Source organism: Sphingobium sp. FG125, from assembly GCF_057809795.1.
Window position 1 is genome coordinate 1 of the sequence record NZ_JBMDKQ010000007.1, and the last position, 110,759, is coordinate 110,759.

General features: G+C 64.2%; 111 protein-coding genes, 2 tRNA genes, 1 pseudogene and 1 riboswitch (1 of these 115 running past the window's edge). Of the genes and pseudogenes, 77 read left to right on the forward strand and 37 right to left on the reverse strand.

The window, feature by feature from the left end; genetic code table 11:
* Positions 1 to 384: 384 nt before the first annotated feature.
* Complete coding sequence (locus ACODSR_RS08235) at positions 385 to 696, forward strand: barstar family protein (RefSeq protein WP_489075450.1); 312 nt, start codon at positions 385 to 387, stop codon at positions 694 to 696.
* A 215-nt stretch (positions 697 to 911) separates the two neighbouring features.
* Here ACODSR_RS08235 and ACODSR_RS08240 read toward each other — a convergent pair whose 3' ends face one another.
* Positions 912 to 1,532: a c-type cytochrome gene (locus ACODSR_RS08240; RefSeq protein WP_489075452.1), complete on the reverse strand. Its 621-nt coding sequence runs from the start codon at positions 1,530 to 1,532 to the stop codon at positions 912 to 914.
* A 185-nt stretch (positions 1,533 to 1,717) separates the two neighbouring features.
* Between ACODSR_RS08240 and ACODSR_RS08245 the strand changes: the two genes are divergently transcribed.
* The 7 genes from ACODSR_RS08245 to ACODSR_RS08275 all read left to right on the forward strand — a co-directional run bounded on the left by ACODSR_RS08245 (position 1,718) and on the right by ACODSR_RS08275 (position 6,699).
* The gene (locus ACODSR_RS08245) at positions 1,718 to 2,608 is read left to right on the forward strand and encodes a prephenate dehydratase (RefSeq protein ID WP_489075454.1); all 891 of its coding nucleotides are present in this window, start codon (positions 1,718 to 1,720) and stop codon (positions 2,606 to 2,608) included.
* A gap of 200 nt (positions 2,609 to 2,808) precedes the next feature.
* Positions 2,809 to 3,540 carry a sterol desaturase family protein gene (locus ACODSR_RS08250; RefSeq protein ID WP_489075456.1) on the forward strand — a complete coding sequence of 244 codons (732 nt, stop codon included), beginning with the start codon at positions 2,809 to 2,811 and terminating at the stop codon, positions 3,538 to 3,540.
* An 80-nt stretch (positions 3,541 to 3,620) separates the two neighbouring features.
* A complete protein-coding gene (locus ACODSR_RS08255; RefSeq protein ID WP_489075812.1) occupies positions 3,621 to 3,974 on the forward strand; it encodes a DUF2141 domain-containing protein in 354 nt (117 codons plus the stop codon).
* A 72-nt stretch (positions 3,975 to 4,046) separates the two neighbouring features.
* The gene (locus tag ACODSR_RS08260) at positions 4,047 to 4,889 is read left to right on the forward strand and encodes a MipA/OmpV family protein (protein ID WP_489075458.1); all 843 of its coding nucleotides are present in this window, start codon (positions 4,047 to 4,049) and stop codon (positions 4,887 to 4,889) included.
* A 96-nt stretch (positions 4,890 to 4,985) separates the two neighbouring features.
* Positions 4,986 to 5,897, forward strand: a complete 912-nt coding sequence (locus ACODSR_RS08265) for a tetratricopeptide repeat protein (RefSeq protein WP_489075460.1) — start codon at positions 4,986 to 4,988, stop codon at positions 5,895 to 5,897.
* 11 nt (positions 5,898 to 5,908) lie between these two features.
* Positions 5,909 to 6,523: an LON peptidase substrate-binding domain-containing protein gene (locus ACODSR_RS08270; protein WP_119746310.1), complete on the forward strand. Its 615-nt coding sequence runs from the start codon at positions 5,909 to 5,911 to the stop codon at positions 6,521 to 6,523.
* Positions 6,520 to 6,699 carry a Trm112 family protein gene (locus ACODSR_RS08275; protein WP_489075462.1) on the forward strand — a complete coding sequence of 60 codons (180 nt, stop codon included), beginning with the start codon at positions 6,520 to 6,522 and terminating at the stop codon, positions 6,697 to 6,699. Before ACODSR_RS08270 ends, ACODSR_RS08275 begins: the two co-directional genes overlap by 4 nt.
* Positions 6,700 to 6,787: 88 nt before the next feature.
* On the opposite strand, the gene ACODSR_RS08280 is transcribed toward ACODSR_RS08275, so the two are convergent.
* From ACODSR_RS08280 to ACODSR_RS08290, 3 genes are all read right to left on the reverse strand, one after another.
* Entirely contained in the window at positions 6,788 to 7,210 is a 423-nt protein-coding gene (locus ACODSR_RS08280; RefSeq protein ID WP_489075464.1) for a RidA family protein, read from the reverse strand.
* Positions 7,211 to 7,289: 79 nt separating this feature from the next.
* Positions 7,290 to 9,905: a TonB-dependent receptor plug domain-containing protein gene (locus tag ACODSR_RS08285; protein ID WP_489075466.1), complete on the reverse strand. Its 2,616-nt coding sequence runs from the start codon at positions 9,903 to 9,905 to the stop codon at positions 7,290 to 7,292.
* Between the two features lie 314 nt (positions 9,906 to 10,219).
* Positions 10,220 to 10,801, reverse strand: a complete 582-nt coding sequence (locus tag ACODSR_RS08290) for a TlpA family protein disulfide reductase (protein WP_489075814.1) — start codon at positions 10,799 to 10,801, stop codon at positions 10,220 to 10,222.
* A gap of 43 nt (positions 10,802 to 10,844) precedes the next feature.
* Between ACODSR_RS08290 and argH the strand changes: the two genes are divergently transcribed.
* The 4 genes from argH to ACODSR_RS08310 are packed head-to-tail and all read left to right on the forward strand — an operon-like array spanning position 10,845 to position 14,523.
* Positions 10,845 to 12,215 (forward strand): argininosuccinate lyase, encoded by a 1,371-nt coding sequence (gene argH, locus ACODSR_RS08295; protein WP_489075468.1) that lies wholly within the window; start codon positions 10,845 to 10,847, stop codon positions 12,213 to 12,215.
* Complete coding sequence (locus tag ACODSR_RS08300) at positions 12,212 to 12,469, forward strand: hypothetical protein (protein ID WP_489075470.1); 258 nt, start codon at positions 12,212 to 12,214, stop codon at positions 12,467 to 12,469. The genes argH and ACODSR_RS08300 overlap by 4 nt, the downstream gene beginning before the upstream one ends.
* 18 nt (positions 12,470 to 12,487) lie before the next feature.
* Positions 12,488 to 13,753, forward strand: coding sequence for a diaminopimelate decarboxylase (gene lysA / locus ACODSR_RS08305; protein ID WP_489075472.1), 1,266 nt, complete (start codon positions 12,488 to 12,490; stop codon positions 13,751 to 13,753).
* Complete coding sequence (locus ACODSR_RS08310) at positions 13,753 to 14,523, forward strand: precorrin-2 dehydrogenase/sirohydrochlorin ferrochelatase family protein (protein WP_489075474.1); 771 nt, start codon at positions 13,753 to 13,755, stop codon at positions 14,521 to 14,523. Before lysA ends, ACODSR_RS08310 begins: the two co-directional genes overlap by 1 nt.
* 106 nt (positions 14,524 to 14,629) lie before the next feature.
* On the opposite strand, the gene ACODSR_RS08315 is transcribed toward ACODSR_RS08310, so the two are convergent.
* Positions 14,630 to 15,253: a response regulator transcription factor gene (locus tag ACODSR_RS08315; RefSeq protein WP_489075476.1), complete on the reverse strand. Its 624-nt coding sequence runs from the start codon at positions 15,251 to 15,253 to the stop codon at positions 14,630 to 14,632.
* 150 nt (positions 15,254 to 15,403) lie between these two features.
* Between ACODSR_RS08315 and ACODSR_RS08320 the strand changes: the two genes are divergently transcribed.
* The 4 genes from ACODSR_RS08320 to ACODSR_RS08335 all read left to right on the forward strand — a co-directional run bounded on the left by ACODSR_RS08320 (position 15,404) and on the right by ACODSR_RS08335 (position 17,915).
* Positions 15,404 to 15,544, forward strand: coding sequence for a hypothetical protein (locus tag ACODSR_RS08320; protein WP_489075478.1), 141 nt, complete (start codon positions 15,404 to 15,406; stop codon positions 15,542 to 15,544).
* Positions 15,541 to 16,365 carry a HEAT repeat domain-containing protein gene (locus ACODSR_RS08325; RefSeq protein WP_489075479.1) on the forward strand — a complete coding sequence of 275 codons (825 nt, stop codon included), beginning with the start codon at positions 15,541 to 15,543 and terminating at the stop codon, positions 16,363 to 16,365. The genes ACODSR_RS08320 and ACODSR_RS08325 overlap by 4 nt, the downstream gene beginning before the upstream one ends.
* The gene (locus ACODSR_RS08330) at positions 16,353 to 17,252 is read left to right on the forward strand and encodes a transposase (RefSeq protein ID WP_489075481.1); all 900 of its coding nucleotides are present in this window, start codon (positions 16,353 to 16,355) and stop codon (positions 17,250 to 17,252) included. The genes ACODSR_RS08325 and ACODSR_RS08330 overlap by 13 nt, the downstream gene beginning before the upstream one ends.
* A 114-nt stretch (positions 17,253 to 17,366) precedes the next feature.
* Complete coding sequence (locus ACODSR_RS08335; RefSeq protein WP_489075483.1) at positions 17,367 to 17,915, forward strand: winged helix-turn-helix domain-containing protein; 549 nt, start codon at positions 17,367 to 17,369, stop codon at positions 17,913 to 17,915.
* Here ACODSR_RS08335 and ACODSR_RS08340 read toward each other — a convergent pair.
* On the reverse strand, positions 17,870 to 18,541 hold the full coding sequence (locus ACODSR_RS08340) for a TetR/AcrR family transcriptional regulator (RefSeq protein ID WP_489075485.1): 672 nt from the start codon (positions 18,539 to 18,541) through the stop codon (positions 17,870 to 17,872). The genes ACODSR_RS08335 and ACODSR_RS08340 overlap by 46 nt on opposite strands.
* 89 nt (positions 18,542 to 18,630) lie before the next feature.
* Here ACODSR_RS08340 and ACODSR_RS08345 point away from each other — a divergent pair, with 89 nt between their 5' ends.
* From ACODSR_RS08345 to cobA, 11 genes are all read left to right on the forward strand, one after another.
* Positions 18,631 to 20,145 (forward strand): efflux transporter outer membrane subunit, encoded by a 1,515-nt coding sequence (locus ACODSR_RS08345; RefSeq protein ID WP_489075487.1) that lies wholly within the window; start codon positions 18,631 to 18,633, stop codon positions 20,143 to 20,145.
* Entirely contained in the window at positions 20,138 to 21,295 is a 1,158-nt protein-coding gene (locus ACODSR_RS08350; RefSeq protein ID WP_489075489.1) for an EmrA/EmrK family multidrug efflux transporter periplasmic adaptor subunit, read from the forward strand. Before ACODSR_RS08345 ends, ACODSR_RS08350 begins: the two co-directional genes overlap by 8 nt.
* A gap of 11 nt (positions 21,296 to 21,306) precedes the next feature.
* On the forward strand, positions 21,307 to 22,836 hold the full coding sequence (locus ACODSR_RS08355) for a DHA2 family efflux MFS transporter permease subunit (RefSeq protein ID WP_489075491.1): 1,530 nt from the start codon (positions 21,307 to 21,309) through the stop codon (positions 22,834 to 22,836).
* Positions 22,837 to 22,901: 65 nt separating this feature from the next.
* Positions 22,902 to 23,483, forward strand: a complete 582-nt coding sequence (locus tag ACODSR_RS08360; protein WP_489075493.1) for an ANTAR domain-containing response regulator — start codon at positions 22,902 to 22,904, stop codon at positions 23,481 to 23,483.
* Positions 23,480 to 24,694: a CmpA/NrtA family ABC transporter substrate-binding protein gene (locus ACODSR_RS08365; protein ID WP_489075495.1), complete on the forward strand. Its 1,215-nt coding sequence runs from the start codon at positions 23,480 to 23,482 to the stop codon at positions 24,692 to 24,694. The genes ACODSR_RS08360 and ACODSR_RS08365 overlap by 4 nt, the downstream gene beginning before the upstream one ends.
* Positions 24,695 to 24,909: 215 nt before the next feature.
* Positions 24,910 to 26,154, forward strand: coding sequence for a nitrate/nitrite transporter (locus ACODSR_RS08370; protein ID WP_489075497.1), 1,245 nt, complete (start codon positions 24,910 to 24,912; stop codon positions 26,152 to 26,154).
* Positions 26,155 to 26,242: 88 nt separating this feature from the next.
* Positions 26,243 to 27,463: an alginate export family protein gene (locus ACODSR_RS08375; protein WP_489075499.1), complete on the forward strand. Its 1,221-nt coding sequence runs from the start codon at positions 26,243 to 26,245 to the stop codon at positions 27,461 to 27,463.
* A gap of 204 nt (positions 27,464 to 27,667) precedes the next feature.
* Positions 27,668 to 30,190 carry a nitrite reductase large subunit NirB gene (gene nirB, locus ACODSR_RS08380; RefSeq protein WP_489075501.1) on the forward strand — a complete coding sequence of 841 codons (2,523 nt, stop codon included), beginning with the start codon at positions 27,668 to 27,670 and terminating at the stop codon, positions 30,188 to 30,190.
* A 5-nt stretch (positions 30,191 to 30,195) separates the two neighbouring features.
* Positions 30,196 to 30,531, forward strand: a complete 336-nt coding sequence (gene nirD / locus ACODSR_RS08385) for a nitrite reductase small subunit NirD (protein WP_489075503.1) — start codon at positions 30,196 to 30,198, stop codon at positions 30,529 to 30,531.
* Positions 30,532 to 30,652: 121 nt separating this feature from the next.
* Positions 30,653 to 33,262, forward strand: coding sequence for a molybdopterin-dependent oxidoreductase (locus tag ACODSR_RS08390; RefSeq protein WP_489075505.1), 2,610 nt, complete (start codon positions 30,653 to 30,655; stop codon positions 33,260 to 33,262).
* Positions 33,249 to 34,031 (forward strand): uroporphyrinogen-III C-methyltransferase, encoded by a 783-nt coding sequence (gene cobA / locus ACODSR_RS08395; protein ID WP_489075507.1) that lies wholly within the window; start codon positions 33,249 to 33,251, stop codon positions 34,029 to 34,031. The genes ACODSR_RS08390 and cobA overlap by 14 nt, the downstream gene beginning before the upstream one ends.
* Before the next feature lie 50 nt (positions 34,032 to 34,081).
* Here cobA and mobA read toward each other — a convergent pair whose 3' ends face one another.
* On the reverse strand, positions 34,082 to 34,603 hold the full coding sequence (gene mobA, locus ACODSR_RS08400) for a molybdenum cofactor guanylyltransferase (protein WP_489075509.1): 522 nt from the start codon (positions 34,601 to 34,603) through the stop codon (positions 34,082 to 34,084).
* 45 nt (positions 34,604 to 34,648) lie between these two features.
* On the opposite strand from mobA, the gene ACODSR_RS08405 reads away from it, so the two are divergent.
* From ACODSR_RS08405 to ACODSR_RS08435, 7 genes are all read left to right on the forward strand, one after another.
* Positions 34,649 to 35,551, forward strand: coding sequence for a LysR family transcriptional regulator (locus ACODSR_RS08405; RefSeq protein WP_489075511.1), 903 nt, complete (start codon positions 34,649 to 34,651; stop codon positions 35,549 to 35,551).
* A gap of 99 nt (positions 35,552 to 35,650) precedes the next feature.
* Positions 35,651 to 36,103 (forward strand): NAD(P)H-dependent oxidoreductase subunit E, encoded by a 453-nt coding sequence (locus tag ACODSR_RS08410; RefSeq protein ID WP_489075513.1) that lies wholly within the window; start codon positions 35,651 to 35,653, stop codon positions 36,101 to 36,103.
* Entirely contained in the window at positions 36,100 to 37,758 is a 1,659-nt protein-coding gene (locus tag ACODSR_RS08415) for a formate dehydrogenase beta subunit (protein ID WP_489075515.1), read from the forward strand. The genes ACODSR_RS08410 and ACODSR_RS08415 overlap by 4 nt, the downstream gene beginning before the upstream one ends.
* Positions 37,755 to 40,601: a formate dehydrogenase subunit alpha gene (fdhF, locus tag ACODSR_RS08420; RefSeq protein ID WP_489075517.1), complete on the forward strand. Its 2,847-nt coding sequence runs from the start codon at positions 37,755 to 37,757 to the stop codon at positions 40,599 to 40,601. The genes ACODSR_RS08415 and fdhF overlap by 4 nt, the downstream gene beginning before the upstream one ends.
* A gap of 10 nt (positions 40,602 to 40,611) precedes the next feature.
* Positions 40,612 to 40,845 (forward strand): formate dehydrogenase subunit delta, encoded by a 234-nt coding sequence (locus ACODSR_RS08425; protein WP_489075519.1) that lies wholly within the window; start codon positions 40,612 to 40,614, stop codon positions 40,843 to 40,845.
* A complete protein-coding gene (gene fdhD, locus ACODSR_RS08430) occupies positions 40,842 to 41,636 on the forward strand; it encodes a formate dehydrogenase accessory sulfurtransferase FdhD (protein ID WP_489075521.1) in 795 nt (264 codons plus the stop codon). Before ACODSR_RS08425 ends, fdhD begins: the two co-directional genes overlap by 4 nt.
* A gap of 69 nt (positions 41,637 to 41,705) precedes the next feature.
* Positions 41,706 to 41,926, forward strand: a riboswitch (cobalamin riboswitch).
* A gap of 171 nt (positions 41,927 to 42,097) precedes the next feature.
* Positions 42,098 to 43,948: a TonB-dependent receptor plug domain-containing protein gene (locus ACODSR_RS08435; RefSeq protein WP_489075816.1), complete on the forward strand. Its 1,851-nt coding sequence runs from the start codon at positions 42,098 to 42,100 to the stop codon at positions 43,946 to 43,948.
* Positions 43,949 to 43,985: 37 nt separating this feature from the next.
* Here the strand turns inward: ACODSR_RS08435 and ACODSR_RS08440 are convergent, their stop codons facing one another.
* Positions 43,986 to 44,801 carry an ABC transporter substrate-binding protein gene (locus ACODSR_RS08440; protein WP_489075523.1) on the reverse strand — a complete coding sequence of 272 codons (816 nt, stop codon included), beginning with the start codon at positions 44,799 to 44,801 and terminating at the stop codon, positions 43,986 to 43,988.
* Positions 44,802 to 44,992: 191 nt separating this feature from the next.
* On the opposite strand from ACODSR_RS08440, the gene ACODSR_RS08445 reads away from it, so the two are divergent.
* Positions 44,993 to 45,988, forward strand: a complete 996-nt coding sequence (locus ACODSR_RS08445) for a FecCD family ABC transporter permease (protein ID WP_489075525.1) — start codon at positions 44,993 to 44,995, stop codon at positions 45,986 to 45,988.
* Positions 45,982 to 46,815, forward strand: coding sequence for an ABC transporter ATP-binding protein (locus tag ACODSR_RS08450; RefSeq protein ID WP_489075527.1), 834 nt, complete (start codon positions 45,982 to 45,984; stop codon positions 46,813 to 46,815). Before ACODSR_RS08445 ends, ACODSR_RS08450 begins: the two co-directional genes overlap by 7 nt.
* Before the next feature lie 67 nt (positions 46,816 to 46,882).
* On the opposite strand, the gene ACODSR_RS08455 is transcribed toward ACODSR_RS08450, so the two are convergent.
* Entirely contained in the window at positions 46,883 to 48,088 is a 1,206-nt protein-coding gene (locus ACODSR_RS08455; protein WP_489075529.1) for a penicillin-binding protein activator, read from the reverse strand.
* A gap of 11 nt (positions 48,089 to 48,099) precedes the next feature.
* Here ACODSR_RS08455 and rsmI point away from each other — a divergent pair, with 11 nt between their 5' ends.
* The 4 genes from rsmI to ACODSR_RS08475 all read left to right on the forward strand — a co-directional run bounded on the left by rsmI (position 48,100) and on the right by ACODSR_RS08475 (position 51,118).
* Positions 48,100 to 48,942 (forward strand): 16S rRNA (cytidine(1402)-2'-O)-methyltransferase, encoded by an 843-nt coding sequence (gene rsmI / locus ACODSR_RS08460; RefSeq protein WP_489075531.1) that lies wholly within the window; start codon positions 48,100 to 48,102, stop codon positions 48,940 to 48,942.
* A complete protein-coding gene (locus ACODSR_RS08465) occupies positions 48,939 to 49,292 on the forward strand; it encodes a YraN family protein (protein ID WP_489075533.1) in 354 nt (117 codons plus the stop codon). The genes rsmI and ACODSR_RS08465 overlap by 4 nt, the downstream gene beginning before the upstream one ends.
* Positions 49,293 to 49,426: 134 nt before the next feature.
* Positions 49,427 to 50,401, forward strand: a complete 975-nt coding sequence (gshB, locus tag ACODSR_RS08470) for a glutathione synthase (RefSeq protein WP_489075818.1) — start codon at positions 49,427 to 49,429, stop codon at positions 50,399 to 50,401.
* A gap of 117 nt (positions 50,402 to 50,518) precedes the next feature.
* Positions 50,519 to 51,118: a DedA family protein gene (locus ACODSR_RS08475; protein ID WP_489075535.1), complete on the forward strand. Its 600-nt coding sequence runs from the start codon at positions 50,519 to 50,521 to the stop codon at positions 51,116 to 51,118.
* Between the two features lie 96 nt (positions 51,119 to 51,214).
* Here the strand turns inward: ACODSR_RS08475 and ACODSR_RS08480 are convergent, their stop codons facing one another.
* Complete coding sequence (locus tag ACODSR_RS08480; RefSeq protein WP_489075537.1) at positions 51,215 to 52,108, reverse strand: tyrosine recombinase XerC; 894 nt, start codon at positions 52,106 to 52,108, stop codon at positions 51,215 to 51,217.
* Between the two features lie 249 nt (positions 52,109 to 52,357).
* On the opposite strand from ACODSR_RS08480, the gene ACODSR_RS08485 reads away from it, so the two are divergent.
* From ACODSR_RS08485 to ACODSR_RS08505, 5 genes are read left to right on the forward strand one after another with little or no spacing between them, the layout of a single operon-like run.
* Entirely contained in the window at positions 52,358 to 53,233 is an 876-nt protein-coding gene (locus ACODSR_RS08485) for an MBL fold metallo-hydrolase (protein WP_489075539.1), read from the forward strand.
* The gene (locus tag ACODSR_RS08490) at positions 53,218 to 53,937 is read left to right on the forward strand and encodes a DUF4230 domain-containing protein (protein ID WP_489075541.1); all 720 of its coding nucleotides are present in this window, start codon (positions 53,218 to 53,220) and stop codon (positions 53,935 to 53,937) included. The genes ACODSR_RS08485 and ACODSR_RS08490 overlap by 16 nt, the downstream gene beginning before the upstream one ends.
* Before the next feature lie 33 nt (positions 53,938 to 53,970).
* Entirely contained in the window at positions 53,971 to 54,957 is a 987-nt protein-coding gene (nadA, locus tag ACODSR_RS08495) for a quinolinate synthase NadA (protein WP_489075543.1), read from the forward strand.
* Positions 54,957 to 55,805, forward strand: a complete 849-nt coding sequence (gene nadC / locus ACODSR_RS08500) for a carboxylating nicotinate-nucleotide diphosphorylase (RefSeq protein WP_489075545.1) — start codon at positions 54,957 to 54,959, stop codon at positions 55,803 to 55,805. The genes nadA and nadC overlap by 1 nt, the downstream gene beginning before the upstream one ends.
* Complete coding sequence (locus tag ACODSR_RS08505; protein WP_489075547.1) at positions 55,798 to 56,640, forward strand: ribonuclease T2 family protein; 843 nt, start codon at positions 55,798 to 55,800, stop codon at positions 56,638 to 56,640. The genes nadC and ACODSR_RS08505 overlap by 8 nt, the downstream gene beginning before the upstream one ends.
* Here ACODSR_RS08505 and ACODSR_RS08510 read toward each other — a convergent pair.
* The 4 genes from ACODSR_RS08510 to ACODSR_RS08525 all read right to left on the reverse strand — a co-directional run bounded on the left by ACODSR_RS08510 (position 56,637) and on the right by ACODSR_RS08525 (position 60,916).
* Positions 56,637 to 57,059, reverse strand: a complete 423-nt coding sequence (locus ACODSR_RS08510) for a DUF4112 domain-containing protein (protein ID WP_489008490.1) — start codon at positions 57,057 to 57,059, stop codon at positions 56,637 to 56,639. The two genes, ACODSR_RS08505 and ACODSR_RS08510, sit on opposite strands and share 4 nt — an antisense overlap.
* Positions 57,060 to 57,084: 25 nt before the next feature.
* Positions 57,085 to 58,581 carry an ABC transporter substrate-binding protein gene (locus tag ACODSR_RS08515; protein ID WP_489075549.1) on the reverse strand — a complete coding sequence of 499 codons (1,497 nt, stop codon included), beginning with the start codon at positions 58,579 to 58,581 and terminating at the stop codon, positions 57,085 to 57,087.
* A 63-nt stretch (positions 58,582 to 58,644) separates the two neighbouring features.
* Complete coding sequence (locus tag ACODSR_RS08520; RefSeq protein ID WP_489075551.1) at positions 58,645 to 60,243, reverse strand: ATP-binding protein; 1,599 nt, start codon at positions 60,241 to 60,243, stop codon at positions 58,645 to 58,647.
* Entirely contained in the window at positions 60,212 to 60,916 is a 705-nt protein-coding gene (locus ACODSR_RS08525) for a response regulator transcription factor (RefSeq protein WP_294133525.1), read from the reverse strand. The genes ACODSR_RS08520 and ACODSR_RS08525 overlap by 32 nt, the downstream gene beginning before the upstream one ends.
* A gap of 293 nt (positions 60,917 to 61,209) precedes the next feature.
* Between ACODSR_RS08525 and ACODSR_RS08530 the strand changes: the two genes are divergently transcribed.
* The 3 genes from ACODSR_RS08530 (at position 61,210) to ACODSR_RS08540 (ending at position 64,227) form a co-directional block, all read left to right on the forward strand.
* Positions 61,210 to 62,814, forward strand: coding sequence for a phosphoenolpyruvate carboxykinase (locus tag ACODSR_RS08530; protein WP_489075553.1), 1,605 nt, complete (start codon positions 61,210 to 61,212; stop codon positions 62,812 to 62,814).
* A gap of 114 nt (positions 62,815 to 62,928) precedes the next feature.
* Entirely contained in the window at positions 62,929 to 63,246 is a 318-nt protein-coding gene (locus tag ACODSR_RS08535) for a hypothetical protein (protein ID WP_119746441.1), read from the forward strand.
* Between the two features lie 144 nt (positions 63,247 to 63,390).
* On the forward strand, positions 63,391 to 64,227 hold the full coding sequence (locus tag ACODSR_RS08540) for a ferredoxin--NADP reductase (RefSeq protein ID WP_489075555.1): 837 nt from the start codon (positions 63,391 to 63,393) through the stop codon (positions 64,225 to 64,227).
* Positions 64,228 to 64,413: 186 nt separating this feature from the next.
* On the opposite strand, the pseudogene ACODSR_RS08545 reads toward ACODSR_RS08540, so the two are convergent.
* Positions 64,414 to 66,239 (reverse strand): annotated as a pseudogene (locus ACODSR_RS08545) (DUF885 domain-containing protein).
* Positions 66,240 to 66,345: 106 nt separating this feature from the next.
* Positions 66,346 to 66,786 (reverse strand): hypothetical protein, encoded by a 441-nt coding sequence (locus ACODSR_RS08550; protein WP_489075557.1) that lies wholly within the window; start codon positions 66,784 to 66,786, stop codon positions 66,346 to 66,348.
* Positions 66,787 to 66,897: 111 nt separating this feature from the next.
* Between ACODSR_RS08550 and ACODSR_RS08555 the strand changes: the two genes are divergently transcribed.
* Positions 66,898 to 67,149, forward strand: coding sequence for a type II toxin-antitoxin system prevent-host-death family antitoxin (locus ACODSR_RS08555; protein WP_489075559.1), 252 nt, complete (start codon positions 66,898 to 66,900; stop codon positions 67,147 to 67,149).
* Entirely contained in the window at positions 67,149 to 67,568 is a 420-nt protein-coding gene (locus ACODSR_RS08560; protein WP_489075561.1) for a type II toxin-antitoxin system VapC family toxin, read from the forward strand. Before ACODSR_RS08555 ends, ACODSR_RS08560 begins: the two co-directional genes overlap by 1 nt.
* A gap of 19 nt (positions 67,569 to 67,587) precedes the next feature.
* On the opposite strand, the gene ACODSR_RS08565 is transcribed toward ACODSR_RS08560, so the two are convergent.
* The 3 genes from ACODSR_RS08565 to ACODSR_RS08575 form a co-directional block, all read right to left on the reverse strand.
* Positions 67,588 to 68,664 (reverse strand): type I restriction enzyme HsdR N-terminal domain-containing protein, encoded by a 1,077-nt coding sequence (locus ACODSR_RS08565; protein ID WP_489075563.1) that lies wholly within the window; start codon positions 68,662 to 68,664, stop codon positions 67,588 to 67,590.
* Positions 68,665 to 68,794: 130 nt separating this feature from the next.
* Positions 68,795 to 69,238 (reverse strand): NfeD family protein, encoded by a 444-nt coding sequence (locus tag ACODSR_RS08570; protein WP_489075565.1) that lies wholly within the window; start codon positions 69,236 to 69,238, stop codon positions 68,795 to 68,797.
* A gap of 382 nt (positions 69,239 to 69,620) precedes the next feature.
* Positions 69,621 to 70,592 (reverse strand): SPFH domain-containing protein, encoded by a 972-nt coding sequence (locus ACODSR_RS08575; protein ID WP_037488536.1) that lies wholly within the window; start codon positions 70,590 to 70,592, stop codon positions 69,621 to 69,623.
* Positions 70,593 to 70,669: 77 nt separating this feature from the next.
* On the opposite strand from ACODSR_RS08575, the gene ACODSR_RS08580 reads away from it, so the two are divergent.
* The gene (locus ACODSR_RS08580) at positions 70,670 to 71,485 is read left to right on the forward strand and encodes an HpcH/HpaI aldolase/citrate lyase family protein (protein WP_489075567.1); all 816 of its coding nucleotides are present in this window, start codon (positions 70,670 to 70,672) and stop codon (positions 71,483 to 71,485) included.
* A gap of 174 nt (positions 71,486 to 71,659) precedes the next feature.
* On the opposite strand, the gene ACODSR_RS08585 is transcribed toward ACODSR_RS08580, so the two are convergent.
* Together ACODSR_RS08585 and ACODSR_RS08590 are read right to left on the reverse strand one after the other, a co-directional pair.
* On the reverse strand, positions 71,660 to 72,490 hold the full coding sequence (locus tag ACODSR_RS08585; protein ID WP_489075569.1) for a 23S rRNA (adenine(2030)-N(6))-methyltransferase RlmJ: 831 nt from the start codon (positions 72,488 to 72,490) through the stop codon (positions 71,660 to 71,662).
* A 261-nt stretch (positions 72,491 to 72,751) separates the two neighbouring features.
* Positions 72,752 to 72,842: transfer RNA gene (locus ACODSR_RS08590), tRNA-Ser, on the reverse strand.
* A 93-nt stretch (positions 72,843 to 72,935) separates the two neighbouring features.
* On the opposite strand from ACODSR_RS08590, the gene ACODSR_RS08595 reads away from it, so the two are divergent.
* From ACODSR_RS08595 to ACODSR_RS08620, 6 genes are all read left to right on the forward strand, one after another.
* A complete protein-coding gene (locus ACODSR_RS08595) occupies positions 72,936 to 73,826 on the forward strand; it encodes a peptidylprolyl isomerase (protein ID WP_489075570.1) in 891 nt (296 codons plus the stop codon).
* Between the two features lie 179 nt (positions 73,827 to 74,005).
* Positions 74,006 to 75,121, forward strand: coding sequence for an alanine dehydrogenase (gene ald / locus ACODSR_RS08600; protein WP_489075572.1), 1,116 nt, complete (start codon positions 74,006 to 74,008; stop codon positions 75,119 to 75,121).
* Positions 75,122 to 75,351: 230 nt separating this feature from the next.
* A complete protein-coding gene (locus ACODSR_RS08605; protein ID WP_489075820.1) occupies positions 75,352 to 76,182 on the forward strand; it encodes a sulfite exporter TauE/SafE family protein in 831 nt (276 codons plus the stop codon).
* Between the two features lie 71 nt (positions 76,183 to 76,253).
* Positions 76,254 to 76,979: a response regulator transcription factor gene (locus ACODSR_RS08610; RefSeq protein WP_489075822.1), complete on the forward strand. Its 726-nt coding sequence runs from the start codon at positions 76,254 to 76,256 to the stop codon at positions 76,977 to 76,979.
* Positions 76,972 to 78,324 carry a sensor histidine kinase gene (locus ACODSR_RS08615; protein ID WP_489075574.1) on the forward strand — a complete coding sequence of 451 codons (1,353 nt, stop codon included), beginning with the start codon at positions 76,972 to 76,974 and terminating at the stop codon, positions 78,322 to 78,324. The genes ACODSR_RS08610 and ACODSR_RS08615 overlap by 8 nt, the downstream gene beginning before the upstream one ends.
* Positions 78,317 to 78,883 (forward strand): hypothetical protein, encoded by a 567-nt coding sequence (locus tag ACODSR_RS08620; RefSeq protein ID WP_489075576.1) that lies wholly within the window; start codon positions 78,317 to 78,319, stop codon positions 78,881 to 78,883. Before ACODSR_RS08615 ends, ACODSR_RS08620 begins: the two co-directional genes overlap by 8 nt.
* Before the next feature lie 11 nt (positions 78,884 to 78,894).
* Here the strand turns inward: ACODSR_RS08620 and ACODSR_RS08625 are convergent, their stop codons facing one another.
* Positions 78,895 to 80,085: a phospholipase D-like domain-containing protein gene (locus ACODSR_RS08625; protein WP_489075578.1), complete on the reverse strand. Its 1,191-nt coding sequence runs from the start codon at positions 80,083 to 80,085 to the stop codon at positions 78,895 to 78,897.
* A 119-nt stretch (positions 80,086 to 80,204) separates the two neighbouring features.
* On the opposite strand from ACODSR_RS08625, the gene rpoZ reads away from it, so the two are divergent.
* The gene (rpoZ, locus tag ACODSR_RS08630) at positions 80,205 to 80,549 is read left to right on the forward strand and encodes a DNA-directed RNA polymerase subunit omega (RefSeq protein ID WP_026002539.1); all 345 of its coding nucleotides are present in this window, start codon (positions 80,205 to 80,207) and stop codon (positions 80,547 to 80,549) included.
* 395 nt (positions 80,550 to 80,944) lie between these two features.
* Here the strand turns inward: rpoZ and ung are convergent, their stop codons facing one another.
* Complete coding sequence (gene ung / locus ACODSR_RS08635) at positions 80,945 to 81,631, reverse strand: uracil-DNA glycosylase (protein ID WP_489075580.1); 687 nt, start codon at positions 81,629 to 81,631, stop codon at positions 80,945 to 80,947.
* Between the two features lie 95 nt (positions 81,632 to 81,726).
* Between ung and ACODSR_RS08640 the strand changes: the two genes are divergently transcribed.
* Genes ACODSR_RS08640 through ACODSR_RS08650 form a run of 3 tightly spaced genes read left to right on the forward strand, consistent with a single transcriptional unit; the run spans position 81,727 to position 84,256 of the window.
* Entirely contained in the window at positions 81,727 to 82,716 is a 990-nt protein-coding gene (locus ACODSR_RS08640; RefSeq protein WP_489075824.1) for a serine hydrolase, read from the forward strand.
* Positions 82,717 to 82,744: 28 nt separating this feature from the next.
* Complete coding sequence (locus ACODSR_RS08645) at positions 82,745 to 83,140, forward strand: Mpo1-like protein (RefSeq protein ID WP_489075582.1); 396 nt, start codon at positions 82,745 to 82,747, stop codon at positions 83,138 to 83,140.
* A gap of 45 nt (positions 83,141 to 83,185) precedes the next feature.
* On the forward strand, positions 83,186 to 84,256 hold the full coding sequence (locus tag ACODSR_RS08650) for a GNAT family N-acetyltransferase (RefSeq protein ID WP_489075584.1): 1,071 nt from the start codon (positions 83,186 to 83,188) through the stop codon (positions 84,254 to 84,256).
* Here the strand turns inward: ACODSR_RS08650 and ACODSR_RS08655 are convergent.
* Together ACODSR_RS08655 and ACODSR_RS08660 are read right to left on the reverse strand one after the other, a co-directional pair.
* Entirely contained in the window at positions 84,234 to 85,124 is an 891-nt protein-coding gene (locus tag ACODSR_RS08655) for a cupin-like domain-containing protein (RefSeq protein WP_489075586.1), read from the reverse strand. The two genes, ACODSR_RS08650 and ACODSR_RS08655, sit on opposite strands and share 23 nt — an antisense overlap.
* A complete protein-coding gene (locus tag ACODSR_RS08660) occupies positions 85,121 to 86,263 on the reverse strand; it encodes a GNAT family N-acetyltransferase (protein ID WP_489075588.1) in 1,143 nt (380 codons plus the stop codon). Before ACODSR_RS08660 ends, ACODSR_RS08655 begins: the two co-directional genes overlap by 4 nt.
* A gap of 182 nt (positions 86,264 to 86,445) precedes the next feature.
* On the opposite strand from ACODSR_RS08660, the gene ACODSR_RS08665 reads away from it, so the two are divergent.
* From ACODSR_RS08665 to ACODSR_RS08680, 4 genes are all read left to right on the forward strand, one after another.
* On the forward strand, positions 86,446 to 87,447 hold the full coding sequence (locus ACODSR_RS08665; RefSeq protein WP_489075590.1) for an NAD-dependent epimerase/dehydratase family protein: 1,002 nt from the start codon (positions 86,446 to 86,448) through the stop codon (positions 87,445 to 87,447).
* Positions 87,448 to 87,752: 305 nt separating this feature from the next.
* Positions 87,753 to 88,757: a KpsF/GutQ family sugar-phosphate isomerase gene (locus ACODSR_RS08670; RefSeq protein ID WP_489075826.1), complete on the forward strand. Its 1,005-nt coding sequence runs from the start codon at positions 87,753 to 87,755 to the stop codon at positions 88,755 to 88,757.
* Positions 88,754 to 89,560: a 3-deoxy-manno-octulosonate cytidylyltransferase gene (gene kdsB / locus ACODSR_RS08675; protein WP_489075828.1), complete on the forward strand. Its 807-nt coding sequence runs from the start codon at positions 88,754 to 88,756 to the stop codon at positions 89,558 to 89,560. The genes ACODSR_RS08670 and kdsB overlap by 4 nt, the downstream gene beginning before the upstream one ends.
* Before the next feature lie 4 nt (positions 89,561 to 89,564).
* The gene (locus ACODSR_RS08680) at positions 89,565 to 90,155 is read left to right on the forward strand and encodes a histidine phosphatase family protein (protein WP_489075830.1); all 591 of its coding nucleotides are present in this window, start codon (positions 89,565 to 89,567) and stop codon (positions 90,153 to 90,155) included.
* 35 nt (positions 90,156 to 90,190) lie between these two features.
* On the opposite strand, the gene ACODSR_RS08685 is transcribed toward ACODSR_RS08680, so the two are convergent.
* The 4 genes from ACODSR_RS08685 to ACODSR_RS08700 form a co-directional block, all read right to left on the reverse strand.
* Positions 90,191 to 90,361: a hypothetical protein gene (locus ACODSR_RS08685; protein ID WP_489075592.1), complete on the reverse strand. Its 171-nt coding sequence runs from the start codon at positions 90,359 to 90,361 to the stop codon at positions 90,191 to 90,193.
* A gap of 122 nt (positions 90,362 to 90,483) precedes the next feature.
* Complete coding sequence (locus ACODSR_RS08690) at positions 90,484 to 91,035, reverse strand: LptA/OstA family protein (protein ID WP_489075594.1); 552 nt, start codon at positions 91,033 to 91,035, stop codon at positions 90,484 to 90,486.
* A complete protein-coding gene (locus ACODSR_RS08695) occupies positions 91,035 to 91,682 on the reverse strand; it encodes an LPS export ABC transporter periplasmic protein LptC (RefSeq protein ID WP_489075596.1) in 648 nt (215 codons plus the stop codon). Before ACODSR_RS08695 ends, ACODSR_RS08690 begins: the two co-directional genes overlap by 1 nt.
* 21 nt (positions 91,683 to 91,703) lie before the next feature.
* On the reverse strand, positions 91,704 to 92,321 hold the full coding sequence (locus tag ACODSR_RS08700; protein ID WP_489075598.1) for a ribonuclease D: 618 nt from the start codon (positions 92,319 to 92,321) through the stop codon (positions 91,704 to 91,706).
* Positions 92,322 to 92,560: 239 nt separating this feature from the next.
* Here ACODSR_RS08700 and ACODSR_RS08705 point away from each other — a divergent pair, with 239 nt between their 5' ends.
* The 3 genes from ACODSR_RS08705 (at position 92,561) to ACODSR_RS08715 (ending at position 94,387) form a co-directional block, all read left to right on the forward strand.
* Complete coding sequence (locus ACODSR_RS08705) at positions 92,561 to 93,412, forward strand: cold-shock protein (protein WP_489075600.1); 852 nt, start codon at positions 92,561 to 92,563, stop codon at positions 93,410 to 93,412.
* A 400-nt stretch (positions 93,413 to 93,812) separates the two neighbouring features.
* Complete coding sequence (locus ACODSR_RS08710) at positions 93,813 to 94,094, forward strand: type II toxin-antitoxin system ParD family antitoxin (protein WP_489075602.1); 282 nt, start codon at positions 93,813 to 93,815, stop codon at positions 94,092 to 94,094.
* Positions 94,091 to 94,387 carry a type II toxin-antitoxin system RelE/ParE family toxin gene (locus ACODSR_RS08715; RefSeq protein ID WP_489075604.1) on the forward strand — a complete coding sequence of 99 codons (297 nt, stop codon included), beginning with the start codon at positions 94,091 to 94,093 and terminating at the stop codon, positions 94,385 to 94,387. Before ACODSR_RS08710 ends, ACODSR_RS08715 begins: the two co-directional genes overlap by 4 nt.
* A gap of 105 nt (positions 94,388 to 94,492) precedes the next feature.
* Here ACODSR_RS08715 and ACODSR_RS08720 read toward each other — a convergent pair whose 3' ends face one another.
* Both ACODSR_RS08720 and ACODSR_RS08725 read right to left on the reverse strand, forming a co-directional pair.
* Entirely contained in the window at positions 94,493 to 95,665 is a 1,173-nt protein-coding gene (locus tag ACODSR_RS08720; protein ID WP_489075606.1) for a DUF4268 domain-containing protein, read from the reverse strand.
* Positions 95,666 to 95,673: 8 nt separating this feature from the next.
* Positions 95,674 to 97,083, reverse strand: a complete 1,410-nt coding sequence (locus ACODSR_RS08725; RefSeq protein ID WP_489075608.1) for a helix-turn-helix domain-containing protein — start codon at positions 97,081 to 97,083, stop codon at positions 95,674 to 95,676.
* Between the two features lie 140 nt (positions 97,084 to 97,223).
* On the opposite strand from ACODSR_RS08725, the gene ACODSR_RS08730 reads away from it, so the two are divergent.
* Positions 97,224 to 97,418 carry a hypothetical protein gene (locus ACODSR_RS08730; RefSeq protein ID WP_119746139.1) on the forward strand — a complete coding sequence of 65 codons (195 nt, stop codon included), beginning with the start codon at positions 97,224 to 97,226 and terminating at the stop codon, positions 97,416 to 97,418.
* A gap of 124 nt (positions 97,419 to 97,542) precedes the next feature.
* On the opposite strand, the gene ACODSR_RS08735 is transcribed toward ACODSR_RS08730, so the two are convergent.
* The 4 genes from ACODSR_RS08735 to ACODSR_RS08750 form a co-directional block, all read right to left on the reverse strand.
* The gene (locus tag ACODSR_RS08735; protein ID WP_489075610.1) at positions 97,543 to 98,541 is read right to left on the reverse strand and encodes an inorganic phosphate transporter; all 999 of its coding nucleotides are present in this window, start codon (positions 98,539 to 98,541) and stop codon (positions 97,543 to 97,545) included.
* A gap of 21 nt (positions 98,542 to 98,562) precedes the next feature.
* Positions 98,563 to 99,678, reverse strand: coding sequence for a DUF47 family protein (locus ACODSR_RS08740; RefSeq protein WP_489075612.1), 1,116 nt, complete (start codon positions 99,676 to 99,678; stop codon positions 98,563 to 98,565).
* Between the two features lie 207 nt (positions 99,679 to 99,885).
* A complete protein-coding gene (locus ACODSR_RS08745) occupies positions 99,886 to 101,997 on the reverse strand; it encodes a TonB-dependent receptor domain-containing protein (protein WP_489075614.1) in 2,112 nt (703 codons plus the stop codon).
* A gap of 230 nt (positions 101,998 to 102,227) precedes the next feature.
* Positions 102,228 to 103,139, reverse strand: coding sequence for a LysR family transcriptional regulator (locus tag ACODSR_RS08750; RefSeq protein ID WP_489075832.1), 912 nt, complete (start codon positions 103,137 to 103,139; stop codon positions 102,228 to 102,230).
* Positions 103,140 to 103,249: 110 nt separating this feature from the next.
* On the opposite strand from ACODSR_RS08750, the gene ACODSR_RS08755 reads away from it, so the two are divergent.
* Positions 103,250 to 103,323 (forward strand) — tRNA-Gly (locus ACODSR_RS08755).
* Between the two features lie 51 nt (positions 103,324 to 103,374).
* Here the strand turns inward: ACODSR_RS08755 and ACODSR_RS08760 are convergent.
* Positions 103,375 to 104,163 (reverse strand): hypothetical protein, encoded by a 789-nt coding sequence (locus ACODSR_RS08760; protein WP_489075616.1) that lies wholly within the window; start codon positions 104,161 to 104,163, stop codon positions 103,375 to 103,377.
* Positions 104,164 to 104,393: 230 nt separating this feature from the next.
* A complete protein-coding gene (locus tag ACODSR_RS08765; protein WP_489075618.1) occupies positions 104,394 to 105,383 on the reverse strand; it encodes a LacI family DNA-binding transcriptional regulator in 990 nt (329 codons plus the stop codon).
* A gap of 98 nt (positions 105,384 to 105,481) precedes the next feature.
* On the opposite strand from ACODSR_RS08765, the gene ACODSR_RS08770 reads away from it, so the two are divergent.
* The 7 genes from ACODSR_RS08770 to ACODSR_RS08800 all read left to right on the forward strand — a co-directional run.
* Positions 105,482 to 105,673 carry a DUF4169 family protein gene (locus tag ACODSR_RS08770; protein WP_489075620.1) on the forward strand — a complete coding sequence of 64 codons (192 nt, stop codon included), beginning with the start codon at positions 105,482 to 105,484 and terminating at the stop codon, positions 105,671 to 105,673.
* Positions 105,674 to 105,817: 144 nt separating this feature from the next.
* Complete coding sequence (locus tag ACODSR_RS08775; protein WP_489075622.1) at positions 105,818 to 106,756, forward strand: hypothetical protein; 939 nt, start codon at positions 105,818 to 105,820, stop codon at positions 106,754 to 106,756.
* Positions 106,757 to 106,897: 141 nt separating this feature from the next.
* Positions 106,898 to 108,115 (forward strand): argininosuccinate synthase, encoded by a 1,218-nt coding sequence (locus tag ACODSR_RS08780; RefSeq protein WP_119746127.1) that lies wholly within the window; start codon positions 106,898 to 106,900, stop codon positions 108,113 to 108,115.
* 81 nt (positions 108,116 to 108,196) lie between these two features.
* On the forward strand, positions 108,197 to 108,850 hold the full coding sequence (locus ACODSR_RS08785) for a PAS domain-containing protein (RefSeq protein ID WP_489075624.1): 654 nt from the start codon (positions 108,197 to 108,199) through the stop codon (positions 108,848 to 108,850).
* Positions 108,851 to 109,101: 251 nt separating this feature from the next.
* A complete protein-coding gene (locus ACODSR_RS08790; protein ID WP_489075626.1) occupies positions 109,102 to 109,731 on the forward strand; it encodes an EF-hand domain-containing protein in 630 nt (209 codons plus the stop codon).
* 135 nt (positions 109,732 to 109,866) lie between these two features.
* Positions 109,867 to 110,586: a response regulator gene (locus ACODSR_RS08795; protein WP_489075628.1), complete on the forward strand. Its 720-nt coding sequence runs from the start codon at positions 109,867 to 109,869 to the stop codon at positions 110,584 to 110,586.
* A protein-coding gene (locus ACODSR_RS08800; protein WP_489075834.1) for a sensor histidine kinase crosses the window boundary here: on the forward strand, positions 110,586 to 110,759 show its 5' end (the start). The gene runs 1,170 nt beyond the window's last position; 174 of the gene's 1,344 nt are visible here — the first part of the coding sequence; the start codon lies at positions 110,586 to 110,588; its stop codon lies off the right edge, out of view. The genes ACODSR_RS08795 and ACODSR_RS08800 overlap by 1 nt, the downstream gene beginning before the upstream one ends.

The following is a 110,759-nucleotide window of genomic DNA, read 5'->3' on the forward strand; positions in this document are numbered from 1 at the left end:
GCAAACCCATCTTGGCACTTAGATGCCGTGAGCGGGAGCCATCCACCTCATCCGGACTGATAAATACGCTATCAATGTATGGCTGCCATCGGGCCTTGGCATCGGCTATTTGGCCCTCTGGCTTGCCGACCTCCGCCCATGGGATATGTTGGCATTTGGGTGTATGTTGCTAATTGTCGGGATCAAAGGCGCTTATAGCCGGTGGCAGAAGCCCAAAAAGCTTAGGTGAGCTGGGCCTAGTATCGACCATTCTATGTCGCTCGCTCGTTGCCATCCGCATTCCTGAAACCAGTCACTCATTCAAATGGCAAGTTGAAGGGTGAATGATTTAATTTGGTGGTTAGCGGTCATTGAGTGGTCGCGAAGGCACGCTATTCTAACCAGATGCAGACGATCGAACTTGATGGCGGCGATTGGAGGTCGGAACTCGACTTCTACGAGGCGCTGGCCGATGCTCTTGGCTCCGTAGAATGGCACGGCCGTAACGCGGACGCCTTTCTGGAAACGATGATCTACTATCTTGACCTCAACAAGGTGCAGCCACCCTATAAGGTGGTGATTAAACGAGCGCGAGAGCCGGTGTTATCGTTCCTTCTCGAGTTTGCATCTTGGATCGTGAAGGCTCGCGATGATCGTAAAAGGGACTGGGGGGACGACGCAGAAGTCGTCGTTACCGTTGAACGCGCCGCGCCCTAATATCCGCTTCTGGGGCGATTGCTGCCGAATGATTTTCTAACTGCCGAGCGTCAGCTATCGCCGGTCACCTCGCCAAAACCGGACCGTCCCCTATCCACCCAACTCGGCCATCACGTTAAACGCTAAGGCCGCTTTTACTGCGGGCGCAAGCAGCCAAAACGACAAAGGGCGCAGCAATCGTGCTGCGCCCGTTGTCGTTTGCCCTCCAGCGATGTTTATTCGCTGGCGTTGGCGGCGTTTGCTGCCGGGGCTTCGCTTGCGTTGGCGGCATTGCCCGCTTCGGCGGCGTTTTCGCCTTCGGCAGCCGGAGCCGCGTCGGCGGCGGGCAGCGGCAGGTTGGACCCCTGCGTGTTGAGCCAGGCGATCAGATTGGCGCGATCGACCGGGTTGCCAAGGCCGGCAAAGGTCATCTTGGTGCCGGGTGCATATTCACGCGGGCTTTTCAGCCATTTGTCCAGCGCCTCGAAGGTCCAGTTGCCAGGCACCGACTTCAATGCTTCGGAATAGGCGAAGCCTGCGACATGGCCATGGGCCTTGCCGACCGCGCCGAACAGGTTGGGACCGATGCCATTGGCACCGCCCGATGTGACGGTGTGGCAAGCGGCGCATTTGGCGAACACTTTTTCGCCCGCTGCGACATCGGCGGTGGCGAGCAGGGTGTTGAGACCGGGGCCGGTGGCTGCGCCTTCGCCTTCGGCTTCGACGCCTTCGATCGCATAGCCCATGGTTTCGGGCCGTTCGTCATGGAAGAATTTGGAACTGACGATCGCGCCGCCGAGCGCAATAATGCCCGCGAACAGCGCCCAGCCCGCTACGGTATTGAAACGATCGCCCATTTCGCTCGATTTCCCTTGCATTTCTGTTCGGGCGGCTGTCTTGGCGCCCCCTCTTGGCCGTTGCCATAATGGCGGACACGCGAACGTGCAACCCGGCTTGACGCCACAAATGCGCAGGGCTGCTTTGCGGTTGGCCTGCCGATGCTTGCGCGGCCCCGCGCAACTGCCTAAGCGCGCAGTCCTCCATGGAAAACTATCCCGCCCCCGCGCGCGCGATTGTCGCGCAACTGGCTGAAAAAGCCGCCGCCGACCCGGCCCGCGCCGTCGCCTATCAGGGCGCGCCGGGCGCCAATTCGCATCTGGCGGCGCTCGGTTATGCGCCCGATTGCGTGCCTTTGCCCTGTTTCGCGTTCGAGGATGCGATCGACGCGGTGCGCAATGGACAGGCGGCACGGGCGATCATCCCGATCGAAAACAGCCTGCACGGGCGGGTGGCGGACATGCATTTCCTGCTGCCCGAATCGGGTTTGCGAATCATCGACGAATATTTCCTGCGGATTCGCCATTGTCTGATGGCGCCCGACAACAGCCCGGTCAAAAGCGCGATCAGCCACCCGCAGGCGCTGGGCCAGTGTCGTCACTATCTGCGCGAACGGGGCATCCAGCCGGTCGCCTATGCCGATACGGCGGGTGCGGCGGCGCTGGTGGCGGAAAATCGCCTGCCCGGCGAAGGGGCGATTGCGCCCTATCTGGCGGCGGAGCTGTACGGGCTGCGCCTGATCGCCGAGAATATCGAGGATAGCGACGATAATATGACGCGCTTCCTGGTGCTGGCGCGTGAGCCGAAAATGCCGGTCGCCAATGTCGGGCCGGTGATGACGACGTTCCTGTTCGAGGTGAAAAATGTCCCCGCCGCGCTCTACAAGGCGATGGGCGGCTTTGCGACCAATGGCGTCAACATGACCAAGCTGGAAAGCTATCAGCGCGGCGCAAGTTTCGCGGCGACCGAATTTTTCTGCGACATCGAGGGGATGCCGGGCGATCCGGCGGTCGACCGGGCGCTGGCGGAACTGGAATTCCATACCAAATGGGTGCGGATGCTGGGGAGTTACCGGCAGGCGCGGCCGCGGACTTAGGGTTGGCCGATATTCCGCCCAGATGGCCTGCAAAGCGCGCTTTTCTGCGTTCCGGTGCTCACGTACTTTAAGTACGCTGCGTCGGAACGAGGCACGTGACTCGTTCCGAGTTACTCGAAAATCACGCTTTTCGGCTTCATCTGGACGAAATCTCGACCAACCCTATTCGTCACCCATCCAGAAATCTGTATAGCCCCTACATGGTCGCAGCTATTCTTTGGTCCGCCTTGGCGATGAGCGCCATTGTCGGCGTGCGTTATCTGTTGGCGAGTGGCGGTTTTGCGCTGGCGACGCGGGTGCGTCAGCCGGGCCTGTATCGCGGGCTGGAGCGGCAGATGCGGCGCGAAATCGGCTGGTCTTTGCTGTCCGCGCTGATTTACGGCGTCCCCGCCGGGATCGTCGCATGGGGATGGCAGGCGCGGGGGTGGACGCGCATCTATACTGATGTCGCGGCATTGCCGCTCTGGTATCTGCCGGTGTCGGTGCTGCTCTATCTCGCCGCGCATGACACATGGTTTTACTGGACCCATCGCGCGATGCACCGGCCAAGGCCGTTTCGCATCGCCCATGCCGTGCATCATGCCAGCCGCCCGCCGACCGCCTGGGCAGCGATGAGCTTTCATCCCTGGGAAGCGCTGACCGGGGCGGTGGTGATCCCGGCTTTGGTGTTCATGATCCCCATCCATGTCGGCGCGCTGGGGGTGGTGCTGACGATCATGACGATCATGGGGGTGAGTAATCATATGGGGTGGGAGATGTTCCCGCGCTGGATGGTGCGCGGGCCGCTGGGCGAGTGGCTGATCACCGCGACCCATCATCAGCGGCATCATGACCTGTATAGCTGCAATTACGGCCTCTATTTCCGGGTCTGGGACCGATTGTGCGGCACCGACCGGGGGCTTGGCGATTTTACCGCGAAGGCGCGCGCGTGACGGGGCGGCTTTGGGCATTGGGCGCGCTGGTCCTGGCGCTGGTGGGGGCCGCGCCGGTTGGCCAGCCGCAACCGCTCAGCATGGCGCTGGAGGGGCTACGGTCGACCAAGGGGCAGATATTGGTGTGCGTAACGCGGGTGCCAAAATATTTCCCCGATTGCAGCCATGACCCCGACAAAAGGCATTTTGCGGTAGCAGCCAAGGGCGGCGCGGTGACGATCGGCACTGTGGCGCCGGGCACCTATGCCATTGCGATCGTCCATGACGAAAATGGCAATGGCAAGCTGGACACGTTCGCGGGCATCCCGCGCGAAGGGGTCGGCTTTTCGCGCAATCCGGTGCTGCGCTTTGGTGCGCCCAGTTTCCGGTCGGCCAGTTTTGCGGTCGCAGGCGCGCCGGTGGAGCAGGGCATCCGCCTCAAATATTTCCTGTAGGAATGCCAGGCGGAACCTGTAACCGTCGTGAAACATTCTTGGGCCGACCGACATTGGCTGAACAGGGGCCTTATGAACCAGCTTTCCCGCATTCTTCTCCTCACCCTTCCTTTCGTGGCGGCGGCGCCTGCGCTGGCGCAGGAGGCACAGGATCGCAGCAGCCTGACCATCGGCGTTGGCGTCGCTTCTGTCCCCACCTATGAAGGGTCCGACGATTCCCGGATGATCGTTGGCCCGCAGTTGCGCGGCCAAGTGAAGGACCATGCCTTCTTCACCCGTGGCCCCGTGCTGTTTTTCGATGCCATTCCCAACCGGGACGATAGCGGCATCGACTTTCAGCTTGGCCCGGTCGTTGGCGTGCGGATGGACCGGACCAGCCGCAAGCAGATCAAGGACAATGCGGTCGAGGCGCTGGGCAAGCGGGATACGGCAATCGAGCTTGGCGGCTATGTCGGCATCGGCAAGACCGGGATCATCACCAGCGCCTATGACAATCTGAGCGCGCGGGTCGCCGTGACCAAGGATGTCGCGGGCGCGCATGAAAGCTATATCGTCACACCGGCGATCGAATATTTCACACCGCTGTCGATCCGCAGCTTTGCCGGGATCGGCGTGTCGGCGGATTATGTCGGCAAGAAATTCGGGCGCTATTATTCTGATATTGATGCGGCTGGCGCGCTGGCGAGTGGTTTGCCGGTCTATACGCGGGGCGGCGCCGATTCCGGTTTCCGGCGGGTGAACGCCAATCTGACCGGTGGCTATTCGCTGTCGGGTGACATTCGCAAGGGCTGGGTGATCGTCGGCGCGCTTGGTTATTCGCGGATGCTGGGTCGTTATGCCGATTCGCCGGTGGTGTCGATTGCCGGGTCGAAGGACCAGTTTCTAGGCGCGATCGGGATCGGCTATACCTTCTAATATCTTGCTTTTCCTGACCTTGCGCGGGGAGGGTGACGCTCCCCATATTGCGGGCTATGGAGGCGGCGACATACCGCAGTGGCAGGAGATGAAAGCGTGGCGACCCTGGGAATGAGCGAGGCCGACAAGCTGGCCGTGGAGGCGTTTCGCCGCGATGTGGTGGAGCCTTCGCGCACGCAGTTGGTGATCGTGGATTTCTGGGCCGAATGGTGCGGCCCGTGCAAGCAGCTGACGCCGATCATCGAGAAGGTGTGCGCCGATTATGCGGCCAAGGGCGTCAAGCTGGTCAAGGTCAATGTCGACGAAAATGGCTTCATCGCCAGCCAGTTCCGGGTCCAGTCGATCCCGACCGTCTATGCCGTGTTTCAGGGCCAGCCGGTCGCCGACCTGTCGCAGGCGCGGACAGAGGGGCAGCTCAAGCAATATCTCGACCAGTTGCTGGGCCAGTTGCCGATCGAATCGGACGAAAAGGCGCAGGAGCAGGAAATCGCGCCGCTGATCGCGATGGGGGAAGAGACGCTGGCGGTGGGCGATGCCGAGCGGGCTTTGTCGATTTTCACCCAGATTGCCGAGATGGTGCCCGACCATGCCGATGTGGCGTCGGGTCAGGCGCGGGCGCTGGTGGTGCTGGGGCAGCTGGATGAGGCGGAAGCGGTGCTGGACGCGCTGTCAACGGATGCGGCCAAGGATCAGGCGGTTGATCGCGCGCGCGCGGCGATTGCGCTGGCGCGTGACGCCAAGCCGGTGGCCGACCTGTCCGGGCTGGAGAGCAGGCTTGCGGCTGACCCTGACGATCATGACGCGCGGTTCGAGCTGGCGGGCGGGCTGATGGCCAATGGCGACCGCGACGGCGCGGCAGAGGCGCTGCTGGAGATCGTTCGCCGCGACCGGGCGTGGAACGACAGCGCGGCGCGCACGCAATTGCTGACCCTGTTCGAGGCGGTCGGGCTGGAAGATCCCTGGGTATCGGCGCAGCGTCGCAAGCTGTCGCAGATCTTGTTCGCCTGACGGCCCGCCCGGTGCCACTCGCCCGCGTCTCGATATTCCCGCTCTCCGGCGCGCTGCTGTTGCCGGGCATGGATTTGCCGCTGCATATTTTCGAGCCTCGGTATCGCGCGCTGATCCATGATGCGATGGCGCGCGACCGGCGAATCGGGATGATCCAGCCGCGTGGCGAGGGGCCGGTGCCACCCTTGTTCGACATGGGGTGCCTGGGCCATGTCAGCCATATCGAGGCCCTGGACGACGGGCGGTTCAACATCATCCTGACCGGGCTGGCGCGGTTCAAGGTGGTGCGCGAATTGCCGGTGACGACCCAGTTCCGCCAGATCGAGGCGGACGTGATGCAGGCGCCGCAGGAAGATGAAGTGCTGCATGCGGTCGAGCGGGCGGCGCTGGAGCAGGAATCGCGCCGCTTTGCCGATGCGCTGGGCTATGTCGTGGACTGGACCGCCGTGTCGCGGCTGGACGATATGGCGCTGGTCAACGGCATCGCGCAGATCGCGCCGTTCGATGCGGCGGCCAAGCAGACTTTGCTGGAGGCCGATACGCTGGGCGAACGGTCGGAGCTGATCATCCAGCTGATGCAGATTTTCGGCCGGATCGAGCGCGATGGCGGCGCGACGATGCAATGACTGGTGACGCTCCGGTCGATCCCTGGTTGCTGGCCAAGCTGGTCTGCCCGGTGACGCGGACGCCGTTGCGCTGGGATGGCGCGCGCGGGGCGCTGGTCTCCGATGCGGCGGGGCTGTCCTATCCGGTGCGTGATGGCGTGCCGGTGTTGCTGGTGCGGGAGGCCCTGGCGATCTGAACCCAATATCCGTTCGTTTCGAGCGTAGTCGAGAAACGCGACCACTGCGCTATCGTTTCTCGACTGCGCTCGAAACGAACGGAGGTGGTTATGGGTAAGCGGCGACACATTCCACTTCCAGCGGCGCGCCCAGCGCCAGCCCATCGGTGCCAAAGGCGCTGCGGGCAGGCAGGCGTTTGCCCTTGAAATAGGGCAGATAGGCGGCGTTGAAACGGGGCCAGTCGGCCATATCGTCCAGCATCACCGTGCATTTGACGACATGGCCGAAATTCAGGCCATTGTCGGCCAGGATTTTGCCGATCGAATCCATCGCCTGTCGCACGGCGGCGTCGAAGCCTTCCCTGTGCGGGTCCATGCCCTGGGGAACCTGCCCGATCTGGCCGGACATATAGAGGGTGTCGCCGACGCGGACGGCGGGGGAGAAGGGCAGCGTGGCGGGCATCGCCTGTTGCGCCATGGCCGGCGTCGCGATGGTCAGGGCGAGTGCGGCGAGGAGGGGAAGAGGCGTCATGGATATTCCTGCCGGACAAGAAAAAGGGCCGGTGCGTTTCCGAACCGGCCCTTCCTTCGTGACATGGTCTAAATGTTGATCAGAATTTGAAATCGATACGGGCGTAATAATAGCCGCCCGATGTGCCATAGGCGCCATGGCCGTAGGGGCTGTTATAGGAGCCGGAGCCGTTCTGGTAAGGCGACACGCCAGCGGGGATGACGACGCCGGTGCCGGTCACCAGCTTGGGGACTTCGGGGATCTTGTCGAACAGATTGTTCGCACCGATCGAAAAGGTCACGAAGTCGGTGAAATCATAGCCGACTTCCAGATCGGTGATGACCGCCTGCTTGACCACGCCATTGAAGTAACGCTGGCCCGCATTGACACCGCCAACCACCGCCCCGTCGGCGATCGTGAAGGCGCCGTCCGGCATGATCCCGCCGCCAACGCCCGGACGTACCAATACGCTTTGCTTGGCATAGAGGGTTTCGCGCAGGTTGACGGTCAGCTTGTCCGCCTTGAGCAGTGCGCCGAAGCCGACCTTATATTTCGGCGTGGTGTCTTCGATATTGCTTTCCGACGCGGCGTTGAACAGCGGGTAACCGACCTTGTTCTTGGTAATCTTGGTCTTGTTATAGTTGCCGTTGACCGAAAGATTGAGCGAACCAAAGCCCAGCGAGACGGGGTAGGCGATGGAGAAATCGACGCCGGTGGTCTTGGTGTCGATGCCGTTGGTGAAGCTTTGCACGCCGACAGTCTGGAGCGCGGTGTCGAGGACGATACCTGCCGCTGCCAGTGCGTCGAAGATCGCGGCTGCGCCGGGCTGGACCACGCCGCCCTGGACGGCATTACGCGATGCGGTGGCAGCGATGCGGTCCTTGATCTTGATCATATAGGCATCGACCGTGATCGCCAGCTTGGGAACGGGGCGCAGCACGAGACCGGCCGAGAAGTTCTTTGATTTTTCCGGGCCGAGCGGACCGAAGCCGAGCAGCGCGGCGGCTGGCGTACCGGCGGGAAGCTGGGCGACGGCGCTGGTTGGCCCCACGTTGATGGTCGAATATTTCTGTTCGGCCAGTGTCGGCGCGCGGAAGCCGGTGCTGGCGGTGCCGCGAATGGCGATGGCGTCGGAGAAGTCATAGCGGGTCGTGATCTTGCCGATCAAAGTGTCGCCGAAATCGGTATAATCTTCGTAGCGACCGGCCAGATCGACCGTCCAGCCATCGACCGGCTGGGCAATGAAGTTGATATAGCCCGCCCGCGAACTGCGCTTGAACCGCCCGGCATCGGTCGCCTTGTAGCCGGGGAAGGATTGAACACCAGTCTTGTAGGTCGAATAGAAATCGCCCTGGACGATTTCATAGGTGTCCTTGCGATATTCGCCACCGAAGGCGAAGGTCAGCGGGGCGGCCATGCCGAGGTCAAATTCCTTGCGGATGTCGGCGGTCACCGTGGTCTGGCTCAGGCGGAAGCCGCCATCATAAGCCTTGTCGGGCGTGTTGGGGACGCCGACGCCCAGAAGCGATGCGGCAAAGCTTTCCTGCCAGACTTCGCGATGGGCCGATTTTTCGGTCCAGATGTCGTTCTTCTGATTGCCGTAAGTGGTGCTGAGGTCGTAATTCCAGCCCCCTCCGACTTCGCCTTTGGCACCCACGGTGAAGCTATATTCATCTTCAATCACATGCTGGAGCGGAACCATGCCGTTGATGCCGGTGTCGCTGTAGCAGATATTGGGGTTGTAGGCCGCAGGCGTGACACCGCCACCCAGATTGCCGGTTTCGTAGCAGATGCGCTTGGGATGGCGGTAACCTTGCTTGGCCCAGCCTTCGCGACGGGCGAGGCTGCCAAAGCTGTAGACTTCGACACCACCAAAATCATAGCCGGCATTGTAGAACAACAGGTTGAGTTCGGTCTTGGGCTGGCCGCCATTGATTCCGGCGAGCGCGTCCCCGGTCAGGTTCGACCATTGGGCAGGCGCGTTGGGCTGGAGCGTACCGTCCAGTTTCGTGACCTGGACCTGGCCTTCACCCAGGGTCGTATAATCCTGACGGCGGTGGAACAGGCTGAGGTTGATGAAGCCATCTTCCCCCAGTTTGACGCCATAATTGCCGGAGATGGAGAAAAGTTCGCCTTCGCTGTCATAATGCTGGCCGCCGGTCATCTTGATCGAGCCGCCTTCGGCATCATCCTTGAGGATGAAGTTGATGACGCCTGCAATGGCGTCCGTGCCATATACGGCGGCGGCGCCTTCCTGGAACACTTCGACCTGCGCCACCGAGTCTGGCGGGATCAGGTCGATGCTGGGCGCGGCGGAGCCGGAGAAGGCACCGAGCACCTGAAGGATGCCGTTGCCATGGCGGCGCTTGCCGTTGACGAGGACCAGCGTGTGGTTGGGGCTGAGGCCGCGCAGGCGGGCCGACAGCGAGAAGCTGGACAGATCGGTGCCCTGCGTCTGCGCGGTGAAGCTGGGGACGATCTGGGTCAGCACCTGATTGAGGTTCGGCTGGCCGACATGGGCGATCGCATCCGCGCTCAAAACCTGGATCGGCGCGGCGCTGTCTGCTGCCTGCATGCCGACGGCGCGGGTGCCGGTGACGATGATGGCGGTGCCTTCGTCAACCTGCGGTTCCTGCGGCGCGTCTTGCGCGATGGCGCAGGCGGACCAGGACGAAGCGAGGATCAGTGAGAGTTTAAGCGCGGATATCCGTGTCATTCATGCCCCCTTTTTGCATTATTGATGACAGGGGGAATGACGAAGGGGCAGCGGCAATCCTCTATTGCGCTGCACAAAAATTATAGTTTTGTGAATTGGTGCGGTTGAGGCGATATCAGCTAATCTGGGGTGATGGAATTGCCCTGCGAATGCATCGGCAGAGTGTGCGACTGCGTACCAAAATATATCCTCCCCTTGTAGGGGAGGTGTCTGGCGCAGCCAGACGGAGGGGTGTCGCGCTAACGATAGGGCGACACCCCTCCGTCAACGCCTCGCGTTGCCACCTCCCCTGCAAGGGGAGGATGACTTGGGAGTCAGGAGGCCATGGCGGCGTCGATCAGCGCCTTGGCCTCTGGTCCTTCCCAATCCATCGCGCCGATGACGCGGACCATTTCCTTCCCCTGCGCGTCGTAGAGGACGGTGGTGGGTAGCAGGCCGGTGGCATAGTCGAAACCGAAATGATTGTCGGGGTCGGCCCAGCCTTTCAGGTGGGGCAGGGGGTGTTTGGCGAAGAAGGGTTTGACCGCCTTTTCGCCCTGCGTGTCCTGCGAAATGGTCAGCACCGCCAGCCCCTTGGGACCGTAGGTTGCCGCGATCTGGTCCAGCGTGGGCATTTCCGCGACGCAGGGCGTACACCATGTCGCCCACAGATTGACGAGCAGCGGGCGTCCGGCGAAATCCTGCAGGGTCGCCTCCCCCCCGTCGGGATTCTGGAAGGCGAAGGTGGGGGCGGGGGTGCCCGCCTTGCTGCGGTCCAGCCGGTAGCTGAATTCGCCGTCTCCCTGTGTCGCATTGCCTGACGCGGGAACCTCACCGCTCATGCTTGCATTGGCTTGCCCAGCGGGCGGCGATTGCCTATCGCAGGCCGCCAAAGCAGCGGTCAGGAGCAGTAACATCAGCGCGCGCGAAACAGGTTCCAAGGGGGAAGGCTCCAACAGCATGTGGGGTGGCCGGTTTGCGGCCGGCCCCGCTTCGATCATGCGCGAGATAAATGCCTCCATCCCGTTCGACAAGCGATTGTGGAAGCAGGATATCGCAGGATCAAAGGCGCATGTCGCGATGCTGGCCAAGCAGGGCATAGTCGAGGGCGAGGATGCGCAGGCGATTACCGAAGGGCTAAACCGGATCGCGGCGGAATATGCAGCCGATGGCGTGCCGGTGGACCTGGACCTGGAAGATATCCACATGGTCACCGAATCGCGGCTGGCCACGCTGATCGGGCCGACCGCCGGGCGACTGCATACGGCGCGCAGCCGCAACGATCAGGTGGCGACCGATTTTCGCCTGTGGGTGCGCGACGCGATCGACGAGGTGCAGGCGGGCCTTGTCGGCCTGCAACGCGCTTTGCTGGCGCGGGCGGATGAGAATGCCGATGCGGTGATGCCGGGCTTTACCCATTTACAGTCGGCGCAGCCGGTAACGCTGGGGCATCATCTGATGGCCTATTATGAAATGGTGCGGCGCGACCGCAGCCGCTTTGCCGATGCGCGGGTGCGGGCGGATGAATGTCCGCTGGGCGCGGCGGCGCTGGCAGGCACCGGCTTTCCGATCGATCGGCATGCGACGGCGGCGGCTTTGGGCTTTGCCAAGCCGACCGACAACAGCCTGGACAGCGTGTCCGACCGCGATTTTGCGCTAGATTATCTGATGGCGGCGACACAGGCGTCTTTGCACCTGTCGCGGCTGGCCGAGGAGTTCATCATCTGGGCGAGCCAGCCCTTTGGCTTTGTCAAACTGCCCGACGCCTATTCGACCGGCAGCTCGATCATGCCGCAAAAGCGCAACCCGGACGCAGCCGAACTGGTGCGTGGCCATGCCGGGCGGATCATGGGCTGCATGACGGCTTTGTGCGTGACGATGAAGGGGCTGCCGCTCGCTTATTCCAAGGATATGCAGGACGACAAGCCGCCGGTGTTCGAGGCGCACGACCTGCTGGGCCTGTCGATCGCGGCGATGACCGGGATGATCGAAACGGTCACGTTCCGCACCGACCGGATGCGCGGGCTGGCCGAAAGCGGCTTTGCGACCGCGACAGACCTTGCTGACTGGCTGGTGCGCGAAGGGGGCATTCCGTTCCGCGAGGCACATCACATCACCGGACGCGCGGTGGCGGCGGCGGAGGCGGCGGGCGTGCCGCTCGACCAGTTGCCGATCGCGACGCTCAAGGAGATTGACGCGCGGATCGACGAGCGCATCTATGCGGTGCTGACGGTTGATGCGTCGGTCGCCAGCCGGATGAGCCATGGCGGCACGGCGCCGGTGCAGGTGCGGGCGCGGATCGCGCAGGCATTGGAGGAATTGGGATCATGACGCTTCGGACAATCGCGGGGCTGGCCTGCGCGGGGCTGGCGCTGGCATCCTGTGGCGGGCGGCAACCGTTGAAGCCTCTGATGGGGCAGGAATTGCCTGCGGTGCCTGTGGGCGCGGCGACCGCGCCGACGGGCGCGGAGTTGATGACGCCATCGACCCAGGCGCGGCCGCAACGCAATGTGGAATTGCTGACCCAGTCGCAAAAGCGCGCGGCGGACGAATTTGACCTGCCGCCCGAAAAGCGGCCCCAATAAGAGACTAAGGACGCGAATTTGGACCATTTCGACTATGTGGACGGTGCCATGCAGGTGGAGCAGGTGCCGATGGCGGCGATTGCCGATGCGGTCGGTACGCCGGTCTATGTCTATTCGACCGCGACGCTGACGCGCCATGTCAGCGTGTTTCGCGAGGCGCTTTCGACCCTCGACAATCCGCTGATCGCCTTTGCGGTCAAGGCGAACCCCAATGCCGCCGTGCTGGCGACGCTGGCGAAACTGGGTCTGGGCGCGGACGTGGTGTCGGGCGGCGAATTGTTGCGCGCGATCGCGGCGGGGATTCCGGCGGACCGCATCGTCTTTTCCGGCGTGGGCAAGACGGCTGAGGAAATGCGGTTGGCGCTGGACCATGGCATTTACCAGTTCAATCTGGAAAGCGAACCGGAAGCCGAAATGCTGTCGCAAGTCGCGCTGTCGATGGGCAAGCGCGCGCCGGTGGCCTATCGGATCAACCCGGATGTGGACGCTGGCACTCATGCCAAGATTTCCACCGGCAAGTCGGAAAACAAGTTTGGCATCCCCTATGATCGCGCGCTGGAAAGCTATGCCGCTGCACGCGATCTGCCGGGGCTGGATGTGCAGGGCGTCGCCGTCCATATCGGCAGCCAACTGACCGATCTCGCGCCGCTGGAGGCGGCCTTTACCAAGGTCGGCGCGCTGGTCGCGGCGTTGCGGGACGCGGGCCATGATATTCGCACTGCCGATCTGGGTGGTGGCCTGGGCGTGCCTTATGACCCTGCTTTGCCGGTGCCGCCAAGCCCCGCCGCCTATGGCGAGATGGTATGCCGGGTGACGCAGGGCTGGCCGGTGCGGCTGATGTTCGAGCCGGGCCGGGTGATCGTGGGCAATGCGGGCGCTCTGCTGTCGCGGGTGGTGCGGGTGAAGCAGGGCGCGCAGGCACCCTTCGTCATCGTCGACGCGGCGATGAACGACCTGCTGCGTCCCAGCCTCTATGACGCCTGGCATGATATTCGCGCGGTGACCCCGGTGGGGCAGCGCGTGGCTGCCAATGTGGTGGGGCCGGTGTGCGAGACGGGCGATACTTTCGCCATGGGGCGCGACATGGATGTGGTGGCGGCGGGCGATCTGGTCGCCTTCATGACTGCGGGTGCCTATGGCGCGACGATGGCGGGGACATATAACAGCCGTCCGCTGACGCCCGAAGTGCTGGTGTCGGGCGACAAATGGGCAGTGGTGCGCGCGCGTCCGCCGGTAGAGGCGCTGATCGCGGGTGATTCGATCCCCGACTGGCTGGCCGACTGATGCACAGCCTGCCCGTCTTTCTGCGCCTGACGGGCAGGCCGGTGATCCTGACCGGGGACGGCGAGGCAGCGGAGGCCAAGCGCCGCCTGCTGGAGCGGGCGGGCGCGAGAATCGTGGGTGAGGAGGATGGCGCGGCGCGGATCGCGATCGTGTCCGACGGGGACGCGGCGACGGCGGAGCGGTTGCGGGCGCGCGGGGTGCTGGTCAATGCGACCGACAATCCTGACCTGTGCGATTTCACCCTGCCTGCGATCGTGGATCGCGATCCGGTGCTGATCGCGATCGGCACGGGCGGAGCGTCGGCGGGACTGGCCAAGGCGTTGCGGCAAAGGCTGGAGGCGCTGTTCCCGGCGCGGCTGGGTGCGTTGGCGCAGGCGCTGTTTGCGGCGCGCGGGGCGATCAAGGCGCGCTGGGCGGATGCAGGCGCGCGGCGACGGGGGATTGACGCGGGGCTGGCGCCGGGCGGGATGATCGACCCGCTGCGCGCCGATGCGGTGGACGCGCTGGAGGGCTGGCTGGCGGCGGAGGGGCAGGTGGAACCTTCGCGGTTGGTAGCGATCCACTTGCTGTCGGGCGATCCCGACGATCTGACTTTGCGCGCGGCGCGGCTGCTGGGGGAGGCTGATCGGGTCTATCACCCGGCATCGGTGCCAGCGGTGATCCTCGACCGGGCGCGGGCTGATGCCGCGCGGATCGTCGCGGATACGCCGCCCGATGAACCGGGTGAGGGGCTGTCGCTCTGGGTTACGTTGGACGGGGCGATAGCCTGACCACATCCGTTCGTCTCGAGCGAAGTCGAGAAACCACACACCGCGCCACCGTTTCTCGACTTCGCTCGAAACGAACGGAGGTTGGGTCTTTTTTTTGGTGTGTGGCTCAGCCCTGCCGTGCGCTCAATCGTTCGACTTCATCGTGCAGCGCCTGGATCGAGGAGACGAGACGGGCGCGGTCGACCTGGAGTTCGCGCAAGGTTTCGCGGGTTTCGCCCAGTTCCACGGCGCGGCGCGCGATGCGGGCGTCGAGTTCGGCATTGTGGCGGGTGAGCGTGCCCAGCGTTTCGGCGCGCAGGCACAGATGGCGCAGGCGCGCGTCCAGCACGTCGAAATCAAAGGGTTTGACGACATGGTCGTCGGCCCCGGCATCCAACGCCTCCACCGTAGACTGGCTGTCGAGCCGCCCGGTGAGCATGACGAAGCAGGCGGAGACGGCCAGGTTCGCGGCGCGGATCTTCTTCATCGTCGCGACGGCGGACAGCATCGTCAGCCCCATGTCGATCAGAATGATGTCGACCGGGCGCGTTACCAGCAGGTTGATCGCGACAAAGCCATTTTCCGCCAGCGCGACATCATAGTTCAGATGCGACAGACGGCGGGCGACAACGGCACGCGCGGTGGGATTTTCATCGATCAGCAGGATGCGCAGGCGGCGCTGGGGGCGTGCGATTTCGCTCATGTCCTGATCGTCAGGCCGACGGCTGCGATTGCGCTTGAAGATCTGCATGGCTCCACCCTTTTGCTGCGCTCCAAAGGATAGGATTGCCGCGCAAAGAAATGGTTAACGGAGGGTAGCCACGATTAATTTCATTTAATTGGTCTGGTGCCGGCGCGCGCCATAGCCTCCCCCTTTGCGACCCACAGAAGGAGGATGCTCATGCCACAGGCCGTACCGCAACTGGCCATTGACGATATTGCCGACCTGCCCGCCGGGGCCAGCCTGTTCGGATTGCAGGATGGCGATGTGCTGGACATCAGCCTGATGGACGTCGTGATCGCAATCATCGACCAGCCGTGACGCCAGGCGCGGCGGGGGCGGCGCTGGGGCAGGCGGTGGCCGCGGCACAGGAAGCGCCCTTTGGCCGGGCGCTGGCGCTGATCCGGCCATTTTTGCACGACATTGGCTGGTTCACCGATCTGCTGGCGCAGGGCTGCGCGGCGATGACCGCCGATCCCATGCACCTGCCAGGCTTTCGCGCCAGCCGAAGCGGTGCGGCCCGGCATCTGGTGCTGGCGCGGACCGAGCGGATCTGGCTGTCGGCAACGGTGATCGACCCGGTCGAGCAAGCGGGATCGCGGGTGCATTTTTCCGGTCGCCATATGCTCTGCCGACCGCTCAACCGCGCCTTGCGAGGCGAGGGATTTCGGCTGGAGCAGGGGCGGGCCGTGCCGACAGGCGAGCGGCATTGCGCAGTGGGCGACCTGCTGGAACTGGATGAGCGATACGAGACGCTGCGCATATGGCCGGGCGACGGGCCATTGATGCTGTTGCGGGCGCAGGTCGCTCGGCAAGGGCCGGTCTGTTCGCATATCCATGAGGCCGCGACCGGGGCGCTGGTGGCGCAAGCGCAAGCCGATGAGGGCCATGCCCGCGCGCTGATGCTGCTGTCGCTGCTACGGACGCAGGGGCGTAGCGATGCGGCGGCGCAATTTGCCGAGGCGCTCGACACGCCGCTTGCCGCGCAGCGCTGGGCGGTGATGCGCGAATATCTGGCGCTCGATACGGCAAGCGCTTTGCCTGCGTTGCGCACCATGGCGCAGGAAGAGAGCGACGCGGAGGTTCGGGCGCTGGCGGCGCGGACGCTGACTCAGATCGGGGCTGTGCCATGCCCCGTTTGATCGACCCGGCGCCCGATGACCAAGTGATCGCCCTCGATGCGCTGGTCGACTGGTGCGAAAGCCCGGCCTTCGATCCCGGCTGCGAGGAGGGGCTGGCGGCTGCCGCACCGATGCTGCGGGCCTTGTCGCGCAACCGCGATTTCCTCGCCGATTTCGCGATTGCCGAACTCAAGACGCGCTGCGCGGGGCAGCGGCAGGCCAATCCCTATTCGGCGCAGGTCATGCTGCTGCGCCCGCCCAGGGGCAAATATGTCCTGCGCGCCGCCTTCTGGCCGGCCGAACGCGACCATGTGGTGCGGATGAGTGGTCCGGCCCCCTTCCTCTATCATGTGCCGCACGATCATGGCTTTGATTTCCTGACCATCGGCTATCTGGGACCGGGCTATGGGTCGGACTATTACACCTATGACGGCGATGTCGCGGGCGCGGCGGGAGAGGCTGTGGCGCTGCGTTTCGTGGAGCGCAGCCATTTGTCGCAGGGGCGGATGCTGCTCTACCGCGCCAATCGCGACATTCATGCGCAATTGCCGCCTGATTCGCTGTCGGTCTCGCTCAACATATTGGCCAGCGCGCCCGATCAGGGCTGGCGGCGGCAATATCGGTTCGACACCGTCCGCAGCACGATCGCCGAATGTATGACCGTGGCCAGCGCGCAATTGCTGCTGGAACTGGCGGTGGGGTGCGACAGCGGTAATGCGATCGACCTGGCCCAGGATTTCGCCGCGCGCCATCCTGCTGACGCAATGCGGCGGACGGCTTGGGAAGCAATCGGCACCCGGCTGACCGGCGCGGCGCGACTGGCGCATTGGGAATCCGGCGCGCGCAGCAGCAGCCCGCTGATCCGGTTCGCGGGTGAGGCGGCACTGCGATCTGTCCACAATGGATAGGGATTGGCTTGTCTTTGCGCTGTGTCGGCGGTCGGATGCAGCGGGTCAGTTATTGGTGGATGACGGGTGGGCAGGCGGGTCGATTGTCACGGATTGGGCAGTGATTTCGCACCGTTGGCACGGGCGCTGAGCGCGCGCGGCTTCGATCTGGCGATGCAGGGGGCGGGCAGTGATCCGCCACGGGTCAGCATCAGCAATGCGACGATATTGTGGCAGGGCGTGGACGATCCTGCCGCCCGCGCCCGTGCGCTGGAGGGGGGTGCGCAGGATGTTGTCGGCCCGTGGATGCATGAGGGGGAGGCGGTGGCGCGGATCATTCGACTGGCGCGCGACGACCAGCCCCGGCTGCGGCTGGGTGACCTGCTGATTCATCTGGTCGATCGGCAGGTCGAACGGGCGGGCCGGGCGATCCCGCTGCTGGCGCGCGAATATGCGCTGCTGCTCCATCTGGCGCGGCGACCGGGGGAGGCGGTCAGCCGCGACGCGCTATTACGCGCGGTGTGGCGGCTGGAGTTTGATCCCGGCACCAACAGTGTCGAGGTGCATATGTCGCGGCTGCGCGCGAAGATCGACCGAGGGTTTGACTGGCCGCTGTTGCGCACGGTCAGGGGGCGGGGCTATGCGCTCTGCCCGGCCGGGGGCGGCGCGCTATCGGGAGCATAGGCGCGCAAGAACAGATCGACTGCCAGTGCGACGTCTGCGTGCATGGCCTCCACCCAGGGCTGTTCGATCAGCCCGATCAACAATTGTTGATGACTGCCAGCCATCGTCAAGGCCATCAACACGCGGGCGGCGTCGGCCGGATCAGCCTGTCTGAGCTGGCCGCGATCCATCGCGCCCTCAATGAAATCCGCGAGCAGCGCACGCGTGTGGCGGGGTGCAAGCTCGAAGAAAATCCGGCTGAGTTCGGGAAATCGTGCGCCCTCCGCATAGATCAGCCGGTGCAAGGCGATGGCTTGCGGAGAGCACACCTTGTCGAGCAGGCTGCGGCAGGCGCGCAGCAGCGTTGGCTTGAGCAGGCCACATGGATCTAGGATTTGCGAGAGCTGCACGCGATAGGCTGTCGCCACCCGATCGACGACGGCGGAGAACAACGCTTCCTTGGACGGAAAATGATTCCACAGCGTCCCCTTGGACCCGCCCAGCGCCGCTGCAATGCCCGACATGGTCGTCCCAGCATAGCCATGCTCCAGGAAATATCCTTCTGCAACCATAAGGATAGCGTCGCGCCGGTCTTGCTTGCGCGCTTCCCTTCTGCTGGGGGGAGGAGAGGTATCCAGGTTAGTCATTAAACCGTACCATAGAGTATGGTAATTTTGTTGACAAGGCCTTGCAACGGCGGCAATGGCAGTTTTCATACTGGATGGTACGGTTTGTCATGTCGGTGAGTCGCCTGTTTCCCCCTGAACGCTTCACGATTTCGATAGCGGCCTTGTCGCTATTGTCGGCGTGCGCGGCTGTGCCCGACCTTGGTCCCGCCCCTGCGATCCGCACGGCGCAGAGCGTCGCGGCGCAGGAGAGCCTGCGCGCGCCCGACGCGACCTGGCCGGGCGAGGGCTGGTGGACCGCCTATGGCGACCCGCAACTGACCGCGCTGATCGAGGAAGGGCTGGCCAACGCGCCCGACATGGCGATCGCCGCCGCCCGCTTCGCGCAGGCGCAGGGCATGGCGCAACAGGCGGGCGCGGCTTTGCTGCCCTCGGTCGATCTGGACGCCAAGACCGGGACGAGCAAGCAAAGCTACACTATGGGACAACCCAAGGCGTTTATTCCGCAGGGCTGGCTCGGCACTGGTCAGGTGGCGCTCAATCTGGGCTTCGACCTTGATCTGTGGGGCCGGAACAAGGCCGCGCTGGCGGCCGCCACGTCGCAGGCGCGCGCGGCACAGCTGGACGCGCAGCAGGCACGGCTGGCGCTGACCACGGGGATTGCCGACGCCTATGCCGATCTGGCGCGGCTCTATGACGAAGCCGAACTCCAACAGCGCACGCTCGATATTCGGATCGCCAGCCAGAAGCTGGTCGCCGATCGTCGCCGCAATGGCCTCGAAACGCGCGGCAATCTGCGTCAGTCGGACGCGACCGTCGCGGCGGCGCGGGCGCAACTGGCGGGCGCGCGCATGGCTATTGCGCTGCGCCAGCATCAGATTGCAGCGCTGGTCGGGGCCGGGCCGGATCGTGGCCTGGCGATCACCCGCCCGCCCAGGGGCCGCCTGATGCCAGTCGGCCTGCCCGCCGATGTCACGACTAATCTGATCGCCCGTCGCCCGGACATTGCCGCCGCGCTGGCCCGCACGGAAGCGGCGGCGAAACAGGTCAAGGTCGCCCGCGCCGATTTCTACCCGGCGGTGCGGCTGAGCGCGCTGATCGGGGTTCAGTCGCTGGGTTACAACACAGTGTTTAACGGCACTGGCGCAACTGGATCGGCCAAACCCTTCTACAACAGCCTGTTCGACAAGGATTCGCTGTTCGGCAGCGCCGGTCCCGCGATCAGCCTGCCGATCTTCCATGGCGGCGCGTTGCAGGGCCAGTATCGTGGCGCGCGCGCCAGCTATGACGAGGCGGTGGCCAATTATGACAAGAGCGTGCTGGCCGCCTATCAGCAAGTTGCCGATGCGCTGACCAGCCGCCGCACGCTCGACGATCGGCTGGTGGATGCCCGCGCGGCGCTGGCGGCGTCGCAGGATGCCTATGGCATTGCGCGCAAACGCTATGATGGTGGCCTGTCCACCTATCTCGACGTGCTGAATGTCGAGGATCAGCTGATCGCTGCGCGCCGGTCCGTTGCGGCGCTGGAAGCCAGCGCCTTTTCGCTCGATATTGCCCTGATCCGTGCGCTGGGCGGCGGTTTCGCCGCCAGCGCTACCCTGTCCAAGGACGCTGCGCATGGCTGATGCCGCCCCTGAATTTTCCACTGCTGCCGCTGCGCCGCACGATACGCAAAAGGCGGATCGTGCCGCTGCGCGCAAGACCTGGCTGACCCGGCTGGCGCTGACGGTCATCGTGCTGGGGCTGTTGTGGACAGCCTGGTATCTGTTGATCGGGCGCAACCATGTCAGCACCGATAATGCCTATGTGAACGCGGAAATGGCGCAGGTGACGCCGCTGATCTCCGCGCAGGTGACGCAGGTGCTGGTCAGCGATACCCAGGCGGTGAAGCGTGGTGACGTGCTGGTGCGGCTCGACCCGACCAATGCGCGCATCGCCATCGCCCAGGCACAGGCCGATCTGGCCGAAGCGCGCCGGAAATTTCGCCAGAGCAGCGCGACCAGCAATGCGTTGGAAGCGCAGGTCGATGCACGCGGCGCGGACATTGCGCAGGCGCGCGCCCAGCTGGCGACGGCGCAGGCCAATGTCGACAAGGCGCGGATCGACCTGCAACGGCGTGAGGCGCTGGAGGGTGAAGGCGCGGTGTCGGGCGATGAAGTGACCAGCGCGCGCACCGCCTATGCCGCTGCGCGCGCCGCGCTGGATCTGGCGCGGGCGGGCGTTACTACCGCGCAGGCGACGCGCAGCGCTGCAAGCGGGCAGCTGGCCGCCAATGATGCGCTGGTCAGCGGATTGAGCGTCGATACCGATCCGGGCGTGATGGTGGCGCAGGCCAAGCTGGACTCGGCCAAGCTCGATCTGGACCGCACGGTGATCCGCGCGCCGATCGACGGTGTCATCACCAAGCGACAGGTGCAGGTCGGCCAGCGCGTCGCGCAGGGCAGCCCGATCATGACCATCGTGCCGCTGGCGCAGGTCTATGTCGATGCGAATTTCAAGGAACGCCAGCTGCGCCAGGTGAAGGTGGGAATGCCCGCCACGGTGGTCGCTGACATTTACGGCAGCGATGTCGTCTATCATGGCAAGGTGGTTGGCTTTTCCGGCGGCACCGGATCGTCGCTCTCGCTGATCCCGGCGCAAAATGCGACCGGCAACTGGATCAAGGTCGTCCAGCGCCTGCCCGTCCGCATCGCGCTGGACCCCAAGGAACTGGCCGCCCACCCGCTGCGTGTCGGCTTTTCCACGGAGGTCGAGATCGACCTTTCGCGTCACTGAAGGGCCGGATCGTGAGCGGCGAGGATAACATCTTTAACCGGTTGACGCCGCGCCAGCGCACGCTCGCCGGGCTGGTGCTGGCGCTCAGCAATTTCATGGTCGTGCTGGACCTGACCATCGCCAATGTGTCCGTGCCGCATATCGCGGGCAATCTGGGCATCACCCCCGATCAGGGGACGTGGATCATCACATCCTACGCGGTCGCCGAAGCGATTTGCGTGCCGCTGACCGGCTGGCTGGCGCAGCGCTTTGGCGTGGTAAAGATGTTCATCTGGGCTATGATCGGCTTTGGCCTGTTTTCCGTGCTGTGCGGCCTGTCGATGTCGCTTAGCATGATCGTCGTCTGCCGCATCGGCCAGGGGCTGTGCGGCGGGCCGATCATGCCGATGTCGCAGACCTTGATGCTGCGCATTTTCCCGCCCGAACGGCGGGCGCGGGCGATGGGCCTGTGGGCGATGACGACGCTGTTGGGTCCAGCGATGGGACCGATTATCGGCGGCTATATCAGCGACAATTGGAGCTGGCACTGGATCTTCTTCATCAACCTGCCAATCGCGGTCTTGTGCGTGTTCGCAGCGATGGCGCTGCTGCGTCCGGTTGAAACGGAAACGGCGCGGGTGCCGATCGACAAGGTTGGTCTGATATTGCTGGTTTTCTGGATCGGCTGCCTTCAGATCATGCTCGATCTTGGCCGTGATCATGACTGGTTTGCCGATCCGCTGATCGTCATGCTGGCGATTCTCGCGCTGATCGGCTTCATCGCCTTCATCATCTGGGAATTGACGGAGGTGCATCCGATCGTCGATCTGCGGGTGTTCCGGCATATCGGCTTCACGTCGGGCGTCATATCGCTGGCGCTATGCTTCGGCGCCTATTTTTCCGGCATCGTCGTCATCCCGCAATGGCTCCAGACGTCGATGGGCTATCCCGCGACCTGGGCTGGAATCGTGACCGCCTTTACCGCGATGGCGGCGCTGATCAGCGCCCCCATTGCCGCCAGGATGATCGGCCGGGTGGACCCGCGTGTGATGGTTTCGGGTGGCGTGCTGTGGCTGGGCTTGATGACCTTGTGGCGCGCGCACTGGACCAGTTCGATCGATTTCTGGAGCATGGCCGCCCCACAGTTTATCCAGGGGTTCGCCATGCCCTTCTTCATGATTCCGCTGACCACGCTGGCGCTGGGGTCGGTGCGGCCCGAAGAGACGGCTTCGGCCGCGGGCCTCCAGAATTTTCTGCGCACGATGGCGATTGCCATTGCGACATCGCTGGTGCTGACCGGCTGGGGCGATGGCCAGCGTGTATCGCGCAATGAGCTGGCGGGCACGCTCCAGCCCGCCGACACGCAATCGGCGCTGGCCAATATCGGCATGTCGACCGATCAGGCGCGGCAGGTCATATCGAACATCGTCGATCAGGAAGCACTGGCGATTGCGGTCGATCATATCTTCTTCATTTCGGCAATGATCCTGTTCGTCGCCTCGCTCCTCGTCTGGCTTGCGCCGCGTCCGCGCGCTAATGTTGACACATCCGCCGCACATTGATGGTGCGTCGATGATTGACGCGGCGCAGCATCGCGGCCACTCAGGGCGCGAAGAGGCGGGGACAGATGCGAATCGTCATCATCGATGACAGTGGATTGCGGGCCAGCGTCCTGGAAGAGGGGCTGCATGAGGCGGGCTATGATGATATTCATATCGTCCCGCCGCGTGGCGGCTTTGTCGCGCGCCTCGAACGCATGGCCCCCGATGTCGTGCTGATGGATCTGGGCAGCCCCAGCCGCGATACGCTGGAGGAAATGCTGACGGTCAGTCGAGCGCTGGCCCGGCCAATTGCCATGTTCGTGGACCAGTCCGACGAAGCGATGATCGGCGCGGCGATCGACGCGGGCGTGTCCGCCTATGTCGTCGATGGGTTGCGCAAGGAGCGGGTCAAGCCGGTGCTGGAACTGGCGGTGCGGCGCTTCAACGCCTTTGCCAAGATTCAAAGCGAACTGGACGAGGCGCGCAGCGCATTGTCCGACCGCAAGATCATCGACCGGGCCAAGGCCATCCTGATGAACCAGCGAAGCTTAAGCGAACAGGACGCCTATGCGCTGCTGCGGACGGCGGCGATGAACCAGGGCAAGAAGATTGTGGACGTGGCGCAGGCGCTGATCACCGCCAGCGACCTGCTGGGAGGGGGATTATGACGATAGGGCTGCGTATCGCCTTCCTGCCGCTGACCGACGCTGCCGTTCTGGTGGCGGCGCGGGAGCGGGGTTTTGCCGAGGAAGAGGGGATCGCCCTCGACCTCGTGCGCACCACCAGTTGGGCGACGCTGCGTGACCGGCTGGTCTACGGCCAGGTGCAGGGCGCGCATATGCTGGCGCCGCTGGCCGTCGCGGTAACATTGGGGCTGAGCCAGCAGCCAGCGCCGCTGGCCGCGCCCTACAAGCTGAACGTCAACGGCAATATGCTGGTGATGGCGTGCGATTTCGCCAAGGCGCTGGAGCCGGTGATCGCCAGCCGTCTGGCTGATCCGCTGGGCACGGCGCATGATTTTGCCGCCGCGATCGGCCTGTGGCGGCGCAAGCCGGTGATTGGCGTGGTCCATCGCTTTTCCAGCCATGCGATCATGCTGCGCTACTGGCTGGCGAGTGCGGGCGTGGACCCGGACCGCGACGTGGTGCTGCGCGTGCTGCCACCATCGCTGACGGTCGAGGCGATGCACGCGGGCGAGATTGACGGCTTCATCGCGGGCGAACCCTGGGGCAGCGCGGCAGTGGAAGCAGGTCTGGCGGAAACCGTGGCGATCGGCGAGCGTATCTGGCGGCGCGGCGTCGAGAAGGTCCTGGCCTTTCGCGAATCCTGGCTGGAGGAAAATCCGCAAGCCGTCGATCGGCTGTTGCGCGCGCTGGTGCGGGCGGCGGCGTGGTGCGATGATCCGGCGCACAGGGATGACCTTGCCAATCTGCTCGCCCGGCCGGATTATGTCGACCAGCCCGCCTATCTGATCGATCGCGCTTTGTCGGGTGCCATTGTCGCGCGGGCGGGGGAGCCGCCGATCGTCAGCCCGGATTTCATGCTGTTCGGGCGGGAGGCGACGCCCTTCCCCTGGCGCAGTCAGGCGCTGTGGATCTATTCGCAACTGGTGCGCTGGGGCATGGTCGATCATGACGCAGCCACCGCGACACGGGCGGGAGCAGTGTTCCGTCCCGACATTTTCCGCCGCGCACTGGCCGACAGCAATGTGCCGATGCCCGGTGCCAGCATGAAGCTGGAAGGGGCAGTCGCATCGCCATTGGCGGTCGGATCGCGCCGGGGCGAGCTGACGCTGGGACCCGACAGCTTCTTTGACAAGCGGGTGTTCGACCCGGAACGAATCGAAGAGTTTTTGGCAGGATTTGCTCCGCTACGTTGATTTGGCGGGAAAAATTGTGCCTTGCAACATGACGCGAATCGCGAGATAAGATTGTAACCGCGCGACGATGCGCGTTTGACAGGAATGCGCCATCCCAAGGTCGGGACCGTCATTCCGACCTATCATACAGCAAAGCCGCTGACCGGACTCCCCATCGGGTGATGTCCGGCCTGCGGCTTTTTTATGTTCATTTTTCGCATCTGGGATGACCTATCATGGCAACTGCTTATTGGGATGGCGACAAGGAGGGTGAACTGGCCCCCGTCACGACCAGCTTCTGGAAGGCCGGTCACACGCCGACGCTGATCGCGGCTTTTCTCTATTTCGACCTGGCCTTCATGGTGTGGGTGCTGTTGGGGCCGCTCGCCCCGATGATCGCCAAGACGCTGATGCTGACGCCTGCCGAAAAGGGGCTGATGGTCGCCACGCCGACGCTGATGGGGGCGCTGCTGCGCGTCGTCAACGGCCTGCTGGTGGACCGGATTGGTCCCAAATTGTCGGGCGCGATCAGTCAGGTGATCGTGATCATCGGCCTGTTCACCGCCTGGGCCATGGGCATCGACAGTTTTGAAGGCACGCTGGCGCTGGGCGTCGTGCTGGGCTTTGCAGGCGCTAGCTTCGCGATTGCCCTGCCGCTAGCCAGCCGCTGGTATCCCGCCGAGCATCAGGGCAAGGCCATGGGCCTTGCTGGCATGGGCAATTCGGGCACCGTCCTGGCCGCCCTGTTCGCGCCGGGTCTGGCCAAATTGTTCGGCTGGAACGCGGTGCTGGGCCTCGCCTGCATCCCGCTGACCATCGTGTTCGTCATCTATATGATCATGGCGAAGGACGCGCCCAACGCGCCGCCGGCCAAGAAGATGATCGATTATTTTCAGCCGCTCAAACAGGCCGACGCCTGGCTGCTGATGGCCTTTTATGCCGTCACTTTCGGTGGCTTTGTCGGCCTGGCCGCCAGCCTGCCGATTTATTTCACCGACCAGTTCGGCCTGACTCCGGTGATGGCGGGTTATTGCACCGCAGGCTGCGTGTTCGCCGGATCGCTGGTCCGTCCGATGGGCGGGGCGCTCGCTGACAAGATTGGCGGCGTGAAGGCGCTGATGATCGTCTATGTCGTCGCCGCGATTGCGCTGGCCGGTGTCGCCTTTGCCACTACGCTGGCAGCCGCGCTCGGCCTCTTCGTCCTCGCCATGCTGGCGCTGGGAACGGGCAACGGGTCGGTGTTCCAGCTGGTGCCGCAGCGTTTTCAGGCGGAAATCGGCGTGATGACCGGTCTGGTCGGCATGGCCGGCGGCATTGGCGGCTTCTATCTCGCCAGTTCGCTCGGCTTTGCCAAGCAGTTGACCGGCAGCTTTTCAGCCGGGTTTCTGATCTTTGCTGGGCTGGCGGTCATCGCCTTTGCAGGCCTTGCGATGGTCAAGGCCCGGTGGCGCGCGACCTGGAGCACGGGCGCCCGCATCTGAGTTGGAGTTTGGAGGGGCGGGGGCGGACCTTCACAGGAGGCCGCCTCCTTAAATTGGTCGCAACATCATCCGAGGGGGGATGACTATCATGAAATATGCACTCGCAACGGCGGCCACATTGGCCGTCGCAGGGATCGCCATGTCTGCGGCTCATGCCCAGGACATCAAGCTGAAAGCCGTGGCCGAAGCGCGGTTGCGCTACGAACATGCCGATCAGGAAGGCCTGGCGACGGAAAAGTCCGACGCGCTGACCATCCGCGCCCGCGCCGGGCTGGTCGCGACCAGCGGCGGCTTGAGCGCCACGGTGATCGGACAGGGCAATCTGGCAGTCGTCGACAAATATTTTGACGGGCTGAACGGGGCAGCGACCCGGCCGATTGTCGCCGATCCTGAAAATATCGCGCTCTATATCGCGCAGCTCCAGTATAAGACCAAGATGGTCACGCTGACTGGCGGTCGGCAGAAGATCGCGCTGGATGACGAGCGTTTCGTCGGCAATGTCGCCTTCCGCAATAATGGCCAGACGTTCGACGCGGTACGGATGGAACTGACCCCGGCCAAGGGGCTGAAACTGGACGTTTCCTACGCCTGGAGCGTACGCACCATCTGGGGATTCCAGGGCAAGGGCGCGCGGCAGCAGGCGGTGAGCGGCGACAATATTTTCGCCAACCTGTCCTATGTCACGCCGGTCGGCACGCTGAGCGGCTTTGCCTATCTGGTCGATCAGGATGAAGCGGCGATGCAGGCCTACCGCCTGTCCAGCCAGACCTATGGCGTGCGGCTGGCGGGCGCGCGGCCCTTGTCCAAGGCGGCGAAGCTCTCCTATCAGCTGAGCTATGCCAAACAGGCCGACCATCATGCCAATCCCAATGATTATAGCGCAGACTATTGGCTGGCGGACGCGACGCTGGACGTGAAGGGGTGGAAACTTAACGCCGGTTACGAAGTGCTGGGGGCCAGCAGTGGCGCGGCTTTTACCAGTTTCCAGACGCCGCTCGGCACCAATTTCAAGTTTCAGGGTTGGGCCGACAAATTCCTGGTGACCCCGGCGAACGGCATCCGCGACCTCTATGTCGGCGGGGGCTATGGCTGGAAACAGCTCGGCCCGCTCTCCGCTGTCGCGCTCCAGGTCGCCTGGCACCGTTTCGACAGCGACCGGCTGGACCAGCATTATGGCGACGAAATCAACTTTATCGCATCCGCGAAGGTGAAGAAGACGGCATTGTCCGTCCGCTACGCCAAATATGATGCCAAGACGATGGCCACCGACACGCAAAAACTGTGGCTTCAGGCCGACTGGGCCTATTGATCGGTCATGAACAGGAATCGCTTGAGCCATCAGGCGATTCCGTTTATGGTGCGTTGCAAGAGGACAAGGTTGTCCTTCCAACCATAGCCGAAGCGATCCAGGGACGGATCGGCAAGGCGACTATGATGGCAAAGCCGCCATCCTGACTTTCGGTTCTTACCGGGGGTCAGGATGGCGGCTTTTTTGTTTTCTGGAGTGACGAGGATGGAATTGCAGATCGGAACGGAGCCGGTGGCGGGAATCGAGGATGACTTCCTCGTCCCCGCCGACGACGTGCGCGAACATCTGGTGGTGGTGGGCAACGGCATGGCCGGGTGCCGCGCGGTGGAGGAACTGCTGGCGCGCGACTCGGCACGCTATCGCGTCACCATCTTCGGCGCCGAACCGCATGTGAACTATAACCGGATCATGCTGTCCCCGGTGCTGGCGGGCGAAAAGACGTTTGAGGACATCATCATCAACGATCGCGCCTGGTATGATGATAATGGCATCGACCTGATCGTGTCCGATCCGGTGTCCGCGATTGACCGCGCCCACAAGACCGTCACCAGCCAGTCGGGCCGCACCATCGGCTATGACAAGCTGCTGATCGCCACCGGGTCCGATCCGTTCATCATCCCCGTCCCCGGCAAGGATTTGCCCGGCGTCATCAGCTTCCGCGACATGAAGGATGTCGATTCGATGCTGGCGGCGGCTGAGGCAGGCAAGGCTGTGGGCGGTGGTGAAGCCGTGGTGATCGGCGGCGGGCTGCTGGGGCTGGAAGCGGCGCATGGGTTGAGCCTGCGCGGCATGAAGGTGACCGTGCTGCACATCATGCCCACGCTGATGGAACGGCAGCTCGACGAAGCCGCCGCCTGGCTGCTCAAGAGCGCGCTGGAAGGGCGGGGCCAGACCATCCTGACCGGGGCCGACACCGCCGAGATTTACGGTGAAGGCAAGGTCGAGGGCGTGCGCCTGAAGGATGGCACGCAAATCCCGGCCAGCCTGGTGGTGATGGCGGTCGGCATCCGCCCCTCGGTCGCGCTGGCGCGCGAGGCAGGGCTGGATGTCGGGCGCGGCATCAAGGTCGATGACCATATGGTCACCAGCGATGCCGACATATTGGCCGTGGGCGAGTGCGTCGAGCATGACGGCAATGTCTATGGTCTGGTCGCGCCGCTGTGGGATATGTGCCGCAGCCTGGCCGATGGCCTGACCGACCGGCACACCGGCTATAAGGGCAGCGTCACTTCGACCAAGCTCAAGGTCGCGGGTCTGGACGTCTTTTCCGCCGGGGACTTTTCCGGCGGCGAAGGGTGCGAGGACATCGTCCTGCGCGATGCGTCGCGCGGCGTGTACAAGCGTGTGGTGGTGAAGGACGACAGGGTCGTCGGCGCGGTCCTCTATGGCGATACGGCTGATGGTGGCTGGTATTTCGATCTGCTCAAGCGCGGCGAAAATGTCGCCGACATTCGCGACCTTTTGATCTTTGGCCAAGCCTTCGCCTCTGGAGGGGGCGCGATGGACCCTAAGGCGGCCGTTGCAGCGCTCTCGGATGATGCCGAGATTTGCGGCTGCAACGGCGTCAGCAAGGGCCAGGTCGTGGCCTGCATCGAAAAGGGTGCGTGCAGCCTGGACGCGGTGCGCGCGGGGTGCAAGGCGTCGGCCAGCTGCGGCAGCTGCACCGGGCTGGTGGAAAATCTGCTGGCTGTTGTGCTGGGCGATGACGTCCAGTCCGGTCCCAAGACAATGTGCAAATGCACCAGTTTCGGCCATGACGATGTCCGCCGCGAAATCGTGGCGCAGGATATGCGGTCCATCCCCGAAGTGATGCAGAAGCTGCACTGGTCCACGCCCGACGGCTGTTCCTCCTGCCGCCCGGCGCTCAATTATTATCTGCTGTGCGCGCTGCCCGGCGTCTATGTCGACGATCAACAGAGCCGTTTCGTCAATGAACGGATGCACGCCAATATCCAGAAGGACGGCACTTATTCGGTAGTCCCGCGCATGTGGGGCGGCCTCACCAACCCGCGCGAATTGCGGGCGATCGCCGATGTGGTCGAAAAATATGACGCGCCAATGGTCAAGGTCACCGGCGGCCAGCGGCTCGACATTTTCGGCATCAAGAAGGAAGATTTGCCCGCCGTCTGGGCCGATCTGAACGCTGCGGGCATGGTGTCCGGCCACGCCTATGGCAAGTCGCTGCGCACCGTCAAAACCTGCGTCGGGTCCGAATGGTGCCGCTTTGGCACGCAGGATAGCACTGGCCTTGGCGTCAAGACCGAGCGGATGACCTGGGGGTCGTGGATGCCGCACAAGTTCAAGATCGCGGTGTCGGGCTGCCCCCGCAATTGCGCGGAAGCGACGATCAAGGATTTCGGCATCGTCTGCGTCGATAGCGGCTATGAGCTGCATGTCGGCGGCAATGGCGGCATCCATGTCCGCGTCACCGACCTGCTGTGCAAGGTCGCGACCGAGCAGGAAGCGCTCGACTATTGCGCCGCCTTCACCCAGCTTTATCGCGAGGAAGCGCGTTATCTGGAGCGCACCGCGCCCTGGATCGAGCGGGTCGGCGTCGACTATGTGAAGCAGCGCATTGTCGAGGATGATGCCGGTCGCGAAGCGCTGCGCGCCCGCTTCCTGTTTTCGCAGCAATTCATGCAGGACGATCCCTGGGCGGAGCGTGCTGCAGGTGCCAATAGCGACCTGCACCAGCATCTTGACCCCATCTCCATCGCGGCGGAGTGAGACATATGACTGACTGGATCGACATCGGCACGCTGGCCGACATTCCGCAGCGCGGTGCGCGCACCGTTCAGATTGGTGGCGAGAAAGAAATCGCGGTGTTCCGCACCGGCGACGACCAGATTTTTGCGCTGGTCAATGAATGTCCGCACAAAAAGGGGCCGCTGAGCCAGGGCATCGTCCATGGCCACAGCGTCGCCTGCCCGCTGCACAATTGGAACATCGCGCTGAAAAGCGGTGAGGCGCAGGGCGAAGATAAAGGCTGCACCCCGACGATCGCGGTGAAACAGGAAGATGGCCGGATATGGATTGCACGGCCGGTGGCCATGAAGGATGCGGCGTGAGGACGCGCAATCAAAAGCCCCTCCCCTTCAGGGGAGGGGTTGGGGTGGGGCGTCGCCCCACGCACCGCGCCATGAGGCACGGCCCCACCCCCCACCCCTCCCCTGAAGGGGAGGGGCTATAATGACTACCTCGATCCGCACCACTTGCGCCTATTGCGGCGTCGGCTGCGGCATCGCGGCGACGCCGACTGGCGGCCGCGCCGTGACGATCAAGGGGGATGATGTGCATCCGGCCAACGCCGGAAAGCTCTGTTCCAAGGGTACGCATCTGGGCGAGACGGTGGGCCTTGAAGGGCGCCTGCTTGCGCCCATGATCGGCGACAAGCGCGCCAGCTGGGACAAGGCATTGGACCTTGTGGCCAAGCGTTTCCGCGAAACCATCGCCAAACATGGTCCTGACAGTGTCGCCTTCTACGTCTCCGGCCAGTTGCTGACCGAAGATTATTATGTCGCCAACAAGCTGATGAAGGGCTTTATCGGATCGGCCAATATCGACACTAACAGCCGGTTGTGCATGTCGAGCGCGGTGGCGGGCCATAATCGCGCCTTTGGCGAAGATGTCGTCCCGGCCAGCTATGATGATCTGGACGAAGCGGACCTCATCGTGCTGGTCGGGTCCAACACTGCCTGGTGTCACCCGATCGTCTATCAGCGGATACAGGCCGCCCGTGCCGCGCGCGGCACCAAGCTGGTGGTCATCGACCCCCGCCGTACCGAGACTTGCGAAGGCGCGGACCTGCATCTGGCGCTCAAACCCGGCAGCGACGTGGCGTTGATGAACGGGCTGCTGGCCTGGATGGATCAGGGCCAGCTGCTGGACGCGGACTTTCTGGCGCGCAGCGTCAATGCGCCCGACGGCTTTTGGGATCATATCCGCACCGGCCATGACCTGTGGACGACGGCCAAGGCGTGCGACCTGTCGCCTGCCTTGCTCCAGCAATTTTACGAACTGTTCGCTGCCAATCCGCGCACTGTCACCATGTTCAGTCAGGGCATCAATCAGTCGATCCGCGGCACCGATCAGGTCAATGCGATCATCAACGTCCACCTCGCCACCGGCCGCATCGGCAAGCCGGGGGCGGCGCCTTTCTCGATCACGGGTCAGCCCAACGCCATGGGCGGGCGCGAAGTCGGCGGGCTGGCCTCCACACTGGCCGCGCACATGGATTTTGCGCCGGACAATGTCGCGCGCGTCGGCCGCTTCTGGGCCGCGCCCGCCATGGCGACCAAGCCGGGGCTGAAGGCCGTCGACCTGTTCCGCGCCATCAACGAAGGGCGGATCAAGGCGCTGTGGGTGATGGCGACCAACCCCGCCGTCTCGCTGCCCGACGCCAATCGCGTGCGCGAGGCGCTGGAGGCGGTTCCCTTCCTGGTCGTGTCGGACGTGATGGCCACCACCGACACCGCCGTTCACGCCCATGTCCGCCTGCCTGCCGCGGCCTGGGGCGAGAAGGACGGCACCGTCACCAACTCCGACCGCACGATCAGTCGCCAGCGCGCGCTGCTGCCGCTGCCGGGCGAGGCGAAGCCCGATTGGTGGATCGTCACGCAAGTGGCGCGGCGCATGGGCTGGCGCAACGCCTTCGCCTATGATCGGCCCGCCGACATCTGGCGCGAACATGCGCGCCTGACCGCCTATCAGAATGACGGGGCGCGGCTGCTGAACCTGCGCGCGCAGGCAACACTCGGCAATGACGCCTATGAGGCGATGGAGCCGTTCCGCTGGGGCGACACGCCCTTTGCCGACGGGCGTTTTTCTACGCCCGATGGCAAGGCGCGGCTGTTGCCTGTCAGTCAGATGGATTTGCAGGGTCCGCTCAGGGACTGGCCGATGACGCTCAACACCGGGCGCTATCGCGATCAGTGGCACACCATGACCCGCACCGGCCTCAGCCCCAAACTGGCGCGCCATAGGGAAGAACCACTGGTCGAGGTCCACCCGCAAGATGCCGCCGCGCTGGGCATCGCCGATGGCGATCTGGCCCGCGTGTCGACACCGCAGGGCGAAAGCCTGTTTCGGGCCGCCATCAGCACCGGTCAGCGTCCCGGCGAAGTCTTTACCCCGATCCACTGGACTGATCAGCAATCCACCGGCGGCCGCACCGGCCTGTTGCCGCGCCCGCTGGTCGATCCCCATTCGGGCCAGCCGGGGTTCAAATCCACCCCGGTCCGGGTCGAAAAGGTCGCGACCGAGTGGAAGGGCTTTCTGATCCTGCGCGGGGCGGAGCCTGTGCGGGTGCCATGCCTGTGGGCGACACGCATCACCGTGCCGGGCGGGGCGCTCTATGAAGTGGCGGGCAATGGCGATCCGGCGCGGCTGGAAGCGTGCCTGCCCAAGGGCGACCGGGTCGAGGCGATCGACATGACGCGCGGCACCCGCCGCGTCGCGATCATCCGCGATGGCAAGCTAGTCGGCGTGCTGATCGTCACCCGCAGCGGCATCTTGCCGACCCGCGACTGGCTGATCGGGCAACTCGCTGTCGAAAGCGTCGGCGCGTCGGTGCTGGCGGCGCGCGGACCGGGCAATCAGCCCGACAAGGGGGCGATCATCTGCGTCTGTTTCGACATTGGTTTGAACAATATCGTCACGGCTATTCGCGAACAGAGGCTGGTCGATGTTCCCGCGATCGGCGCAGCCCTGGGGGCGGGGACCAATTGCGGCTCGTGCCGCCCGGCGCTGGCCAATATATTGGCGCAGGCCCAGCAGGAGACGCTCCATGCAGCCGAATGACCTTATCGCGCCCGGACAGGTGTGGCTGGTGGGCGCGGGGCCGGGCGACCCGGACCTGTTGACGCGCAAGGCGGAAAAGCTGATCGGCGCCGCTGATATCGTCTTTTACGATGCGCTGGTCGGGCCGGGCGTGCTGGACCTGATCCCCGCCGGTGTCGAGCGGGTGAGCGTGGGCAAGCGTTCCGGTCGCCACAGCAAGCAGCAGGACAGCATCAACGACCTGCTATTGGCCGCCGCGCGGGCGGGAAAGCGCGTCGTGCGGCTGAAGGGCGGCGATCCGTCGGTATTTGGCCGGTCAGCCGAGGAAATGGACCATCTGGGGGAGGCTGGCATAGCCGTGCGCATCTGCCCCGGCATCACGACGGCCAGCGCGGCGGCGGCCAGCGGCCATGCCTCGCTCACCCTGCGTGGCAAGGCGCGCGGGCTGACTTTGGTGACTGCGCATCTGAAAGCGGGCGAACCGCTGAAACTCGACTGGGACGCGCTGGCGCGACCGGGCGGGACGATCGGCATCTATATGGGCCGCGCGGCGGCAGGCGAAATTGCGCGCAACCTGATCGCGGCCGGGCGCGACCCGGAAACCCCGGTGATGGTGGCGGTGAATGTGTCGCTGCCCAGCGAAAGGCTGATCCGCGGCAGGTTGTCGGCGCTGGCCTTTCTGGTGCAGACGATCAGCGATGAAGATCCGACCTTGCTGCTGATCGGCGAAGCGGTGGCGGGTACGCGGGTTGCTGTGGAGATTGGGGCGAGCGTGGCGCTTCCCGCCTAACCACCTCCGTTCGTTTCTCGACTTCGCTCGAAACGAACGGGTGTTGGGCATTATAGTCCCGCCAGATCCTCCGGCCGGTTGATATTGGGCAGCGCAAGCCCCGGCATCTCCACCACCCGCGCGCCGATGCGGTCGAGCCAGCCGTAAATCGAACGATTATTCGCCTCCGCCAAATGCGCGTCCAGCGCGTGCGCCAGCGACACCGGCCACCAGCCGAGCAATTGCTGGCCCTTCAATATAGCCGCATCTGATCCGATCAGCGCGGCGGGCAGGTCCGCCGGATAGAGTGGCATGTCGCACCCTGTCGTCAAAACGCCCGCAAAGCCGTGGTTCTGCGCATGATGCAGCGCGGCGTTGAGGCCGCCGAGCGGTCCCATGTCTGGCTCCGGCCGATCGGCCAAGCCGCCGTCCCGTCCGCAGATCACGACCTGCGCGACATGCGGCACAAGGCCCGCGACCGCATGGTCCAGCAAGGAGCGCCCGTCCGTCATCACCGCCAGCGCCTTGTCGCTGCCAAAGCGGCTGGACCGGCCCCCCGCCAGCACCGCGCCCAATATACGCTGTTCCGCCATGATGCTTCCTTGATAGCGCCCTTCTATCACGCCTATAGCAAATAGATGCAGACCCGCCTCGTCGAATATTTCCTGGCGCTGGAGCGCGAAGGCCATTTTGCGCGGGCGGCGGCGCAGTGCAACGTGTCGCAACCCACATTGTCGGCGGGCATCGCCACGCTGGAATCGCAGCTGGGCAAAAGGCTGATCCGGCGCGACCGCAAATATGCCGGGCTGACGCCGGAGGGCGAGGCGATTTTGCCATGGGCGCGGCAGTTGGTGGCCGCCGCCGAGGCGCTGGGGCAGGCTGCGGAGACGGCGCGCGGGCCGCTCAAGGGCGAGTTGCGGCTGGGCGCGATCCCCGCCGCCATGCCCGCGATCGGCTGTCTGGCGACGGCGATGCTGGAGCGGCATCCCGGGCTGAATATCTCCGTCCGCGCGCTGACATCGCGCCAGATCGAGCGGGAGCTTGCCGCATTCGAACTGGACGCGGGCCTCACCTATCTGGATTTCGAGCCGCCCGCCCATGCGCTGTCGGTGCCGCTTTATGCCGAGCGGGCGATGCTGGTGAGCGCGGTGGATGGTGTGCCGATCCCCGCTGTCGTCGATTGGGCCGACCTGGCCAGCCTGCCGCTCTGCCTGCTGCATCAGGGGATGCAGAACCGGCGGATATTGGACGCGCGGCTGGCGACACGCGGGCTGGCGCTGCGGCCTTTAGTGACGGCGGATAGCTATGTCGCGCTGCTGGGGCTGGTGCAGCAGGGGCGGCTCTGTTCGATCATTCCCGACAGCCACGCCGCCTTGCTGGACGGTCTGCGCTGGGCGCGCACGACGCCGCTGCCGGACATGGGGGATGGCAGCCGGGTGGGCGTCATCGTGTCCGACAGCGCGCCGATGGGACCCTTGGCGCAGGCGGTGCTGGCGGTGGCGCGCGGGTTGCAACTGCCGTCGGGCTTTGGATCGCTTTGATAGGCAATCTCTATCAAGCATCGCTGGCTTCGATTTGACCGGCGCGCCCCGCTGCCGCACAATCCCGTCAAAATTGCGGCCATAAGGCAGGGTATCGGGATGGAAGAGTTTATCGAAGGCTGGACGGCGCGCCATGGCGCGACCCGCGACCAGTTGCTGCCGCTGCTCCATGCGGTGCAGGAAGAGGCGGGCTATGTGCAGGACGCGCTCGTGCCGCTGATCGCCCGCGCGCTGAACCTGTCGCGCGCCGATGTGCATGGCGTCGTCACTTTCTATCATGATTTCCGCCGGACGCTTGCGGGTCGCCATGTCGTGAAGCTGTGCCGGGCCGAAAGCTGTCAGGCGCGCGGCGGCGCGGCGATCGAGGCGGCAGCGGCGCAGCGGCTGGGCGTGGCGATGGGGGAGACGCGCGGCGATGGCGCGGTCAGTCTGGAACCGGTCTATTGTCTGGGCCTGTGCGCCATTGGGCCGAATGCGCTGGTCGATGGGCGCCCGGTGGCGCGGATCGACGCTACCGCGCTGGATCGGATTGCAGCGGAGGTGGCGGCATGAAAATTTATGTGAGCCGCGACATGGCCTCGGTCGCTTTGGGCGCGGACGATGTCGCGCAGGCCTTTGCCGACTCCGGGTGCGAGGTGATCCGCACCGGATCGCGCGGGCTGTTCAGCATCGAGCCGCTCGTCGAGGTGGAGACGGCGGACGGCCGCATCGGCTATGGGCCGGTCGGGCCGGATGACGTCGCGACGGTGCTGGATGGCAGCCACCCCAACCGGCTTGGGCCGGTTGAGGCGCTGCCCTATTTCGCTGGACAGCAGCGTTTCACCTTCGCCCGGTGCGGGGTGATCGATCCGGTCAGCCTGACCGATTATGCGGCGCAGGACGGTTGGAAGGGGCTGGACGCCGCGCGCGCGATGACGCCTCAGGCCGTGGTGGATGCGGTCAAGGCGTCGGGCCTGCGCGGGCGTGGCGGGGCAGGCTTCCCGACCGGCATCAAATGGCAGACGGTGCTGGATGCGCCGGGGACACAGAAATATATCGTCTGCAACGCTGATGAGGGCGACAGCGGCACCTTTGCCGACCGGATGCTGATGGAGGGCGATCCCTATTGCCTGATCGAGGGCATGGCGATTGCCGCCCATGCGGTGGGCGCGGGTCATGGCTATATCTATATCCGCTCCGAATATCCCTTTGCTTGTCATACGATGCGGCTGGCGATCGAGCGCTCGGCGCATCTGATCGCCCCCTTCACGCTGGAAGTACGTGAGGGCGCGGGTGCCTATGTCTGCGGCGAAGAAACCGCGCTGCTCGACAGTATCGAGGGCAAGCGCGGACAGGTGCGCGCCAAACCGCCCTTGCCTGCGCTGAAAGGGCTGTTCGGCCAGCCGACCGTCATCAACAATGTGCTGAGCCTTGCCGCCGTGCCGTTCATCCTGTCCGAAGGGGCGGAGGCCTATGCCGCGGTCGGTTTTGGCCGGTCGCGCGGGACGATGCCGGTGCAGTTGGCGGGTAATGTGAAGCATGGCGGGCTGTACGAGATCGGCTTTGGCATTACGCTCGGCGAACTGGTGAACGATATTGGCGGCGGCACGGCGAGCGGTCGCCCGGTCCGCGCGGTGCAGGTGGGCGGGCCGCTGGGCGCTTATTTCCCGCCATCCATGTTCCATCTGCCCTTCGATTATGAAGCCTTCGCCGCTGCGGGTGGCCTCATCGGTCATGCCGGGATCACGGTGTTCGATGACAGTGTTGATATGGCGCATATGGCCCGCTTCGCGATGGAATTTTGCGCCGCGGAAAGCTGCGGCAAATGCACGCCCTGCCGGATCGGATCGACGCGCGGGGTGGAGATTGTCGATCGGATCATGGCGGGTCGGGGAAACACAACATCCGTTCGCCCTGAGCTTGTCGAAGGGCCGCATTTTTCTTCGGAGGAGAAGGACAAGGGTTGGCCTACGGCCGCCTTCGGCTCGACAGGCTCAGCCCGAACGGGGGAGGGGTATATTGATAAAGCCCTCTACTCCCGCGCGCCATCGCGCATCGACACCTCGCTGGAGGCGCAGACCACGCTGCTGCGCGACCTGTGCGATACGATGAAATATGGTTCGCTCTGCGCACTGGGGGGCTTCACCCCCTATCCGGTGTTGAGCGCGCTCGACTATTTTCCAGAGGATTTCGGTGCGAGTGCGCCGGTGAAGGAGGCGGCGGAATGACCTATACCCGCGAAACCGACCATGGTACGCCTGCCGCGATCGCCACCGGCGAGGCCGTCACCCTGACCATCGACGGCCAGAGCGTGACCCTGCCCGAAGGCACCAGCATCATGCGCGCCGCGTCGCTGCTGGGCGGCTCCATCCCCAAGCTCTGCGCCACCGACAGCGTCGAGAGTTTCGGCTCCTGCCGTCTCTGCCTGGTCGAGGTGGAGGGCCGCAATGGCTATCCGGCATCCTGCACCACCCCGGTGGCGGACGGCATGGTCGTGCGCACCCAGACCGACCGGCTGAAAAAGCTGCGGCGCGGGGTGATGGAGCTTTATATTTCCGACCATCCGCTCGATTGCCTGACCTGCGGCGCGAATGGCGATTGCGAATTGCAGGATCAGGCGGGCGCGGTCGGGCTGCGTGACGTGCGCTATGGCTATGACGGCGCGACCAATATGGGGCAGGCGAAGGACCAGTCGAACCCCTATTTCGATTTCGATCCCAGCAAATGCATCGTCTGCTCCCGCTGCGTGCGGGCGTGCGACGAAGTGCAGGGGACGTTCGCGCTGACGATCGAGGGGATGGGGTTCGACTCCAAGGTTTCCGCGTCGCAGGGCGAGGGATTTCTGGGGTCCGAATGCGTGTCCTGCGGTGCCTGCGTGCAGGCCTGCCCTACCGCATCGCTGATCGAAAAGAAGGTGGTCGAGGTCGGCACGCCCGACCGCGCTGTCGTCACCACCTGCGCCTATTGCGGCGTTGGCTGCACCTTCCGCGCGGAAATGCGGGGCGAGGAACTGGTGCGCATGGTGCCGTGGAAGGATGGCAAGGCCAATCGCGGCCATAGCTGCGTCAAGGGACGCTTCGCCTGGGGCTATGCCCAGCATCAGGACCGCATCCTCAACCCCATGATCCGCGCGTCGGTGGACGAACCATGGCGCGAAGTGTCGTGGGACGAGGCGATCGCCTATACCGCGTCCGAATTCCGCGGCATCCAGGGCAAATATGGCACCCGCTCCATCGGCGGCATCACGTCGAGCCGCTGCACCAATGAAGAAACCTTCCTCGTCCAGAAGCTGATCCGACAGGGCTTTGGCAATAATAATGTCGATACCTGCGCGCGGGTCTGCCACTCGCCGACCGGCTATGGCCTCAGCCAGACCTTCGGCACGTCGGCGGGCACGCAGGATTTCGACAGCGTGATGCAGGCGGACGTGATCCTGGTCATCGGCGCCAACCCGACCGACGGCCATCCGGTGTTCGCCAGCCGCATGAAGCGGCGGTTGCGGCAGGGCGCGAAGCTGATCGTCATGGACCCGCGCCGCACCGATCTGGTCAAATCCCCCCATGTCGAGGCGGACCATCATCTACCCCTGCGCCCCGGCACCAATGTCGCGATGCTGACCGCGATGGCGCATGTGATCGTCACCGAGAAGCTCTATGACGAGGCGTTCATTCGGGAACGGTGCGACTGGGACGAATTTGCCGACTGGGCCGATTTTGTTTCGCAACCTGCGCGTTCGCCTGAAGCGATCGAGCCGCTGACCGGGGTGAAGGCGGAGGAGGTGCGCGCGGCCGCCCGGCTCTATGCCACCGGCGGCAATGGCGCCATTTACTATGGCCTTGGTGTTACCGAACATAGCCAGGGCAGCTCGACCGTCATGGCCATCGCCAACCTCGCCATGGCGACCGGCAATGTCGGGCGCGAGGGCGTGGGCGTGAACCCGCTGCGGGGCCAGAATAATGTCCAGGGTGCCTGCGACATGGGCAGCTTCCCGCATGAATTTTCCGGTTACCGCCATGTGTCGGACGTGGCCACGCGCAGCCTGTTCGAGCAGGCCTGGGGCGTATCGCTCGACGCCGAGCCGGGCCTGCGCATCCCCAACATGCTGGACGCGGCAACCGATGGCACCTTCAAGGGATTGTTCGTGCAGGGCGAGGATATTCTCCAGTCCGACCCCAATACCCATCATGTCGCGGCGGGGCTGGCGGCGATGGAGTGCGTGGTGGTGCAGGACCTTTTCCTCAACGAAACCGCCAATTACGCCCATGTCTTTCTGCCCGGATCGACCTTCCTGGAGAAGGACGGCACCTTCACCAACGCCGAACGGCGTATCCAGCGGGTGCGCAAGGTGATGGCTCCGCTCAATGGCTATGCCGACTGGGAGATTGTGCAGCTGGTCGCCAATGCGATGGGCCTCAATTGGACCTATGATCATCCGTCGCAGATCATGGACGAGATTGCCGCGCTGACCCCGACCTTTGCCGGGGTCCATTATGACCGGCTGGAGGCGGAGGGATCGCTGCAATGGCCCGCCAATGACGCCGCGCCCGATGGCACGCCGACGATGCATATGGGCGGCTTCGTACGGGGCAAGGGCAAGTTCGTCGTCACCGACTATGTGCCGACCGACGAAAAGACTGGCCCGCGCTTCCCGCTGCTGCTGACGACGGGCCGCATCCTGTCACACTATAATGTCGGGGCGCAGACGCGGCGCACCGCCAACACCGCCTGGCACCCGGAGGACCGGCTGGAAATCCATCCGTCGGACGCAGAGAATCGCGGGATCAAGGAGGGCGACTGGGTTGCGCTGAAGAGCCGCGCCGGGGAAACGACGCTGCGCGCGCAAGTGACCGAGCGGGTTGCGCCGGGCGTGGTCTATACCACCTTCCACCACCCCGAAACGCAGGCGAACGTCATCACCACCGACTATAGCGACTGGGCGACCAACTGCCCGGAATATAAGGTGACGGCGGTGCAGGTGATGCCATCCAACGGGCCGAGCGACTGGCAGCGCGACTATGCCGATCAGGCCCGGATGAGCCGCCGCATTGCGCCGCTGGAAGCGGCGGAATAGGATCGGGCCGATGAGCGACGAAAATGAAGTCATGTCTACGGGCGACCGGCTGATCTACATGGCCAACCAGATCGCCCGCAATCTGGCGGCGCAGGGCGAGGCGGAAGCAGTGGCGACCACGGCCAGCCATATCGCCAAATTCTGGGACCCGCATATGCGCGCACGGATCGTCGCGCTGGCTGCCGAGCGGCCCGACGCCCTGTCGCCGATTGCGGCGCAGGCGGTGCGCCGGATCAGCGCTTGAGGCAGGCGAGCGACGCGCTGTCCTTCACCCGCCTGACCCCAGACGGAACGGGGGAAGCGGTCGAACGGATGCTGGCCGACGAAGTGCCGGTCGCGATCGAATTTAACGGTATCGGCTATGCCGTGCTGATGGCGACGCCGACCGATATTGGCGATCTGGTGCAGGGCTTCGCGCTGGCCGAGCGACTGATCGGCCCGGACGATGCGCCGTTCGATGTCGATGTCCATCGCACCGATCAAGGCATCGTGGCCCGCGCCACCCTGCCGCCATCGCGGACGGGCATGTTGCTGGAACGGGTGCGGCACCGGGCGTCGGACTCGTCCTGTGGCATATGCGGCATCGAAAATCTGGAACAGGCGATCCGGCCCCTGCCACAGGTAGCGGCGCGTTCGCGCGCCGACCGGGCGGCGATTTTTCGCGCGCTCGATGGGCTGGCGGCGCATCAGCCACTTAACGCCGCCACCGGCGCGGCCCATGTTGCCGCCTGGGTCGGGGCGGACGGGGCGATCCGTTTGGCGCGCGAGGATGTCGGGCGGCACAATGCGTTCGACAAGCTGATCGGCGCGATGAAGCGTGCGGGCGCGGACTGGGACGGCGGCTTTGCCTTGCTGTCGTCGCGCTGTTCCTACGAACTGGTCGAAAAAGCGGTGCTCAGCCAATGCCCGCTGCTGGTGACCATCTCCGCCCCGACGCTGCTGGCGGCGGCGCGCGCGTCGGCGGCGGGATTGCCGCTGGTTGTACTGGCGCGGCCAGACGCGGTGTTGCATCAGGGCAACGCCCCGCTGGCGTAGCGCAACTGGCGGCTTGGCATCGCCGCGCCTTTCCCTTAGAGCGCGCCGCGTAAGGGGGGCTTGCTTCCCTTGCAGCTAGATCGCGCCGGTGTCCCTTTAGGGGCTGAAAATGGGAATGCGGTGCGGGCGTGCAAGCGCCCAATTCCGTGGCTGTCCCTGCAACTGTAAGCGGTGAGCATGATGCACGCGGGTCGCAAGACCCGGCCACTGGACAGCATATGTCTGGGAAGGTCCGTGCGTCATTGCCCTGACCCGCGAGCCAGGAGACCTGCCGGCGTCTGGTCGCTCTTGCCCTGATCCAGGGGATGGTCATGGCACGGTGGTTTTCCGTCGAGCGACGCTGTGCGGCCGGGGCCGCATCGTGCCGTGCGGCGGGGGCTGGCGTCATCCCGCATCATGGCGCGACCGTTTGCGCGGACGCCCCGGCCTTGAAGTCGCAAATGACGCTCAGGGCTTATATCATGATAAAAACAGGGATTTCTCTTATCGCGCTGCTGGCGGCTACGCCCGCATTGGCGCAGGACGATAATATCGTCGTCACCGCGTCGGGCATTGAACAGTCGCGGGACGAGGTGGGGCAGGCGATCACCGTCATCGACGCGCAGACCATCCAGACGCGGCAGGCGGTCGATGTGGTCGATCTGCTGGCGACAACGCCGGGCGTGCGTTTCAATCGTAACGGATCGGTCGGCGGCGTGACCGGCGTATCGCTGCGAGGCGCGGAAACGACGCAGACTTTGGTGCTGATCGACGGGGTCAAGGTCAACGATCCCAGCGGCATTGGCGATGGCTATGATTTCGGCCATTTGCTGACCGGCAATATCAAGCGGATCGAGGTGCTGCGCGGCTCCAACTCGGTGGTGCATGGCAGCCAGGCGATCGGCGGCGTGGTCAACATCATGACCGGCGTGCCTGCCGACGGCTTCGGCGCCAACGCCTCGGTCGATTATGGCTATAGCGATACATTGAATGCCAAGGCGGATGTGTCCGGCACCAGCGGCATCGCGTCGGGCGGGGTGGGCGCGGCCTATTTTCGCACCGATGGTATTTCGTCGGCGGCGGGCGGCACGGAAAAGGACGGCTATGAAAATATCGCCACCAACGCCCGGCTGAAACTGGCGTTCAGCGATGCGCTCAGCCTCGACCTGCGCGGCTATTATATCCATGCGGACCTCGACACGGACGGCTTCCCGGCACCCACGTATGCGCTGGCGGACACGGCGGAAGTTTCAATCACCGACCAATATGTCGGCTATGCGGGCGTCAATCTGGCGCTGCTGGATGGCAAGTTGACCAATCGCGCGGCCGTTACCTGGATGCGCAACGATCGCGACTATTATTCGGTTCGCGGTGCAAATCCTGATTACGGGTATACCGGCACCAACCTGCGTTTCGAGTATGAGGGCGTTTACGCCCCGGTCGATCAGGCCAAATTGGTGTTCGGCTATGAGCATGAGCGGCCCGACTACACATTCTATGACGCCTTTTCGTCAGGCAGTTACAAGATCAATATCGACAGCGTCTATGCGCTGGCGATCGTCAAGCCCCTCACGGGTTTGGCCGTTACGGGCGGTGTGCGTCATGATGATCATAGCCAGTTCGGCGGCGCGACTACCTTTGGCGCGAACGCCAATTATTCGCCCAACAACGGCGCGACCAATATTCGCCTGAGCTATGGCGAAGGCTTCAAGGCACCGTCGCTGTTCCAGCTTTACAGCGACTATGGCAATGCAGCGCTGCGTCCTGAGCGGTCTAAAAGCTATGATATCGGCTTTGACCAGAGTCTGGACGATGGGCGGGCGATCCTGTCGGTGACGGCGTTCCGGCGTGATACGACCGATCAGATCAACTACGACGCTTCGCTTCCGCCCTTTGGTCGTTACAATAATATCGACCGCACCCGCGCCAAGGGGGTGGAGGCCAGCATCGCGTTGAAGCCGGTGGACGCGCTGACCGTGACCGGCAGCTATAGCTATGTCGATGCGCGTGACCGGTCGGGCGGGATCACGGATGGCAACCGCCTGCCGCGCCGCGCGGTCAACGCGGTCAGCGTCTCGGCGGATTATGTCTGGTCGTTCGGCCTGTCGACTGGTGCCACCGTGACGATGGTGGGCGACAGTTTCGACAATGCGTCCAACACCCGTCGTCTGGACGGCTATGCGCTTGCCGGTTTGCGCGCCTCGCTGCCGCTGGGCGAGCATCTGGAAGTCTATGGCCGCATCGACAATCTGTTCGATGAAGCCTACGCCACCGCCTATGGCTATGGCGTCTATGGCCGCTCCGCCTTTGGCGGCGTGCGTGTCCGCTTCTGATACGAAACAAGGGGGGATGGGCGCGCTGCCCGTCCCTTCACCTGCGCGCGTTCAACCGCGCCGTGATGGCCCGCGCCGCCTGCACATAGGCGGGGCCGCCGCACACGGTCCAGCTTTGCGGCAGGCTGATGCGCGGGATGGCCTTGATCGCGGGATGCTGGAGCATTTCGGTCCCCTGATCGACCACCGCTTCGCTGCCGCTTTCGATGATCAGCCAGTCGGGCCGCGCCGCGACCATCGCCTCCAGCGGCACCTGCGCCAGCGCAGGCTTGCCGAGTTTCGCGGCCAGGTTTGTGAGGCCCACCCGGCGCATCAGGTCATCGACCAGCGTGCCGGTGCCGGTCATGTAACCGCGCCGCTGATAATAGGCCGCGACCCCACGACGCTTCGCTTTTGGCAGCGCGGCCAGTTCGCGGTTCATGTGCGCGATCAGCTTTTCGCCACGGTCGACATGCCCGACGGCGCGCGCCACCTGCCGTATCTGGTCCAGGATTGCGCCATAGCTGTCCGCGCTGGCCAGACCCAATGTTGTCCATTGCCCCGGCGGCGCACCGGCGACCATATTCGGCCCGATGGGATAGCCCAGGATCAGGTCGGGCCGGATCGCCAGCACCTCCTCCGAAGCGCGGCGCAGCACCGGAAGCCCAAGCGCCTTGTCCGCTGCCGCCGACAATTCAGGATCGCGCGCATTGCTGCTGAGCGCGGCGATCTGCCCCTTGTCCGCCAGCGCGATCAGATATTGGTCGGCGCAGACATTGAGCGAGACAATGCGGCGCGGCGCGGCGTGAGCGGTGCCGGTGAGCGTCAGGGCGGCCAGTGCGGTGATCACGGTCTTGACGGTCATAACCCACATTCTGAAATTTGCATGTTTCCTAACCTCAATCCTCCCCTGCAAGGGGAGGTGGCAGCACTCAGTGCTGACGGAGGGGTGTCCTGCTGTCGAGAGGGCGACACCCCTCCGTCTGGCTGCGCCAGCCACCTCCCCTGCAAGGGGAGGATTGTTTCGGTCGAGATTCACCCTAGCCAACGCTACGGTGCGCGCAAGTGACCGCGCGCCGTCATCCCCTGCTCATCCCGTCGCTCCTGCTTCTGCTCATCGGCGCGGCCATCGGCTCCGTGATGCTGGGCGCGGTCGCGATCAGTCCTGCACGGATATGGGCGGTGTTGACGGGTGGCGGCGATGACGTTGCCCGCGCGATCATCATCGACCTGCGCCTGCCGCGGCTGCTGCTTGGCCTGCTGGTCGGCGCGATGCTGGGCCTGTCGGGCGCAGCCTTGCAGGGCTATCTGCGCAATCCGCTGGCCGAACCCTCCGTGCTGGGCGCGTCCAATGCGGCGGCCTTGGGCGCGGTGTGCGCGCTCTATTTTGGGCTGAGCGCCCTGCATCCGCTGGTCCTGCCGCTGCTGGCGATCACAACGGCCCTCATCGCCATTGCCGGGCTGTTCCTGCTGGCGGGTCCATCCGAAAGCCCGCTCACCCTGATCCTTGCCGGCATCGCGGTCGCGACGCTGGCGGGAGCGGGGATCAGCCTGTCGCTCAACCTGTCGCCCAATCCGTTCGCGGCGATGGAGATTATGAGCTGGCTGATGGGCAGTCTGGAAAATCGCAGCTATGTCCATGTCAGTGTCGCCCTGCCCTGCATCGCCATCGGCGCGGCTTTGCTGCTGGCGGACGGGCGGACGCTGGACGCGCTGACATTGGGGGAGGAAGGCGCGCAGGCGCTGGGCGTGAACCTCAACGCCGCGCGGTTGCGGATGATGCTGGGGGTCGCGATCGGCGTGGGCGGCGCGGTGGCGGTGTCGGGCGCGATCGGCTTTGTCGGCCTGATCGTGCCGCATATCGTTCGTCCGCTGACGGATCGGTCGCCCTCGGCGGTGCTATGGCCCTCGCTGCTGGGTGGCGCGGTGCTGCTGACGCTGGCCGACATTGGCGTGCGGCTGATCCCCTCGGTCAATGAATTGAAGCTGGGGGTCGTCACCGCGATACTCGGTGTGCCGGTGTTCCTGATCCACCTGATGCGGGAGCGGCGGCTATGGTGACCCTGGCGGTAGAGGGATTGTCGGTCCGGCTTGGCCGTCATGCGGCGGTGCGCGATGTGAGCGTGACGCTGGTGCCGGGGCAGCTGGTCGGCATTATCGGTCCCAATGGCGCGGGCAAATCCACGCTGATCCGGGCGATGCTGGGCCTCGCAAAGGCGCAGGGCGGCCGGGTGCTGATCGACGGGCAGGATGTCGCGCGGATCGACCGGCGGGCGATAGCGCGCGCCATCGCCTATCTGCCGCAGGGCCAGACATTGCACTGGCCCTTGAGCGTCGAGCGACTGGTGGCGCTGGGGCGGTTGCCGCATCTGGGACCGCTATCGCGCCTGTCGGACGAAGATGAGGCCGCGGTCGAGGCGGCAATGGCGCGGGCCGATATACTGCATCTGAAGGGCCGTATCGCCACCGAATTGTCGGGTGGGGAGCGGGCGCGGGTGTTGCTGGCGCGGGCGCTGGCGGTGGGCGCGCGGGGGCTGATCGCCGACGAGCCACTGGCGGCGCTCGATCCCGGCCACCAGATCGACGTGATGGACCTGCTGCGTGACGAAGCGCGCGGCGGGGCGCTGGTGGTGACGGTGCTGCATGACCTCAGCATGGCGGCGCGCTGGTGCGACCGGCTGCTGCTGATGGACGGCGGCGCGCTGGTCGCCGACGGCGCGCCGATGGAGGTGCTGACCGAGCAGGCGCTGGCGGATGTCTATGGCATCACCGCCTGCATCGATCCGGGCAATGGCTGGCCGTTGATCCTGCCGACCGGGCGGGTAAAAAATCCTCCCCCTGTGGGGGAGGTGGATGGCCGCAGGCCAGACGGAGGGGTGTCACCCTAACGAGAGGGCGACACCCCTCCACCACCGCTACGCGGCGGTCCCCCTCCCCTTGCAGGGGAGGATGTTTTTATTCCGCGAAGCTGCGGGGGGCGGGCGCGATGACCGTGACTGCTCCCGCTCCCACTTCGGACACTTCCAGCGCGCGTTCGGCGATCCCGGTGCGGCCAAAACGGAATGCGCCGTCAATGCCGGAAAAGCCGCCCGAATCGCGCAGGCGCGTGGCGGGGAAGGGGCTGCCCGGTTTCCAGTCCTGCGCGATCCGCACGGTCAGCAGCACCGAATCATAACCCAGCGACGACAGGCGGAAGGGCGACGTGCCGTAACGGGCGCGATATTTGCCCGCCAGTTGCCGGTAGAGACTGTCGGACACGCTGGCGAACCAGGCGCCGCGCAGCACTGGGCTGGCGGCCAGCGTGCCTTCGGTATTCCACAATTCGGTGCCGAGCAGGCGGGCGGTCGCGCCGCCATTTTTGCGCACGATCGGCGCGACCTGGAGCGCGACCCTGCCGCTGTCGGCGATCAGCAGTGCGTCATAGCTGGAGGCGGCCTGCAACTTCTTGACCGCTGCGGTGATCGATGCCGGGCCGCGGTCGAAATTCTGCATCGACACGACTGTGCCGCCCGCCTGCTCGACCGCGCGCAGCAGCGCATTGCCCGCCCGTTCGCCATAGGTGCCGCGCGGGATGAGCGCGGCGAATCGCGACAGTCCCTTGTCGCGGGCGAAACCGACGACTCGCTCGATCGACTGGTTGGGGTTATAGCCCATGATATAGACGCCGTTGCCCGCCGCGCTGGCATCGTTGGAGAAGCTGATCACCGGCACATTGGTGCGCGCGGCGATCGGCCCGACGATACGGGCATCCTCGGCCAGCAAGGGGCCAAGGATCAGGCGGTTGCCTTCGGCCAGCGCGCGGTTCGCCGCCGCCGCCGCGCCAAGGGCGGTGTCATAGGTGGTGATGCGGATCTTGTCGGTTTTGGTGTCCATCAGCGCCAGCGTGGTCGCGTTGGCGATCGACTGGCCGACCCCGGCATTGGGACCGCTCATCGGCACCAGCAGCGCGACGCGGTGGCGCAGCGTGTCGGTCGGCAGGCCTTGCGTCACGTCCGGGCCGCTTGGCCCAACCGGGCCGGTGGGGGTAGTCGGCGCTGGTCCCTTGGGCACGATCGACTGACAGGCGGCGAGCAGCAACGTGCCTGCTGCAAAGGCGATTCGCGCGTCACGCTTCAATGAAGCGAACAAGTCCGCTTGCCGGGAGGCATCCGTCTCTGTCATCTGGCGTCCTTATGGAAACTCAATCTTCGGGTCTTGAACCTGGGCTTTATATCGTCGCGGGGCCGATCGGCAACCTTGGTGACCTTACCCCGCGCGCGGCGGAGGTGCTGCGGCTGGCGGACGTGGTCGCCGTGGAAGATACACGGGTGAGCGCGCGGCTGTTGCGCCATGCAGGCTCTGATCGGCCAATGCTGCCCTATCATGACCATAGCGGCGAAAATGTGCGGGCGCGGCTGGTGGAGCGGATGGCGGGCGAATCGGTGGCGTTGCTGTCGGACGCGGGGACGCCGCTGATTTCCGATCCGGGCTATAAGCTGGTGCGCGATGCGCGCGCGGCCGGACGGCGGATCACGACCCTGCCCGGTCCCAGCGCGGCGATTGCAGCGCTGACGCTGTCGGGCCTGCCGACCGATCGCTTCCTGTTCATGGGCTTTCTGCCCAGCAAGGCCAAGGCGCGCGGGGATGCGCTGGACGAGGTGGCAGGGCTGCGGGCGACGTTGGTGTTCTACGAAAGCGGCCCGCGCCTGTCCGAAAGCCTGTCCGCCATGGCCGCCCATCTGGGCGACCGCGAAGCCGCGGTCAGCCGGGAAATCAGCAAGACGTTCGAGGAAACCGCCTGCGGGACGCTGAGCGAACTATCGGCGCGCTATGCCGACGCGCCGCCCAAGGGGGAGATTGTCGTGACTGTCGGCCCGCCGGGCGACGCGCCGCCCGCCAGTGCCGAGGATGCCGACGCGGCATTGCTGGAGGCACTGACCCGGTTGTCGGTGTCGAAAGCGGCAGGAGAGGTTGCCAAGAAATTGGGGCTGGACCGGCGGACGCTCTATGACCGGGCGACGGAATTGAAGGGGTGAGACGCGAATCCGCCGAACGACGCGGGCGTCAGGCCGAGCGGATCGCGGCCTGGTGGCTGCGGCTGAAAGGCTGGCAGATTGTCGGGCGGCGGATGCGCACGCCTGCGGGCGAGGTGGATCTGGTCGCGCGCAAGGGCGCGATGCTGGCCTTTGTCGAGGTGAAGGCGCGCGCCACGGCGGCTGAACTCGATCTGGCGATCGACGAACGGCGATTGCGCCGGGTCGCGGCGGCGGCGGAAATTCTCTGGCATGATCTCGCTAAAGCGGGCGATGACATGCGAATCGACGTCATCCTCCTTGCGCCGGGGCGCGCGCCACGCCATCTGGCCAATGTCTGGCATGGGGGGTGATGTGCCGCTCCCCAAAACCGTTCGGGCTGAGCGAAGTCGAAGCCCTCGCCTGAGCGCCAGCGAAGGCAAAGCACCTCGCTAACGCTCGGCGGAGCCCTTCGACTTCGCTCAGGGCGAACGGAAAAGGAATGAAGATGACGCAACTCAACCCCCTGGCCGTCGCCGTGCAGATGGACCCGATGGAGGGCATCAAGATCGCGGGCGATTCGACCTTTCACATCATGCTGGCGGGGCAGGCGCGGGGGCACAGGCTCTACCATTATCTCGCCACGGACCTCACCTATCGCGATGGCCGGGTGCTGGCCAAGGCGCGGCCCGTGAAGGTCCAGAAAGTGGAGGGCGACCATTTCGCTTTTGGCGAGGCGGAGATGCTGGACCTGGGCCGTGATGTCGATGTCGTGCTGATGCGGCAGGACCCGCCGTTCGACCTGAGCTACATCACCGCCACCCATTTGCTGGAGCGGGTGCAGGCCGAAACGCTGGTGGTCAATGATCCCGCCAGCGTCCGCAATGCGCCCGAAAAGCTGTTCGTGCTGGACTATGCCCGCTTCATGCCGCCCACCATGATCACCCGTGATCTGGCCGAAGTGCGCAGTTTCCTGGCCCAGCATGGCGAGATTGTGGTCAAGCCCCTCTATGGCAATGCGGGCAACGCCGTGTTCCATGTCGACGCCAAAGGATCGAATCTTTCCGCGCTGGTGGAAATCTTCAACGCGTCATGGGTTGAGCCGTTCATGGTTCAGGCCTTCATCCCCGGCGTTGCCCAAGGCGACAAGCGTATCGTGCTGATCGACGGTGAAGTCGCGGGCGCGATCAACCGGATTCCGGGCGCGGGTGAAATCCGATCCAATCTGGCAGTCGGCGGATCGGCGGCCAAGACCGTGCTGACCGACAAGGAACGCGAAATCTGCGCGGCGATGGGACCGGAGCTGAAGGCGCGGGGCCTGCTGTTCGTGGGGATTGACGTGATTGGCGGCGAATGGCTGACGGAGATCAACGTGACCTCGCCCACCGGCATCGTGGCGATTGATGCCTTTGATGGCACCGATACGGGTGGGCTGATCTGGGACGCGATCGACGCCCGGCTGGCGGCACGGGCGGCAGATTGATTTTGATTGATCATCGTCATGCCAGCGGACGCTGGCATCTCTCTTCCTCCTCCGCTGTGGACAAGAAAAGTGAGATCCCGGCCTTCATCGGGATGACGGGGCGGGGATGCTGAACCCATGACCGACTGGGTTCTCCGCCTGATCGACGCGGGCGGCTATTGGGGCATTTTCGCGCTGATGGTGCTGGAAAATGTCTTTCCGCCGATTCCGTCGGAATTGATCATGGGCATTGGCGGCATCCGCGTGGGTCAGGGCCGGATGGCGATGGAGTGGTTGCTGTTGGCGGGGACGCTCGGCACCACGGTCGGCAATTATTTCTGGTATATGGTCGGCCATGTGCTGGGCTTTGGCCGGTTGAAGCCCATGGTCGATCGTTATGGCCGCTGGGCGACTTTGGAATGGCGCGATGTCGAGGCGCTGGACCGGCTGTTCGGCAAATATGGCCAGATCGTCGTGTTCGTGTTCCGCTTCATGCCCGCGCTGCGGACCATGGTGTCGCTGCCCGCCGGCCTGTTTCGCATGGGGCATTTGAAGTTTCTGGCGTGGACCGCGGGCGGGGCGCTGATCTGGAACATCATCCTGGCCTATGCCGGTTTCGTGCTGGGCAAGAATTTCAGCGAGATCGACAAATATATCGGCCCTGCCGCGACGGTGTGCGTGGTGGGGGCGGTGCTGGTCTATCTGTGGCGATTGGCGACCTGGCGGCCCAAGGGCTGATACGCGAAATGGCACCGCCTCCGTTCGTTTCGAGCGTGTCGAGAAACCGTAGCGCTACAGTTTCTCGACACGCTCGAAACGAACGGAAATAGGGGTTCAGGCGCGGGGATGGGCGTTGCGATAGACGTCCATCAGATGCGCGGCATCGACCTGGGTATAGACCTGCGTGGACGACAGGCTGGCATGGCCCAAAAGCTCCTGCAAACTGCGCAAATCCGCGCCGCGTCCCAGTAAATGGGTGGCGAAGCTGTGGCGCAGCGCATGGGGCGTGGTGCGGTCCGACAGGCCGAGCCGTCCGCGCGCGCCCTGCACCGCGCGACGGATAAGCGCAGGCGAGAGCGGGCCGCCGCGCGCGCCCCGGAACAGCATTTCCTCGCGGGTCATCGGGTAGGGGCAGAGCGCCACATAGGCGTCGATCGCGGCGCGGACCTGCGGCAGCAGCGGGACGACACGCATCTTGTTGCGCTTGCCCGTCACACGCAGGGTTTCGCTTAAGGGCAGCACCGCGCCAGTCAGGCCCATCGCTTCGCCGATGCGCAGCCCCGCGCCATAGAGCAGCAGCAACACCGCCCAGTCGCGCGCGCCGATCCACGGTTCGCGTGCGCCCTCGGCAATGTCCTGCGCCAGTGCGACGGCTTCGTCGGGGGAGATGGGGCGGGGCAGGCCGCGCTTGGTGCGGGGGCCTTTGAGCAGCGGGACGCGGGCTTCCTCGCCCCCGATGAAGCGCAGGAAACCGCGCACGGCCGACAGTTCGCGTGCTGCCGACAAATTGCCGATGCCGTCCATCCGCCGCGCGGTGAGGAAGGCGCGAAGGTCCGCCTGGCTGATCTGCGCCAGCAGCGGGACGGTGACTTGCGCGCCATGATGCGCCTCCAGAAAGGCGACCAGCCGCTCGGCGGTCGCGACATAGGCGCGCACCGTATGGGTCGATCGCCGCCGGTCGAGGCTGAGATGATGACGCCAGCGTTCGATAAGGTCTGGGGAGGGCATATGGCCAGTCTAGGGCAGGCGCGGAAAAATAGGAAATGGCGGGCTTAACTTCGCACATTTCCCGGCAAATGAGACATAAAAGAACAATATAGAGACGTTTTATTACTGTGCTGAGAGGTTGGGAACTGCCGGGCGAGCAGCGGGCCGGGGCCGACGATGGGAAAGAGCCGTGGCGACAACTTAGCAGCAGCGGGGCCAATAGGACAGGCGCGGCCTTGAAATCCGGCGGGAAATAGGCACATGGGAAGCATGGCACCCCCTTTTGATCTGGCCGACCTGCCGACCGGCGTGGCGATGCCGCTGTCGCAGCTGGTGGCGCGGGTGCTGGCGCCCAATCCGTCACCCTTCACCTTTACCGGCACCCAGACCTATGTGGTCGGCGCGGGCGACGTGGCGGTGATCGATCCCGGCCCGGACGAGGCGGACCATCTGGCGGCGCTGATGGCGGCGATTGCCGGGCGGCCTGTCGTGGCGATCGTCTGCACCCATACCCATCGCGACCATAGCCCCGCCGCGCGGCCCCTGAGCGCCATGACCGGCGCGCCGGTGATCGGCTGCGCGCCGCTGACGCTGGATGATGACGGGCCGCGCGCCGATGCGGCGTTCGACGCGGCCTATCGCCCGGACCGGGTGCTAGCCGATGGTGAGCGACTGACGGGTGACGGCTGGACATTGGAGGCGGTGGCGACGCCGGGGCATACGTCCAATCACCTCTGCTTTGCGCTGGTCGAGGAACAGGCGCTGTTTACCGGCGATCATGTCATGGGCTGGTCCACCAGCGTGATTTCGCCGCCCGATGGCGACATGGCCGATTATATGCGGTCGATGCAGCGGCTGCTGGAGCGCGAGGATATGGTTTATTATCCCGCCCATGGCGAACCGATCGACAATCCGCAGCGACTGGTGCGCGGCATGATGGGGCATCGCAAGCAGCGCGAGGGCCAGATATTGCGCTTTCTGGAGCGCAATGGCGACAGCGTCATCCCCGACATGGTGGCAGAAATGTACAAGGGCGTCGATCCGCGCCTGCACCCCGCCGCTGGGCGATCGGTGCTGGCGCATCTGATTGATCTCAACCAGCGCGGGATCGTGCGCGCGGCGGACGGCCTGTGGCAGATGCGCTGAAACGCTATGCCGGGCCGGTTGCGGTCGGGCTGCTGCTGCTGTTCGTGGCCGGCGCGATGTGGCTGGGCTGGCAGCGCTATGACCGCGATTATGTCGTCGCGGTCGAGGAGGACGGTTCTGCCGTCACCAAGGTGATCGCGGCCAAGCTATCCGGGGTCAGCAGCCTGAAAGTCTCCGAACTTAACGGCACGATCCAGAGCAGCGCGCAGGATGTGCGCGGCTTTGGTCTGCTGAAATCCGATCAGGTCGTCAAAATGCCCTTCTCGGTCGATTATTTCGTCGATGTGAGCAAGCTGGACGCGGGCGATCTGGAATGGAACGGGCAGACCCGCACGCTGATCGTCAATGCGCCGGACGTGATGCCGGGCAAGCCCAATGTCGATGAAAGCCGCCGCACTTTGGTGCAGACCAACGGCCTGTTCGTGACCCGGCAGGCCAGCGAGGCGCTGAGCCGCCGCGTGTCCGCCCATGCCCAGAGCCGCGCGCTGGCGACCGCGCGTTCGCCCGAACGCATGGCGCAGGCGCGCGATTATGGTCGCGCGGCGATCGGCAGGCTGATGACGGCACCGCTCACCGCCGCGGGCTATGGCGATGCGCGGGTGATCGTGACCTTTCCGCCGGAACGCAAGGGCAGGAAGGACGAGCAATGGGACGTGACCACGCCGATCAATCAGGTGCTGGCCAACCGGCAACGGCAGCGTTAGGGCGCTCATCAGGGACCGAGGAGTTTTAGGCATATGAACGCTTTTACCGGCATTCCGCAGGGCACCGACCTGCGCGCAGAGATTGAGCGGCTGCGCAAGGAGCGCAACGCCGTGATCCTGGGTCATTATTATCAAAGCCCTGAAATTCAGGACCTGTCCGATTTCGTCGGCGATTCGCTGGAACTGTCGCGCAAGGCGGCGGAGACGGATGCGGACGTGATCGCCTTTTGCGGGGTGCGCTTCATGGCGGAGACGGCGAAGATTTTGTCGCCCGACAAGATCGTCGTGCTGCCGGATATGGATGCCGGCTGTTCATTGGAAGACTCCTGCCCCCCGGCCCAGTTCAAGGCGTTTCGCGAGGCACATCCCGACCATATTGCGCTCAGCTACATTAACTGTTCGGCTGAGGTGAAGGCGTTGTCCGACATCATCGTGACATCCTCCTCCGCGGAAAAAATCCTGTCGCAAATCCCCAGGGAGCAGAAGATCATCTTCGGCCCTGACAAGCATCTGGGCGGCTATCTCAAGCGCAAGCTGGGCCGCGACATGCTGTTGTGGCCGGGCGTGTGCATCGTGCATGAGGCGTTCAGCGAGACCGAGCTGCTCAAGCTCAAAGTCCAGCACCCCGACGCGCCAATCGCCGCGCATCCCGAATGTCCGCCCTATATCGTCGATCATGCCGATTATGTCGGATCGACCAGCGGCATTTTGGACTTCGCCAAGACGATGCCCGGCGACACGCTGATCGTCGCGACCGAACCGCATATCATCCACCAGATGGAAAAGGCGGTGCCGGAAAAGACCTTCATCGGCGCGCCGGGCGCGGACGGCAACTGCAACTGCAATATCTGTCCCTATATGGCGCTCAACACGATGGAGAAACTCTATCTGGCGCTGCGCGATTTGCAGCCGAGGATCGAGATGGACGAGACGCTGCGTCTGGGCGCGAAGAAGAGCCTGGACCGGATGCTGGAAATGGCGAGTGCCACGGTAGGGTTGGGCGATTTGGGCGCGCGGTGATGACCTTCTCCCTCCCCCATTTCGACCTTGCCGCTTTCGTTGCCTCCACCCTCGCCGAAGATCTCGGCCCGGACGGGCGCGATGTCACCAGCGAGGCCGTCATTCCAGCCGATGCCATATTCGACGGGGTGATGGATGTGCGCGATGCGGTGACGCTGGCGGGGTTGCCGGTGGCGGTGGCGTTTTTCCGGGCGCTCGATCCTGATGTCGTGATCGAGCAATTGCGTCAGGATGGCGATCAGGTTGCGGCAGGGACCGACATTTTGCGTATCCGGGGGCGGGCGCGGGCGATGCTGACGGCGGAGCGGTCGGCGCTCAATACGGTGCAGCATCTGAGCGGCATCGCGACGATGGCGCGCGCCTATGTCGATGCGATTGCCGGGACCGGCGCGACGCTGCTGGACACGCGCAAGACCATTCCCGGCCTGCGCGTGCTGGAGAAATATGCGACGCGGATGGGCGGGGCGACCAACCATCGTATGGGGCTGTGGGACGCAGCGATGATCAAGGATAATCATGTCGCGGTGGCCGGGTCGGTCGGCGAAGCGGTGCGCCGCGCGGTTGCTGCGGGGGTTGCGCAGATCATCGTCGAGGTTGACAGGATCGACCAGATCGAACCGGCGCTGGCCGCCGGGGCGACGCATTTGCTGCTCGACAATATGGATGCCGCGATGCTGCGCGAGGCGACGGCACTGGTCGCCGGGCGGGTGCCGACCGAGGCGTCGGGCGGGGTGACGCTGGAGACGATCCGGGCGAAGGCGGACACCGGCGTCACCTATATCAGCGTCGGGCGGCTGACCCAGTCGGCCCCGGCCGCCGACATCGGGCTGGATTTCGCTTATGCTTGAACGGCTGGTCGTGCTGGCGCTGATCGCAGTGCCGGGGACGGCGCTGGCGCAATCGGCCCAGTGCAGCCCGCCTGCCCAGGTCGCCCGGCCCGATTTGGGAGGGCCAAGCGCGAACGAACCCAAACGCATCCTGCCGATCGGCAGCTATACGTTGGCACTCAGCTGGTCGCCGCAATATTGTTCGACAGCAAAGGGCGGGCGCAGCGCGATCCAGTGCGGGGGTCGTAATGGCCGGTTCGGTTTCACCCTGCACGGGCTGTGGCCCGATGGCTTTGGCAAGGACTGGCCGCAATATTGCCGCGCGGCCGATCTGGTGCCACGGCAAGTGATCCGGCAAAATCTGTGCGCGACACCCTCGGTCCAGCTGATCCAGCATGAATGGGCCAAGCATGGCACCTGCATGACGAGCAAGCCGGAGCTGTATTTCAACCTGTCGCGGGCTTTATACCAGTCGATCCGCTATCCCGACATGGGGGCGCTGGCGCGGACGAAGAATTTGACTGTGGGGCAGTTTGCGCAAGCCTTCGCACGCGCCAACCGGGGGCTGAGGCCGGACATGCTGCGCATCACGACGACGCGCGGCAATTGGCTGAGCGAAGTGTGGCTGTGCATGGACCGGGCGATGGAATTTACCCGCTGCCCGGCGCATCAGGGCGGCGCGCCGGTTGCAAGCTATGTTCGGATACAGCCGGGTCCAAACATCCCCAATCCGCGCAGACCCGCGACGCAGACCATGCCACGCGAAGCGCCGGTGCCGGCGCGCAAGCCTGGGCTGATCCTGGACCTTGATCCCAATGTCCAGACGCTGGGAAATGGCGCGGCGGCCAATCCCTAGCGCTCGATCGTCACGGTCGAGGGATGATGCTTGTCGAGATGTTTGCGGATGATGCGCAGGTTGCGGCTGTTCGATCGGAAGGCGAAGTCGAACAGGTCGCCGACGAGGGGGATGGCACCCAGCAGCGTGTCGACCCCGACATTGGCCGACATGCGGGTCAGTTGCCATTTCGACATGCCCAGATTGCGCGCTTCCCAGATCATCCAGATGCCCATCGACGCGGTGGCCAGGTCGCCGATCACCGGCACCAGCCCGACGATGCTGTCGATGCCGACCGGGCGGTTGATACCCGGAACGACGAACAGCCGCTCCAGCACCTCCTCCATCGTTTCGATGCGACGGCGGACCGAAGCAGGGTCGCGGCCAAAGCCCGGCATGGCGCGGGCGCCAGCCTTTGCGGGATCGGGCGAAATCGGCATGGGCAAAGCGTCTCCTGTCTGCACCCTAATTGGTGCGGCGGAACAGATGGTTCAATGGGTGGCGCGCGCGGGGCGAGGGCAGGAAGCCGTTGAGCCGCTTGGACACGAGCGACCAGCGGATCGGCGCGCCGAGCGGGATATAGCCATTATGCGCGACCATCAGCGCTTCGGCCTGTGCGATGCGAGCGGCGCGGTCCGTCGGTGAACTGGCGAGGCTTGCGGCCTGCATCTGGGCATCAGCCTCATTGCTGCAATGGATTTTGCGGGCGCAGCCGATACGGCCCAGATACCAGAGCGCGCTGTCATAGGCGGCGACTTCGTCGATCAGCCGCAGGTCCGCGTCGCTGGTGAGGGGGACGCGGCGGACGGCCAAGCCGATTGCGCCAAGATCGCGGCGCAGCAGCCCGAACAGCAGGGTTGCGCCTGGACCCTGTGGCAGGGCGATACGCAGCGGCGGCGGCACGCCGCGATCGGCGCGCCAGCGGTCGATGGTCGCGCGGGCCTGCGCCCGCCGATCGTCCAGCGACAGCGCGGCCCAGTCTGGCTCGGTCGGTGGTCGGCCAAGGTCAAGCTGGTCGGGGACGATGCGGTTGCTGGTTGCCCAGCCGCCGATGGGCAGCAGCGCGGGAATCTGGCTGCGGTCGATCGCCATGTTGATCGCGGCGCGTACCCCGTCGTCGTCCAGCAGGCGACCCCGACCGGTCACTGCCAGCCCAAGCAGGCCCTGCACCGGATCGGCCCGCACCGCATCGCGATCTATTCCCGCAGGCACCAGCAACGGCAGGTCGGCGAGGCGTCCGCCCAGCACCAGCGCGGCCTGGCGTTCGCGGAAGCGTATGATCGCGAGGGCCGCCCGTTCGGAACGCACCACGCGCGTCTGCCAGGCGGGGACTGGCGTTTCTTCCGGGGCGTCCCCGCCGCTCAGCTGGTCGACAGGGGTCAGGATCACCGCTTTGCCCCAAATCTTGCGGCGATAGGGTCCGGTGCCGCCGTCGCGCGAGACGATGGCCATTTGCGGCTGGGCGAGCATTTGGAGGATATGGGGACGGGCGGCGGCGAGGCGGATTTCGATCACTTCGCCGGTCATCGGGATCACCGCCTGCACCGCGTCGAGCGGTCCGTCCGGGTCGAAGCGGCGCAGCGATTCGATCCGCGCCATCAGCATCCGCGCAACGTCGGGCGCGGTGACGCGCGCGCCATTGGCCCAGAAGGCGCGGCGCAGGCGGAAGATATAGCTCCGTCCGTCATCTTCCACGATCCAGCGCTGGGCGAGCGCGGGCAATATGTCGCCCCTGGCGTCGAACGCGACCAGCCCCTGCGCGGTCGCTTCTAGGATCAGCTTGGCGCCGGGATCGGGCAGATGTTGCAAGGGTTTGGCGAAATCATCGCGGTCGCCCACGACGCTGACGACCACCGGGTCGTTATTCTCGCTGGAACAGCCGCCAAGCAGCGCAAGCAGGCCGGGCAGCGCGGCAAGGGCAAGGCGGTGGAAGCGCCGACGGGGGAGGGGCACGGTCGACATGATGGCCCGCTACCCTAGCCCGCTATCGGGCCGTCGCCAACCGCCATGGCCGGGCGATGGCGATCATTCGGACACCATGCCGGGATCGCGCGCCACCGCCATGGGCAGGTGCAGGATGAAGCAGGCACCGCTCTGGGCGTCCTGCCGGTCGGCGATGCTGATGCGGCCCTGATGGCCGTCGATGATCGAGCGGGCAATGGCCAGGCCAAGGCCGGAATGTTTGCCGAAACTTTCGCCTTCGGGGCGGACGCTGTGGAAGCGGCGGAACACATGCTCGCGCTCCGATTCCGGGACGCCTGGCCCCTCATCCTCAACGCTGACCAGCACCTGATCGTCCGCGACGGTTGCGACGACCTGAACCAGTCCGCCGTCAGGCGAGAAGGAAATGGCATTGTCGATCAGATTTTCCAGCACGCGGACCAGCCGCTGTTCTTCGCCCAGCACCACCGCGACATCCTTGCGCGGGCGGGCGAAGGCGAGGCGGACGCCGCGCGGCACGCCGCGCGCTTCATGGGCGCCGACGATCTTTTCTATGAGCTGGCCCAGATCGATCGGCTCAAACCGGGTGCGGGAGAGTTCCGCATCGACGCGGGAGGCTTCGGCTATGTCGGTCACCAGCCGGTCGAGGCGGCGGACATCATCCTGCGCGATCGCCATCAACTGCGCGCGCAGGTCGGGCCGGTCGACCCGATCGAGCGCATCGAGGGCGGAGCGGAGCGAGGCGATGGGGTTTTTAAGCTCATGGCTGACATCGGCGGCAAAAGCGTCGGTCGCGTCGATCCGTTGGCGCAATGCCTGGCTCATGTCCGACAAAGCGCGCGCCAGCATCCCGATTTCGTCCCGCCGTTCGGGCAGGCGCGGCACGGTGACCTGTCGCGCCCGGCCCAGCCGCACCCGCACGGCGGCGCGGGCGAGGCGCTGGAGCGGCAGCACGATGGTGCGGGCCAGGAACAGCGAAAGCAGCACCGATGCCAGCGCCGCCACGGCCAGCACCATGCCCAGCCGCAGCCGCTCCGCCCGGACGGTGCGGGTGATGTCGCGGGCATTTTCGGTCGCCAGCAGGCTGGTGCCGTCGCGCATCACCATGGCGGCGGAAATCACGAAGGTCCGGTCGGGGGCGTAGCGATTGACCGCCTGCGGTCGCCCGGTCTTGCGCGCCAGTTGCACTTCGGGCCAGGCATCGGCGCGATCGACGGTCGGTTCGGTAAAGTCGGGGGGACGGTCAGCCGATACGACCCGGTCCATCGCCTTGTCCAGGAAGCGGGCGACATGGCGCTGCCAGCCTTCTTCCGACGGCTGGCGCAGGCGATAGCGCGGCGCGTTCATGGCGAAACTGTCGGACAGGCGATGGCCGTCGGGGGCGTAGCGGCGCACCCGGTCGCCGGTCTTGCGCGCATAGGCGGCGATCAGCTGACCCTGCCGTTCGGGCGGGGCGCTTTCCAGCCCGATCGCCAGCAATTGCAGTTCCCGCGCCGACTGTTCCAGCCGGGCGTCGACGATGCGCGTGCGATAGCTGTCGAGATAGAAGAATCCCCCCGCCAGCAAGGCGAGCGCAAAGACGTTGACGGCCAGGATGCGCGGCGTGAGGCTGATCCGCCCGGACCAGCGCAGGCCGTCAGCACCCATGCCGTCACTCTTCGGAGAAGCGATATCCGGCGCCATAGAGTGTGTCGATTGCGTTGAAATCGGAATCTACCTCGCGGAATTTGCGCCGCAGCCGCTTGATATGGCTGTCGATGGTGCGGTCGTCGACATAGACGTCATCCTGATAGGCGGCGTCCATCAACTGGTTGCGGTTCTTGACCACGCCGGGGCGGGCGGCCAGCGTTTCGAGGATGAGAAATTCGGTGACGGTCAGGGTCACGTCCTGCCCGTTCCATTTCACCCGGTGACGCGCCGGGTCCATTTCCAGCCGTCCGCGGATGATCGGGTCGGCGACCGGCTGGTCGGGGGTTTCGGGCGTGCGGCTGACTTCGGCGCGGCGCAGGATCGCGCGGATGCGGGCGATCAGCAGCCGCTGGGAAAAGGGTTTGGAGATATAGTCGTCCGCGCCCATCGCCAGGCCCAGCGCCTCGTCCAGTTCGTCCGCCTTGGACGTCAGGAAGATGACCGGCATCGGGCTTTTTTCACGCAGGCGGCGCAGCAGTTCGAGGCCGTCCATGCGCGGCATTTTGATGTCGAACACGGCCAGATCGGCAGGATTGTCGAGCAGCGCTTTCAGCGCGCCTTCGGGATCGGAATAGACCCGCGTCATGAAGCCTTCGGTCTGGAGCGCGATCGACACGGACGTCAGGATATTCTTGTCGTCATCCACCAGGGCGATGGTTGCTGTCATGCGGCATCCCAGAAATATGTGTGGCCAGGAATATGTGAGGACGGGGGCGACAGAGCGTTAGACCATGCCAGCGCGCGCTGCAAGGAAGGCAGGTGCAGCCGATCCTGCGGTATAAGAGTCGCTATTCGGGACAAACGCCGGACCACAGGGATTTGACGCACCATCCGCAAAGCCTTATGCCCCCCAAAGTCTGCAGGAATGACGCCGCGCACAAGACAGCGGCGCTGAGGGGCGGACCGGTCGCGAATATGCAGATGTTTGTGACACGGAATTATTACATCAGGAGCAAAGGCGTGCAGGCCAAATCCTCAATCACCCTGGTCAACCAGGGCATTACGACTAATGCCGTCCAGTTCTGGAATCTCGGCACCGCACCTTTGGTCGAGGCGGCGATCCGCAACGGCGAAGGCATATTGTCGAAGGACGGCCCGCTGGTCGTCAAGACCGGCAAGCATACCGGCCGCAGCGCCAAGGACAAGTTCATCGTTCGCGACGCCGAAACCGAATCGACGGTGTGGTGGGGCGATACCAATCGCGGCATGACGCCGGAGCAGTTCGCTGCGCTGAAGGAAGATTTTTTCAAGGCGCTGGGCGAGAAAGACACGCTTTATATCGCCGACCTGTTCGGCGGTTCGCAGCCTGAACATCGCGTCAATGTGCGCGTCATCAACGAACGCGCCTGGCACAATCTGTTCATCCGCACGCTGCTGGTCCGTCCGAGCGCGGAAGAATTGGCGAGCTTTGCGCCTGAATATACGATCATCGACCTGCCCAGCTTCAAGGCTGACCCGGCGCGCCATGGCTGCCGCAGCGAGACAGTGGTGGCGGTCAACTTCACCGAAAAGCTGATCCTGATCGGTGGCACCGCCTATGCCGGTGAAATGAAGAAGTCGGTGTTCGGCATCCTCAACTATCTGCTGCCGGTGAAGGGCGTGATGCCGATGCATTGTTCGGCCAATATCGGCCCGAACGGTGACACCGCTGTGTTCTTCGGCCTGTCCGGCACGGGCAAGACCACCCTGTCGGCGGACGCCAGCCGCACGCTGATCGGCGATGACGAGCATGGCTGGTCGGACACCGCCGTGTTCAATTTCGAGGGCGGCTGCTACGCCAAGATGATCAACCTGTCGGCCGAGGCCGAGCCGGAGATTTTCGCCACCACCAAGCGCTTTGGCACGGTGCTGGAAAATGTCGTGATCGACGAGGAAACGCGCGAAATCGACCTGGACGACAATAGTCTGGCCGAAAACAGCCGCGGTTCCTACCCGATCGATTTCATTCCGAATGCGTCGGAAAAGAATCTGGGTCCGGTCCCCAAGAATATCATCTTCCTGACTGCCGACGCCTATGGCGTGCTGCCGCCGATCGCGCGGCTGACCCCCGAACAGGCGATGTATCACTTCCTGTCGGGCTATACCGCGCGGGTTGCGGGCACCGAAATCGGCGTGACCGAGCCGACCGCTACCTTCTCCACCTGCTTCGGTGCGCCGTTCATGCCGCGTCACCCCAGCGTCTATGGCAATCTGCTGAAAGAGCGGATCAACAAGGGCGGGGTCACCTGCTGGCTGGTCAACACCGGCTGGGCCGGTGGCAAGGCGACGATGCCGGGGATCAAGCGGATGCCGATCAAGGTCACCCGCGCGCTGCTCAACGCCGCGCTCGACGGCAGCCTGAACCAGGCCGAATTCCGCACCGATCCCAATTTCGGGTTCGACGTGCCGGTGGCGGTCGCTGGTGTCGAATCGACCATCCTGGATCCGCGCGCGATGTGGGCGGACGCCAACGCCTATGACGAAACCGCCGCCGTGCTGGTCAAGCAGTTCGTCGACAATTTCGCGCAGTTTGAGGATCATGTGGACGAAGGCGTCCGCAGCGCGGCGCTGACCGTCGCCGCCTGATCCGGCGCAATCATGAAAATCGGGGCCGGGGGAGCGATCCTTCCGGCCCTTTTTTGTTTTGCGCCTGCGTAACGATGCTATGCTGCGCGTCGTGGTGAAGCAGGAGTGACGATGATGGGCATGTTCGACGATCTCATTGGCAAGGTAGGCGGTCTGGAAGCGATCGCGGCGCAGATCGGCGTGACGCCGGAACAGATGCAGGGCTTGATGACCGAAATCAGCGGCAAGATCGGATCGGGGGAAACCAGCGTGGCCGCGCTCGCTGAAACGGCGGCGGAACATGGCGTGTCGGCGGACAAGTTGCAGGAATTGCTGGGCCAGTTCGGCGGTCCCGAAGCGATATTGGGCAAGCTGGGCGGCATGTTCGACCGCGATGGCGACGGCAATCCGCTCAATGAACTGGGCGGCCTGGCCAAGGGTTTGTTCGGTTGAAATGCTGATGACGACGGGGGCCAGCTATCGGCCCCCCAAGTTTTTTTCGCCTTGCCTTCATGCGGCGTTGGCTCCATTCGCGGCTAATATCAGTTGTTGCGAACGATACGCAACTGGCGTTGCCCGCCCGGCAGGCAGGCATAGATGGCAAGGAAGAAGGTCTTGACCGACGTGACGATCGAAAAGCCGCACTTGGAACCCACCGGCGCGCTGAGCGTGGAGACGGTGCTGTCGGTGCGGCACTGGAACGAGCATCTGTTCAGCTTCCGCATCAGCCGCCCGGCCAGCTTCCGCTTCCGTTCCGGCGAGTTTGTGATGATCGGCCTGAAGGGCGAAAATGGCAAGCCGCTGCTGCGCGCCTATTCGGTCGCCAGTCCTTCGTGGGACGAGGAGCTGGAATTTCTGTCGATCAAGGTCGAGGATGGCCCGCTGACGTCCAAGCTCCAGCTGATCGAGCCGGGCGACCAGATTTATCTGGGCCGCAAGCCGACCGGCACGCTGGTGACCGACGCGCTGCTGCCGGGCAAGCGGCTGTTCATGCTGTCGACCGGTACGGGCCTGGCCCCGTTCCTCAGCCTCTCGCGTGACCCGGACGTCTATGAATTTTACGAGCAGGTCGTCGCGGTCCACTCGGTGCGCCGGGTGAGCGATCTGGCCTTCCGTGACGAGCTGGCATCCAAATGGGCGGAGGACCCGCTTGTGTCCGAACAGGCGCCTGCGCAGTTCCACTATGTGCCGACCGTGACCCGCGAGCCGTTTGACGGCCACAGCGCGCGGATCGACAAGCTCGTCGAGAGCGGCGTGTTGTTCGAGGGGATTCCGGGCGCGCCGAAGTTCGACCCAGAAACCGACCGGATCATGATGTGCGGCAGCATGGAAATGATCAAGCAGTTCGCGGCCTGGTTCGAAGCCAACGGCTTTACCGAAGGCTCCAACGCGGCGCCGGGGCAGTTCGTGATCGAGCGGGCGTTTGTGGGGTAAGACCCATTCAACCTCTCCCTTGAGGGAGAGGTTGCGCAGACTTGGCAGCTTGCTGCCTAGTCGCAGCTGGTGAGGGTGTCCGACTTGTCGGAGACGTGCGATCTTGGCGTCGCACACCCTCATCCAACTTCGCCTAACTGGCTGCGCCAGTAAGGCTTCATATCCTTCTCCCTTGAGGGAGAAGGTTTAAGCGCCCTTCCGCTCCGCCACCCATGCCTCCACATGCCCGGCCAGCACGGTCATCGGCACGCCGCCGCCCTTGACCACGGCGTCGTTGAACAGGCGAAAGTCGAAGCGGTCGCCCAGCGCGGTTTTCGCCATGGTGCGCAGGCGGTTGATTTCGCCATGGCCGACCTTGTAGCCGCAGGCCTGCCCTGGCCAGGCGCAATAGCGGTCGACTTCACCCTGCACATCCTCGACCGTCGATCCGTTGGTGGTGGCGAACCAGTGGATCGCCTGTTCGCGGGTCCAGCGTTTGGCGTGGAGGCCGGTGTCCACCACCAGACGGCAGCAGCGATAGGCGATGGACTGGAGATAGCCCAGCCGCCCGGCGACATCGCCATCATAGGCGCCCAGCTCGTCGCCCAATTGCTCGGCATAGAGCGCCCAGCCCTCGCTATAGGCGTTGAAGGCAAGCAGGGAACGGATCAGCGGCAATTTGTAGGTATATTCGCCCTGCCAGATATGGCCGGGGATGCCTTCATGATAGGTGAGCGTCGGCAGGCCGTAGCGCGGCCAGATGCTGGTATCGCGCAGGTTGATATAATAGTTGCCGGGCGTTGATCCGTCGATGGCCCCGGCCCCGGCATAGGCGCCGGGCGCGCCGGCCTCTATCTCCACCGGCACGCGCTTGACGATCAGCCTGGCGGGGACCAGCGTGGCGAAGGCGCGGGGGAGCCGGGTGCGGATGTCGGTCAGGCGGCCGTCGATATAGGCCAGGATTTGCGCGCGGCCCTTATCGTCATTGGGGAAGAGATAGCGCGGGTCCTTGCCCATCGCGGTCATCCGTTCGCCCACCGTCCCCTGGGTCATGCCCAGCCCCCTGAGCAGCCCGTCCATGTCCGATTGCAGTGCGGCGAGTTGCTCCAGCCCCAGCCTATGCACGTCGTCCGGGGTCATGGTCGTGGTGGTCCCGGCTTTCAGCGCCCAGGCATAATAGGCCTCGCCCTGCGGCATTTTCACACGCCCGCGTCCATGGTGGCGGTGGTGCGCTGGCGTTTGAGTTCCGCGACCTGGCCCGCCAGCGCCGGAGCGACTTTGGTGCGGACGATCTGGAGAGCTTTGGCGCCATAGTCGCCGGGCATCGACGCGGTGCGGCGGGCGATGGAGGCGACCGGCACCCACTGGTCGAGCGGCAGGGCGCGCACCGCCTCCATCTGGGCGATGCTCTTGTCGAGCAGGAAGGCGGGGGCGGAGACGCCGATGCCCGCATCATGGCGCAGCCGCTCCGTCTCGCCCGCCAGATTGGCGGCATAGGCGGTGAGGCGATCGAGATAGGCATCGGCATCGGCGGGAGTGGCGATGGCGTGGTTGCTGTCGAGGAAATCGGGGGTTTCGACAAAGCTGCCGGTGTTCTGGGCCACCGCATAGGGCGCGTTGCGGTAGGACCAGTTGCTGTTCATCATCGCCATGTCGCCGAAGGGGAAGGCGAAACCCTCGGCGGCCAGTTCGTGCGCGGCGCGGGTCACCTCCACATTGGTGCGGGTGACGGGGCTGAGCGGGGCGAGATCGATGGCGCGGAGTTTGCTCAGGCGGTCGGTCACATGGGCGGCGATCTGCGCCTGACCCGCCGGGCTTTTATGGCCGAGCCGATGTTTGAGCGCGGCGCGGGGGCCGGTGTCGATGCCAAGCCCGCTGGCGCTTTCGGGGGCGTCGGCCAGCATCGCTTCTGCCATGGCGGCAAGGGTTGCTTCGGCGCGGGCGTCTGGTGTTTCGGCGGCGCGGGCGGGGAGGGCGGCCAGCGCGAAGGCGGAGGAACCGGCGACGAGAAAATCGCGGCGAGTGGCGGTCATGCAAACGCTCCGAAATAGGATATTTGCCGCTTAACTTCGCATATTTCCCGGTAAATGCGACATGATATTTCCTATTGGCGACAGATCATAACAAGCGGCGGCGCGCCTATTCCGTCTGCGCGCGTTGGTCGATTCGCACACGATGGGGCATATGGGCGCGCAGCCCTTCGACATCGCCCGCCAGCGACCGCAGCGCCGCGAACATGATGCGATGGTCCGGCCCCGTGCGATAGCCAACCTCCCGCCTGCCGCGGAAGAGGGGGCGCGGCGCGGCGTCATGGATCAGCGCCATGGCGCGATCCCGCGCGGCATCCAGCCCCATTTCGATCGCCCAGTCCCACGCCGCGGCGAAACTGTCCGCGCCAGGCCGCGCGCGCAGATGATAGGCCGAGCGCGGCGAACAGCCGACGCTGCGCGCCGCGTGCGCGACGATGCCGCATTGGGCCAGCGCTGCGATGAACGCCGCCTGCGCATCAGGCGTCCAGCCACGCGCGCGGCGCTGGAGCGGGACCGGGGTGAAGTGGAGAAGATCGGGAGAATCGGGCATGACGGGGAGCATGGCATGGGAGGCGGGTTGTAGGACAGGGGGGAGGGCGGCACGTTGACAGCGGGACAACGACATATTATGTCTGTATGTAACGACATACAGGATATGCCGATGACCGCAACCTTCACCAGCCGGGAATTCAACCGCGACCCCGGCAGCATCAAGCGGGCCGCCCAGTCCGGCCCGGTGTTCATTACCGACCGCAACAGGCCCTCGCTCGTCGTGCTGGCGATCCGCGATTATGAGCGGCTGGCGGGGCATGGCGCGTCGCTGTTCGACCTGCTGATGCCCGATGACGATCAGGATTTCGATTTCGACCCGCCCAAGGCGCAGATCGCATCGCGGCCCGCCGAGCTGGATTGATGTTCCTGATCGACACCAATGTGATTTCGGAAAGCCGCAAGATGCGGTCGGGCCGCGCCGCGCCGCAGGTCGTGGCGTGGCTCAAGGCGACCGACCCCAGCACGACCTTCGTTTCGGCAATGACCCTGTTCGAGCTGGAGCTGGGCGTGGTGCGTATCGAGCGCCGCGATGCCGCGCAGGGTACAAGCCTGCGCCGCTGGCTCGATCAGATCGTCAAGCCGGGTTTTGCGGGGCGGGTGCTGGCGATGGATGGTGCGGTGGCGGTGGCCTGCGCCGGACTGCACGTCCCCGACCCGGTGAGCGAACGCGACGGCTGGATCGCAGCAACGGCGCTGGTCCATGGGCTGACCGTGGTGACGCGCAATGTTCGGGATTTTGAGGGGACGGGGGTGGGGGTGGTTGATCCTTGGGTGGGGTAGGGGAATCGTGATAACGTTATCAGGATTCTAGGGCTTCAATGAAGCGCACAGCAAATTCTCCAGACCCGCCAAGCGTTGCCGTTTCAGGTACGCTGGCCAAAATCATTTGCACCATGGGATTTGAGGCGGAAGTAGGCTTGTGGAAGCGAAACTGATAGTCAAACGATACGATGCCTTTGAATTGGCCTTCTTCAAGAAAACCTATGGCTTCCGAGAAAACATCAAAGGTGATTGCGAATGGACTTGGTACTGGAGCCATTCCCGGAACGTCCAAGATTTCTCCCTCAGGGACGCCCCCGGATTGAACATTCTTAAAAATGGTCGGAGCTTCGCGATCATTTGAAATTTCTGCCGAAGACGTTGCGAATTCAAACCGATCTAAGCCAAGTCGTTCGTTCAGTTTTCGCGATGCTCCTGTTAGGCTCAACACACGCAGAGATGCCTTAATTCGTCCATCGGTTTGCCTCTCGACAAAACCCTCAGTAATCGGCGCTACAGAATCGGTTATCATGTCGTTTTGAAGAAGCGGGTGATCTGAATAATGTTGGCCGTAGACCACCTCTCCCCCCAAAATTTGAAGTCTTGGAGGTAATCCTTTTCCGAGCGGTTGACCGATCGGCGGGGTCAGTCGGGCCGCGTATTTCTTGATCGCATCGAATTCAAGTATGGCGCATATTTGGGTTCTAAGGTCTTCAATATCTTCGTAAGACCAACGGAGAAGCGGTCGTTCCAAACGACTAGTCATGAAAAGCTGATAGTCGCGCCCATTTGTAACAAGAAAATATAGAGCTGCTATTTCAGGATGTGCAGCATATGTATGGGCTTGATCTATGTCATCTTGCCTAATATTCCGACTTGGTGCTTTGACCTCAACTACCCATCGTCCGTAAGAAATTGCTTCGCAAATATAATCTGCTTTGCCAAGTGCGGCATCCTTTGCTGGCTTTTTTCTGCCAAGGAACGACTTATCGTAACGGAGCGGTATCTCTGTCCGAATTGTAGCTTGAGTTCCGTGCTTATAGCCAAGGCTCTCCAGAAATGGTCTTACAACCGCTTCTCGAACGTCAGTCTCATTCATAGAGTCAAAGTCTGGCATGTCGCCTCCCTGCCTGAAAGCTAGGAGTGAGATAGAAATCAGTCAAAGCGGATTTTTGAAATAACTGCCACGATCTGAGTTCAGCACGATACGACAAACTATAAACGGCCATAAACGGCGCAGTCCCGCCTTAAAATCCCTCCACCCGCAACACCGTCCCCTCAGCCGCGACCACGCGCACCCGTGCGCCAACGTCCGCGTCCGCGCCTGCCGCGCTCCAGACGCTGTCGCCGACTTTGACGCGGCCTTCGCCGCCGGTGATGGCTTCCACCACGGTGACGGTCTGGCCGATCAGGCGGGCGGTGCGGTCGTTGAGGAGGGGGTCGGTGGAGGCGACCGGGTGATCGCTGTACCAGCGGCGACCGGCCCAGACGGCGGCGACGCTTAAAGCAGCGAACAGCAGCAGTTGCAGGGGCAGGCCGATCGGCAGCGCCAGCGCGGTCAGGCCGGTGATGGCGGCGGCTATGGCGATCCAGATCAGGAACACGCCGGGGATCATCACTTCGGCGATCCCCAGCAAGGCGGCGAGGACCAGCCAGGCCCAATGGTCTTCGAGGAGGGCGGTGAGGGTCATGGGGTGGGGGTCCGGGGGCTGGGTTGGGAGAAAGTGAAGGGTCGGGGCTTCGACAGGCTCAGCCGATCCTTCGACAGGCTCAGGACGAACGGGGACGGGGGTGTGGGCACAAGGTCCGTTCGTTTCGAGCGTAGTCGAGAAACCTGTGCGCCCTGTTTCTCGACGCAGTTTATCCTGAGCGCCTGCCGCAGGCGGGCAGTCGAAGGGCTCGAAACGAACGGGGGTGGGCGGGTGGCGCGGGGACTTTGCCCAGACGATGGCCCCCACCCCAACCCCTCCCCTGAAGGGGAGGGGCTTTTAAGATTGCGCAAAACCAACCCTTCAAACGAGTCACGGGCCTCGTTTGAACCTGAAGGGGAGGGGCTTATCGCGCCCATTGCGCTTACCCCTGGCTCTGGCCGAAGGGGCCGCGTCTTGGCGCTGGAGGCGGGGGCGTTGGCGTGTTGTCGCCGCCCAGGGCTTCGCGCGCCAGGGCGCCGATGCCGCCCAGCGTGCCGATCAACTGGGTGGCTTCGACCGGGAAGAGGATGGTCTTGGCATTGGGGCTGGTGGCGAACTGGCTGACGGCTTCGGTGTATTTTTGCGCGATGAAGTAATTGAGCGCCTGCGGGTTGCCCGCTGAAATCGCGTCGGAGACCATCTGGGTCGCCTTGGCTTCGGCCTCTGCCTCGCGTTCGCGGGCTTCGGCGTCGCGGAAGGCGGCTTCGCGGCGGCCCTCGGCTTGCAATATCTGGCCCTGCTTCTCACCCTCGGCGCGCAGGATTTCGGCGGCTCTTGCGCCTTCGGCATCCAATATGTTGGCGCGCTTTTCGCGTTCGGCCTTCATCTGGCGGCCCATGGCGTTGACGATGTCGGCGGGCGGGCGGATGTCCTTCAATTCCACGCGGGTGATCTTGATGCCCCAGGCGTTGGTCGCATGATCGACCACCGAGAGCAGCCGGGCGTTGATCTCGTCGCGCTTGGACAGGGTTTCGTCCAGGTCCATGGAGCCCATGACGGTGCGCAGGTTGGTGGTGGCCAGCTGCATGATCGCGACATAGAGTTCGGACACTTCATAGGCCGCCTTGGCCGCGTCCAGCACCTGAAAGAAGACGACGCCGTCGACCGACACCATGGCATTATCCTTGGTGATGATTTCCTGCCCCGGAATGTCGACCACCTGTTCCATCATGTTGATCTTGCGCCCGACAGCGTAGAAGAAGGCGGGGTAGAAATTGAGGCCCGGTCGGGCGACTTCGGTGAAGCGACCGAAACGCTCGATCGTATATTGATAACCCTGCCGCACGACCTTCACACTGACGGCGAGGTAGAAGAGGACGAGCGCGGTGAGAGTGAGGGCGAAGGTCGTCAGCATCATGGTCTCCCCGAAAGTGGCTTGGACTATGCGCCTTATTCGTTAACGGGGAAAGTCAAACCAAGGAGAGTTGCCCCATGTTGCTGCGTCATGCCCGTTCGCTGCTGTTCCTGCCCGCGTCCAACCCGCGCGCCATCGCCAAGGCGCGGACGCTGCCGTGCGACATGGTGATATTGGACCTGGAGGATGCGGTGGTGGACGAGGCGAAGGCGGACGCGCGTGCCGGGGCCGTGGCGGCGCTGGCCGAGGGGTTCGGGTCGCGCTTGACCGGCGTGCGGATCAATGTCGAGGGGACGCCCTGGCACGGGGCGGAGATGGTCGCGATGAAGGGGGCTGCGGCGGACTATGTCGTGCTGCCCAAGGTGGAGAGCGCCAAACAGGTACGCGACGTGTTCAGCGTGGCGCAAAAGCCGGTGATCGCGATGATCGAGAGTGCGAAGGGCGTGCTGGCCGCACCGTCCATCGCGGCGGGCGAGGGGTGCGCGGGGCTGTTCATGGGGGTGAACGACCTGCGCCGCGACCTTGGCATACCGGCGGGCGCGGGGCGCGAGGGGCTGAGCCATGCGATGCAGGCGGTGCTGCTGGCGGCGCGGGCGGCGGGGATCGCGGTGTTCGACGGGGTCTATAACCGGCTGGATGATCTGGACGGGCTGGCAGCGGAATGTGTGGCGGGCCATGCGCTGGGCTTCGATGGCAAGACTTTGATCCATCCGGCGCAGGTGGCGGTGGCGAACGGGGTGTTCGGGCCGGACGCGCAGGCGCTGGCCGATGCAAGGCGGCTGATCGAGGCGGCGACCGGCGGGGCGGAGCGGTTCGAGGGGCGGATGATCGAGGCGATGCATGTCGAGGAAGCGCGCGCGCTGGTGGCGCGGGCTGATGCAATCGGGGCGTAGGGCTTTCGCGTCACACCCTCTGCCGCGCTGACGGGGCGAGGACGATGTTGGCGAGCAGCGCGGCATTGCGTCCGAAATGATGACCGCCCGGCACGATAATCTGCGTTGCGAAGCGGCGCGGAATGGCAGGGCAGGCGCCTTCCCTGTCGGTGAAGGGTCAGATGAGGGGTGATCTTAATGGTCCAACCAACCCGATATAATCTCGCCCTTATGCCCTTCGGGCGCCAACGCCGCGCGCAAAGCCTCCAACAGTGGCGGCAGTGCCTGCGTGAAGGCGTAAGGCGGATTGACGATAAAGAGGCCCGCGCCGTTATAGATGCCGGGCTGCTCGTTATCATATAGCCAATGCTCCACCCGCAGCAATTTGGGTATGCCGAGCTTTCGCAATTGCGTCACCCACCGCCAGTGCGTGGCCCGGTCTTTCAGCGGAAACCAGATCACCGTCACACCATGCGCCCATTTGCGGTGAGCAGCGGCCAGGGTGGTGGTGATGCGCGCGCGTTCGTCCGGCTGCTCATAAGGCGGGTCGACCACCACCACGCCGCGAGGCGTTCGGGGCGGCAGCATGGCGAGCCAAAGTTCGTAGGCGTCGCGTTCATGCACGGCGGCGCGGGTGTTCCGCATCACGCCGCGCAGGGCGTAAGCGTCCTCCGGGTGCTTTTCGTTGAGGATCAGCAAATCCTGCGGACGCAAAAGCTGCGCCAATATCTGCGGCGATCCGGGATAAAGATGCGGCTCGCCACCCACATTCACCGCCTGCACAGCGGCGCGATAGTCGTCCAGCAAAGGGTTCGGGTCGGCAAAAGCTCGGCGCACGCCCTGCATGGCCTCGCCGGTGCGTTGGGCTTCGTCGCCGCCAAGGTCGTAAAGCCCGCAGCCGGCATGGGTATCGATCAGCGTCAGCGCGGCCTGCTTGAGCTGCAAGGCCCGCACCAAGGCCATCAAAAGGCTGTGTTTTACGACATCGGCGCTGTTGCCAGCATGGAAGGAATGGCGGTAATTCATTGTGACCCAAAAAACTGACGATCGGCCTTTACACGAGCGGCTGGACTTTCTGCAAAGCGAAGTTACGGCAGCGCCGATATTGCTGCGCGGACCAGGCGCGGTGACCGATCCGATGCTTGCATAGGGTCGGGCGGAAACCAGATCGCGAATGACGATTACGCCACAAGGGTCACGAAGCGTCTTTCCTTGCAGGCTTTCCGATCAACGAGATGGCGGCCCAGTAAGAAATTATTTGTTTAATTTCAATTATTTATAACTAGGTGGCGGAGCGGCAGGGATTCGAACCCTGGATACGCTTTTGGCGTATACTCACTTTCCAGGCGAGCGCCTTCGACCACTCGGCCACCGCTCCGCATTGCACTGGAAGTCGCGCTCCCTATCGCGGCAAAGGCGGCTAGGCAAGGGGATGCTTTACTTTCCTGTGCGGCGGCGCTCTGATCGGCGCATGATCCGTTTTTTCGCGCCCGCGCTGCTCGCTTTTGTCCCCGTTTTTGCCGCCATCGCCGCTGATCCGCCCGCAACGCCCGCTGCCGTCGTGGCCGCAGCCCCGGCCAGCGCCTGGCGCGCGATCGCGGCGGAGGATCTGCTGGTGATGACGATCGAGGGGGGCAAGCGGGTGGTGATCCAGGTCGCGCCGGCCTTTGCGCCGCGCCATGTCGCCAATATCCGGGCGCTGGCCAGGGCGCATTGGTGGGACGGGACCAGCATCAACCGGGTGCAGGATAATTATGTCGTGCAATGGGGTGATGTGACGGAAAAGAAACCACTGCCGCCCGGCCTGTCGCCGACCAGTTCCGCCGATTATGTCCGATCGATCGCCAATGTGCGGCTGGCGATCACGCCCTCGCCGTCGGCTGACGCCTATGCGCCCCAGACCGGCTATAGTGACGGCTGGCCGATGGCGATGGACGGCGATGGCGCATGGTTGCCGCATTGCTATGGCTTTGTCGGGGTTGGCCGCAATGTTTCGCCCGACGCGGGGACGGGTGCAGAGCTGTATGCGGTGAACGGGCAGGCACCGCGCCAGCTGGATCGCAATATTGCCGTGGTCGGCCGGGTGATCGAGGGGATGGCGCATCTGTCCAGCCTGCCGCGCGGGTCGGGCGAACTGGGTTTCTACACGGCGGACGAGAAGAAAGTGCCGATCCTGTCGGCGCGGCTGGCGAGCGACTTGCCCGACGCCCAAAGGCCGCGTTTTCAGGCGATGGACGTCGCCTCGCCCAGCTTTGCCACCTATTTGCACCTGCGCGCCAACCGGAAGGATGATTTTTACGACCTGCCCGCTGGCGGGGTCGATCTGTGCAATGCACCGGTGCCGGTGCGGGCCGCGCCATAACTGTTTTGCACCTTGATCCGTTCGTTTCGAGCGGAGTCGAGAAACGGTCGCGCGCAGTTTCTCGACTTCGCTCGAAACGAACGGAGGTTGGGACTTCCACTGCGATGTCATCAGGCTCAAACGGAACATTCGTCGCGTCATTCGCGCTATAGCCGCAACAGGATAGCGGGAGAGAGCGGATGATCGTCGGCACCGTCAGGGAAATCAAGAATCACGAATATCGCGTCGGCCTGACGCCTGAAAGCGTCCATGAACTGACCGCGCATGGCCATGACGTGCTGGTCGAGACGGGCGCGGGCGAGGGGATTGGCGCGCATGACGCGCTGTACGAGAAAGCGGGCGCGCGGATCGTCGCGACCGCGGCGGCGGTTTTCGCCAGCGCCGAGATGATCGTCAAGGTCAAGGAGCCGCAGGCCGAAGAGCGGGCCATGCTGCGGCCGGGGCAGATCCTCTACACCTATCTGCATCTGGCCCCCGATCCCGACCAGACACGCGACCTGATCGCCAGCCGCGCCATCTGCATCGCCTATGAGACGGTGACAGACGATCATGGCGGTCTGCCGTTGCTCAAACCGATGAGCCAGGTCGCGGGTCGCATGGCGATTCAGGCGGGGGCGACGGCGCTGGAAAAGGCGCATGGCGGGCGTGGCGTGCTGCTGGGCGGGGTGCCGGGCGTGCTGCCCGCCAAGGTCGCGGTGATCGGCGGCGGCGTGGTGGGCTTCAACGCGGCGCAGATGGCGGCGGGGTTGGGCGCGGACGTAACGATCCTGGATCGCAGCCCGGAAGTGCTGGAGCGGCTGGGCATGTATTTCGAGGCGCGGGCCAAGACGCGCTTTTCCAACCGCGCCAATCTGGCCGAATGTGTGGCCGACGCTGATCTGGTGATCGGCGCGGTGCTGATCCCCGGCGCGGCGGCACCCAAGCTGGTCAGCGCAGCCATGCTGAAAACCATGAAGAAAGGCGCGGTGCTGGTCGATGTCGCGATCGACCAGGGCGGCTGTTTCGAGACCAGCCATGCCACCACCCATGCCGATCCCACCTATATCGTCGACGGCATCGTCCATTATTGCGTCGCCAATATGCCGGGCGCGGTGGCGCGCACCAGCACCTATGCGCTCAACAATGTGACGCTGCCCCATGCGCTGCGGATCGCCGATCTGGGCTGGAAGGATGCGTTGCGGAGCGACCCGCATTTATTGGCCGGGCTGAATGTGTGGGACGGCAAAGTCACCTATCAGGCGGTCGCAGAGGCGCTGGGGCTGGCCTATGTGGAGGCGGCGGAAGCGGTGGCCTGAGCAGGGGTGCAATGCCCGCCCGCCAACTTTTGCCTGTCCCTGTTGTGGGTTAGCCGCGCCTGTTCGTCTAGCCAGACAAGGGACCGCTGATCCATGTCCCTTGTCCGGTTTCGCCGAAGAGAGGCATGGTTTCCCGTGATGATCGATTCCCCGTCATTCGCCCCCTTGACCTGCAAGGGCGTTCGCAACAGCTTGGCCATGGGTCAGGCACGGGAACAGGGGGCGCGGTGATGCAGGGCGATGTCATGACCTGGCTGGTGCCGCTGATTTCGATGCTGGCCGCCGGGCTGTTCGCTGGCTTTGCCGCAGGCATTTTCGGCATTGGCGGCGGCTTCGTCGTTGTGCCGGCGCTGTTTGTCGTGCTGCCGCTGCTGGGCGGCACGCATGATGCCATTGCCCATGTCGCCATCGGCACGTCGGCCGCGACTATCATCGTCACCTCGATCCGCTCACTCCTGTCCCATGCCAAGCGCGGGGCGGTGGAGTTTGAGATACTCAAGACCTGGGCGCCGTGGATCATCCTGGGCGATGGTATCGGCGTGCTGCTGGCGGGCCATGTCGACGGGCGCATCCTGACGATGATCTTTGCCGGTGGCGTGTTCCTGATGTCGCTCAACTTCCTGTTGCCCAAGGTAGGTGACAAGGTGATCAGCCAGGATATGCCATCGGGCATCGCGCGGGTCGGCATAGCCGGGGGGCTGGGGACATTTTCCGCCCTGCTGGGCATTGGCGGGGGTACGATCGCGATCATGGTGATGACCCTGTGCGGGCGTTCGATCCACCGGGCCATCGCCACCGCGTCGGGCGTCGGCACGCTGATCGCCATTCCCAGTGCGATCGGCTTTGCGCTCATCGGCCTGAAAGAAACCGGCCTGCCCTGGGGATCGCTCGGCTATGTCAACCTGCCTGCGACGCTGGCGATTGCATCCATGTCGGTGTTGACCGCGCCGCTGGGCGTGGCCGTCGCCCATGCACTGCCCGCCAAACCGCTCAAGAAGATCTTTGGCGTCTATCTGATCGTCATCGCCTTCGTCATGTTCCGCAACGCCCTGAAAATCTGAACGGCGGAGCGCGCCCCTAACAGATATTGTCACTGGCGGCCTTTCTCTCCATTCGTGTAGCGGGGGGCATGATGGGGCAGACTGACCAGATTTCCGTGTTGCTGGTGGAAGATGACGCCGCCGCGCGCGCCAATATCGCCGCGATCCTGAGCAATGCGGGCATGACCGTGGAACAGGCCGAGGATGGCGTGACCGGGCTGACGCGCGCGGGCAGCGGTGGCCATGACGTGCTGATCCTGGACCGGATGCTGCCCAACCTGTCGGGCATCGACATCGTGACCCGATTGCGCGGCGCGGGCGTGGGTGCGCCGGTGTTGATGCTGTCGGCGCTGGGGCGCAGCGAACATCGGGTCGAGGGGCTGGAAAGCGGGGTCGACGACTATCTCGCAAAGCCGTTCGAGCCGGACGAACTGGTCGCCCGCGTCCGCGCCCTGTGGCGGCGCGCCAGCCGCCGCAACCATGATCCGGTGCTGCTGTTTGGCGATCTGGAATGTCATGCCAAGGCGCGCACCGCCTATCGCCAGGGTCGGCATCTGGCGCTGTCGCCCAAGGAATTTGAGCTGTTCCGTTACCTGATGGACCATGCGGGCGAGGTGGTGACGCGCGAAATGCTGCTGCGCCATGTGTGGAAGCTGAATTTCGATCCGCAAACCAATGTCGTCGACGTCAATGTTGGCCGCTTGCGGCGCAAGCTGGAGGAAGGGTTTGACGGCCCGGTGCTGGAAACCGTGTGGGGCACCGGATACCGGCTGATCGCGGCGGGGGCAGGCCCTGCCAGCGGATCGGCCGTTGGGTAGGATCAACCTGTTCCACTCGGTATTCGGCCGGGTGACTTTGTCGGCGCTGCTGGTCAGCCTGTTGTCCACGCTGGCGCTGTTCCTGGTGGTCGAACAGATCGTCGCCGATGATGGCCGGGCGATGCTGGCGCGGGAGGTCGATACCGATCTGGCTGGCCTTGCGGATATTTATGTGAGCGGCGGCGACGCGGAATTGCGCGCGCGCATCGCGGACCGGCTGGCGGTCGAGCGGGAGGATGGCGAGCAGGGCTGGTATCTGCTGGCCGACGCGCAGGGCCGCCGCGTTGCGGGCAATCTGGAACGCTGGCCAAAATTATCCTCGCGCGTGTCCGAAGCGCGCTTCGTCACCTTGCCCGACGGGCAAAAGATGTTCGCGCGCGCGACCCGGCTTGGCCCGGCGGCACAATTGCTGGTCGGGCGCAGCGATCTGCGCGGGCAGGCGTTGCTCGCCCGGCTGGCGGTGGCCTTTGCCGTGGCGGGCGCGCTGATCGCGCTGCTCAGCCTGTCGGCTGGCCATTTTGCCGCGCGTCGCCTGCGCGCGCGGGTGGAGGCGGTCAACGCGACCTTCGCCGCCGTGCGCGCCGGGCGGATCGCGGCACGCGCGCCGGGCGCGGGAGCCAGCGACGAACTGGCCGAACTGGCGGGCAATACCAATGCCATGCTGGATCAGGTCGAACGGCTGATCGAGGCGCAGCGCGCCGTGTCGGACCAGACCGCGCATGAAATCCGCACCCCGCTGATGCATCTCGACACCCGGATATTGAAGGCGATGGAAGGGACGCAGGATGCCACGTTGTTGCGCACGCTGGACCAGTCGCGCGGCGAGATTCGCGGGGTCGTGCGGCTGCTCGATTCGCTGCTCGACATAGCGGGCACGCAGGCGCTGCGTGGCGATCTGCGCGGGCTGGCGGAGGTGGATCTGAGCGATATCGCCGAGACATTGGCCGACCTGTATGGCGCAAGCGCGGAGGAATTGGGCATCGGCTTTCATGCCCGGATCGCGCCGGGGGTGATGCTGCGTGCCGACCCGATGCAGATGATGCGGCTGATGTCCAACCTGCTCGACAATGCCTTCAAATATGTGCCGAGCGGCGGGTCGGTGGCGCTGGAGCTGTCGCCCGGCCCGCGCATCGTGGTGCAGGATGACGGCCCCGGCATCCCGGCGGCGGACCGCGCGCGCATTTTCGAACGCTATGTCCGGCTCGATGTCGGGTCCGGTGGCGGCCATGGGCTGGGACTGGCGCTTGCCAGAGCGATTGCGCAGCGGCATGAACTGTCGCTGCATGTGGAGGACGCTGCGCCGGGTGCGCGGTTTGTCGTCCGGTTGGAGGATCAGGATGTTTAGGCTGTTGCTGCCCGCATTGCTGCTTGCCACGACGCCCGCCGCGTCCGCAGCCGACATGCTGCCCGCTGATCCGGTGCTGCGCACGCTGATGGAGGGGGATGCGGCGCTGGCCGGGGGCAATGCCGCGCAACTGATGGACACAGCGCAGGTCTTGAAAGCGCTGGGCGCGACCCCGGCAGAGGGGCAGGACGATCTCGCCGCGCTCTGGACGCAGGAGGCGCAGACGCGCGGCGTGACTCGATCGACGCTCGCCTTTCGCGGACGGGCGCTGGGTCCGGCCTACAGGCGCGGGTCGCTGGTGGCTGGCGGCAGTTTCACCATGCGACAATTATTCCTGGCCGGACAGCGCGCGCAGATTTCCATCGCACCGGCGGGCGGGGCCGGGGGTGCTGGCCTGTCGATCCGGGTGCAAGGGGCCGATGGCGCGACCCTGTGCGCGAAGGCTGTGGGCGGGCCGCAGGCGGACTGTGCATGGCTGCCGGTCTTTACCGAACGCTATGATATTGTGATCGAAAATGGCGGTTCATCGCCTGCGGGATTCTACCTGATCGTGCGTTGATCCCGGCTCCGTCAATCGGCGTCGGGATCGCGGAAATTGAGGCGCCGCGTGACGGTATAGTCCAGCACGCCGACCAGCAGATAGCTGATCCACTGCTTGGCCAGCGTCAATATGGTGCGGGTGGCGCGGTGGCTTTCCAGCGTCACGACGCGGCTGTCCCCCGCCATCCGGTCGATCAGGCTGCGCACCGATGTGGCAAACCCGGCATCGTCGACCCGCAGCATGACCTCTAAATTGACGAACAGGCTGCGCATGTCGAAATTGGCCGATCCGATGAACACCGCATCGTCGATGACGATCAGCTTCATGTGCAGCTTGCGGGGCTGATATTCGGCAATCTCCACCCTGCGCTTGAGCAGCGGCCCATAGAGCAGCCGCGCTGCCGCGACCGTCGCGCCATTGTCCGACCTGGCGGGCAATATGATCCGCGCGCCCTTGCGCCTTGTCGCGCGAGCGATCCGTTTGAGCATCCCGCGTCCGGGGGAGAAATAGGCCGCGACCATATCGACCCGCTGCGCCTGTTCCAGATCATGTTTCACCACCTGCGCCCAGGGGCTGAGCCGCCGGGTCGGCCCGCCGATCAGCCAACGGAAAGGATCGGCGGGATCATGATGGAGCGAGGGGTGCCAGTGGCGCACCATGTAGCGCAAAGTGCGGAAGCGCTGCTTGCGCGTCGCGACCCAGCGCCAGAGCTGGCCAAACCAGCGGCTCATCGCCTCGACCTGTGGCCCCTCCATCCACAGGCCAAGGTCGGCCCAGCTGTCGTGCGGCGGGATGCCGAAATAGCCATCCTCGACATTGAAGCCGCCGATCAGCATCCGGGCGTCATCCGCGATTGCCATCTTCTGATGGTTGCGGATCAGGTAGCGGGTCGACCGGCGCGTGCCGAACCGGCCGAAATGGCCGCCTGCCTCCATCAATGGCGCAAAGAAAGCGTCGGGCGTGCGGGACGATCCGAAGCCGTCAACCATCAGCGTGACCGCCACGCCGCGCGCCCGTGCAGCGACCAGAGCGTCGCGTATCTTCGTGCCGCTGCCATCGCCCGCAAAGATATAATAATAGAGTTTGAGCGAGGTGCGCGCACCCGCAATCAGCGCCACCAGCGCGTCGAACAGGGCCGCGCCATCATCGATCAGGCGCAGATGATTGCCGTCCAGCGTGACGGCGATGTCGGGCGCTTGGACTTTCACGGGGGTCGCCATCGCGCCCTCATGCCGCCTTTTGGCCGGGTGCGCCACGGCTTTATGGCCTTTTCATTGACTTGGGACAGGGGCGCTGCTAACCGGCCCACTAATCATTCCATTTGTTGCAGGAGGCCCGTTTGGCCCGCGTTACCGTCGAAGATTGCGTCGACAAGGTTACCAACCGTTTTGACCTCGTCCTGCTCGCCGCCCAGCGCGCGCGGGAGATTTCGGGCGGCGCAGAGCTGACCGTGGACCGCGACCGGGACAAGAATCCCGTCGTCGCCCTGCGCGAAATCGCCGAGGAAACGGTGCTGCCCGCCGAATTGCATGATTCGGTCGTCGCCTCGCTCCAGAAGGTGCAGATTGACGATGACGATACGCCGGACGAAATCGGATCGATCGCGCAGTCGGCTGAAGCCCTGCGCCTGACCGCTGCCGCGCCGCCGCGCAACCAGAATATCGGCGGCGATTACGACGGCTGATCCACGGGATTTGGTTTGGAGAGGGAAGAGGCCCGGCCTGCGCAAGCAGGACCGGGCCTCACTTTTTTGGTGGGTGATTGAGCGGTGTTCACACAGCCACACCCGTCATTCCCGCGCAGGCGGGAACCCATGTCTCGCCATACGACTCGATTGCCGGAGGCAAGATGGGTCCCCGCCTGCGCGGGGATGACGCAAGAAGTTATGTTTGTGAATCTGCAGGCCGGGCGATGCGTTTGCCCTTGGTTCGGCTGGTGAGGTGGAACTGTCCGCAACGGTCGCAGCGATAGGGGCGCAATATGATGCTGGCTCGCTCTGCCGCTGCCTGCGCGTCACTTTCCGATTCATAGCGCCGCTTGGCGTTACATACGCGCAGGCGGGTGCTTTTCACGCTTCGGTCACAGCGGCGGCAAGGCCCAGTCGATCGCCCCGCGCCCATGCGCTTCCAGAAAGGCGTTCGCCTGCGAAAAGGGCCGCGATCCGTGGAAGCCATTATGCGCCGACAGCGGTGAAGGGTGGGCGGATTTCAGCACCAGATGGCGGCTCTGGTCGACGAACGCCGCCTTGCGCTGGGCATAGGCGCCCCAGAGCAGGAACACGGTGGGCTTTTCCTGCTGCGCCACCAGCCGCACGACGGCATCGGTGAACAGCTCCCAGCCCTTGCCCTGATGCGAAGCGGCGCGCGCCATTTCGACGGTCAGCACGCTGTTGAGCAGCAGCACGCCCTGTCTGGCCCAATGTTCCAGAAAGCCGTGGGACGCGCGCGGGATGCCCAGGTCCGCCTGCATCTCCTTGTAGATATTGACCAAGGATGGCGGGGTGCGCACGCCGGGCTGGACCGAAAAGCACAGGCCATGCGCCTGCCCCTCGCCATGATAGGGGTCCTGCCCCAAAATCACGACCTTGACCTGGTCGAGCGGGGTGAGGTCGAGCGCGCGGAAATAGTCGCGGCCTTTGGGGAAGATGCGTTTGCCCGCCGCCTTTTCCGCCGCCAGAAAGGCTTTCAGCCCCTGCATATGCGGGGTGGCGAACTGGTCGGCCAGCGGGGTCAGCCAGCTTTCGTGCAACTTGATGGCGCTACTCATGGCGCGGGTGATGGCCCGCGCGGCAAAGCCCTGTCAACGCGCGAATCGCGGTAAACTCTCTTGCGCTCGGCCCGCGCATTGGCGACATGAGCGCTATGGTTCCGCTTCGTCCCATCGCCCTGTTCGCCGCGCTTGGCCTGTTCCTGGCCCCCCTGCCCGACGCCGACGCCTTCGGCCCGGCCAAGACGGCGGTGCAGCAGACTGCCGAGACGCGGCTGATCGCCCAGTTCCAGCGCTTCGCCAGCCTGACCGACGGGACCGTCGGCATCGTCGTGCGCGACCTTGGCACCGGGGAAACGCTCTCGCTCAATGGCGATACGCTCTTCCCGATGGCCAGCGCCTATAAGGTCGCGGTGGCGGGGCGGATTTTCGCGATGGTCGACGCTGGTGCGCTGACGCTGGAGGACCGGCTGGCGAGTCCGGCGGGTCCGGTCTCGGTCGCCACGCTGCTCGACCTGATGCTGACCCGCAGCGACAATGACGCGACCGACCTGCTGGTCGCGCGCGCAGGTGGCCCGGCGGCGGTGCATCACTGGGTCGCGGGGCTGGGGATCAGGGGCTTGCGGGTGGATAGCAACACCGCCGATCTTCTGTATCGCGCCATGGGCCTCGCCCCCCGACCGGGCAATTTCAACCGCAATGTCGCCGCTGCCATGGCCGCCGATCCGACGCTGCGCGAACGCGATGCGCGCGACATTCCCAACATCGCCTTTGCCCAGGACCCGCGCGACACCGCGACGCCGACCGCGATGACCGATCTGGTCGCGGCGATCCGCACCGGCAAGGCTTTGTCGGGGCGCAGCACGGTGGCGTTGCTGTCGATCATGGAACGGTGCCGCACCGGCAAGGCGCGACTGCCCGGCATGTTGCCGCCCGGCACGCTGGTCGCGCACAAGACCGGGTCGCTCAACGGCACCGGCAATGATACGGGCGTCATCACCCTGCCCGACGGGCGGTTGTTCGCCATCACCGTGTTCGTGATGCAGGATCATAAGGGGCAGGTGACGCGCGACCGCATCATGGCGGAAGCGGCGCGGGCGACCTATGACTATTTCCTGTTCGCGCCCGATCGCAGCACGGTCTGACGCATCGCGCTTAACATCGATCAGCCACATGGATAAGGTGGCGGCAGAGAGGATTGCCGTGCCCGCCATCACCCAATTTCGCGATTTCTGGCCCTATTATCTGCAGGAACATGCGCGTCCCGGCACGCGCGCGTTGCATTATGCGGGGACCAGCCTGGTCGTGGCGCTGCTGGCGGCGGCACCGGTTGCCGGGCGCTGGTGGATGGCGCTGGCGCTGCCGATCGTGGGCTATGGCTTTGCCTGGATCGGACATGGCCTGATCGAGCGCAACCGTCCCGCCACCTTCCGCTATCCGCTCTGGTCGCTGCGCGCCGATTTCGTGATGTGGCATCGCTATCTGACCGGGCATATGCGCCGCGATCTGGCCCGCGCCGGGGTGCGCGCCGATGGCACGGTCGATCCTGCGCGGCGCGTGTTCGCCTAGCAGAGCCGCTTGACCGCACCCGGCGCTCTGCCACAAGAGGGCGCAATGGCTCTTACCGCGCAATTCCTGCCCCTGCCCGACCGGGCGGCGCTTTCCGCTCGCTGGCAGGCGCTCGAAGCGCAGGCGGATGCGGCCTTTTTCCTCAGTTGGACCTGGGTTGGCGCGTGGCTGGACAGCTATGATGTGCGGCCCGAATTGCTGGCGGTCACCGACGCGGCGGGCGGGGACGTCGCGCTGGCGCTGGTTGGTCATGCGATGATGCCGCGCCTGCTGGGGCGGGTCGCGACATTGAGCCTCAACCAGTCCGGCGACGCGCAAGCCGACCGGCCCTATGTTGAGTATAATGGCCTGCTGACCGCGCGCGGGCAGGAGGCGGAGGCAGCGACCGCCGCCATCGCTGCATTGGCCCGTCGTCGCGACTGGCGGGCGCTGCGGCTGAGCGGGATTGCGCCGGATTCGCCGCTGCTGGCGCTGCCCGCCAGAACGAAACGCCGGGTCGATGCCTCGCCCGTCTATCAGGTCGATCTGGACGCGGTGCGCGGCGCAAGCGGCGATTATCTCTCGCTCCTGAGCGCCAATACGCGCAGCCAGATCCGCCGCGCGATCAAGGATCATGGCGGCGGCCTGCCCCATGTAGCACGGGCCGGCGCGAATGAAATCGCGCCCTGGCTGGCCGAGATGGCAGCGCTCAACAGCGGGCGTCATGCCGACAATGCCTGGGACGATCCGGCCTTTTGCGGCTTTGTCGCGACCATCGTGGAGCAGGGGCGGGCCAGCGGTGCCGTCGATCTGCTGCGCTTTACCGACGCGGGCGGGGTCGTGGGCCTGCTGGTCAATTTCGTGCATCGGGACCAGGCGCTCAACTATCAGTCCGCCTTTGCCGAACCGCGCACGGGCAAGGACAAGCCGGGCCTGCTCTGCCATGCCGCCGCCGTCGATCATTATGCCGCGCGCGGCCTGTCGCTCTATTCGCTGCTGGCGGGCAAGGATCGCTACAAGCAGAGCCTGTCCACGCGCGAGGAAAGTCTGGAATGGTGGGTGATCGAACGTTTTACACCGCGGCTGGCGGCAGAAGCGTTGCTGCGCCGCGTCCTTAAACGCCCAGCTTCCGCATGATGCGATAGACCAGCCGCCGCACGCCCTGTTTTTCAGGCCGTGCGCTGACCTGACCCACCGGCAGGCTGCGCCGCCGCAGCAATGCGTTGAAACTGTGCAATTCGCCCTCCGCCACGCTGCGTTCGGACCGCCATGTCACCGACAGGCTGACCGAGACGGCGGGGCCATTCTCGACGAAATGGGGGGCCTTGACCGGCACATGCACTGCTTCGCCCGGCTGCATGGGGAAGGGGGTGCCCAGCGCCTTGAACCCGTCCTGCCAGACCAGGTTGCGATGGCCGCCGCCATGAAATTCCTCGCTCTTTTGCGCCGGGACCAGCGCTTCGTCGCGCGCGGGGAAGATGGTCATCACCTTGGTCCCCATGATCTGGAGCAGGATATTATGCTCCGGGTCCATGTGGAAGGGGGTGACGCTGCCCGGCGAGGTCAGGAAGATGAAGGCTTCGCGGTGGAGCATCGGCCCGGTCTTGTCCGCGACGATGGGGGCGAGTTCAGCGAGCGCCGCGTCGAGCAGCGCGGCATAGGCCGGATCACGCTCGACATTTTTAAGGACCGCCCAGCTGCCATTGGTTTCGATCGTGCGGATGGTTTCGCCCAGCGTCAGCCCGTTGGACGGCGTATCTTCGGGCCGCACGCCCAGAGGCAGCTTGCCCAGATTATATTCGACGCTGGATGCAGGCATACGCTCCGCCAGCACGGCCAGTGCATCAAGGCTGAGCAATGTGTGGCCGACCAGATTATGGCTCAGCGCGACCGGCTGGTCGGGATAGGCGGCGGCGAAGGTCGCGCGCGCGCTATTGGGGAAGGTGGTGGCGGGGAAGGTCGCGGCATCGGCATCGGCGGCGGCGATCGGGCGATGGGCGGTCATCGCTGTCCTTTCAAAAGGCTGGCCAGGGATTCAAGGCCGTTGACAAGGGCGAAGGCGGCGGCGCGCTGCACCCGCGCCAGGCCGGTGCCGCGCAGGGCGATGCGATATTGCACGATCGTGCGCCGTTCCGCCCACAGGCTGTCGATCATCGGATGGTCGGGCGCGGCGCAACTGTCCATCCAGCCGATCGCGGGATCATCCTGCACTGCGTGCAGATTGGCGATCTCGATCAGCACGCCGGGGGAAAAGCGGCCCAGCGCCTCGTCAAAAGCGATCTTGAAGGAGAAGGCGCCCGCGCCGTGGCGGAAATTGGCCAGCATCGCGATCGCCCGACCATCCAGGTCGATGCGCAGCATATGCAGCCGCCCGGCGTCGAACGCGGCGGCGCAGGCCGCGCGAAAAAAGGCGGCGTCGGCGGGTTTGCAGGCCAGCGCCGTGCCTTCCTGTCCCTTCCATCCCGACGCTTCGAGCGTCAGGAAATCGGCGCACCAGTGCGGCAGGTCGGCGCGCTCGGCCAGCAGCCTTGTCTCGACCGTACCAAGTTCGGCAAGCCGCTTTTGCAGGCGGCGGATTTCCTTGCGCTTCTTGGACCGCACATTGGTGTCCCAATAGGCGTCAGCGGTCAGGTCCGACCGCAGCATCGCCCGGTCGTAGCGGTGAATTTCGCGCCGTCCGCGCCTTTGTTCGACGCAGAGCGCCTCCAGCGCGGCGGCATTGGCCCCGGCGGCGTCCAGCCCCTCCATATGCAGGAAGCCGCGCGCCCAGGGGGCATCGTCCAGTTGGGCAAGGAAACTGCGCCATGCCGCCACTTCCTGCCCTGCGCGGATCATCGGTGCGCCAAAGAAGCAATGATCGTGCATCCAGTTGGCAACGCATCCGATCGGCAGACGGCCATGGCGCGGCTGCACCACCACCGGCAGCAGGCCGATCAGATGGTCACCCGCCCGCGCCTCGATCAGTCGCACATGGCCGTCGGTGGTGAGATGGTCGATCGCCGCACCCAGCATGTCAGGCGCATAAAAGGCATTGGCTTCCGCCGCCTCCTTCGCTAGCGCCGCCCAGCGCGCACGCGGCTTCGTTCCCGGTGACAGGTCGGGCGGCAGGGGAACGGGGGGCGCTGGATGCGATGCCATGTCCATGGCTTTCCGCCTTAAATGGCAAAGATTAGGGAAAGCCTAAACTTTGCCGTCTAAGCGGAGGGCGATCGGATGGAACATCGGGCGCAAATGGGACGAAAAAGCCTTTACATCGCCCGCCACTTTGGTGTGACTGACAGGGTGCGCCGCCCGCTGGCGCGACTTCGCGTGGGAGAATGAATAGCATGACGATATTGGTCACCGGCGTCGCCGGCTTTATCGGCATGACGGTCGCCGATCGGCTCATGGCGCAGGGCCATGCCGTGGTCGGCATCGACAATATGAACGATTATTATCCCGTCTCGCTCAAGCGGGACCGGATCGCCGCGCTGGAAAAGGCGCATGGCAAGCTGTTCACCTTTCACGAGCTGGATTTCGCCGACAATGATGCGCTGCTTGGCGCGCTCGCGGATCAGGTGATCGAATCGATCGTCCATCTGGGCGCGCAGGCCGGGGTGCGCTATTCGCTGATCAACCCGCACGCCTATGTCCGTTCCAACCTGGCGGGCCATGTCAACATGCTGGAACTGGCGCGCGAACGGCGGGTGCGGCATCTGGTCTATGCGTCCTCCTCCTCCGTATATGGCGGGAATGATACGCTGCCCTTCCGGGTCGAGGATCGCGCCGATCATCCCGTTTCCCTCTATGCCGCGACCAAGCGCGCCGACGAATTGATGAGCGAGACCTACGCCCATCTGTTCCGTATCCCGATGACCGGGCTGCGTTTCTTCACCGTCTATGGACCATGGGGTCGGCCCGACATGGCGATGTGGATCTTCACCAAAAAGATACTCGCCGGGGAACCGATACCGGTGTTCAACCATGGCCGGATGCAGCGCGATTTCACCTATATCGACGATATCGTTGCGGGCGTGATCGGCTGCCTCGACCATCCGCCTGCCGACGACGGCGCGCCCAAGCCGGGCGGCAGTCGCGCGCCGCACCGCCTCTATAATATCGGCAATAACAAGCCTGAGGAGTTGATGCACCTGATTGCGGTGCTGGAGGACGCGCTGGGTCAAAAGGCGCAGATCGATTTCCAGCCGATGCAACCGGGCGATGTTCACGCCACCTTTGCCGACATCAGCGCCATCGCCCACGACATCGGCTTTGCACCCACGACGCAAATCGAATCGGGCGTGCCGCAATTCGTTGCCTGGTATCGCGACTATCATCAGGTTCGTTGACACCGCATTGCGCCGCACACATGGCGCTGTCAAAAGTTCCACGGCCCGTCGCTGGCTTCAGTCGCCCCGTCTCGCGAGATGACGATGGTGTGAAGGAAAACTGCGTTGAAATTCTTTTCGCAGTTGCAAAATGGTTTGCCATAAGTGCCTGAAACAGCGTAAACAGTTGCCCTGTGCTGGTGGTCAAGCCGGTTAGGGGTCGCGGAACAAGGGAAAGACGACGCATCGAACAGGGTGGATCGTCGCCGCATGTGCCAGCCGAATATTCGGCGGCAACATGCGGGAAAAAGGGCAAACGCGTGTCGATACTTGCTTCGAAAATCGTCCCGTTCGGGTCGGGCGGACGGATTGTTAATGCGGCCTGTCACAGCCTGTCTGTCGCAGCGCTGGGCCTCAATGCGCTCGAAGCGCAATTTTCTGAACGCGACTTTGCTGCCACTTTTGTGCGGCTGATCGGCGTTATCATGAATGTCCGGGGTCGCGTGATCGTGACCGGCATCGGCAAGAGCGGCATCGTCGCGCGGAAGATGACGGCGACGCTGACGTCGACCGGCACGCCCGCCATCTTCCTGCATCCCGCCGACGCCGGCCATGGCGATCTGGGCATGGTGACGCCCGACGATGTCGTGCTGATGCTGTCCCATTCGGGCGAATCGACCGAACTTGGTCCCATCATCCAATATTGCAAGCGCTTCGCCATCCCGTTGCTGGGCATGACGGCACAGGCGCACAGCACGGTCGCCACTGCCGCCGACATTTGCATGTTGATGCCCGACGTGCCCGAAGCCTGCCCCAATTCGCTTGCGCCGACCACATCGACTACGGTGCAGATGGCCTTTGGCGACGCGATGGCGATTGCGCTGATGGAAATGCGCGGATTTTCTGCTGACGACTTCCACAAATTCCACCCCAATGGTCGCCTTGGCGCGCAACTGATCAAGGTGCGCGAACTGATGGCCAAGGGGGGTGACATCCCGTCGGTGCAGGAGGATGCATCGCTGCTGGACGCGACCATCGAAATGACCCGCGCCCGTCTGGGCGGCACGGCAGTCGTAGACCGTGACGGGCGGCTGATCGGTGCCTTCACCGATGGCGACCTGCGCCGCACGGTGACCGGCAAGCAGAATCTGACCGAGGCGGTCGGCCGGTTCATGACGCCCACGCCGCTGGCGGTTGGACCGGACGAACTGGCGCAGGAAGCGCTGCACCTGATGCACGAACGCAACGTCATGCTGTTGTTCGTGTGCGACAAGGGCAAGTTGATCGGTGCGGTTCATATGCACGACCTGCTGAACGCGGGCGTCGCCTGAACCAGCTTGTCGTCATTCCCGCGCGGGCGGGGTCGTCCCGCCTGCCGCGCAAGCCGCTGCGCCTGATCGCCGGGCGCACCTTGCTCCATCGCACCATCGCCATGGCCCGCGGCGCTATCGGCATGCGCGACGGGGTGGCGCTGACCGTCGCCACCGATGACGACGCAATCGCCGATCACGCCCGCGCTGTCGGCTGCGATGCGGTAATGACCGACAGCGCCATCGCCACCGGATCAGGCCGCGCGCTGGCCGCTGCGCTGGCGCAGGCGAACCCGCCGCGCTTCGTCGTCAACCTCCAGGGCGATTCCCCCTTCCAGCCGCAGGGGGCGCTGGGCGCGGTCATCGCCGCGCTGGAGGCAGGCGCGCAGGTCGCCACCCCGGTAATTGCGCTCGATTGGGCCGCGCTCGATGCCCTGCGCGATCACAAGACCCGTTCCCCCTTCAGCGGCACCTGCTGCGCCCGCGCGCCCGATGGCCGGGCCTTGTGGTTTTCCAAGAACATCATCCCGGCCATCAGGGGCGAAGATGCCCTGCGCGCCAGCCAGCCCATCTCGCCCGTCTGGCGGCATGTCGGCCTTTATGGCTATGCGCTGGACGCCCTGCGTGCGTTCGAGGCTTGCCCGCCCACGGCGCTCGAAAATCTGGAGGGGCTGGAACAACTCCGCCTGCTGGAACTGGGTATCCCGGTCATGACCGTGGCGGTCGATCCGCCGCTGTTCGACAGCAGCGGGATCGATACCGAAGCGGACATCAGCCGTGTCGAAGCGCTGATCGCCCGGCATGGCGACCCGACGCCCCCTTAACGCCATGCGCCGCCTCTTCATCATCCGCCATGGCAATACCTTTGCCAGCAGCGCGCAGGCCTGCCGCATCGGATCGCGCACCGACCTGCCGCTGGTCGAGAGCGGCCAGGCGCAGGCGCAGCGGCTGGGCGCATGGTTTGTCGCACAGGACTTTGCCATCACCCGGCTGCTGACCAGCCCGCTGCTGCGTGCCTGCCAGACGGCGCAGGCGATCGCCGACGCCACCGGCCATGGGCCTGACGGCACGCGCGACTGGCTGGGCGAGATCGACCATGGTCCCGACGAAGGCCGCCCGGAGGCGCAGGTGCTGGCGCGCATCGGCGCGCAGGCGATCGCCGACTGGGACGAACGCGCCATCGCCCCTGTCGGCTGGATTGTGGACGCCGACGCGCGCATCGCTGCCTGGCGCGCTTATTTCGCTGAAGGTGGGGAGGGGGTCGATCTGCTCGTCACCAGCAATGGCGCCGCCCGCTTCGCGCTGCTGGCAGCGGGTTTGCCGCTAGGTTCGCTCAAGCTGCGGACGGGGGCGTTCGGGGAACTGGCGCTCGATGCGGATGGCGGCGTGACGCTGGTCCAATGGGATGCCCGGCCTTGAGCCGATAGGTGCAAGGCCCGCCTTTTCGCGCCTGCCTAGCCTTTGGAAAACCAGATCACGATGCCGATCGAGGCTACTGCCCAGCTGGCCAGACCGACCGCCAGGCCACTGATGACGCCGATGGTCATGCTCCAGCGGCGCGCGCTCAGAATGGCGCTGCCGAGCGCAATGGCGAATATCACTAGAACGATTGCCGCCAATGTCATGGAGCAGCTTATCGCAGCGCAATTAAAAATGTGCAATCCCTGATTGTTACAGGGTCTCCACTCTGGATCAATCCCACCGACGAACGGTTCGTCGCGTTACGGAAACCGCACAACGCCCGCGCTTAATTCTTCCGCTGCGGCACCGAGAATGTCCCCGTCACCCGGCCCCCGGCGCTGCCTGTGACTCCAGCGCCGCCGCCCGACGCGCGGCCATCGACCGTCGAGCGCCCGGTGTTGAGGTCCATCACCAGTCGCCCGCCGGTCAGCCGGTTGGCCCCTTGCGTCAGCGCGACATTGCCCAGCATGGTGATGAGCTTGCTGTTGAGGTCGTAAATGGCGACATTGCCGCGTGCGGTCTGGTCCGCCTTGGTCACCACGACATTGCCCGATGCGTCGATCCGGTCGATCTCCACCCCGCCCGTGCCCGCGCCCGGTTGGTTGCGATAGGCCACGGTCATGCGCGCGGCGTTGAGCGTCATGCCCGCCTGCGTCACTTCGACATTGCCGGACACGACGACGCGGTCGGCACGGTCCTGCACCTCGATCCGGTCGGCGGTGAAATTGACCGGGGCATTGCTGTTATGATTGCCGACGACCTGCGCATCCGCACCGGCGAACAACAGGCCAGCGGCACCCACGCAGCCGATCGACAGCAGAAGATAGGAAGCTTTCATCAGTTCCGCCCTTTGAGGCCATTTTGTTCGATGCGCAAGCTGGCCCGGCCATTCAATGTCACCGTGCGCGCGCCCATGTCCGCGTCCAGATGGTCGGCGCTGAACGTGCCGATCGGGATGCGCCCGTCGACCCGGCCGGCGCTGCGCATCCGCCGGGTCTTGAGGTCTATGCCGACGTCGCGCGTGGTCAGGCGGTATCCGCCCGCCGCCTCGAACTGCACAGGCCCGTCAATCCCGACCCGCTCGGTCTCCATGTCATAGCGACCCTTTTGCGCGCTCAGCACGGCGGGGCCGTCCGCCAGCAATATGCGCGCGGACATGGCGTTCAGATCGACGATCGGTTCGCGCGAGCTTTTCTGCACCGCCGACCCTGCACGCAGGGAAAAGGGCTGCCCCTTGCTGTCCTGCCCGCGATAGAGCGCTTCGGTCACGCGCATCCGTTCCTTGGCGACTTCCACCTTATTCTTGTCCAGCACGAAGCTGACCTTGTCGCCGCCGGTGAAGGGCGCGGTCGCCAGCAGTGCGCTCAGCACGCCGACCGCGACCGGCAGCCAGATTTTGAGCGTGCCGACCAGCCGGTCATGGCTCCCCCCCGGCCGCGCCCAGTGGCGGCGCACATCGCGTTGCTGATCGGCCTGGACGGACATGATGACGACTACCCGATTCGCTTACATATGGGAGAAGATGTCGATCTCCGGCCATCCCGCCAGGTCGAGTTCGGCGCGGTGCGGCAGGAAATCGAAACAGGCCTGCGCCAGTTCCATCCGCCCTTCGCGCTCCAGCCGCTTGTTCAGCTCGGTGCGCAGCGCGTGGAGGAAGCGCACGTCGGACGCGGCATAATCCTTCTGCGCGTCCGTCAGGGTCGGGTTGCCCCAGTCGCTCGACTGCTGCTGCTTGCTGATGTCCTGCCCCAGCAATTCGCGCACCAGTTCTTTCAGCCCATGGCGGTCGGTATAGGTGCGGATCAGGCGCGATGCGATCTTGGTGCAATAGACGGGCGCTGCCACCACGCCCAGATAATATTTGATCGCGGCAATGTCGAAACGCCCGAAATGATAGAGTTTCAGCCGTTCCGGGTCGGCCAGCACGGCGCGCAGATTGGGCGCGGCATAGTCCGATCCGGCGGCAAAGCGCACCAGATGTTCATCGCCCTTGCCATCGCTGATCTGCACCACGCAGAGGCGATCGCGCGGGGTGATCAACCCCATGGTTTCGGTGTCGACGGCGATCGGACCGGGGGCGAGCACGCCAGCGGGCAGATCTTCTTCATGGAAATGGACGGTCATGGCTTCCCCTCTATGGGCAAAGCGGAGATATCGCAATCAAAGGCTTTGCCGATGGCGCGACACGCCCATGCGATCAGCTGAAGTCGTGCCCGAAACGTTGCCTGTAAAAACATTCGCGCTCCCCCGAAAAGTTGATATAGTGATTCCCAAACCGCGCCTTTGCGGTGGATTGTGCATGTCATTCGCCCGACATGTTTGTCCGATTGGTCTTGGGGCGAAGCGAAAGTGACTAACAGGGCATGAGTTTTGACAGAGGTCGCCGCGGCGGGCGCGGCAAGGACAAGCGCGACGGTTTCGGCGACGACAATTTCTACGATCAGGGCGCTGGCGGCGGCGGTGGTCGCGGTGGTTTTGGTGGCGGCTTCGGTGGCGGTGACCGCTTCGGCGGCGGCGGCGGTGGCTTCGGCGGGGATCGCGGCGGCTTCGGCGGTGGCGATCGTCCCGCAGGCGGCGGCTTTGCCGGTGGTGGCAATCGCGGCGGCTTCGGCGGCGGTGGCGGCGGCTTTGCTGGCGGCGGCGGCGGTGGTCGCGGTATGCCCGCGCAGGTCGTTGGCGAAGGCACGGGCGTCGTCAAATTCTTCAACGGTCAAAAGGGCTTCGGCTTCGTCGTCCGTGATGATGGCGGCGAAGACGTGTTCGTGCACATCAGCGCCGTCGAACAGGCTGGCCTGACCGGTCTGGCCGAAGGGCAGCAGCTCGGCTTCACCCTGGTCGATCGTGGTGGCAAGGTGTCGGCAACCGATCTCAAGATCGAAGGCGAACCGCTCCCCGTGACCGATCGCGGCCCGCCGCGTGAGCCGCGCGAACCCCGCGCCGGTGGTTTTGGCGCAGCGCCTGGTGGCGATCGTGGTGGCCCGCAGCGTCAGCTGACCGGCGAACGCGCCAGCGGCACGGTCAAATTCTTCAACGCGATGAAGGGCTTTGGCTTCATTCAGCGCGATGACGGCCAGCCCGACGCCTTCGTCCACATCAGCGCCGTCGAACGTGCTGGCATGGCCGCCCTCAATGAAGGCGACCGTCTGGACTTTGAACTGGAAGTCGACCGTCGCGGCAAATATGCCGCCGTCAACCTCCAGCCCAAGTCTGACTAAACAGACACACTTCCGCTTTCGCGGGAGAGGATAAGAAGGGGTCGCCTGCCCGGCGGCCCCTTTTTTTGTTTGGGGCTTATGGAGTTTGCGAACCCGATGCTGGCATGTTGAGCAACGCCCATCCACCCGTGGCGGGAGGGGGTTTGCATATGACTTTTCGTTATCTCTACAACGTCATCCTGAACTTGTTTCAGGATCCATCGTGCCCCACAAGCTGCCGCTTGTGACGAGAAGTGGATGCTGAGCTGTAAGGCCAGCGCAGCTAAACGAGTTCAGCATGACGATTGAAGGAGGGGACATTTTCATATGCGCCGGCCTTCCCCTTGCGGGGAGGATTTTGTCGGGGCATTGAAGTCTATGGCAATTTTTGCCATATCAGGGGCGTTGGAGGTATCAGCCGATGGCGACAATGAATGTGTCCCTGCCCGATCCCATGCGGGACTATGTGCAAAATCGTATCGACAGCGGCCAATATGCCAGCGTCAGCGACTATGTGCGCGACCTCATCCGCCGCGATCAAAGTGCGATCATGGATGAAGAACGTTGGCTGAAAGAACTCGATGCGTCGATTGACGAGAGTCTTGCGGAGATGAAGGCAGGCGGCGGCCATGATCTTGACGAAGTTTGTGGCGCGATCATTGCCGACATCCGGCAAAGTGCGGGTGGCCAATCGCGTCCATGAAGGTCATGCTGTCCTCACGGGCCATGCGCGACCTTGAAGGCATCCGAACCTATATCGAGAAAGACAATCCAGCCCGCGCTGTCTCGTTCGTCAACGAGTTACGCGATACCGCGAAGAGTCTGGCCGACATGCCGCGCGCCTTCCCGCTGATCCCGCGCTACGAACAGCATGGCATCAGACGGCGATCGCACAAGGGCTATGGCATTCTCTATTCCGTCGAACCGGATCGCATCTTCATCCACCGGATCATCGGGCCGGGGCAGGATCATGACGCGGCGTTGCACCTGAATTGAGGGTTGGGGCTGCTCGGCGTGTAATCTGGCTATTGCGTTATGGCGGGTTTCGGAAGCCGGTCTACGGTTGCCGCCTCAAGAAACTTTGATCGTAGTCATTGCTCATTAAGTCAATGAATGGATTTCTTCTGGTGAAACCCAATCGCTGGTATCCAGCATTCGAACGCGATCCACAAATACTCTATAAAATTCATTCAATTTCGTCGCAAGCCATTCATGCTGTCGTTGCCAGTCTGCTTGCATTTCAGGGTTAGAGCCATTCAGGGAAACTGAAATTCTTGTGTCTTTGCCTAGCGGCAGTTCCTCCCAATCGAGCGCATAACCAATTTCCGCTTCGATTTCTGTTTTTTGATCTCGCAGAAGCCAGAATCTAGGTTTGGCATGTGAACCAGACAAATATAATTCTGCGCGAACTTGATCCTTGGAGCGTATCATAGATGCATTAACACCAACTCCGCTTCGGCCTATGGAGTAAGACATCCAAGATTGCGGCTGTGGTTTCCGATCCTTCGCCAATGGGCCACCTTTTGACGTCAAGACATTTCCAAATGCAGTCCAGTAAGCCAGTTGTAAAGATTTAGTGCCAGTGAGTTCGGCATCGTCAATTGCACGGGCAGCCTGCGAAACAAGTTTGTTCCAGTTGTTCGGTTTAGCCACGATGTTGAAGCGAGGCGCAGCTGGCGATTCACCAATGCGCCATAGCTCTACTTCGACACCAAAAAATCGGAAAGTTTCGTCAGTGATCCGGTTTAGCCAATCAAGTGTGGACCGGTGTTCGTCAGTGAAGCGAGCGGCAATCCAAACGATCGTTACTGCTTCAAGGCCGGAGGCGTATGTTAAGAGCTGGCCCAAATGGGAATGATCGGTGCGCTCAAGTTGGTTCTCGATCAAGACCCAAGCGTTCGTTCCGATATCCTTGCACAAAATGTCCGCGCGGAACGGACCTACTGCCTTTTCTTGAGCCTCTAGCTCAAGTTCAAGGCCAAGAGTCTCGCTAAGGGTTAGGAGGTTTTCTTCACGCGCAAGCCAAGGTGTAAAATCGGACGATTCACTGAGCCAGATATCGCGAAGTTCAATCTTCACCAGTTTGCCGAGATTGTGAGTATTCATACGTCCTCCAGCATTCCTTCGCTGCGGCAATTTACGTTGAAAGCAGGTCTCCAATCCAGATTTTTCAATTTGATTGCGTGTTTGGAAAGGTCGGTCGCCTGCAAGGTAGAAGCCCGCCGACTCGGTGGTCGGCTCTTGTGTTACTGTGGGGGCAACGACCGAAAACACGTATAGCCTCACACCCGTCTAAACGGAAACGGCGCGCTCGTTCGCTCGTACCCATGCAGATCCAGCGCGCGCGTCACCGGTGGCAGGGCGCGATCCGGGCAGGCGCGGCGTTCGCATAGGTGGCAGGTGGGGCCGACTTCGACTGCGTCATGCTTGTCCGGGTCGATGCCGTCAGCATGGACGATCCGCCCGGCATGTTTCGCCTCGCACCCCAGCGCGATCACCGCGCGGCCGCGGGCGCCGGGTAACTGGGGCAGCGCCATGGCCAGCGTGACGAAGCGGCGTTCGTCGAGCGTTTCGATCAACTGCACATTCACCTGATCGACCGCACCTGCGCCATGCGCGTCCCAGCGCGGGCAGGTGCTGCCATAGCGGGCGAAGGGCCAGGCTTCGCCGTCGAAGCGTTTGGATATGATGCCCGCCCGGTCCATCCTGACCATGAAGAAGGGGATGCCGCGCGCGCCGGTGCGGTTGAGGCTGGTCAGGCGGTGGGCCAGTTGCTCGCTCGACACGCCGAAACGGTCGCGCAGCATGGGCAGGTCGTGGCGGCTCTGTTCGGCTGCCTGGCGGATGCGGTCATAGGGCATGACCAGCGCAGCGGCGGCATAGTTGGTGAGCGCGATGGTGGCGAGGCGGCGGCTATCCTCGTCCGGTGGCGCGGTGCGGGTGACCTGCGTGAGAATCGCGTCGGCCAGTTCCTGCGCGCACAGATGATAGGCGATGGCGAACAATCGCCCGGACGCGGCCAGCCGCTCGCTCAGCATCAGCCGTCGTCGGTGCATGTCATAATGGCGCAGCGTCCCCGCCAGGACATCGGCGCGGACGACCTGGACGGCCATGCCGTGCCGGTCCTTCAACCGCGCGCGCAGGTCCGCCTGCAACAGTGCGGGATCATCGTTCAATTGCGCCGCGATGGCTTCGGCGCCTGCGTCAATCTCGGCAAAATGATTGCCCGCCCGCGCGATCGTCTCGCGCAGCCAGTCGATCGGCGCGACCAGCGGGGCGGGGCCGCGTTCGCCCGCTGCCGCTTCCCCTGGCAGGCGGCGCAGGTCGCTCAACGCACGATAGAATCGGGCGATGGCTTCACTGACGCCGGGATAATTTTCCGACACTTCCAGTACTTCGTCGCGCGCAATGCCGATGTCACGAACCAGCGCGTCGGACAATATCTCGCTCAGTTCGCCCGGCCCGCTATCGGCCGCGCGTGCGGTGAAATCGCGAATGTCGATGTCATAGACATTGGCCAGCCGTAGCAGCATCTGCGCGCTCAAGGGGCGCTGGTTGCGCTCCAGATGGTTGAGATAGCTGGGGGAAACGCCCAGTTCCTCCGCCATGCGGGTCTGGTTGAGGCCGAGTTCGCGACGCAAAACGCGCAGCTTGGGGCCTAGATAAAGTTTGCGGTCGATTGCATCTGCCATACAGTCATGATGTCATAGAATGACAATATGACCAAATCTTATCGTGACACGCGGCCACTCATCGTCCTTCCGCATCGCGCAAATATGTCTAACTCACTGTCCATCGCCGCACGGACGGCACGCCAATGAAGGACAAGGACATGACCACCGACACGATGGAAAATATGACTGAAACTGGCGGTCACCCCCAGCCTGCCCGTTCGCGTGCGGTTTTCTCGCCAGAAGATTTCGGCCTGATCCGTACCGCGATCGTCCATTATCTGCGCGAGATTCAGGACCAGCCGGAATCGGTCAAATACGCCAATCTCTATCACCGGCTCGGTCGGGTTGCGTAAAGGCCATCCTCCCCTGAGGGGAGGGGAACCGCGCCGAAGGCGTGGTGGAGGGGTGTCGCCCTATCGATAGTGCGATACCCCTCCGTCAGGGCTACGCCCTGCCACCTCCCCTACAAGGGGAGGATTAAAAGAACTTGGTAATCCAATAAAATCCCGCGCCGATCAGCGCGGCGGCGGGCAGGGTCACGACCCATGCGATGATGATGCGCGATGCGATGTTCCAGCGCACCGCCGACAGCCGCCGCGACGCGCCCACGCCGACGATCGCGCCGGTGATGGTGTGGGTGGTGGACACCGGAATCCCCAAATGGGTCGCCATGAACAGGGTGATCGCGCCGCCGGTTTCCGCGCAGAAACCCTGCGCGGGGCTGAGCCGCGTGATCTTCGACCCCATGGTGTGGACGATCTTCCACCCGCCAAACAGCGTGCCGAAGCCCATTGCCGCCTGGCAGCTGATCACCACCCAGAAGGGCACATGAAATTCGCCCTGCAGCATGCCCTGCGAATAGAGCAGCACGGCGATGATCCCCATCGTCTTTTGCGCGTCATTGCCGCCATGGCCCAGCGAATAGAGCGAGGCGGAAACGAGTTGGAGCTTGCGGAACACGCCGTCCGCGCCATGGGGCGTGAAGCGGCGGAAAATCCAGCTGATCAGCAGCACCAGCAGCAGCGCCAGCAGCAGGCCGATCGCCGGCGACATGACGATTGCCGCGCTGGTCTTGAACACGCCGGTCCAGATCACTGCGCCCAGTCCCGCCTTGGCCGTCCCCGCGCCCAGCAGCCCGCCGATCAGCGCATGGCTGGAGGAGGAGGGGATGCCCAGCGCCCAGGTGATGAGGTTCCACGAAATCGCCCCCATCAGCGCGCCGAAAATCACCTGCGGATCGATGATCGCGGCATCGACAATCCCCTTGCCCACCGTGGTCGCGACATGCAGGCCAAAGAAGAGGAAGGCGATGAAGTTGAAAAACGCGGCCCAGGCGACCGCATATTGGGGTTTAAGAACGCGGGTCGACACGATGGTCGCAATCGAGTTGGCGGCGTCATGCAGGCCATTGAGAAAGTCAAAGGCAAGCGCGACGCCGATCAGCGCGACCAGCAGCGGGAAGGCTATGGGGTCCATGGACTCTATCCGGCGGGATCGTCAGGCGTGGTCGATGACCAGGCCGGAAATCTGGTTGGCGACATCCTCGAACCGGTCAGTGACCTTTTCCAGGTGGGAGTAGATTTCCCGCCCGACGACGAAATCCATCGGATTGCCCTCCCGCGCGGCGGCATAGAGCGTCTTGAGGCCCGCTTCATGCAATATGTCGGCATGGCCTTCCAGCGTCACCAGACGTTCGGTCAAGTCGTGCAGCCGCGTGGCGTTCAGGTTGAGCGAACGCAGCAGCGGCATCGCTTCGGCCGCCAGCCGCGCACATTCGACGATCAGCGCGCTCATATCCTGCATCTGCGGCGGGAATGTCTTGACCTCATAAAGGGCGATCGCCTTGGCGGTCTGGTTCATCTGGTCGATCGCGTCGTCCATCACGCCGATCAGTCCGGTGATGGCGCTGCGGTCGAACGGGGTGACGAAGATGCGCCGGACGTCCTGCAACACGTCGCGTATGATGTCGTCCGCCTCATGTTCGCGGTCGGAAATTTCCTTGATATGGACGTCCATGTCCGGTCCGCCCTTGAGCAGCCGGGCCAGCGCATCCGCGCCGGCGACCAGCGTGGCCGCATGATTTTCGAATTGCTCGAAAAAGCGGCCCTGCTTGGGCATCAACGCATGAAACCAGGCGAGCATTCCAGTCCTTTCGCTTTGCTTGTCCTTGAACCACAGCAGCATCCGCACGAACCGGCCGGGATCGCGGGGCGGCTTGCGAAAGGCGGCGATGATGGCCTGAAGATCGGGTTCGTCGACCGCGCGTGCGGCCTCCGCCACGGGGAACCAGCGCAGTTCGCGCTGCCCCTGTTCGGGCCATTGCGACAACTGGCCAGTGACGGCGAGGGGGAACACCTCGACGCTCGCCTCCCGCGCTGCACCGTTGCGCTTGCGCTTGTCATAGCTGTAGCGGCCAAGCGAGGCGGGGCAGGCGATGCCATGGATGCCGGCTTCCTCAAAGGCTTCCAGTTCGGCGGCGCGATGGCCGGCCAGCCCCTTGATCCGGTTGCCCTTAGGGATCACCCATCGCCGCGTGTCACGCGACGTGATCAGCAATATCTGCATCGATCCGTCGGCATGGGTCGTGTAGGGGAGGGCAGCAATCTGGCGCATTAGTCGCGCCTTGTAACGAAATTGTCACAATGCGCAATCGACCCCGTCGCACCAGAGTTTGTCTCGAAATGCGCGAAGGAGCGCATTTCGGTTGCCGCACCGGCCCACACCCCCACCCGACCTCCCATTCAGGATACACTCTGTGGGCGGTCGGGTGGGGGTGTGGGCCGGTGCGGATGCGCTAAAGGCGCATTTCTGGACGAAGCGTCAGATGGACAGTCGCGCGGTAATGCGGATGTCACGCCCGGCCAGCGGGGCGTAATCCTTCAGGAAGCTGGCGTGGCGGCGCGCTTCCACGTCGAAGATATTATTGGCGGACAGCATGATGGTGGTGCGGTCATTGCCCTTGATCGGCTTCCACGCCAGCGATGCGTTGACCAGGGTGAAGCCGCCCGTTTCCGTTTCCGTCGCGGCGATCCGGTCCTGCGCGAAACTATGTTCCACCTCGCCACGCAGGCTCAGGCGCTCGCCCTGCGCTTCCAGTCCGCCCAGCAGGCGCATCGGCGGAATGCGCGGGGCCGGGCCGGAATCGGTCACGGTCGCGCGGACATAATCGGCGACGCCATCGAAATTGATGGCATAGCCGCCGACTTGCGCCAGCTTGACCGTGGCTTCTGCCTCGAACCCCAGATAGCGCGCCCTGGCCTGATTATATTGGTAGCAGGGAAATTCCAGATCCTCCCCGCCATTTACCGCCATGCAGGCGTCGTCGGCGACCTGCACGTCATAAATATAGCCGTCGAACCAGTTGTGATAGGCAGACAGGGCGACGGTATAGCCTGGTCCCTGGCCGCGCAGCGTGGCTTCCACGCCCCAGCTTTTTTCCTTGCTGAAATCGGGATTGCCCAGCTCGAACGCCTGCGTGCCCGCATGATTGCCGCGCGCGAACAATTCTTCGGCCGATGGCGCGCGTTCGGTGCGGGACAGGTTCAGCCCCGCGCGCCAGCCCGGCACAATCTCCCGGCTCGCGCCGATCGAGCCGGAGATGGTGTCGAAGCGGCGGTCATAGGCCGGGTTGAACAAAGTCGCGTCCGCATCCGCGCTGACATCGGTATGTTCATAGCGCCCTCCCACCTCGACGCGGGTTTTGCCGAGGTCAATCGACTGGAGGGTGAAGAGGCCCAACTGGGTGGTTTCGTTGCGGGGCAGGAATTTTTCTTCCCCCTCGACATGGAATTTGCGGGTGAAGAATTGCCCGCCGATTGCACCGTCCCATCCGCCGCGATTGGCCTGGATCAGTTCCAGCCGCGATTCCATCGACTGGTTGTAGAAGGTCGTGCCGACCTCGCCCGTATCCTCGATTTCCTGATGCTGATAATCGGCGAAACCCGCGCGGAAGCGGATGGATTCCAGAAAGCCGCCATTGACCGGCACTTCGGCGCGCATGTCGGCCCGGTCCTGCTTCATATGCAGCCGCACCTTCTCCGCCTCGCCGCCCGGCTCCACCGCATAGCGCACCGGCACGCCATAGAAATTGTCGCTATGGGTGACCGAAAAGCCCAGATTGCCGCCATCGGTGATCAAAGCCGCGCCACCCGACACTTCCCATGTCTCCGCCGCGCTGTTGGGTAATTTGCCGCGCAGCGTGGCCAGGCTGGCAATGTCCGCATCGCCACTGGCCGCCGCCTGCGCACGCAGGGCGGGGGTCAATATATAGTTGCCCGTGTCCAGATCGCCCGACTTGGAATAGCTGCCGTCAAAGTGAAAGACGAGCTTGTCGCCCAGCGGCACCTCCACCTCGCCCGATCCGGTGCGTTCGTTCGCGGCGCTGCCATAGGTGGTGATCGCGTCGATATGCACCGGCTCGTCCGGCACGCGGCGCGGGATGCGGCTGTCGATGACATTGACCACGCCGCCGATGGCCGACGATCCATAGAGCAAGGCGGCGGGACCACGCAGCACCTCGATCCGGTCGGCGGTCAGCGGGTTGATGGCTACGGCATGATCGACCGATGTGTTGGACACGTCGAAACTGCCAATCCCGTCGGTCAGGATGCGCACCCGTTCCCCCTGAAAGCCGCGCAATATCGGGCGGGATGCGTTGGGACCAAAGGAGGTCGCCGACACGCCCGGCTGCCGCGCCAGCGTCTCGCCAATGGTCGACCGCATATTGCGGGTCAGCTCCTCGCCCGTGACCACCGACGTGCCGGACAAGATGTCGCCCTGCCGCCGGGGGATGATGGCGGTGACGATGATGTCGGCGCGATTGTCATGATAGGCCTGATCGGGCGCTGCGTCGGGGGTCTGGGCTAGGGCGGGGAGGGCAAGGCACAGAACGGGCAGGGCGCAGCCGGCGCGCAGGAGCGGGGAAAGGAGCATGAAGCGGCATCATCCTTGGAACGGGGAAGGTCGATGTAACCCTGTATCCAGAATGAGATATCATATCAAGTTCGGTTCGTCGCCTTTTTGCTGCGGTGCGTCAGGCAGGGAGTGGTGGCGCTTCAGGCCAAACCTCAATCCCCGTTCGTTTCGAGCGAAGTCGAGAAACCTGCGCGCGACGTTTCTCGACTTCGCTCGAAACGAACGGATTGGGGGCAGCTCGTCCGACCCTAAAGAAACAGAAATTCCGCCAGCGCCTCCACTGCCGGTGTCTGCGCCGCGCGCGGTCCCAGCGCCTGGCGCACCTCGATCGCGGGCAGTTGGGTGTCGAGTGGCAGCCGACCGATCCCGTCCATCCGCCCCAGATCGCGCGCCAGTGCGCCAAAGGCGGCAAAGATGCCCTTGCCCGCGCGCAGGGCCGTCATCACCGCGAACATATCGTCGCTTTCCAGCACCGGCGGGCCAAGCTGCACCCGCCCGCGCGCCATCGCATCCTCGACGATATGGCGCATCGGATTATGCCGCTCCAGCGCCAGCATCGGTGTGACGGCCAGATCGTCGCGCGACACGCTGTCCGCCTGCGCCAGCGGATGGGCGGCACCGACATAGAGGCTGAGCGGTTCCGACCAGCCATAGCGGGACGCGAAACCGACCGGCTCCTCCAGTGCATAGAAATAGGCGATATCTGCGCGTCCATCCCGCAGCGCCGCCGCCGCGTCCGTCACGGACTGGACCTGCAAGTCCAGCGTGATCGCAATATCCTCATTCGCCGCCTCGAACGCGGACAGCGCCTCCTGAAAATGGCCGAAGATCGGGGCGGGCGCCGCCAGCATGATCGTCTGGCGCTGAGGCGCAGCGGACAAAGGGGCTGCTTCGGCGGGCGCAGCCGTCTCGTCCCAATCCTCCGGCGCATCCTGCGACAACAGTGTCATCGCCTGCGCCGTCTTGCGCCCGGCAGGGGTCAGGCGGACGTTGCCGCTCATATCCTCGAACAGGCGATAGCCCAGCCGCATCTCCAGCGACCTGATGTCGCGGGCAATATCATCGGCAGAAACGCCCAGCATGTCGGCGCAGCGGGCAACGCTGCCCGCCGCCACCATCTGCGCGAAAATGTCCAGCTGGCGCAGGGAAGGGCTTTGCATCCCCGCCTGATAGAGGAAATGCCGCGCCGGGTTAAGGGCGATCTTGGCGCAATTGCGCATTGCGATATTGACGAAGCCCCCAGGATGATGGCAGGGCGCTTCCCGGCCGGGCGGGTATAGCTCAATGGTAGAGCACTAGCCTTCCAAGCTTGTGATGCGGGTTCGATCCCCGCTACCCGCTCCAGCCCTTCTTCCAACAGATTGTTAATCTGGCGGCTTTCAGTAGAAACTACGTTCAGTATCCAGCGAGCGAACGGAAGTTTCCGATAAGATCATCAACATGATCGATTAGTTCGCCCATTACCGTTTCAATATTTCCGACCAAAAAGTAGTTTGGCGGGAATGTAACGATCATCGACTTTGGATGGATGATGAACTCGGTCGAAGGATGGTCGTCGAAAAAATTGTCGTCAAGCGGTACTCCGACGTTGAGGCCCACGGGCAAGTGGCCTGAGAAACTGAAATTCAACCCGTTCGGTGCGCGCGAGAGAATCTTGTTATACGTGGCTTTTGCGCTGACGAAACTCACGAAGGGGACAGCCATCCGGTGCTTGTCATGGTTGTTCAGATCGTGCAGGCCTCTGAGCAAATCGTTGCCGCCCTTATAAGGCTTGGATTGCTTGATGATTTCAAGCGCTTCGGGGCCAAGTTTCTTGAATGATTGCTTTCTGTTTGGTTCTTCAAGCATCTCCAAGAAGCGAGGCTCGTCAGTCGCGAAAGGATACACCATATCGTGCAGGCCTTTGCCCAAGGCGCGTGCCAAATCACACATGGTGATATCAAGTGCTGATCTGAGGGAATGGGCGATGTCGCCGAGTTGTAGCGCGACTATGCTGGGGACTGATTCGCTGAGTTCAATTTGCCAAGGGTTCACGGGGCGATACGTTCTCACGAACGTCGGGTTTGCCCGCTCCCGATAGTCAATTAGCGTTTCCAGCATAGCCGCATAATGATAGCGTGCACGCTCAATCTTGAGTTCGGGAGCGACGAATGGCTCCAAATAAGTGTCACCCTGCCCATTCATCGTATCAAAGCCTTGTATCGAATAATGCTAACTTTGAAGAAATCTACGCCTTAGCAAGTGCAAGCCTTCATGGCATCTTTCATGATTCAGTCACCTTGCGTGGTGATGCGTAGAGCGGCGTCTTGGGCAATCTCTAAGCGTGCTGTTGTGCAAGCGCAGCAGCAACGGCGATGCTGTTTGCCTTGTCTTGCTATGAAATCCGCTACCCGCTTCAGCCCTTCTTAGGCAGATCAGCCCGGCCCTGGCCCGCAGCTGCCCCGTTCCACCAGCGTGAACAGGAATTCCGGTGCGTCGACCGGGCCGTTGGCGAGCGCGTCGATGACCGATCGGCCCATATCCTCCAGCGGCTGGCGCACTGTCGTCAGCGGTGGCCAGCTGGTCAGGCTGGCGGGGGTATCGTCGAAGCCTACCACTGACAGGTCGTCAGGCACGTTCAGGCCGATGCGGTGGGCATGGGTCAGCACGCCCAGCGCCATGTCGTCATTGGTCGCAAAGATCGCGGTCGGCGGCTGGGGCAGGGCCAGCAGCACTTCGCCCGCCGCGATGCCCGATGTGAAATCGAATCCGCCCGGTACGAACAGCGCGTCGTCGATGGGCAGGCCTGCGGCGGTCAGGCCGTCGCGGAATCCCTCGACCCGGCGCAGAGCGGCGCGGTGCGAGGGCGGGGGGGTGATGATGCCGATCCGGCGGTGGCCATGCGCGATCAGATGGTCGGCGACCATCCGTCCGGCGGCCCGTTCGGGGGTGTGGATGTTGAAACTGGCCGCCACCACCGACCCGGCGATCCGCGCGCAGGGCAGGCGCAGTTCCGCAAGGCGCGCAAGCAGTCCTTCGTCATCCGACAAGGGCGGCACCAGCAGCACGCCATCGGGCCGCAGCGCCGCGACCAGCCGGTCCAGCACGTCGAACCGCTCCTCGCCGCCGGGTGAGATTGGCTCGACGACCAGATGATAGCCCAGGTCCCGGCAGCGCGCCGCCGCGCCCGTCTGGATGCCGCTGATATAGCCGGGCGCGGGATTGCTGTAGAGATAGGCGATCATGAAGGATCGTCCCCCCGCCAGCCGCCGCGCCGACTGGTTGGGGCGATAGCCCAGCTGATCGATTGCCGCCTGCACCCGCGCGCGCAGGTCCGGGCTGACATTGGGGGCGCTGTTGACGACGCGCGACACTGTCTTGATCGATACCTGGGCCAGGGCGGCGACGTCATGGATGCTGGTCATGAGAGTGTCATGGAAGGGACAGGCCGCGCTTGGCAAGCCATGATCGCCGCCCCTATAATCGGTGATTAGCCAGAAACGGGTCAAGGATCGGTCGGGACATGAGCAATGTCATCAATCTGCGCCAGGCGCGCAAGGCGAAGGTGCGAGATGACAGGGCGCGCGCGGCGGACAGCAATCGCGCGAAATTCGGCCGGACGAAGGCGGAGCGGATTGCGGACGACAAGGATCAGGCGCGGCAGGACGCTCTGTTGGATGGCGCCTATCGTGAAGGACGTGGGTTAGAAGACTGATAGTATTATTTTGTAAATCTACCGTTCATGTGAAGATGAACCATTGTTCAGGCCAATCATCCTGCCGCTGATCTGCCACCATCCGTCCTGAAAGCGAGAGTCTGTCTGCGGTCAATCGAAGATGTTGTGGGTTTATCTTTCGCTATGACTGAACACACTCGCCCCATTCGCCCCGCCAGGGCCGCGATCGCCGCTGTTCTGGCCCTCAGTGCAACCCCTTTGCTGGCGCAGGAACTCGCGCCGCCGCCGCTCGCTCCAACGGTAGCCGCACCCGCCGCACCGCCGGAAGCTGCGGCAGCGCCAGTCGCTGCTGCCCCCGCGACGCCCACTTTCGCGACCAGCGCGCCGGTAGTGCAAGCCACGCCATCAGTCGAGGAACGTCGCGCCGCAGCGATTGCAGCCGCTGAAGCAGAGGCCGCCGCCAAGCCTGCGCCAGCGCCGCGCCGCGCCGCATCGCGCCCCGTGGAACGGGTCGCGGCGCCAGTTGCACCGGTCGCCGTCGCACAATCGGCCCCTGCGGTGACGCCGCCTGCTGCAACCCCGGCACCGGTCGCCCCTGTGATCGCGCCGGAGCCGGTTGCCGCAACGCCAGCCGCGCCGGTAGTGGAACAGCAGGCCGCGCGCACCGACAATGCCCTGCTCTTCGCCATGGGGGGCGCAGCTTTGCTGCTCGCAGGCCTGGGTGGTGCCGCGCTGATGCGTCGTCGTCGTCCGGTCGAAGCGGTCGAGGAGGAGCAACTGGCTGCGCCGGTCGCCGAACCGATGCCGATCGAACCCGTTCCGGCGCCCGTTGCGCCGCGTACCATCTACACGCCCGCTGCGCCAGTGACGGACGAGGAGCGCACGATCGCCGCCATGGTCGCCGCGCTGCCCAGCCCGGAAAACCCCTTCCTCACCCATGCCAAGCGGGTGCGCCGGGCCAAGTTCCTGCTGGCCGAGCGTCAGGCGGTGCAAACGCCGCCATCGCCCCAGCAGGCTCAGCCGGTCGCCACGCCCACCCCGGCGATCGACCGCAGCCAGACTGTCTATCGCTTTGGCAATGACGGCGTGCGCACCGGTGTTCTGAAACCGCGCACCCACTAATCAACCCTGACGACATCAGGAAAGGGACCGGAGGCCAGCGCTTCCGGTCCCTTTTTGCCTGTCCGGTTGCACTTTTGCCCCTTGGCTGATACGCGCCGCGCGCATCATCCGCGCCATCACTGCACAGAAGAGTCGCCAGCCATGTCAGACAAGATCAACCGCATCGTCCTTGCCTTTTCCGGTGGCCTCGACACCAGCGTGATCCTGAAATGGCTGCAACAGACATACCAGTGCGAGGTGGTGACCTTCACCGCCGATCTGGGGCAGGGCGAGGAACTGGAGCCAGCGCGGGCCAAGGCGCGGCTGATGGGCGTCAAGGAAGAACATATCTTCATCGACGACCTGCGCGAAGAATTCGTGCGGGATTATGTGTTCCCGATGATGCGCAGCAATGCGCTCTATGAAGGCCTCTATCTGCTCGGCACCTCGATCGCCCGGCCGCTGATCGCCAAGCGCCAGATCGAGATCGCCAAGATGGTCGGTGCCGACGCGGTATCGCACGGCGCGACCGGCAAGGGTAATGACCAGGTCCGTTTCGAGCTGGGCTATTACGCCCTGTCGCCCGACATCAAGGTGATTGCGCCCTGGCGCGAATGGGATCTGACCAGCCGCACCCGGCTGATCGAGTTCGCAGAACAGAATCAGATCCCGATCGCCAAGGACAAGCGCGGCGAAAGCCCCTTTTCGACCGACGCGAACATGCTGCACACCTCGTCCGAAGGCAAAGTGCTGGAAGATCCGTGGGATGAAGTCCCCGACTATGTCTATTCGCGCACCGTCAACCCGGAGGACGCGCCCGACGCGCCCGAATATATCACCATCGATTTCGAGCGGGGCGATGGCGTCGCGATCAACGGCGTTGCGATGTCGCCTGCGACTTTGCTCGAAACGCTCAACGATTATGGTCGCAAGCATGGCATTGGCCGTCTCGACCTGGTTGAAAACCGCTTCGTCGGCATGAAGTCGCGCGGCATGTATGAAACGCCGGGCGGCACCATCTATCACCTGGCCCATCGCGGCATCGAGCAGGTGACGCTGGATCGCGGCGCGGCGCATCTGAAGGATGAACTGGCCCCGCGCTATGCCGAACTCATCTATAACGGCTTCTGGTTCTCGCCAGAGCGCGAGATGTTGCAGGCCGCGATCGACCATAGCCAGGAAAAGGTCACCGGCACCGTTCGGCTGAAGCTCTACAAGGGCGGCGTCTATGTCGTCGGGCGCAAGTCGCCTTACTCGCTCTATAGCGAAAAGGTCGTGACGTTCGAGGATGACGCAGGCGCCTATGACCAGCGCGATGCGGCGGGCTTCATCAAGCTGAATGCGCTGCGGCTGCGGCTGCTGGGTCGGCGCGATCGCTGATCAGCCGCGCGCTCGGCCTGCCGCATGGTTAGGTAAGCGTTAACCGATTGTAGCCCATGCCTCCATTTCGGAGGCATGGGCATGTACGGCATAGAGTTGGAGACATCGTCAATCTGTCGCGCGATCGAGCGCTCAACGGCGATCGTCAGCTTCGACATGGACTGCCGTGTCATTGGCGCCAACGATAATTTCCTGACCCTGTTCGGCTATGATTTTGCGGACATCGAATTGCGCCCGCACAGCCTGTTCTGCGAACCGGGCTTGGCCGGCACGGCCAACTATGCGGCTTTCTGGGACCGGTTGCGCGCGGGGCAATTCGACACCGGCGTCTATCGACGGCAGGATCGGCAGGGCCGGCTGATCTGGATCAGGGGCAGCTATAATCCGATCTTCGACGATGATGGCGTACAGATCGGCATCATCAAATTCGCCACCGACATCAGCGCCGAACAGGAAGCCATTGCCGCGCGCGAGGACGCCGAACAGCGCCTCAGTCGGCAGGAGCGTGACCGCCGTGCCAGCATCGAAAGGGTGCTGGGCGAAGTCAGCGGCATAGTCGATGCGATTGACGGCATTGCCCGCCAGACCAATTTGCTGGCGCTCAATGCATCGATCGAGGCGGCGCGCGCAGGGGAAGCCGGGCGCGGCTTTTCCGTCGTGGCGGCGGAGGTGAAGAAGCTCGCGCTCGACACGCAAAATGCCACGCGGGACGCGCGCGCCGTCATTTCGGGCTGATCTTCTATCGCGGAATGTGCCTTCGCACATTCATTCCGCACCGGCCCACACCCCCACCCGACCTCCCATTCAGGATACACTCTGTGGGAGGCCGGGTGGGGGTGTGGGCCGGTACGGCAACGCCAATGCACCGTTACAAATTGCGACAGTTTGGCTGTTGCGCTGACATAGTTGCGGGACAAGTCTTGCCCATAAGTGATTTCAAGGACGGCGACATGCCGTTCATGACAATCATTTGGAAGGTACAGGATATGATCCGCAAATTTTTTGGCACCGTGGCGCTGGGTTCGCTGTTCGTTGGCGGCCTTGCCGCATCGCATCTCGCTTTTGCCCAGCCGGGTGGTGAGGGGCCGGGTCGCGGTGGTCGCGGCGGGATGATGACACAAGCCGACACCAACAAGGATGGCGCGATCAGCAAGGCGGAACTGACCGCTTCGCTGGAAGCGCGCTTTGCGAAGATGGACGTCGACAAGGACGGCAAGCTGACCCAGGCCGATCGTGACGCGATGCGCGCCCAGCGGCTGGACATGCGCTTCGCCGCGCTGGACACCGACAAGAATGGCCAGGTCAGCAAGGCGGAATTCACCGCCGCGCATGAAGCCCGCGCCGACAAGCGCGCCGAGCGTGGCGAAGGCCGCAAATGGGGCGGTCGCCATCATGCCGGTCCCGGCAAGCGCGGCATGATGATGGGCGGGCGCGGTGACGCCAACAAGGATGGCGCCGTCACCAGGGCTGAGTTCATGGCCGGACCGGTCGCGATGTTCGACAAGGCCGACGCCAACAAGGATGGCAAGGTGACCGCCGATGAAATGAAGGCAGCCCGTCAAGCGATGCGCGGCGCGTGGAAGGACCGCAAGGCACCCCCGCCACCGGCAGGCTGATCTCTCCCCTTCGCGGTCAGGCCCGGCATTCCCCCTGATGTCCCTGAACCGGACCGCGACAACTGGAAGGGCGAAGGCGTGCCCCCTTGCGCCTTCGCCCTTCCAACCTTTGTTCAGCCATGACAGACAGGCAGCATGAGCGAAAAACCCCATCTCCTGCTCGTCGATGACGAGCGTTCGATCCGCGAGCCGCTGGCGCAATATCTGTCCCGCAACGGCTTTCGCGTCACTGCCGTCGACAGTGCGACGGAAGCGCGCATTCGCCTGAACGCCAATGCGATCGACCTGGTGATCCTGGACATCATGATGCCCGGCGAGGACGGCCTGTCGCTCTGCCGCCATATCCGCGAAACCAGCGAAATCCCTGTCATCCTGCTGACTGCCCGCACCGAGGAAACCGACCGCATCGTCGGGCTGGAGATGGGCGCGGACGATTATGTCCTCAAACCCTTTTCGCCCCGCGAACTGGTCGCCCGGATCAAAGTGATCTTCCGCCGCGTCGCCACTGGCGGCCAGCGCGTCACCGCGCCCGATGGCGCCAATTACAGCTTTGCCGGATGGCTGCTCAAGACGCAGGAGCGCACGCTGGTGGATAGCGAAGGCGTGTCGCTGCCGCTGTCGACCGCCGAATATAATCTGATGCTGGCCTTCGCCACCCGCCCCAACAGCGTGCTGAGTCGCGACCAGTTGCTCGACATCACGCAGGGGCGCGAGGCCAATGCCTTCGACCGGGCGATCGACAACCAGATCAGCCGCCTGCGCAAGAAGATCGAGCCGGACCCGAAAAACCCGACTTTGATCAAGACCGTCTGGGGTGGCGGCTACACATTGTCGGCTGAGGTTCGCAAATTATGATCAAAAGGATGCGCCTGTGGCCGCAAAGTCTGGTCGGGCAGATCATCGCGCTGGTCGCGCTGGCGCTGTTCGTGGCGCAGGCGATCAATTTCGCGCTGCTCTATCGCGAACGGACCCGGCTGGAGCTGACCGGCCAGACTGCGCCTGCCGTCTATCGCGTCATTGATGCGCTC

Excerpts from the sequence above, each read along its gene's own strand:
- ACODSR_RS08520 (WP_489075551.1), bottom strand. The coding sequence starts at position 60,243 with ATGGCGCCGGATATCGCTTCTCCGAAGAGTGACGGCATGGGTGCTGAC.
- ACODSR_RS08795 (WP_489075628.1), top strand. The coding sequence starts at position 109,867 with ATGAGCGAAAAACCCCATCTCCTGCTCGTCGATGACGAGCGTTCGATC.
- ACODSR_RS08620 (WP_489075576.1), top strand. The coding sequence starts at position 78,317 with ATGTTTAGGCTGTTGCTGCCCGCATTGCTGCTTGCCACGACGCCCGCC.
- rsmI (WP_489075531.1), top strand. The coding sequence starts at position 48,100 with ATGGAAACTCAATCTTCGGGTCTTGAACCTGGGCTTTATATCGTCGCG.
- ACODSR_RS08260 (WP_489075458.1), top strand. The coding sequence starts at position 4,047 with ATGAACCAGCTTTCCCGCATTCTTCTCCTCACCCTTCCTTTCGTGGCG.
- ACODSR_RS08280 (WP_489075464.1), bottom strand. The coding sequence starts at position 7,210 with ATGACGCCTCTTCCCCTCCTCGCCGCACTCGCCCTGACCATCGCGACG.
- ACODSR_RS08485 (WP_489075539.1), top strand. The coding sequence starts at position 52,358 with ATGGCACCCCCTTTTGATCTGGCCGACCTGCCGACCGGCGTGGCGATG.
- ACODSR_RS08745 (WP_489075614.1), bottom strand. The coding sequence starts at position 101,997 with ATGCTCCTTTCCCCGCTCCTGCGCGCCGGCTGCGCCCTGCCCGTTCTG.
- ACODSR_RS08510 (WP_489008490.1), bottom strand. The coding sequence starts at position 57,059 with ATGCCGATTTCGCCCGATCCCGCAAAGGCTGGCGCCCGCGCCATGCCG.
- ACODSR_RS08315 (WP_489075476.1), bottom strand. The coding sequence starts at position 15,253 with ATGCAGATCTTCAAGCGCAATCGCAGCCGTCGGCCTGACGATCAGGAC.
- ACODSR_RS08740 (WP_489075612.1), bottom strand. The coding sequence starts at position 99,678 with ATGCGCCAGATTGCTGCCCTCCCCTACACGACCCATGCCGACGGATCG.
- ACODSR_RS08625 (WP_489075578.1), bottom strand. The coding sequence starts at position 80,085 with ATGGCGACCCCCGTGAAAGTCCAAGCGCCCGACATCGCCGTCACGCTG.
- ACODSR_RS08440 (WP_489075523.1), bottom strand. The coding sequence starts at position 44,801 with ATGTGGGTTATGACCGTCAAGACCGTGATCACCGCACTGGCCGCCCTG.
- ACODSR_RS08480 (WP_489075537.1), bottom strand. The coding sequence starts at position 52,108 with ATGCCCTCCCCAGACCTTATCGAACGCTGGCGTCATCATCTCAGCCTC.
- ACODSR_RS08365 (WP_489075495.1), top strand. The coding sequence starts at position 23,480 with ATGACGATAGGGCTGCGTATCGCCTTCCTGCCGCTGACCGACGCTGCC.
- ung (WP_489075580.1), bottom strand. The coding sequence starts at position 81,631 with ATGAGTAGCGCCATCAAGTTGCACGAAAGCTGGCTGACCCCGCTGGCC.
- ACODSR_RS08235 (WP_489075450.1), top strand. The coding sequence starts at position 385 with ATGCAGACGATCGAACTTGATGGCGGCGATTGGAGGTCGGAACTCGAC.
- nirD (WP_489075503.1), top strand. The coding sequence starts at position 30,196 with ATGACTGACTGGATCGACATCGGCACGCTGGCCGACATTCCGCAGCGC.
- nirB (WP_489075501.1), top strand. The coding sequence starts at position 27,668 with ATGGAATTGCAGATCGGAACGGAGCCGGTGGCGGGAATCGAGGATGAC.
- ACODSR_RS08770 (WP_489075620.1), top strand. The coding sequence starts at position 105,482 with ATGAGCAATGTCATCAATCTGCGCCAGGCGCGCAAGGCGAAGGTGCGA.
- ACODSR_RS08665 (WP_489075590.1), top strand. The coding sequence starts at position 86,446 with ATGACGATATTGGTCACCGGCGTCGCCGGCTTTATCGGCATGACGGTC.
- ACODSR_RS08515 (WP_489075549.1), bottom strand. The coding sequence starts at position 58,581 with ATGTCGACCGTGCCCCTCCCCCGTCGGCGCTTCCACCGCCTTGCCCTT.
- ACODSR_RS08785 (WP_489075624.1), top strand. The coding sequence starts at position 108,197 with ATGTACGGCATAGAGTTGGAGACATCGTCAATCTGTCGCGCGATCGAG.
- ACODSR_RS08410 (WP_489075513.1), top strand. The coding sequence starts at position 35,651 with ATGGAAGAGTTTATCGAAGGCTGGACGGCGCGCCATGGCGCGACCCGC.
- ACODSR_RS08340 (WP_489075485.1), bottom strand. The coding sequence starts at position 18,541 with ATGACTAACCTGGATACCTCTCCTCCCCCCAGCAGAAGGGAAGCGCGC.
- ACODSR_RS08350 (WP_489075489.1), top strand. The coding sequence starts at position 20,138 with ATGGCTGATGCCGCCCCTGAATTTTCCACTGCTGCCGCTGCGCCGCAC.
- ACODSR_RS08425 (WP_489075519.1), top strand. The coding sequence starts at position 40,612 with ATGAGCGACGAAAATGAAGTCATGTCTACGGGCGACCGGCTGATCTAC.
- argH (WP_489075468.1), top strand. The coding sequence starts at position 10,845 with ATGTGGGGTGGCCGGTTTGCGGCCGGCCCCGCTTCGATCATGCGCGAG.
- ACODSR_RS08595 (WP_489075570.1), top strand. The coding sequence starts at position 72,936 with ATGATCCGTTTTTTCGCGCCCGCGCTGCTCGCTTTTGTCCCCGTTTTT.
- ACODSR_RS08320 (WP_489075478.1), top strand. The coding sequence starts at position 15,404 with ATGCCACAGGCCGTACCGCAACTGGCCATTGACGATATTGCCGACCTG.
- ACODSR_RS08580 (WP_489075567.1), top strand. The coding sequence starts at position 70,670 with ATGTTGCTGCGTCATGCCCGTTCGCTGCTGTTCCTGCCCGCGTCCAAC.
- ACODSR_RS08610 (WP_489075822.1), top strand. The coding sequence starts at position 76,254 with ATGGGGCAGACTGACCAGATTTCCGTGTTGCTGGTGGAAGATGACGCC.
- ACODSR_RS08695 (WP_489075596.1), bottom strand. The coding sequence starts at position 91,682 with ATGTCCGTCCAGGCCGATCAGCAACGCGATGTGCGCCGCCACTGGGCG.
- ACODSR_RS08710 (WP_489075602.1), top strand. The coding sequence starts at position 93,813 with ATGGCGACAATGAATGTGTCCCTGCCCGATCCCATGCGGGACTATGTG.
- ACODSR_RS08555 (WP_489075559.1), top strand. The coding sequence starts at position 66,898 with ATGACCGCAACCTTCACCAGCCGGGAATTCAACCGCGACCCCGGCAGC.
- ACODSR_RS08645 (WP_489075582.1), top strand. The coding sequence starts at position 82,745 with ATGGATAAGGTGGCGGCAGAGAGGATTGCCGTGCCCGCCATCACCCAA.
- ACODSR_RS08415 (WP_489075515.1), top strand. The coding sequence starts at position 36,100 with ATGAAAATTTATGTGAGCCGCGACATGGCCTCGGTCGCTTTGGGCGCG.
- ACODSR_RS08330 (WP_489075481.1), top strand. The coding sequence starts at position 16,353 with ATGCCCCGTTTGATCGACCCGGCGCCCGATGACCAAGTGATCGCCCTC.
- ACODSR_RS08765 (WP_489075618.1), bottom strand. The coding sequence starts at position 105,383 with ATGACCAGCATCCATGACGTCGCCGCCCTGGCCCAGGTATCGATCAAG.
- mobA (WP_489075509.1), bottom strand. The coding sequence starts at position 34,603 with ATGGCGGAACAGCGTATATTGGGCGCGGTGCTGGCGGGGGGCCGGTCC.
- ACODSR_RS08565 (WP_489075563.1), bottom strand. The coding sequence starts at position 68,664 with ATGCCAGACTTTGACTCTATGAATGAGACTGACGTTCGAGAAGCGGTT.
- ACODSR_RS08775 (WP_489075622.1), top strand. The coding sequence starts at position 105,818 with ATGACTGAACACACTCGCCCCATTCGCCCCGCCAGGGCCGCGATCGCC.
- ACODSR_RS08240 (WP_489075452.1), bottom strand. The coding sequence starts at position 1,532 with ATGGGCGATCGTTTCAATACCGTAGCGGGCTGGGCGCTGTTCGCGGGC.
- ald (WP_489075572.1), top strand. The coding sequence starts at position 74,006 with ATGATCGTCGGCACCGTCAGGGAAATCAAGAATCACGAATATCGCGTC.
- ACODSR_RS08655 (WP_489075586.1), bottom strand. The coding sequence starts at position 85,124 with ATGACCGCCCATCGCCCGATCGCCGCCGCCGATGCCGATGCCGCGACC.
- ACODSR_RS08660 (WP_489075588.1), bottom strand. The coding sequence starts at position 86,263 with ATGGACATGGCATCGCATCCAGCGCCCCCCGTTCCCCTGCCGCCCGAC.
- ACODSR_RS08375 (WP_489075499.1), top strand. The coding sequence starts at position 26,243 with ATGAAATATGCACTCGCAACGGCGGCCACATTGGCCGTCGCAGGGATC.
- ACODSR_RS08685 (WP_489075592.1), bottom strand. The coding sequence starts at position 90,361 with ATGACATTGGCGGCAATCGTTCTAGTGATATTCGCCATTGCGCTCGGC.
- ACODSR_RS08575 (WP_037488536.1), bottom strand. The coding sequence starts at position 70,592 with ATGCTGACGACCTTCGCCCTCACTCTCACCGCGCTCGTCCTCTTCTAC.
- ACODSR_RS08540 (WP_489075555.1), top strand. The coding sequence starts at position 63,391 with ATGGCAAGGAAGAAGGTCTTGACCGACGTGACGATCGAAAAGCCGCAC.
- ACODSR_RS08780 (WP_119746127.1), top strand. The coding sequence starts at position 106,898 with ATGTCAGACAAGATCAACCGCATCGTCCTTGCCTTTTCCGGTGGCCTC.
- ACODSR_RS08535 (WP_119746441.1), top strand. The coding sequence starts at position 62,929 with ATGGGCATGTTCGACGATCTCATTGGCAAGGTAGGCGGTCTGGAAGCG.
- ACODSR_RS08390 (WP_489075505.1), top strand. The coding sequence starts at position 30,653 with ATGACTACCTCGATCCGCACCACTTGCGCCTATTGCGGCGTCGGCTGC.
- ACODSR_RS08550 (WP_489075557.1), bottom strand. The coding sequence starts at position 66,786 with ATGCCCGATTCTCCCGATCTTCTCCACTTCACCCCGGTCCCGCTCCAG.
- cobA (WP_489075507.1), top strand. The coding sequence starts at position 33,249 with ATGCAGCCGAATGACCTTATCGCGCCCGGACAGGTGTGGCTGGTGGGC.
- ACODSR_RS08285 (WP_489075466.1), bottom strand. The coding sequence starts at position 9,905 with ATGACACGGATATCCGCGCTTAAACTCTCACTGATCCTCGCTTCGTCC.
- ACODSR_RS08255 (WP_489075812.1), top strand. The coding sequence starts at position 3,621 with ATGGCGCTGGAGGGGCTACGGTCGACCAAGGGGCAGATATTGGTGTGC.
- nadC (WP_489075545.1), top strand. The coding sequence starts at position 54,957 with ATGACCTTCTCCCTCCCCCATTTCGACCTTGCCGCTTTCGTTGCCTCC.
- nadA (WP_489075543.1), top strand. The coding sequence starts at position 53,971 with ATGAACGCTTTTACCGGCATTCCGCAGGGCACCGACCTGCGCGCAGAG.
- ACODSR_RS08560 (WP_489075561.1), top strand. The coding sequence starts at position 67,149 with ATGTTCCTGATCGACACCAATGTGATTTCGGAAAGCCGCAAGATGCGG.
- ACODSR_RS08700 (WP_489075598.1), bottom strand. The coding sequence starts at position 92,321 with ATGACCGTCCATTTCCATGAAGAAGATCTGCCCGCTGGCGTGCTCGCC.
- gshB (WP_489075818.1), top strand. The coding sequence starts at position 49,427 with ATGACGCAACTCAACCCCCTGGCCGTCGCCGTGCAGATGGACCCGATG.
- ACODSR_RS08290 (WP_489075814.1), bottom strand. The coding sequence starts at position 10,801 with ATGTTACTGCTCCTGACCGCTGCTTTGGCGGCCTGCGATAGGCAATCG.
- ACODSR_RS08505 (WP_489075547.1), top strand. The coding sequence starts at position 55,798 with ATGCTTGAACGGCTGGTCGTGCTGGCGCTGATCGCAGTGCCGGGGACG.
- ACODSR_RS08570 (WP_489075565.1), bottom strand. The coding sequence starts at position 69,238 with ATGACCCTCACCGCCCTCCTCGAAGACCATTGGGCCTGGCTGGTCCTC.
- ACODSR_RS08735 (WP_489075610.1), bottom strand. The coding sequence starts at position 98,541 with ATGGACCCCATAGCCTTCCCGCTGCTGGTCGCGCTGATCGGCGTCGCG.
- ACODSR_RS08250 (WP_489075456.1), top strand. The coding sequence starts at position 2,809 with ATGGTCGCAGCTATTCTTTGGTCCGCCTTGGCGATGAGCGCCATTGTC.
- ACODSR_RS08525 (WP_294133525.1), bottom strand. The coding sequence starts at position 60,916 with ATGACAGCAACCATCGCCCTGGTGGATGACGACAAGAATATCCTGACG.
- ACODSR_RS08650 (WP_489075584.1), top strand. The coding sequence starts at position 83,186 with ATGGCTCTTACCGCGCAATTCCTGCCCCTGCCCGACCGGGCGGCGCTT.
- ACODSR_RS08585 (WP_489075569.1), bottom strand. The coding sequence starts at position 72,490 with ATGAATTACCGCCATTCCTTCCATGCTGGCAACAGCGCCGATGTCGTA.
- ACODSR_RS08475 (WP_489075535.1), top strand. The coding sequence starts at position 50,519 with ATGACCGACTGGGTTCTCCGCCTGATCGACGCGGGCGGCTATTGGGGC.
- ACODSR_RS08680 (WP_489075830.1), top strand. The coding sequence starts at position 89,565 with ATGCGCCGCCTCTTCATCATCCGCCATGGCAATACCTTTGCCAGCAGC.
- ACODSR_RS08690 (WP_489075594.1), bottom strand. The coding sequence starts at position 91,035 with ATGAAAGCTTCCTATCTTCTGCTGTCGATCGGCTGCGTGGGTGCCGCT.
- ACODSR_RS08455 (WP_489075529.1), bottom strand. The coding sequence starts at position 48,088 with ATGACAGAGACGGATGCCTCCCGGCAAGCGGACTTGTTCGCTTCATTG.
- ACODSR_RS08450 (WP_489075527.1), top strand. The coding sequence starts at position 45,982 with ATGGTGACCCTGGCGGTAGAGGGATTGTCGGTCCGGCTTGGCCGTCAT.
- ACODSR_RS08275 (WP_489075462.1), top strand. The coding sequence starts at position 6,520 with ATGACTGGTGACGCTCCGGTCGATCCCTGGTTGCTGGCCAAGCTGGTC.
- ACODSR_RS08715 (WP_489075604.1), top strand. The coding sequence starts at position 94,091 with ATGAAGGTCATGCTGTCCTCACGGGCCATGCGCGACCTTGAAGGCATC.
- fdhF (WP_489075517.1), top strand. The coding sequence starts at position 37,755 with ATGACCTATACCCGCGAAACCGACCATGGTACGCCTGCCGCGATCGCC.
- ACODSR_RS08725 (WP_489075608.1), bottom strand. The coding sequence starts at position 97,083 with ATGGCAGATGCAATCGACCGCAAACTTTATCTAGGCCCCAAGCTGCGC.
- ACODSR_RS08360 (WP_489075493.1), top strand. The coding sequence starts at position 22,902 with ATGCGAATCGTCATCATCGATGACAGTGGATTGCGGGCCAGCGTCCTG.
- ACODSR_RS08605 (WP_489075820.1), top strand. The coding sequence starts at position 75,352 with ATGCAGGGCGATGTCATGACCTGGCTGGTGCCGCTGATTTCGATGCTG.
- ACODSR_RS08750 (WP_489075832.1), bottom strand. The coding sequence starts at position 103,139 with ATGCAAAGCCCTTCCCTGCGCCAGCTGGACATTTTCGCGCAGATGGTG.
- ACODSR_RS08760 (WP_489075616.1), bottom strand. The coding sequence starts at position 104,163 with ATGAATGGGCAGGGTGACACTTATTTGGAGCCATTCGTCGCTCCCGAA.
- ACODSR_RS08300 (WP_489075470.1), top strand. The coding sequence starts at position 12,212 with ATGACGCTTCGGACAATCGCGGGGCTGGCCTGCGCGGGGCTGGCGCTG.
- ACODSR_RS08310 (WP_489075474.1), top strand. The coding sequence starts at position 13,753 with ATGCACAGCCTGCCCGTCTTTCTGCGCCTGACGGGCAGGCCGGTGATC.
- ACODSR_RS08370 (WP_489075497.1), top strand. The coding sequence starts at position 24,910 with ATGGCAACTGCTTATTGGGATGGCGACAAGGAGGGTGAACTGGCCCCC.
- ACODSR_RS08345 (WP_489075487.1), top strand. The coding sequence starts at position 18,631 with ATGTCGGTGAGTCGCCTGTTTCCCCCTGAACGCTTCACGATTTCGATA.
- ACODSR_RS08245 (WP_489075454.1), top strand. The coding sequence starts at position 1,718 with ATGGAAAACTATCCCGCCCCCGCGCGCGCGATTGTCGCGCAACTGGCT.
- ACODSR_RS08435 (WP_489075816.1), top strand. The coding sequence starts at position 42,098 with ATGATAAAAACAGGGATTTCTCTTATCGCGCTGCTGGCGGCTACGCCC.
- ACODSR_RS08790 (WP_489075626.1), top strand. The coding sequence starts at position 109,102 with ATGATCCGCAAATTTTTTGGCACCGTGGCGCTGGGTTCGCTGTTCGTT.
- ACODSR_RS08405 (WP_489075511.1), top strand. The coding sequence starts at position 34,649 with ATGCAGACCCGCCTCGTCGAATATTTCCTGGCGCTGGAGCGCGAAGGC.
- ACODSR_RS08730 (WP_119746139.1), top strand. The coding sequence starts at position 97,224 with ATGACCACCGACACGATGGAAAATATGACTGAAACTGGCGGTCACCCC.
- ACODSR_RS08705 (WP_489075600.1), top strand. The coding sequence starts at position 92,561 with ATGAGTTTTGACAGAGGTCGCCGCGGCGGGCGCGGCAAGGACAAGCGC.
- ACODSR_RS08640 (WP_489075824.1), top strand. The coding sequence starts at position 81,727 with ATGGTTCCGCTTCGTCCCATCGCCCTGTTCGCCGCGCTTGGCCTGTTC.